General features: G+C 66.3%; 113 protein-coding genes, 4 tRNA genes and 10 pseudogenes (2 of these 127 cut by a window edge). 62 read left to right on the top strand and 65 right to left on the bottom strand.

The genetic code is table 11. The annotated features are described in order from the left end of the window. The 8 genes and pseudogenes from K1X59_RS03955 to serS all read right to left on the bottom strand — a co-directional run. Window positions 1-738, bottom strand: the 5' portion of a protein-coding gene (locus K1X59_RS03955) for a carbohydrate ABC transporter permease (protein WP_183151892.1). Its footprint begins 228 nt before the window's first position; the window shows 738 of its 966 coding nt (coding positions 1-738); it begins with the start codon at window positions 736-738; its stop codon lies off the left edge, out of view. A 6-nt stretch (window positions 739-744) separates the two neighbouring features. Beyond that, complete coding sequence (locus tag K1X59_RS03950; protein WP_183151891.1) at window positions 745-2115, bottom strand: ABC transporter substrate-binding protein; 1371 nt, start codon at window positions 2113-2115, stop codon at window positions 745-747. 51 nt (window positions 2116-2166) lie between these two features. Next, window positions 2167-3794 (bottom strand): annotated as a pseudogene (locus tag K1X59_RS03945) (glycoside hydrolase family 13 protein). 179 nt (window positions 3795-3973) lie between these two features. Further along, window positions 3974-4977 (bottom strand): annotated as a pseudogene (locus K1X59_RS03940) (LacI family DNA-binding transcriptional regulator). Window positions 4978-5040: 63 nt separating this feature from the next. Continuing rightward, the gene (locus K1X59_RS03935) at window positions 5041-6279 is read right to left on the bottom strand and encodes an LCP family protein (protein ID WP_183151890.1); all 1239 of its coding nucleotides are present in this window, start codon (window positions 6277-6279) and stop codon (window positions 5041-5043) included. Between the two features lie 50 nt (window positions 6280-6329). Beyond that, window positions 6330-6414, bottom strand: a tRNA-Ser gene (locus tag K1X59_RS03930). 43 nt (window positions 6415-6457) lie between these two features. Then, complete coding sequence (locus K1X59_RS03925) at window positions 6458-7279, bottom strand: HAD family hydrolase (RefSeq protein ID WP_183151889.1); 822 nt, start codon at window positions 7277-7279, stop codon at window positions 6458-6460. Further along, window positions 7276-8588, bottom strand: a pseudogene (serS, locus tag K1X59_RS03920) (serine--tRNA ligase). The gene K1X59_RS03925 and the pseudogene serS overlap by 4 nt, the downstream one beginning before the upstream one ends. A 190-nt stretch (window positions 8589-8778) precedes the next feature. Between serS and K1X59_RS03915 the strand changes: the two are divergent. Next, entirely contained in the window at window positions 8779-9159 is a 381-nt protein-coding gene (locus K1X59_RS03915) for a nuclear transport factor 2 family protein (RefSeq protein ID WP_183151888.1), read from the top strand. A gap of 33 nt (window positions 9160-9192) precedes the next feature. Here the strand turns inward: K1X59_RS03915 and K1X59_RS03910 are convergent, their stop codons facing one another. Then, complete coding sequence (locus K1X59_RS03910) at window positions 9193-9723, bottom strand: RNA polymerase sigma factor (RefSeq protein WP_183151887.1); 531 nt, start codon at window positions 9721-9723, stop codon at window positions 9193-9195. 82 nt (window positions 9724-9805) lie between these two features. Between K1X59_RS03910 and K1X59_RS03905 the strand changes: the two genes are divergently transcribed. Further along, window positions 9806-10804, top strand: coding sequence for a diacylglycerol kinase family protein (locus tag K1X59_RS03905; protein ID WP_183151886.1), 999 nt, complete (start codon window positions 9806-9808; stop codon window positions 10802-10804). Window positions 10805-10867: 63 nt separating this feature from the next. Here K1X59_RS03905 and K1X59_RS03900 read toward each other — a convergent pair whose 3' ends face one another. The 3 genes from K1X59_RS03900 to K1X59_RS03890 all read right to left on the bottom strand — a co-directional run bounded on the left by K1X59_RS03900 (window position 10868) and on the right by K1X59_RS03890 (window position 13370). Further along, a complete protein-coding gene (locus K1X59_RS03900) occupies window positions 10868-11602 on the bottom strand; it encodes a hypothetical protein (protein WP_183151885.1) in 735 nt (244 codons plus the stop codon). A 47-nt stretch (window positions 11603-11649) separates the two neighbouring features. Beyond that, window positions 11650-13110 carry a cardiolipin synthase gene (gene cls / locus K1X59_RS03895; protein ID WP_183151884.1) on the bottom strand — a complete coding sequence of 487 codons (1461 nt, stop codon included), beginning with the start codon at window positions 13108-13110 and terminating at the stop codon, window positions 11650-11652. 86 nt (window positions 13111-13196) lie between these two features. Next, window positions 13197-13370 (bottom strand): hypothetical protein, encoded by a 174-nt coding sequence (locus tag K1X59_RS03890; protein ID WP_183151883.1) that lies wholly within the window; start codon window positions 13368-13370, stop codon window positions 13197-13199. A gap of 112 nt (window positions 13371-13482) precedes the next feature. On the opposite strand from K1X59_RS03890, the pseudogene K1X59_RS22725 reads away from it, so the two are divergent. Continuing rightward, window positions 13483-13809, top strand: a pseudogene (locus K1X59_RS22725) (DUF4192 family protein); the annotation flags it as partial. A gap of 257 nt (window positions 13810-14066) precedes the next feature. After that, a pseudogene (locus K1X59_RS22720) lies at window positions 14067-14600 on the top strand (DUF4192 family protein); the annotation flags it as partial. Between the two features lie 14 nt (window positions 14601-14614). Here the strand turns inward: K1X59_RS22720 and lysS are convergent. Beyond that, complete coding sequence (lysS, locus tag K1X59_RS03880; protein WP_183151882.1) at window positions 14615-16147, bottom strand: lysine--tRNA ligase; 1533 nt, start codon at window positions 16145-16147, stop codon at window positions 14615-14617. An 80-nt stretch (window positions 16148-16227) separates the two neighbouring features. Here lysS and K1X59_RS20740 point away from each other — a divergent pair, with 80 nt between their 5' ends. Then, window positions 16228-17190 (top strand): DUF2207 domain-containing protein, encoded by a 963-nt coding sequence (locus K1X59_RS20740; RefSeq protein ID WP_258567060.1) that lies wholly within the window; start codon window positions 16228-16230, stop codon window positions 17188-17190. Then, window positions 17076-18104: a DUF2207 domain-containing protein gene (locus tag K1X59_RS20735; protein WP_258567059.1), complete on the top strand. Its 1029-nt coding sequence runs from the start codon at window positions 17076-17078 to the stop codon at window positions 18102-18104. Before K1X59_RS20740 ends, K1X59_RS20735 begins: the two co-directional genes overlap by 115 nt. A gap of 28 nt (window positions 18105-18132) precedes the next feature. On the opposite strand, the gene K1X59_RS03870 is transcribed toward K1X59_RS20735, so the two are convergent. From K1X59_RS03870 to hpt, 10 genes and pseudogenes are all read right to left on the bottom strand, one after another. Continuing rightward, entirely contained in the window at window positions 18133-18825 is a 693-nt protein-coding gene (locus tag K1X59_RS03870) for a DUF2520 domain-containing protein (protein WP_220173946.1), read from the bottom strand. Between the two features lie 2 nt (window positions 18826-18827). Continuing rightward, window positions 18828-20693, bottom strand: a complete 1866-nt coding sequence (locus K1X59_RS03865) for a PH domain-containing protein (protein WP_258567058.1) — start codon at window positions 20691-20693, stop codon at window positions 18828-18830. Beyond that, window positions 20690-21271, bottom strand: a complete 582-nt coding sequence (locus K1X59_RS03860) for a PH domain-containing protein (RefSeq protein ID WP_183151880.1) — start codon at window positions 21269-21271, stop codon at window positions 20690-20692. Before K1X59_RS03860 ends, K1X59_RS03865 begins: the two co-directional genes overlap by 4 nt. Beyond that, a complete protein-coding gene (locus tag K1X59_RS03855) occupies window positions 21222-21704 on the bottom strand; it encodes a DUF3180 domain-containing protein (RefSeq protein WP_220173945.1) in 483 nt (160 codons plus the stop codon). Before K1X59_RS03855 ends, K1X59_RS03860 begins: the two co-directional genes overlap by 50 nt. Beyond that, window positions 21701-22242, bottom strand: a pseudogene (gene folK, locus K1X59_RS03850) (2-amino-4-hydroxy-6-hydroxymethyldihydropteridine diphosphokinase). The gene K1X59_RS03855 and the pseudogene folK overlap by 4 nt, the downstream one beginning before the upstream one ends. Then, window positions 22239-22634 carry a dihydroneopterin aldolase gene (folB, locus tag K1X59_RS03845; protein WP_183151879.1) on the bottom strand — a complete coding sequence of 132 codons (396 nt, stop codon included), beginning with the start codon at window positions 22632-22634 and terminating at the stop codon, window positions 22239-22241. Before folB ends, folK begins: the two are co-directional and overlap by 4 nt. 44 nt (window positions 22635-22678) lie before the next feature. Further along, window positions 22679-23487 (bottom strand): annotated as a pseudogene (folP, locus tag K1X59_RS03840) (dihydropteroate synthase). Continuing rightward, the gene (gene folE / locus K1X59_RS03835; RefSeq protein WP_183151878.1) at window positions 23484-24092 is read right to left on the bottom strand and encodes a GTP cyclohydrolase I; all 609 of its coding nucleotides are present in this window, start codon (window positions 24090-24092) and stop codon (window positions 23484-23486) included. Before folE ends, folP begins: the two are co-directional and overlap by 4 nt. Window position 24093: 1 nt before the next feature. Next, window positions 24094-26094, bottom strand: a complete 2001-nt coding sequence (gene ftsH, locus K1X59_RS03830; RefSeq protein WP_183151877.1) for an ATP-dependent zinc metalloprotease FtsH — start codon at window positions 26092-26094, stop codon at window positions 24094-24096. A 71-nt stretch (window positions 26095-26165) separates the two neighbouring features. After that, window positions 26166-26717: a hypoxanthine phosphoribosyltransferase gene (gene hpt, locus K1X59_RS03825; protein WP_183151876.1), complete on the bottom strand. Its 552-nt coding sequence runs from the start codon at window positions 26715-26717 to the stop codon at window positions 26166-26168. A 125-nt stretch (window positions 26718-26842) separates the two neighbouring features. On the opposite strand from hpt, the gene K1X59_RS03820 reads away from it, so the two are divergent. Then, window positions 26843-27433, top strand: coding sequence for a DUF937 domain-containing protein (locus K1X59_RS03820; RefSeq protein ID WP_183151875.1), 591 nt, complete (start codon window positions 26843-26845; stop codon window positions 27431-27433). Window positions 27434-27481: 48 nt separating this feature from the next. On the opposite strand, the gene tilS is transcribed toward K1X59_RS03820, so the two are convergent. Beyond that, window positions 27482-28483 carry a tRNA lysidine(34) synthetase TilS gene (gene tilS / locus K1X59_RS03815; RefSeq protein ID WP_183151874.1) on the bottom strand — a complete coding sequence of 334 codons (1002 nt, stop codon included), beginning with the start codon at window positions 28481-28483 and terminating at the stop codon, window positions 27482-27484. A 70-nt stretch (window positions 28484-28553) separates the two neighbouring features. On the opposite strand from tilS, the gene K1X59_RS03810 reads away from it, so the two are divergent. Together K1X59_RS03810 and K1X59_RS03805 are read left to right on the top strand one after the other, a co-directional pair. Further along, the gene (locus K1X59_RS03810; RefSeq protein ID WP_183151873.1) at window positions 28554-29219 is read left to right on the top strand and encodes a TMEM175 family protein; all 666 of its coding nucleotides are present in this window, start codon (window positions 28554-28556) and stop codon (window positions 29217-29219) included. 82 nt (window positions 29220-29301) lie between these two features. Beyond that, on the top strand, window positions 29302-29793 hold the full coding sequence (locus tag K1X59_RS03805) for an inorganic diphosphatase (RefSeq protein WP_046014122.1): 492 nt from the start codon (window positions 29302-29304) through the stop codon (window positions 29791-29793). A 75-nt stretch (window positions 29794-29868) separates the two neighbouring features. On the opposite strand, the gene K1X59_RS03800 is transcribed toward K1X59_RS03805, so the two are convergent. Beyond that, window positions 29869-31245, bottom strand: a complete 1377-nt coding sequence (locus K1X59_RS03800) for a M23 family metallopeptidase (protein WP_220173944.1) — start codon at window positions 31243-31245, stop codon at window positions 29869-29871. A 211-nt stretch (window positions 31246-31456) separates the two neighbouring features. On the opposite strand from K1X59_RS03800, the gene K1X59_RS03795 reads away from it, so the two are divergent. From K1X59_RS03795 to K1X59_RS03785, 3 genes are all read left to right on the top strand, one after another. After that, a tRNA-Glu gene (locus tag K1X59_RS03795) sits at window positions 31457-31529 on the top strand. Window positions 31530-31558: 29 nt separating this feature from the next. Continuing rightward, a tRNA-Asp gene (locus K1X59_RS03790) sits at window positions 31559-31632 on the top strand. Window positions 31633-31701: 69 nt separating this feature from the next. Further along, window positions 31702-31774: transfer RNA gene (locus tag K1X59_RS03785), tRNA-Phe, on the top strand. A gap of 168 nt (window positions 31775-31942) precedes the next feature. On the opposite strand, the gene K1X59_RS03780 is transcribed toward K1X59_RS03785, so the two are convergent. The 3 genes from K1X59_RS03780 to K1X59_RS03770 form a co-directional block, all read right to left on the bottom strand. Further along, window positions 31943-32890, bottom strand: coding sequence for a hypothetical protein (locus tag K1X59_RS03780; protein WP_183151872.1), 948 nt, complete (start codon window positions 32888-32890; stop codon window positions 31943-31945). Window positions 32891-32980: 90 nt separating this feature from the next. Further along, window positions 32981-34111, bottom strand: coding sequence for a tyrosine recombinase XerC (gene xerC / locus K1X59_RS03775; RefSeq protein ID WP_062635495.1), 1131 nt, complete (start codon window positions 34109-34111; stop codon window positions 32981-32983). 14 nt (window positions 34112-34125) lie between these two features. Continuing rightward, on the bottom strand, window positions 34126-34872 hold the full coding sequence (locus tag K1X59_RS03770; RefSeq protein WP_082802894.1) for a helix-turn-helix domain-containing protein: 747 nt from the start codon (window positions 34870-34872) through the stop codon (window positions 34126-34128). A gap of 86 nt (window positions 34873-34958) precedes the next feature. On the opposite strand from K1X59_RS03770, the gene K1X59_RS03765 reads away from it, so the two are divergent. The 9 genes from K1X59_RS03765 to K1X59_RS03725 all read left to right on the top strand — a co-directional run bounded on the left by K1X59_RS03765 (window position 34959) and on the right by K1X59_RS03725 (window position 43587). Beyond that, window positions 34959-35153 carry an AlpA family transcriptional regulator gene (locus K1X59_RS03765; protein WP_062635491.1) on the top strand — a complete coding sequence of 65 codons (195 nt, stop codon included), beginning with the start codon at window positions 34959-34961 and terminating at the stop codon, window positions 35151-35153. Window positions 35154-35617: 464 nt separating this feature from the next. Beyond that, complete coding sequence (locus K1X59_RS03760; protein ID WP_051667911.1) at window positions 35618-37438, top strand: hypothetical protein; 1821 nt, start codon at window positions 35618-35620, stop codon at window positions 37436-37438. A 39-nt stretch (window positions 37439-37477) separates the two neighbouring features. Beyond that, complete coding sequence (locus tag K1X59_RS03755; RefSeq protein WP_029266140.1) at window positions 37478-37894, top strand: hypothetical protein; 417 nt, start codon at window positions 37478-37480, stop codon at window positions 37892-37894. 303 nt (window positions 37895-38197) lie between these two features. Then, on the top strand, window positions 38198-38716 hold the full coding sequence (gene mobC, locus K1X59_RS03750) for a plasmid mobilization relaxosome protein MobC (RefSeq protein WP_029266142.1): 519 nt from the start codon (window positions 38198-38200) through the stop codon (window positions 38714-38716). Window positions 38717-38718: 2 nt separating this feature from the next. Beyond that, window positions 38719-40125, top strand: a complete 1407-nt coding sequence (locus K1X59_RS03745; protein WP_029266145.1) for a relaxase/mobilization nuclease domain-containing protein — start codon at window positions 38719-38721, stop codon at window positions 40123-40125. Between the two features lie 286 nt (window positions 40126-40411). After that, window positions 40412-41278: a metallophosphoesterase gene (locus K1X59_RS03740; RefSeq protein ID WP_051667912.1), complete on the top strand. Its 867-nt coding sequence runs from the start codon at window positions 40412-40414 to the stop codon at window positions 41276-41278. A 571-nt stretch (window positions 41279-41849) separates the two neighbouring features. Continuing rightward, entirely contained in the window at window positions 41850-42560 is a 711-nt protein-coding gene (locus tag K1X59_RS03735; protein ID WP_102207978.1) for a hypothetical protein, read from the top strand. Between the two features lie 362 nt (window positions 42561-42922). Further along, window positions 42923-43267: a hypothetical protein gene (locus tag K1X59_RS03730; protein ID WP_143049226.1), complete on the top strand. Its 345-nt coding sequence runs from the start codon at window positions 42923-42925 to the stop codon at window positions 43265-43267. Window positions 43268-43287: 20 nt separating this feature from the next. After that, window positions 43288-43587 (top strand): hypothetical protein, encoded by a 300-nt coding sequence (locus K1X59_RS03725; RefSeq protein WP_029266153.1) that lies wholly within the window; start codon window positions 43288-43290, stop codon window positions 43585-43587. 5 nt (window positions 43588-43592) lie between these two features. On the opposite strand, the gene K1X59_RS03720 is transcribed toward K1X59_RS03725, so the two are convergent. Beyond that, the gene (locus K1X59_RS03720) at window positions 43593-43736 is read right to left on the bottom strand and encodes a hypothetical protein (protein WP_156040315.1); all 144 of its coding nucleotides are present in this window, start codon (window positions 43734-43736) and stop codon (window positions 43593-43595) included. Between the two features lie 29 nt (window positions 43737-43765). On the opposite strand from K1X59_RS03720, the gene K1X59_RS03715 reads away from it, so the two are divergent. After that, window positions 43766-44047: a hypothetical protein gene (locus tag K1X59_RS03715; protein WP_029266155.1), complete on the top strand. Its 282-nt coding sequence runs from the start codon at window positions 43766-43768 to the stop codon at window positions 44045-44047. Between the two features lie 411 nt (window positions 44048-44458). On the opposite strand, the gene K1X59_RS03710 is transcribed toward K1X59_RS03715, so the two are convergent. Beyond that, on the bottom strand, window positions 44459-44806 hold the full coding sequence (locus K1X59_RS03710) for an Lsr2 family protein (RefSeq protein ID WP_029266159.1): 348 nt from the start codon (window positions 44804-44806) through the stop codon (window positions 44459-44461). 150 nt (window positions 44807-44956) lie between these two features. Here K1X59_RS03710 and K1X59_RS03705 point away from each other — a divergent pair, with 150 nt between their 5' ends. From K1X59_RS03705 to K1X59_RS03685, 5 genes are all read left to right on the top strand, one after another. Beyond that, window positions 44957-45202, top strand: coding sequence for a hypothetical protein (locus K1X59_RS03705; RefSeq protein ID WP_029266161.1), 246 nt, complete (start codon window positions 44957-44959; stop codon window positions 45200-45202). Further along, window positions 45199-45849: a hypothetical protein gene (locus K1X59_RS03700; RefSeq protein ID WP_029266162.1), complete on the top strand. Its 651-nt coding sequence runs from the start codon at window positions 45199-45201 to the stop codon at window positions 45847-45849. The genes K1X59_RS03705 and K1X59_RS03700 overlap by 4 nt, the downstream gene beginning before the upstream one ends. 79 nt (window positions 45850-45928) lie before the next feature. Further along, window positions 45929-46126, top strand: coding sequence for a hypothetical protein (locus K1X59_RS03695; RefSeq protein ID WP_071327683.1), 198 nt, complete (start codon window positions 45929-45931; stop codon window positions 46124-46126). After that, complete coding sequence (locus K1X59_RS03690; RefSeq protein WP_183151869.1) at window positions 46123-46827, top strand: GIY-YIG nuclease family protein; 705 nt, start codon at window positions 46123-46125, stop codon at window positions 46825-46827. Before K1X59_RS03695 ends, K1X59_RS03690 begins: the two co-directional genes overlap by 4 nt. Then, window positions 46736-47848: a hypothetical protein gene (locus tag K1X59_RS03685; RefSeq protein WP_183151868.1), complete on the top strand. Its 1113-nt coding sequence runs from the start codon at window positions 46736-46738 to the stop codon at window positions 47846-47848. Before K1X59_RS03690 ends, K1X59_RS03685 begins: the two co-directional genes overlap by 92 nt. Window positions 47849-47907: 59 nt before the next feature. Here the strand turns inward: K1X59_RS03685 and K1X59_RS03680 are convergent, their stop codons facing one another. From K1X59_RS03680 to K1X59_RS03670, 3 genes are all read right to left on the bottom strand, one after another. Beyond that, window positions 47908-48309, bottom strand: coding sequence for a DUF3224 domain-containing protein (locus tag K1X59_RS03680; RefSeq protein WP_197971866.1), 402 nt, complete (start codon window positions 48307-48309; stop codon window positions 47908-47910). A 188-nt stretch (window positions 48310-48497) separates the two neighbouring features. Next, the gene (locus tag K1X59_RS03675) at window positions 48498-48986 is read right to left on the bottom strand and encodes a hypothetical protein (protein WP_029266170.1); all 489 of its coding nucleotides are present in this window, start codon (window positions 48984-48986) and stop codon (window positions 48498-48500) included. Window positions 48987-49134: 148 nt separating this feature from the next. Then, window positions 49135-49776 carry a uracil-DNA glycosylase gene (locus tag K1X59_RS03670; RefSeq protein WP_029266173.1) on the bottom strand — a complete coding sequence of 214 codons (642 nt, stop codon included), beginning with the start codon at window positions 49774-49776 and terminating at the stop codon, window positions 49135-49137. A gap of 266 nt (window positions 49777-50042) precedes the next feature. On the opposite strand from K1X59_RS03670, the pseudogene K1X59_RS22290 reads away from it, so the two are divergent. The 4 genes and pseudogenes from K1X59_RS22290 to lspA all read left to right on the top strand — a co-directional run. Next, a pseudogene (locus K1X59_RS22290) lies at window positions 50043-50549 on the top strand (MBL fold metallo-hydrolase); the annotation flags it as partial. 248 nt (window positions 50550-50797) lie between these two features. Further along, window positions 50798-51910, top strand: a complete 1113-nt coding sequence (locus K1X59_RS20725) for an alkyl/aryl-sulfatase (protein ID WP_396652566.1) — start codon at window positions 50798-50800, stop codon at window positions 51908-51910. A gap of 12 nt (window positions 51911-51922) precedes the next feature. Next, the gene (locus tag K1X59_RS03660) at window positions 51923-52546 is read left to right on the top strand and encodes a hypothetical protein (protein ID WP_051667916.1); all 624 of its coding nucleotides are present in this window, start codon (window positions 51923-51925) and stop codon (window positions 52544-52546) included. A gap of 109 nt (window positions 52547-52655) precedes the next feature. Then, entirely contained in the window at window positions 52656-53174 is a 519-nt protein-coding gene (lspA, locus tag K1X59_RS03655) for a signal peptidase II (protein WP_081859717.1), read from the top strand. On the opposite strand, the gene K1X59_RS03650 is transcribed toward lspA, so the two are convergent. The 5 genes from K1X59_RS03650 to K1X59_RS03630 all read right to left on the bottom strand — a co-directional run bounded on the left by K1X59_RS03650 (window position 53175) and on the right by K1X59_RS03630 (window position 57985). Further along, window positions 53175-53615, bottom strand: a complete 441-nt coding sequence (locus K1X59_RS03650) for a VOC family protein (protein ID WP_036331298.1) — start codon at window positions 53613-53615, stop codon at window positions 53175-53177. 1004 nt (window positions 53616-54619) lie between these two features. Then, window positions 54620-55459: a F510_1955 family glycosylhydrolase gene (locus K1X59_RS03645; protein ID WP_029266184.1), complete on the bottom strand. Its 840-nt coding sequence runs from the start codon at window positions 55457-55459 to the stop codon at window positions 54620-54622. Between the two features lie 145 nt (window positions 55460-55604). Then, entirely contained in the window at window positions 55605-56213 is a 609-nt protein-coding gene (locus tag K1X59_RS03640) for a DUF305 domain-containing protein (protein WP_029266186.1), read from the bottom strand. A 94-nt stretch (window positions 56214-56307) separates the two neighbouring features. Beyond that, entirely contained in the window at window positions 56308-56754 is a 447-nt protein-coding gene (locus K1X59_RS03635; RefSeq protein WP_029266188.1) for a DUF6153 family protein, read from the bottom strand. A 70-nt stretch (window positions 56755-56824) separates the two neighbouring features. Next, window positions 56825-57985 carry an FAD-dependent oxidoreductase gene (locus tag K1X59_RS03630; protein WP_051667917.1) on the bottom strand — a complete coding sequence of 387 codons (1161 nt, stop codon included), beginning with the start codon at window positions 57983-57985 and terminating at the stop codon, window positions 56825-56827. Between the two features lie 104 nt (window positions 57986-58089). Here K1X59_RS03630 and K1X59_RS03625 point away from each other — a divergent pair, with 104 nt between their 5' ends. The 12 genes from K1X59_RS03625 (at window position 58090) to K1X59_RS03570 (ending at window position 69417) form a co-directional block, all read left to right on the top strand. Beyond that, window positions 58090-58302 carry a heavy-metal-associated domain-containing protein gene (locus K1X59_RS03625; RefSeq protein WP_029266192.1) on the top strand — a complete coding sequence of 71 codons (213 nt, stop codon included), beginning with the start codon at window positions 58090-58092 and terminating at the stop codon, window positions 58300-58302. Then, window positions 58299-59249, top strand: coding sequence for a hypothetical protein (locus K1X59_RS03620; protein WP_029266194.1), 951 nt, complete (start codon window positions 58299-58301; stop codon window positions 59247-59249). Before K1X59_RS03625 ends, K1X59_RS03620 begins: the two co-directional genes overlap by 4 nt. Before the next feature lie 45 nt (window positions 59250-59294). Then, entirely contained in the window at window positions 59295-61616 is a 2322-nt protein-coding gene (locus K1X59_RS03615) for a cation-translocating P-type ATPase (RefSeq protein WP_029266196.1), read from the top strand. 21 nt (window positions 61617-61637) lie between these two features. Continuing rightward, a complete protein-coding gene (locus K1X59_RS03610; protein ID WP_029266198.1) occupies window positions 61638-61892 on the top strand; it encodes a YHS domain-containing protein in 255 nt (84 codons plus the stop codon). A gap of 73 nt (window positions 61893-61965) precedes the next feature. Then, window positions 61966-64209, top strand: coding sequence for a heavy metal translocating P-type ATPase (locus tag K1X59_RS03605; RefSeq protein ID WP_371511043.1), 2244 nt, complete (start codon window positions 61966-61968; stop codon window positions 64207-64209). A gap of 23 nt (window positions 64210-64232) precedes the next feature. Next, complete coding sequence (locus K1X59_RS03600) at window positions 64233-64577, top strand: metal-sensitive transcriptional regulator (protein WP_029266204.1); 345 nt, start codon at window positions 64233-64235, stop codon at window positions 64575-64577. Between the two features lie 531 nt (window positions 64578-65108). Then, window positions 65109-65297, top strand: coding sequence for a hypothetical protein (locus K1X59_RS22715; RefSeq protein WP_371511042.1), 189 nt, complete (start codon window positions 65109-65111; stop codon window positions 65295-65297). A gap of 304 nt (window positions 65298-65601) precedes the next feature. Continuing rightward, a complete protein-coding gene (gene trxB / locus K1X59_RS03590; protein WP_029266208.1) occupies window positions 65602-66579 on the top strand; it encodes a thioredoxin-disulfide reductase in 978 nt (325 codons plus the stop codon). Beyond that, a complete protein-coding gene (gene trxA / locus K1X59_RS03585; RefSeq protein WP_029266209.1) occupies window positions 66576-66902 on the top strand; it encodes a thioredoxin in 327 nt (108 codons plus the stop codon). The genes trxB and trxA overlap by 4 nt, the downstream gene beginning before the upstream one ends. Further along, window positions 66899-67996 carry an ACR3 family arsenite efflux transporter gene (arsB, locus tag K1X59_RS03580; protein WP_029266210.1) on the top strand — a complete coding sequence of 366 codons (1098 nt, stop codon included), beginning with the start codon at window positions 66899-66901 and terminating at the stop codon, window positions 67994-67996. The genes trxA and arsB overlap by 4 nt, the downstream gene beginning before the upstream one ends. Then, the gene (locus K1X59_RS03575) at window positions 67993-68991 is read left to right on the top strand and encodes a metalloregulator ArsR/SmtB family transcription factor (protein WP_029266212.1); all 999 of its coding nucleotides are present in this window, start codon (window positions 67993-67995) and stop codon (window positions 68989-68991) included. The genes arsB and K1X59_RS03575 overlap by 4 nt, the downstream gene beginning before the upstream one ends. 21 nt (window positions 68992-69012) lie before the next feature. Continuing rightward, entirely contained in the window at window positions 69013-69417 is a 405-nt protein-coding gene (locus tag K1X59_RS03570; RefSeq protein ID WP_183151867.1) for an arsenate reductase ArsC, read from the top strand. A 46-nt stretch (window positions 69418-69463) separates the two neighbouring features. On the opposite strand, the gene K1X59_RS03565 is transcribed toward K1X59_RS03570, so the two are convergent. The 6 genes and pseudogenes from K1X59_RS03565 to K1X59_RS03540 form a co-directional block, all read right to left on the bottom strand. After that, complete coding sequence (locus tag K1X59_RS03565; RefSeq protein WP_029266216.1) at window positions 69464-70120, bottom strand: thioredoxin domain-containing protein; 657 nt, start codon at window positions 70118-70120, stop codon at window positions 69464-69466. Between the two features lie 44 nt (window positions 70121-70164). Beyond that, window positions 70165-72043: pseudogene (locus K1X59_RS03560) on the bottom strand (heavy metal translocating P-type ATPase). 199 nt (window positions 72044-72242) lie between these two features. Beyond that, complete coding sequence (locus K1X59_RS03555; protein ID WP_029266220.1) at window positions 72243-72578, bottom strand: helix-turn-helix transcriptional regulator; 336 nt, start codon at window positions 72576-72578, stop codon at window positions 72243-72245. Window positions 72579-72698: 120 nt separating this feature from the next. Then, the gene (locus K1X59_RS03550) at window positions 72699-73085 is read right to left on the bottom strand and encodes a hypothetical protein (RefSeq protein ID WP_029266222.1); all 387 of its coding nucleotides are present in this window, start codon (window positions 73083-73085) and stop codon (window positions 72699-72701) included. Next, complete coding sequence (locus K1X59_RS03545; RefSeq protein WP_136025417.1) at window positions 73085-73522, bottom strand: hypothetical protein; 438 nt, start codon at window positions 73520-73522, stop codon at window positions 73085-73087. The genes K1X59_RS03550 and K1X59_RS03545 overlap by 1 nt, the downstream gene beginning before the upstream one ends. A 251-nt stretch (window positions 73523-73773) precedes the next feature. After that, window positions 73774-74182, bottom strand: a pseudogene (locus tag K1X59_RS03540) (heat-shock protein HtpX). A 94-nt stretch (window positions 74183-74276) separates the two neighbouring features. Between K1X59_RS03540 and K1X59_RS03535 the strand changes: the two are divergent. From K1X59_RS03535 to K1X59_RS03480, 12 genes are all read left to right on the top strand, one after another. Continuing rightward, window positions 74277-74747 carry a hypothetical protein gene (locus tag K1X59_RS03535; RefSeq protein ID WP_136025418.1) on the top strand — a complete coding sequence of 157 codons (471 nt, stop codon included), beginning with the start codon at window positions 74277-74279 and terminating at the stop codon, window positions 74745-74747. 79 nt (window positions 74748-74826) lie between these two features. Further along, window positions 74827-75492: a thioredoxin domain-containing protein gene (locus K1X59_RS03530; protein WP_029266226.1), complete on the top strand. Its 666-nt coding sequence runs from the start codon at window positions 74827-74829 to the stop codon at window positions 75490-75492. Next, the gene (locus K1X59_RS03525) at window positions 75492-76481 is read left to right on the top strand and encodes an NAD(P)/FAD-dependent oxidoreductase (RefSeq protein WP_029266228.1); all 990 of its coding nucleotides are present in this window, start codon (window positions 75492-75494) and stop codon (window positions 76479-76481) included. Before K1X59_RS03530 ends, K1X59_RS03525 begins: the two co-directional genes overlap by 1 nt. A 10-nt stretch (window positions 76482-76491) precedes the next feature. Then, window positions 76492-77406, top strand: coding sequence for a cation diffusion facilitator family transporter (locus K1X59_RS03520; protein ID WP_029266230.1), 915 nt, complete (start codon window positions 76492-76494; stop codon window positions 77404-77406). Beyond that, window positions 77399-78091 carry a copper resistance CopC family protein gene (locus K1X59_RS03515; RefSeq protein ID WP_029266231.1) on the top strand — a complete coding sequence of 231 codons (693 nt, stop codon included), beginning with the start codon at window positions 77399-77401 and terminating at the stop codon, window positions 78089-78091. The genes K1X59_RS03520 and K1X59_RS03515 overlap by 8 nt, the downstream gene beginning before the upstream one ends. Before the next feature lie 19 nt (window positions 78092-78110). Next, the gene (locus tag K1X59_RS03510) at window positions 78111-78620 is read left to right on the top strand and encodes a signal peptidase II (protein ID WP_231868231.1); all 510 of its coding nucleotides are present in this window, start codon (window positions 78111-78113) and stop codon (window positions 78618-78620) included. After that, on the top strand, window positions 78617-78952 hold the full coding sequence (locus tag K1X59_RS03505; protein ID WP_029266233.1) for a DUF6804 family protein: 336 nt from the start codon (window positions 78617-78619) through the stop codon (window positions 78950-78952). Before K1X59_RS03510 ends, K1X59_RS03505 begins: the two co-directional genes overlap by 4 nt. A gap of 25 nt (window positions 78953-78977) precedes the next feature. Continuing rightward, window positions 78978-79928: a cytochrome c oxidase assembly protein gene (locus K1X59_RS03500; protein ID WP_029266234.1), complete on the top strand. Its 951-nt coding sequence runs from the start codon at window positions 78978-78980 to the stop codon at window positions 79926-79928. A gap of 70 nt (window positions 79929-79998) precedes the next feature. After that, window positions 79999-81522, top strand: a complete 1524-nt coding sequence (lnt, locus tag K1X59_RS03495) for an apolipoprotein N-acyltransferase (RefSeq protein ID WP_051667918.1) — start codon at window positions 79999-80001, stop codon at window positions 81520-81522. Then, window positions 81519-82022: a DUF3515 family protein gene (locus K1X59_RS03490; protein WP_036331304.1), complete on the top strand. Its 504-nt coding sequence runs from the start codon at window positions 81519-81521 to the stop codon at window positions 82020-82022. Before lnt ends, K1X59_RS03490 begins: the two co-directional genes overlap by 4 nt. A gap of 488 nt (window positions 82023-82510) precedes the next feature. Continuing rightward, window positions 82511-83923: a cytochrome c oxidase assembly protein gene (locus K1X59_RS03485; protein ID WP_220173943.1), complete on the top strand. Its 1413-nt coding sequence runs from the start codon at window positions 82511-82513 to the stop codon at window positions 83921-83923. After that, a complete protein-coding gene (locus tag K1X59_RS03480; protein WP_051667920.1) occupies window positions 83920-84582 on the top strand; it encodes a copper resistance CopC family protein in 663 nt (220 codons plus the stop codon). Before K1X59_RS03485 ends, K1X59_RS03480 begins: the two co-directional genes overlap by 4 nt. 501 nt (window positions 84583-85083) lie before the next feature. On the opposite strand, the gene K1X59_RS03475 is transcribed toward K1X59_RS03480, so the two are convergent. From K1X59_RS03475 to K1X59_RS03445, 7 genes are all read right to left on the bottom strand, one after another. Then, a complete protein-coding gene (locus K1X59_RS03475) occupies window positions 85084-85551 on the bottom strand; it encodes a signal peptidase II (RefSeq protein ID WP_231868230.1) in 468 nt (155 codons plus the stop codon). Continuing rightward, window positions 85548-86156: a cadmium resistance transporter gene (locus K1X59_RS03470; protein ID WP_029266243.1), complete on the bottom strand. Its 609-nt coding sequence runs from the start codon at window positions 86154-86156 to the stop codon at window positions 85548-85550. The genes K1X59_RS03475 and K1X59_RS03470 overlap by 4 nt, the downstream gene beginning before the upstream one ends. After that, window positions 86156-88072, bottom strand: coding sequence for a cation-translocating P-type ATPase (locus K1X59_RS03465; RefSeq protein ID WP_062635479.1), 1917 nt, complete (start codon window positions 88070-88072; stop codon window positions 86156-86158). Before K1X59_RS03465 ends, K1X59_RS03470 begins: the two co-directional genes overlap by 1 nt. Then, window positions 88069-88428, bottom strand: coding sequence for a helix-turn-helix transcriptional regulator (locus K1X59_RS03460; protein WP_081859720.1), 360 nt, complete (start codon window positions 88426-88428; stop codon window positions 88069-88071). Before K1X59_RS03460 ends, K1X59_RS03465 begins: the two co-directional genes overlap by 4 nt. Before the next feature lie 267 nt (window positions 88429-88695). Continuing rightward, window positions 88696-89475: a cytochrome c biogenesis CcdA family protein gene (locus tag K1X59_RS03455; protein WP_029266247.1), complete on the bottom strand. Its 780-nt coding sequence runs from the start codon at window positions 89473-89475 to the stop codon at window positions 88696-88698. 16 nt (window positions 89476-89491) lie between these two features. Continuing rightward, complete coding sequence (locus tag K1X59_RS03450; RefSeq protein WP_029266249.1) at window positions 89492-90142, bottom strand: TlpA disulfide reductase family protein; 651 nt, start codon at window positions 90140-90142, stop codon at window positions 89492-89494. A gap of 1001 nt (window positions 90143-91143) precedes the next feature. Beyond that, complete coding sequence (locus K1X59_RS03445; protein ID WP_029266251.1) at window positions 91144-91749, bottom strand: HAD domain-containing protein; 606 nt, start codon at window positions 91747-91749, stop codon at window positions 91144-91146. Window positions 91750-92208: 459 nt separating this feature from the next. On the opposite strand from K1X59_RS03445, the gene K1X59_RS03440 reads away from it, so the two are divergent. Then, the gene (locus K1X59_RS03440) at window positions 92209-92886 is read left to right on the top strand and encodes a hypothetical protein (RefSeq protein WP_136025420.1); all 678 of its coding nucleotides are present in this window, start codon (window positions 92209-92211) and stop codon (window positions 92884-92886) included. 173 nt (window positions 92887-93059) lie between these two features. On the opposite strand, the gene K1X59_RS03435 is transcribed toward K1X59_RS03440, so the two are convergent. Genes K1X59_RS03435 through K1X59_RS03415 form a run of 5 tightly spaced genes read right to left on the bottom strand, consistent with a single transcriptional unit; the run spans window position 93060 to window position 98196 of the window. Continuing rightward, window positions 93060-94319, bottom strand: a complete 1260-nt coding sequence (locus K1X59_RS03435) for an McrC family protein (protein WP_220173942.1) — start codon at window positions 94317-94319, stop codon at window positions 93060-93062. Window positions 94320-94363: 44 nt separating this feature from the next. Next, window positions 94364-95557: an AAA family ATPase gene (locus K1X59_RS03430; RefSeq protein ID WP_029266259.1), complete on the bottom strand. Its 1194-nt coding sequence runs from the start codon at window positions 95555-95557 to the stop codon at window positions 94364-94366. Then, complete coding sequence (locus tag K1X59_RS03425) at window positions 95554-96111, bottom strand: hypothetical protein (RefSeq protein ID WP_029266261.1); 558 nt, start codon at window positions 96109-96111, stop codon at window positions 95554-95556. Before K1X59_RS03425 ends, K1X59_RS03430 begins: the two co-directional genes overlap by 4 nt. A 2-nt stretch (window positions 96112-96113) precedes the next feature. Beyond that, window positions 96114-97136, bottom strand: coding sequence for a DNA adenine methylase (locus K1X59_RS03420; protein ID WP_051667921.1), 1023 nt, complete (start codon window positions 97134-97136; stop codon window positions 96114-96116). Further along, window positions 97114-98196 (bottom strand): adenine-specific methyltransferase EcoRI family protein, encoded by a 1083-nt coding sequence (locus K1X59_RS03415; RefSeq protein WP_051667923.1) that lies wholly within the window; start codon window positions 98194-98196, stop codon window positions 97114-97116. The genes K1X59_RS03420 and K1X59_RS03415 overlap by 23 nt, the downstream gene beginning before the upstream one ends. A 200-nt stretch (window positions 98197-98396) precedes the next feature. Between K1X59_RS03415 and K1X59_RS03410 the strand changes: the two genes are divergently transcribed. Further along, a complete protein-coding gene (locus tag K1X59_RS03410) occupies window positions 98397-98621 on the top strand; it encodes a hypothetical protein (RefSeq protein WP_029266267.1) in 225 nt (74 codons plus the stop codon). Window positions 98622-98654: 33 nt separating this feature from the next. Here the strand turns inward: K1X59_RS03410 and K1X59_RS03405 are convergent, their stop codons facing one another. The 5 genes from K1X59_RS03405 to K1X59_RS03385 form a co-directional block, all read right to left on the bottom strand. Then, complete coding sequence (locus K1X59_RS03405) at window positions 98655-98918, bottom strand: abortive infection family protein (RefSeq protein ID WP_220173941.1); 264 nt, start codon at window positions 98916-98918, stop codon at window positions 98655-98657. Window positions 98919-99057: 139 nt separating this feature from the next. Continuing rightward, window positions 99058-99453 carry a hypothetical protein gene (locus K1X59_RS03400; protein ID WP_220173940.1) on the bottom strand — a complete coding sequence of 132 codons (396 nt, stop codon included), beginning with the start codon at window positions 99451-99453 and terminating at the stop codon, window positions 99058-99060. 488 nt (window positions 99454-99941) lie between these two features. After that, on the bottom strand, window positions 99942-100784 hold the full coding sequence (locus K1X59_RS03395; RefSeq protein ID WP_220173939.1) for a transposase: 843 nt from the start codon (window positions 100782-100784) through the stop codon (window positions 99942-99944). Between the two features lie 25 nt (window positions 100785-100809). Then, complete coding sequence (locus K1X59_RS03390; protein WP_183151865.1) at window positions 100810-102138, bottom strand: VCBS repeat domain-containing M23 family metallopeptidase; 1329 nt, start codon at window positions 102136-102138, stop codon at window positions 100810-100812. A 132-nt stretch (window positions 102139-102270) separates the two neighbouring features. Beyond that, window positions 102271-102543 (bottom strand): hypothetical protein, encoded by a 273-nt coding sequence (locus K1X59_RS03385; protein ID WP_183151864.1) that lies wholly within the window; start codon window positions 102541-102543, stop codon window positions 102271-102273. 130 nt (window positions 102544-102673) lie between these two features. On the opposite strand from K1X59_RS03385, the gene K1X59_RS03380 reads away from it, so the two are divergent. The 3 genes from K1X59_RS03380 to K1X59_RS03370 all read left to right on the top strand — a co-directional run bounded on the left by K1X59_RS03380 (window position 102674) and on the right by K1X59_RS03370 (window position 105172). After that, on the top strand, window positions 102674-102979 hold the full coding sequence (locus K1X59_RS03380) for a hypothetical protein (RefSeq protein ID WP_183151863.1): 306 nt from the start codon (window positions 102674-102676) through the stop codon (window positions 102977-102979). A gap of 50 nt (window positions 102980-103029) precedes the next feature. Continuing rightward, on the top strand, window positions 103030-103551 hold the full coding sequence (locus tag K1X59_RS03375; RefSeq protein ID WP_183151862.1) for a hypothetical protein: 522 nt from the start codon (window positions 103030-103032) through the stop codon (window positions 103549-103551). 214 nt (window positions 103552-103765) lie between these two features. Next, window positions 103766-105172, top strand: coding sequence for a cell division initiation protein (locus K1X59_RS03370; protein ID WP_183151861.1), 1407 nt, complete (start codon window positions 103766-103768; stop codon window positions 105170-105172). Between the two features lie 88 nt (window positions 105173-105260). Here the strand turns inward: K1X59_RS03370 and K1X59_RS03365 are convergent, their stop codons facing one another. From K1X59_RS03365 to K1X59_RS03350, 4 genes are all read right to left on the bottom strand, one after another. After that, window positions 105261-106361, bottom strand: coding sequence for a fatty acid desaturase family protein (locus tag K1X59_RS03365; RefSeq protein WP_396652600.1), 1101 nt, complete (start codon window positions 106359-106361; stop codon window positions 105261-105263). A gap of 196 nt (window positions 106362-106557) precedes the next feature. Then, window positions 106558-106842, bottom strand: a complete 285-nt coding sequence (locus tag K1X59_RS03360) for a hypothetical protein (protein WP_220173938.1) — start codon at window positions 106840-106842, stop codon at window positions 106558-106560. Between the two features lie 202 nt (window positions 106843-107044). Further along, complete coding sequence (locus K1X59_RS03355) at window positions 107045-108010, bottom strand: intradiol ring-cleavage dioxygenase (protein ID WP_220173937.1); 966 nt, start codon at window positions 108008-108010, stop codon at window positions 107045-107047. A 76-nt stretch (window positions 108011-108086) separates the two neighbouring features. Beyond that, entirely contained in the window at window positions 108087-109229 is a 1143-nt protein-coding gene (locus K1X59_RS03350) for a low temperature requirement protein A (RefSeq protein WP_183152749.1), read from the bottom strand. A 350-nt stretch (window positions 109230-109579) separates the two neighbouring features. On the opposite strand from K1X59_RS03350, the gene K1X59_RS03345 reads away from it, so the two are divergent. Then, entirely contained in the window at window positions 109580-111106 is a 1527-nt protein-coding gene (locus K1X59_RS03345; RefSeq protein WP_183151860.1) for a sugar transferase, read from the top strand. Between the two features lie 4 nt (window positions 111107-111110). After that, window positions 111111-111600: the start of a glycosyltransferase gene (locus tag K1X59_RS03340; protein ID WP_183151859.1), read on the top strand. 707 nt of this gene lie beyond the right edge of the window; 490 of the gene's 1197 nt are visible here — the first part of the coding sequence; the start codon lies at window positions 111111-111113; the stop codon falls past the right edge of the window.

Genomic DNA, 111600 nt, shown 5'->3' with positions numbered 1-111600 from the left:
CAGGATCAGCATGATGAAGAGGATGCCGCGCAGCTGCGGCAGCGTGACGTGCCAGACCTTCTTCCAGATGCCGGCACCGTCGACCTCGGCCGCGTCGTAGAGCTCGGGCGGGACGCCGAGGAGCGCGGCCAGGTAGATGATGATCGACCCGCCGGCCCCCGCCCAGGTGGCTTCGAGCACGAGGGACGGCATGGCCTGAACGGCATCCTGGATCCAGGGTTGCGGCGGGATGCCGACGAACCCGAGCACCGTGTTGAACACGCCGGACGGGTCCGCACTGTAGAAGAACTTCCACAGCAGCACCGCCACGACCGGAGGGATCACGACGGGGAGGTAGGCCAGCGCGGAGTAGATCCCCTTGCCACGGCGCACCTCGCTCATGAGCACGGCCATGAGCAACGGCAAGGGGAACCCGAAGAGCAGGGCGAGCACCGCGAACCACAGCGTGTTGATCACGGCGCGGCCCAACTCAGGGTCGCCGATCACAGCGAGGTAGTTGTCGAAGCCGACCCATTCGGAGACGATCAGGTTCGTCTTCTGCAGGCTCATGATCACCGACTGCACGATCGGCGACCAGGAGAAGAACACGAACACGAACAGCATGGGAAGCACGAACAGGAGGTTCGCGAGCCCGCCGCCGCGGAACCAGGTGAGGGGCGAGCGGCGGCGGGAAAGGCGCGCAGCGGGCGGCGGAGAGTCCTCCACCGCCGCCCGCTGCTCGGGGAGCGTCATCGTCATGGACTGCTACTCGTCGAGTTTCGCCTGCGCGTCGGTCTGCGCCTGGGCGAGCAGAGCGTCGATGTCGGCGTCCTGATCGGTCAGCACGGTCTGCACGACGGCGTCGAGGAGCGCGTACACCTCCTGGGTCTTCACCTTGGGCTCGCCCACGGGCGTCTGGTCCCAGATACGTTCGCTGAACGGTGCCATCTGGTCTACCGGCACGTTGATGTAGTCGGCGATCCACTTCTGCGACTCGTCGTACAGCTCGCGGCTGAGCACCGGCAGCAGCGGGGTGCCGACGGCCTGACCCGACTCGTTCAGCGTCTTGGCGTCGAGCGCGGCCGCGTCCTCGTCCATGAGCTTCTGCATGTAGTACCAGTCGATCCAGGTCACGGCCGCGGCCTTGGTCGTCTCATCGACGGTCGGGCTGATCACCGCGATGTCGCCGCCGCCGAGCGTTCCGGGGTCGTCGCCCTCCATCGGCACCACCGTCATGCCGTAGATCTCGGAGTCCATGCCGAAGTCGCGCACGAGGGCCGTGTAGATGTCGGATCCCGAGGTGTACATGCCGATGTTGCCCGCGGCGAACTCCTGGTTGATGGTGCCCCAGTCGAGGTCGACCTTCGATCCGAAGGAGCCGTCCTCCCACTTGACGTCGTGCAGGAACTGCAGGGTGGCCCTGGTCGCGTCGTTGTCGATGGTCGACTCGGCGGTGCCGTCGCCGTTGTCGGTCTGCGTGCGACCACCGCGCGCCACCGTCTGCGAGGTGAGCTGCCATCCGCCGGTGTTGTTGATCGCCATCTGCGCGTATCCGGCCTTGCCCGTGGCATCCGTGATGGCCTTGGCCGCCTCGCGGATCTCGTCCCACGTCTCCGGCGGATTGTCGGGGTCGAGGCCCGCCTGCTCGAACAGGTCGCGGTTGTAGTGCAGCGCTGCCGCGTACGCCTGCCGGGGGAAGCCGTAGAGCTTCCCGTCGGAGCCGGTGACCCCGTCGAGGATGATGGGGTTGAACTTGTCGGTGTAGCCGAGCTCCTCGATCGCGTCGGTCACGTCCATCAGCTGCCCGTTCTCGAGAAGCGTCTTGGAGTCGGTGAACGGCACGGTGAAGACGTCCGGCAGGCTGCCGCCCGCGAGCTGCACGGCGAAGGTAGGACCCTCCCACTCGTATTCGACACCGATGATGTCGATGTCGGGGTGCTCCTTCTCGAACTGCTTCTCCTGCGCTGCGAACGCCTCGTAGGCCGCGGCGTCGGCGCCAGGGGGGAACGTCGCGACGCGCAGCTCCGTCTTGCCGTCGGCGCTGTCATCGCTGCCGCTCGAGGTGCATCCGGCCAGGGCGCCGACCGTCGCGAGTACCGCGACGCCGGCGACCAGGGCTTTCGTTGGTGACTTCATCGTCTGTCCTTCCATGTGGTGCTGATCGGGTGGTGCAGGGCTGTCGACCGCTCAGGCGGAGCGCGCCGGAACGGCGCGAAGGGCGAGCCACGCGGTGGCGTCCGGAGGGAGCGTGCCGTCGAGGGGCGCGCTCGAGAGGAGTACCTCGTGGTGCGCGGGGAGGGGCACAGGGACGGAACCGAGATTCGTGATGCTCACGGTGCCGTCACCGCGACGGAACGCCAGGATGTCGGCCCCGAGCTCCAGCCACTCCAGGTCGCTGCCGCTGAAGTCGGCAGTCCGGCGGCGCAGGGTGATCGCCGTCCGGTAGAGGTTGAGGGTCGAGTCGGGGTCGCGCTCCTGCGCCTCGACCGTGAGTCCCGCCCAACTCTGCGGCTGGGGGAGCCACGGGTGTCCGCCGAAGCCGTACGGACTCGCGTTCCCGCTCCAGGGCAGCGGCACACGGCATCCGTCGCGCCCTGGGTCGACCCCGCCGGAGCGGAAGTGCATCGGGTCCTCGATCGCGTCGAGGGGAGCTCGACCTCGGGGAGTCCGAGTTCGTCGCCCTGGTAGATGTACAGGCTCCCGGGCAGCGCGGCGACGAGCAGCGCCGCGGCGCGCGCCCGCCTCGTCCCGCGCTCGGCATCGGTCGCCGTCCCGAAGCGTTTGCTCTCGAACGCGAAGGAGGAATCGGCCCGTCCGTAGCGTGTGACCGGTCGGGTGACGTCGTGGTTCGACAAGACCCAGGTGGCCGGAGCCCCGACAGGAGCGTGCTCGGCCAGCGTGCGCGTGATGGAGTCGCGCATCGCCTGCGCGCTCCACGGCTGGGTCATGAACCCGAAGTTGAAGGCGGTGTGCATCTCGCCCGGTCGCAGGTAGCGCGCGAAGCGCTCCGCGTCGTCGAGCCAGACCTCTCCGACGAGCACGCGCTCGCCCTCGTACTCGTCGGCGACCGCCCGCCAATCGCGATAGATGTCGTGCAGTTCGTCGCGGTCGATGTGCGGGTGGTCGTCCGTCGGAGCGAGGCCGGGGGCAGGTCCGGCAGCGACGGGTCCTTGACCGGCAAGGCCGCCGAGTCGATGCGCACACCGGCGACCCCGCGGTCGAACCAGAAGCGCAGCACGTCCTCGTGCTCGCGGCGCACGTCGGGGTGGTTCCAGTTCAGATCCGGCTGCTGCGGGGTGAACAGGTGCAGGTACCACTCCCCCGGCGTCCCATCGGGGTTCTGCGTGCGCGTCCAGGTCTCGCCCTGGAAGCTGGATACCCAGTTCGTCGGCATCTCTCCGCCGTCGGCACCTCGGCCGGGGTGGAACCAGAAGCGCTCCCGCTCCGCACTGCCCGGCCCGGCGGACAGCGCCTGCCGGAACCACTCGTGCTGATCCGAGATGTGGTTGGGGACGATATCGACGATCGTGCGGATGCCGAGCTCGAGGGCCTCGGCGATCAGCTGCTCCGCTTCGGCGAGCGTCCCGAAGCGGGGGTCGATCGTCCGATAGTCCTGGACGTCGTAGCCGCCGTCGGCGAGCGGGCTCCGATACCACGGAGTGAACCAGAGCGCGTCGACGCCGAGGCTCTTCAGGTACGGGAGGCGAGCGCACCCCGGCCAGATCACCCGTGCCGTCGCCGTTGCCGTCGGCGAAGCTGCGCACATACACCTGGTAGATCACCGCCGTGCGCCACCACCCCTCGCCCGCAGGCATGGTCAGAGCGCGGGCCGGTGCGGCAGAACGCAGAACATCGGTGTCCACGGAACTCCTCGTCGTCGATGGCGATGAGTCGAATGTAGCTTTTCCGTGAGGTTGTTGCAAGAACTAAACAAGTTATCGAAATTTTGCGATGGCTTGCGGGCGCACGAAAGCGCCCGCCTCGAGAAGACCGGTCAGACCAGCGGGCCCGTCGACGCGCGAAGCACCAGCTCGGGTTCGAAAAGCAGTTCATCGCTCGGCTGCGAGGTACCCGCGATCTGCGCAAGCAGCAACGCGATCACCGCACGCCCCATCGACTCGATCGGCTGCCGCACGGTCGTCAACGGCGGCTCCGTGCAGCTCATCAGGGCCGAGTCGTCGAAGCCGACGATACTGACGTCTCCCGGCACGGACAGCCCCGCGCGGCGGGCAGCGCGTACGGCGCCGAGAGCGAGGGGATCGCTCGCGCACACGACCGCGGTGGCCCCTGCCGCGAAGAGCCGTGCGGCCCCCGCCTGACCCGATTCCAGCGAGTAGAGACCGCGGACCACCAGCTCCTCGGAGAGCGGATCTCCGAGGTGCTCGAGAAGCCGCCGGGCGGACTCGAGCTTGCGCTGCGAGGGCACATGATCTTCCGGCCCCAGCAGCAGCCCGATCCGGCGGTGGCCGAGCTGATGCACATGCAGCACCGCCTGCTCCGCGGCCGCCGTGTGTCGGTCGAGACGGTCGCGAACTGCAGCTCGGGCACGCGCGCGTTGACGAGCACGGTCGGCAGATTCACCTGGCGCAGCCGCTCGTAGTGCTCGTGGGCGGCATCCGCCTGCGTGTAGTTGCCCCCGAGGAAGATCACACCGGACACCTGTTGCGCGAGCAGGAGGTCGACATAGTCCGACTCCGTGACCCCTCCCGCATTCTGCGTGCACAGCAGCGGCGTGTACCCGTTCTGCGTGAGCGCGCCGCCGACGATCTCGGCGAACGCCGGGAAGATCGGATTCTGCAGTTCCGGCAGCACCAGTCCGACCAGGCGTGCACGTTCACCGCGCAGCTTCGACGGACGCTCGTAGCCGAGCACGTCGAGAGCGGTCAGCACCGCCTGCCGCGTGGCATCGGATACCCCTGGTTTGTCGTTGAGCACACGGCTGACCGTCGCCTCGCTCACTCCGACCTTGCGTGCCACCTCGGCGAGTCGCTTCGACATGCGGTCAGCTTACGCAAGATCTTGCAAGAACGCGCAAGCGGGTTGCGCGTCAGAAGGTTCCGCTCACCGGACGTTGCCGTTGGAACAGGTCGCCTGCGCAGCCGAGTTGCCCTTGATGGAATCCGGCAGAGCCACCACGTCGTCCGGCGTGGCCGAGGGGTCGGGAGTCGCCTCCTGGGTCGGCTCCGTCGGCTCCTGCACGACGACGCCGTCGTTGCTGTTGTTCTCGTGCGTGATCTGCAGCTGCGCGTTGGCGGCGATCGCCTCCCAGAGCGCGTCTGCCGCCTCGTAGTCGGGAACGACCTTGTTCGGGTCGGAGTAGTCCGCCCCGGTCGGATACTGCACGAAGACGATGTCCTCGAACGGAACCGACTTCACCGCGAGAGCGATCTGCACGAGGGTCATCGGGTTGTTCGCGAGGGAGGTGCTGGCTTCGAGGTTGCTCAGGGCGGTGTTGGCGAGCTTGAGCATGACCGGCACGTTGCCGAGCACCTCACCGCTGATCATCTTGCGCGCGAGGCTCGACATGTACTGCTGCTGGTTGCCGATGCGCCCGAGGTCGCTGCCGTCGCCGACACCGTGACGCGTGCGGAGGAACTGCAGGGCCTGCAGACCCTCGACCGTGTGGGTACCCGCCGCCATGTCGAGCCCGGTGTAGCGGTCCTTGATCGGGTTCGCGAGGCAGACGTCGACGCCGCCGATCGCATTGGTGATCTCGATCACTCCACCGAAGGTCACGGAGGCCGCGAACTGCACCTCCTGGTCGGTGAGCTCGGAGATCGTCTGGACGACGCAGTTGAGTCCGCCGTCCGTGTAGGCCGTGTTCAGCGGCTGCTTGCTCATCGCGGAGTGGGTGTTGCCCTGCTCGTCCGTGCACTCCGGGATCGGGATCATGAGGTCGCGCGGAAAGCTGACGACCGTGATCCGTCGCGGCTCCTGCGAGACGTGCACCAGCAGGTTCACGTCGTTCAGCGTGCCCTCGGCATCGCCACCGGTGCAGCGGTCGCCAAAGAGGTCCTTGTACTTCTCCTCGCAGGTGTCGACACCCGTGAGGACGAGGTTGAAGCCACCCTCGTACTCGCCGATGTCGGGCGGCAATGAACCTTGGCCGTCGAGCTCCACGGCATTCGCCGACACCGTGCTGGAGAGGTCGTAGGCGATGTAGGCCCCCACGCCCAGCCCGCTGACGAGGACGACGGCCAGACCGATCGCGATGAACTTGAGCAGCTGGCTGATCGGACCCGGCGTGGCCAGCTGGCCATGTCGCGCGACGGTGCGGCGGCGTCGGGTGTTCTCGCTCACTCAGGGCCTTTCGGATTCAGCACCGGTGCGGGGTCACCGTGCTCAGTATGCGGAGGGTGTGGGATTCGAACCCACGAGACATCTCTGCCCACTGGTTTTCAAGACCAGCTCCATCGGCCGCTCGGACAACCCTCCTCGACGGACGCATCCGTCGACAAGGCGTGAGTCTAGCCGAGTTCTATTCTCCCGCGCTGACCTGGGCGGGCGCTGGAAGCGTGTCGAGCGCCTGCGCCAGCCCTCCGTCTTCGACGTCTGCGGTGACCTCGCTGGCGGCATCCTTGACCTCGTCCGGCGCCTGCCCCATCGCGACGGCTCGTCCTCCGAGCGATCGCGCCCAGCCGAACATGCCGATGTCGTTGCGCCCGTCGCCGGCGACGAGGATGCGGCCGCGGTCGAGTCCGAGCTCGAGGCGCACCTGCTCCAGAGCCGTGCCCTTGTCGACGCCCTGCGGGGCGATGTCCAACCACGCGGTCCACCCGATGGCGTACGACACCTCGTTGAGACCGGCATCCGCGACCAGGCGGTGGAAGTCGTCCTCGTCGTGCTCGGGCGAGACCACGACGATGCGCGAGACGGGCAACGCTCCGAGCTCCTCGAAGTCGACCTGTCGGCCGCCGTCGAGGGTCCAGTCGTCGAGCTGCTCCGTGAACAACCGCTGCCCTGACGCCAGCTCGACCATGTAGCGGGCTTCGGGAAGCCGATCGCGCAGCAGACCCAGGACGGGGGTCGGGTCGAACGTCTCGACGTTCCACCGCTCCCAGTCGTCGCCGTCTCTGCGCATCGTGACGGCGCCGTTGGAGCACACCACGTAGTCGGCCAGCAGACCGAGTTCTTCGACGTACCGACGCGTGGCCATCCAGCTGCGCCCCGTCGCGATCGTAACCAGATGCCCGGCGTCGCGCACCCGGGCGACGGCCTCGGGCACACCGGGACTCATCGTCTCGTCCTGGAGGAGGATGGTGCCGTCGACGTCGAGGCCGACCAGCCAGGGTTCCGTCACCGCGCGGCCCGCCCCTGCTCAAGCGGATGGATCACGTCGAGGCCCCCGAGGTACGGCCGCAGGACCTCCGGGACGCGGACCGAACCGTCGGCCTGCTGGTGCGTCTCGAGCAGGGCCACGATCCATCGTGTAGTCGCGAGAGTGCCGTTGAGTGTGGCGACGTGCTGGGTCTTCGCGCCCTGCGCTGCGGCGTCGGCCGCCTCGACGGTCGGGCGATACCGCACGTCGAGGCGGCGCGCCTGGTACGTCGTGCAGTTCGAGGTCGACGTGAGCTCGCGGAAGGCGCCCTGCGTCGGGACCCATGCCTCGATGTCGTATTTGCGGGCGGCGCTCGAGCCGAGGTCTCCGGCCGCGACGTCGATCACGCGGTAGGCCAGACCGAGAGGGTCAGCATCTCCTCCTGCAGCGCGACGAGGCGCAGGTGCTCGGCCTCGGCGTCCTCGGCCGTCGTGTAGACGAACATCTCCAGCTTGTTGAACTGGTGCACCCGGATGATGCCGCGGGTGTCCTTGCCGTGCGAACCGGCCTCACGGCGGTAGCAGGTCGACCACCCCGCGTAGCGGAGCGCACCGTCGGCCAGGTCGACGATCTCGTCCTTGTGGTATCCGGCGAGCGCGACCTCGCTGGTGCCGACCAGATACAGGTCGTCGTCCTTGTCGAGGTGGTAGACCTCGTCGGCGTGCTCGCCGAGGAAGCCGGTTCCCTGCATGATCTCGGGACGCACGAGGGTCGGGGTGATCAGTGGGACGAAACCGTTCTGCAGGGCCTTGTCGAGAGCGAGGTTCATCAACGCGATCTCGAGCCGCGCCCCGATGCCGCGCAGGAAGTAGAAGCGCGCACCAGACACCTTCGCCCCGCGCTCCATGTCGATCGCACCGAGGAGCTCGCCGAGTTCCAGGTGGTCACGGGGTTCGAAGTCGAAGGCCGGCACCTCGCCGACCCGTCGCAGCTCGACGAAGTCGGCCTCGCCGCCCGCCGGGACGCCGTCGATCACGACGTTCTCGATGCGGGCGAGTGCGACGGATGCCGCTTCCGCCGCTTCGTTGGCGGCATGCTGTGCCAGCTTGACGCGCTCGGCGAGGTCCTTCGCCTGCGCGACGAGTGCCGCCTTCTCGTCCTTCGGAGCCTTCGCCACCTGCTTACCGAACGCGTTCTGCTCGGCCCGCAGCTCTTCGAAGGCGGCGAGCGCGGCCCTGCGCGATCGATCGGCCTCGAGTGCGACGTCGACGGTGCTCTGGTCGTTTCCACGGGCAGCCTGCGAACGGCGGACGATCTCCGGGTTTTCGCGGAGGAGTGCGAGGTCGATCATCTGCCAAGTCTACGGTGCCCTCTCGGGTCGTCGAGCGGCCCCGCCCCGCCCGAGCATCCCGTCTCGCGCCGAAGAACCGGCCGGGGCGGGCATGGCAGACGTGCCGGCCGAAAGGGGATGTCACACTTCCGCCGCTGCGTCGTCTTCCTCTGAGATGGTCGGCGCACGGTCGACCTCGGAAGGAACATCCATGACCACTTCTGTGACCTCCCTGGATCAGCTGAACCTCGCCTTCGCCGAGCGATTCAATGCTCGCGATCTCGACGGCTTGATGGCCCTGAACGCGCCCGACGTCGTCTTCGTCCCCGCACCGGGCACTCCGGTGACGGGCACCGAAGCCGTTCGCGGTGCGCTCGCGCAGTTCCTCGGACTCGAACTGCCGATCTCGATGACGGTGCGCCATGTCTTCGAGAGCGCGGGCACCGGACTCGCGATCGCCGACTGGACCATCACCGGCACCGGCCCCGATGGGTCTGCGGTCTCGCTGGCGGGGACGACCGCCGACGTCGCGGTGCACGACGAGACGCACGGCTGGCGCTACGTCGTCGACAATCCCTTCGGCACCGCGTGAAACTCGGGGAGGTCGGATCTCCGCCGGCCTCCCTCAGCTTTCGCCCATCCCCGAGCGGCGGCACGCCTTCATCGCCTTGCGGCCGCGAGATATCCGTTGCCTGGCAGCGGCGGGTTCGATGCCGAGACGCGTCGCGATCTGTTCGGCCGAGAGTCCGTCGACCACCGACAACAACAGCGGCTCCCTGACCGTCTCCGGCAGGGCGTGCAATGCACCCAGAGCGCCGTCGAGGAACACGCGGATCTCGACTGCGGCATCGACGCCCGCCTGCTCCCCCGCCGTGTCATCCTCGAGCACGGCTTGCGGCCGTCGTGCGCGTTGCCTGGCGAGATCGATGGCGACGTTGCGGGCGATGGCATCGAGCCAGGAGCACACGCGTCCCGGTTCCGGGGTCTCCAGGTGCGCGATCGAGCGCCAGGCGCGAAGCAGCGAGGTCTGTGCGGCATCCTCGGCGTCATCCACGGGAACGCCGAGGGAGATGCTGCGGCGGCGGAGCCGGTCGGGTTCGGCCGTGATCAGCTCCGACAGCACGCCTCGGGCCGCCGCGCCGGAATCCTCGGGCATCCGACCGCTCCCTCCTGCGACGCATCCCTGCCACCCGACCCGGATGGGGCGACACGACCACGTCCCGGTTTAGAGTAGCGCCATGACCACGCCTGCCTCCGTTCCGCGACAGGCCGCGCTCATCTACAACCCCATCAAGGTCGACGGCAAGCAGCTGAGAGCCACCGTGCGCGACCTGTCGCGTGAGGCCGGATGGGAGCATCCTGCCTTCTACCCCACGACGGTCGAGGATGCGGGGCAGGACGCGACGGCGCAGGCTCTCGCGCGCGGTGTCGATGTCGTGCTGGTCGCCGGTGGCGACGGGACGGTGCGGGCGGTGTCGGAGGCGATCGCGAACACCGGGGTGCCCCTCGCGATCCTGCCGAGTGGAACCGGGAACCTGTTGGCGCGCAACCTCGGGCTGCCTCTGGGTGACCCGGCGGAGATGATCCGGGCCGCGCTCGGCGACTTCCGCCATCCGATCGACATCGGCTGGGCGCGTCTGACCCGCGAGGACGGCGACGAGGAGGAGCACGCATTCGTCGTGCTGGCCGGCATGGGGCTGGATGCCGACATGATCGCGAACACGCGCTCGGATCTGAAGAAGTCGGTCGGCTGGATCGCGTATGTCGACGGTGCCGCACGATCACTGCCGCGTGCGAAGCCGTTCCGCGCGGTGTACCAGATCGACGACGGACGTCTGCACACGCACCGTGCGTACAGCCTCCTTTTCGCGAACTGCGGCACGCTTCCCGCGCGCATCGCGCTGATCCCGGATGCCTCGATCACGGATGCCGCCCTCGACATCGCCGTGATCCAGCCCACCGGGGTGCTCGGTTGGTTCGCGGTGTGGCGCAAGATCTGGTGGGACAACTCCGTGCTGCGGCGCTTCCGCGCCGGACGCCGCGTGCTGGAGCGACGGGGCAAGAACGCGTCGGTGCACTACTTCCACGGGACCGCGGCCGAAGCGGCGGCACCGGGCCCGGTCCCGATCGAGCTCGACGGAGACGAGTTCGGCGCGGCCGTGCGCATCACCTGCTGGGCCGATCCGGGCGCGCTGCTGCTGGCGCTGCCGCCCGGTCACCCCGTGCACATGCTCTGACCCGCGCGTCGTCAGGTGGTCCTGCCACGTTCGCGCGCAGCGATGAGGGTCACTGCGAGCGAGTCAACGGACCTCGACCGTGCCGTCGAGGCCTCCGCCGACCAGCGTCAACGTGAAGGGACCGTCGTCCTCGATCATGTCGTCGCCGAAGGCGAGCAGAGTCGCGCGCGGCGCCATGTCCAACGTGCACACCTGGTCTTCGTCGGTCGCGAATGTCACGGTGCCAGCGTTGCCCGACCCTTCGAGCGATTCCACGACCGGGACGCATGACGAGGAACCCCAGGTGAGCAGTACGAGGCCGCCGTCGTCGAACCACCCTGCGGACGGGAGGTATTCGCCCGGGGTTCCCGGAGTGCCCGCAGCTGCGGGGTCGCCGTCGAGGTCGACGTCGTCGGTGATGTCGCCGTAGGTCACGTTCAGGGTGATGTCGTTCTTCGGATCGACGCCTTCCGGCAGAGCTCCGAGGCTGGCCCGGGGCGCGATGTCCTTCGTGCACGGCCGCGGCGTCTCGCCGTCGGGGTCGACGAGGGTCACCGTGACGGTCTGGCCCTCGGCCGACACCTGATCGACCTGCGGCACGCACGTCGACGACCCCCAGGTGATCACCGCGAACATGCGTCCGTCGTCGAGCAGCGTGCCCTCCACGTCGTTCTGGTCGTCGGCATCCACGCCACCGGCGCTGGGGGCGGGCGAACTCGTCGGAGTCTCAGAACCCGGGCCGCTGGTGCATCCCGCGACGAGGAGCGCCGCCGCGATGAGGCCGACGGCGGAGACGAGGGGACGAAGCGCTGTGGTCATGCTCACAGGGTAGCTGGCACGGCTGTCGGCGGGATAGCCTGCGGTGCCTACTGGAGCGCGGAGGTGAGGCGAGCGAGGTTGTCGAGCACGGTCGACCGCAACGGCTGCTGCATCCACTCCTCGAGGGTCAACTCCCTGCTGAGCGAGCGGTACTTGTCTTCGACCTCACGCATCTCGGCGACGAACTCCTCGCCCCGCACGAGCATCGACACCTCGAGGTTCAGGCCGAAGGAGCGCATGTCCATGTTGCTGGAGCCGATGACGGCGACCTCTTCGTCGATCGTGAGGGTCTTGGTGTGCAGGATGTACGGCTTGCGGTACATCCAGATGCGCACCCCCGCCTTGAGCAGCACCTCGTAGTAGCTGCGCTGCGCGTGGTAGACCATGGCCTGGTCGCCCTCTTCCGACACGAACAGTTCGACGTGCACCCCCCGGTCGACGGCAGCGGTGACCGCGAGCAGGAGCGCCTCGTCCGGCACGAAGTACGGGCTGACGATCATGATCTTCTTCTTCGCCGCGTACAGCAGCGCGAGGAAGAGGCGCAGGTTGTTCTCGACCTCGAACCCCGGACCGGAGGGCACGACCTGGCAGTCGAGGTCGCCCGAGCCGATGTTCGCGTGCGCGATGTCGATCTCCGAGAGCACGACATCGGTCTCGCTGTACCAGTCGCTCAGGAAGATGGCGTTGACGCTCAGCACGACGGGGCCGTCGAGGCGCACCATGAGGTCGACCCAGTGCAGGCCCCGCTTGATGTTCTTCTTCAGGTTGTACGTCGAGTCCGTGATGTTCTGCGAGCCGAGGAAGGCCACGATCCCATCGACGACGAGCAGTTTGCGGTGGTTGCGCAGATCGGGGCGCTGCATCTTGCCCTTGAGCGGTTGGACCGGCAGCATCAGTCGCCAGTCGGCACCCATCGCGTTGAGACGGGCGATGGTCTGCTTGTACATCGGTTTGCCGCGGTTCGCCCAGTGGTCGAGAAGCACCCGCACCTCGACACCCCGCTCGGCCACCTCTTCGAGCGCACGGAAGAAGTTGTCTGTCGAGGAGTCGGACTGGAGGATGTAGAACTCGACGTGCACGTAATCCTCGGCGGTGCGGATGGCCTCCGCCATCTCGTCGAGCGACTCCTGGTAGTCGGAGATCAGGTGCGCGCCGTTGTCACCCGAGAGCGGGAGCGCCCCCAGCTTCTGGTTCATCTGGACGATCGGTCCGAACCACGCGGGTGCGTTCGGCCGAAGCGTGCCGAAGTGGAGATGCTCGCTGGTGTCGGCGATGTACTCGTTGATCTGGTCCTGCTTGCGGCGCCGTGCGCGCGGCAGGCGCGGGTTGCCGATCAGCAAGAACAGGAAGACACCGACGAAAGGGATGAAGAACACCGCGAGAAGCCAGGCCATGGCGGCCGTGGGCCGCCTGTTCCGAGGGATCACGATGATCGCCGTGACGCGGATCACGATGTCGAGGGCCACGAGGAAGGCGGCGATCCACCATCCCCAGGTCTCCGCGGTCATCGTTCCCCCTCACCACCGCGGTGACGATCACCTCGGACGCGCGCCGCAGCCGGCGCGCTGGCTTCACAGTAGCGGATGGGTCGGACTCAGACGCGCGGCGGGAGACCGCGGGCCGCGCGCTCTTCCGCCTCGATCTGCGCATGGACCTTGCGCTCGGTGCGGTCGAAGCGGAGGATGCCTCGGAGCACGAGGACGAACACGACGCTCACTCCGATGGTCGGCAGGAGCGACCATGCCACGGCGAGCCAGAAGTTGTCCATCACCCCATCGTACGCGAGCCACTCTTCATGCACATTCCCGGCTTCTCAGGATCTGCATCCACAATGAGTCGTCTCCTCCCCGACAGGCACGCGATTCGGTGACACTCTCGGGATGACAACAGTGCTTCGAGCCACCGATTCCGCCGCGTTCCTCGGCCTCGTCCCCGCCCTCGCCGGCTTCACACCCCACCGGAGCATCGTGCTCCTCCCGTTCCGCGGCGCCCGCACCGAGGGCGCGATGCGGCTCGACCTCCCGCACGAGGGAACACCCCTCGACCACTACGCCGATGGGGCGGTCGGACTCCTCTCGCGCGTCCCGGGCACCGACGCCATGGCCGCGGTCGTGTACACCGATGGGGAAGCGGAAGCCACGCGAGACGGCCTCGTCCTCCCGCACGTCGTGGCAGTGGAAGAGCTGCTCGGTTGCGCGGAGGATGCGGGTCTCCGGGTGATCGACGCACTGTGCGTCACCCCATCCGGCTGGTCCAGCTACATCGAGGCGATCCCCGAGCTTCGGAGTCTCGACGAGATATGCACCCCGGCTGACGTGTCGTCCGTCGCCGATGTCTCCGGAGACCAGGCCTCAGGCGTCGCACTCCCGGTGGTCGATCTGGCGGAGAAAGAGAGGGTCGGGAGGGCGTTGCTCGACGTCGCCGCGCTGCTCGACCCGGAGGGCGAGGTCCGTCTGACCGGACGGGAGCACCCCGAGTTGATCGCCGCCCTGGCGCTGCTCGAAGACATCCCCGCCTTCTTCGAGTCGGCGCTGACGATGCCGGGTGGCCTTCCCCCTTCGAGACGGCGGCGCTGCTGTGGTGCATGGAGCGTCCGCTGCTCCGCGACGTCGCCATCGCACAGTGGGCGACCGATCTCGCGGGCGGAATACGCGCTCTCGATGCCCAGATGGCGTTCGCCAGATCCGGCGAGATGGTGCCCGATGAACTGGGGCGCGTCTTCCTGGGTGAAGGCCCCGCTCCCGACACGGGTCGCCTGCGCCTCGCGCTCTCCGTCGTCCGAGAGGCGGCCGCGCGGGCACCACGGGCGTCGCGACCCGCACCGCTCACCGCGGCCGCGTGGTTGTCCTGGGCCCTGGGGCGGTCGACTCATGCCGGCATCTACCTCGAGCGCGTGCGCGAGATCGACCCCCGATACTCGCTGGCGGCGCTGCTCGACACCATGATCGGCATCGCCCTCCTTCCGGAGTGGGCGTTCCGTCGAGGCTCGGCCGGATGACGACCTGCCGAGCCCTACTTGACCAGAGGGAAGAGGATGGTCTCGCGGATCCCCAGGCCGGTGATCGCCATCAGCAGACGATCGATCCCCATGCCCATCCCGCCCGACGGCGGCATGCCGTGTTCGAGAGCCCGCAAGAACTCCTCATCGACGGGCATCGCTTCCACGTCGCCCCGTGCCGCGAGCTTCGCCTGCTCCACGAAGCGCTCGCGCTGGATCACGGGGTCGACGAGCTCGGAGTATCCGGTGGCCAGCTCGAAACCGCGGATGTACAGATCCCACTTCTCCACGACGCCGGCGATCGAGCGGTGTTCGCGCACGAGAGGCGACGTGTCGACGGGGAAGTCCATCACGAAGGTCGGTCGGACCAGATCACCCTTGACGAAGTGCTCCCAGAGCTCTTCGACCAGCTTGCCGTGAGTGGCCTGCGGGGGAAGATCGACATCATTGGCCTCGGCGAAGGCGATGAGGTCCTCGACCGAGTCCTGCGGAGTGATCGTGCGGCCGGACGCGGCCGAGAGCGACTCGTACATCGAGAGGCGATCCCACTCGCCGCCCAGGTCGTACTCGGTGCCGTCCGCCCAGGTCACGGTCGTCGACCCGGAGACGGCGATCGCCGCCTTCTGCACGAGCTCCTGGGTCAGCGCCGCCATCTGGTTGTAGTCGCCGTACGCCTGATAGGCCTCGAGCATCGCGAACTCAGGGCTGTGAGTCGAGTCGGCGCCCTCGTTGCGGAAGTTCCGGTTGATCTCGAACACGCGCTCGATGCCGCCGACGACAGCGCGCTTCAGGTAGAGCTCCGGAGCGATTCGCAGGTAGAGCTCGGTGTCGAAGGCGTTGGAGTGCGTGACGAACGGGCGCGCAGAGGCACCGCCGTGCTGCACCTGCAGCATCGGTGTCTCCACCTCGAGATAGTCGTGGCTGGTGAAAGTGGCCCGCAGGCTCGCGTTCACAGCGGCGCGAGCGCGGACGGTGGTACGCGCCTGCTCCCGGACGATGAGGTCGAGGTAGCGGCTGCGCACGCGCCCTTCCTCGCTGAGCTCTGCGTAGGCGTTCGGAAGAGGGAGGATCGCCTTGGACGCGATCTCCCAGCCGTCCGCCATGATCGACAGCTCGCCGCGGCGGCTGGAGATGACCTCACCGTGCACGAAGACGTGGTCGCCCAGGTCGACGTACTCCTTCCAGTCAGCGAGGGACTCCTCGCCGACATTCGCCAGCGAGATCATCGCCTGGATGCGCGAGCCGTCACCGGCCTGGAGCGTGGCGAAACACAGCTTGCCGGTGTTGCGACTGAACACGACGCGACCCGCGACACCGACGACGACACCGGTCTCGGCTCCCGCCTCGAGGGCGCCGTACTCGGCACGGAGCGCCGGGATCGTGTGGGTCACCGGCACGCTCACCGGGAAGGCCCCTCCTGCCGCGTCCGTGCGCTTCTCGATCAGACGCTCGCGCTTGGCGAGGCGCACGGCCTTCTGCTCGTGGACGTCCTCTTCGGTGGAAGGGTCGGTCGAGGCCGATTCGGGCGCGGCGGACGCGTCAGTCATGTGCGGGGCTCCTTGGAAGTCCCTCCCAGTTTACCGAGCCGCCGTGCCGCTCTCCGGCGCGTGCTGGGTAGCCTCGAAGAATGGCCCACACACGGATCCTCCGCGCGTTCGCTGCATTCGCTCTCGCCTTCGCCGCCATCGCCGCCCCGACTCCGGTCGCAGCCGCGACGGGTGACGTCGTACCGGCGTCGAATCCTGGCGGTCTCCCCACCGTCGTCTCCGCGGAGGTGGACGACTTCTCCTACGCCTCCTGGGACGCCTCCTACCGTGTCGGACTCGATGAGGACGGCCGCGCGCGGATGCACGTGACCGAGACTCTGGTCGCCCGATTCCCCGGAACCGACCAGAACAGAGGCATCGTCCGCGGCCTTCCCACGTCGTACGAGGGAGCGAGCCTCGAGACGCGCATCATCGCGGTCACGGACGACGAGGGCGCCCCCGTCCCCTACGAGACCGACGAGGAGGACGGGCTTCTCTACGTCCAGACGGGCACTGACGACTATGTGCAGGGCCTCACCACCTATGTGATCGAGTACGAGATGCGAGACATCGTCCTCGCGACCAAGCCCGCGGCAGGAGCGACGACGCCCGCGGTCGACGAGTTCTACTGGGATCTGCTGCCGCTCGACAGCACACAGGGCATCGAGCGTTTCCGGGCCGATGTCGTGTTCGACGCCGCGATGACCGCGGCGCTGACGGGCGCGACGCGCTGCTACACCGGGACCTCGGGGTCGACGGAGACCTGCGATCTGCAAGGTCCGACCGTGACCGACGGTACCGCGACGTTCCGCGTCGAATCCGGCGAACGTCCGGCCGGAGACGGGGTGACGGTCGCGATCGGCTTCGACGCCGGCACCGTCGCGCAGCCCGCTGCCCGCACCCCGATCCGGTCGGTGATGTCGTCCCGCTCGTCGCGGCCGGCGGTGCTGTGGCTCTCTCGGTCGGGAGCTGGTTCGCGGTCGCGGGATTCGCACGACGGAGGCGGAAGGCCACCGGGATCGTCGTCGCCCAGTACGACGTGCCCGCCTCGCTGCCGCCGTTGATCGCCGGAGCCATGATCCGCGGCGCGAAGGATGTCGTACCCGCCGAGATCGTGCATCTCGCCGTGGGCGGCGCCCTGCGCATCGAAGAAGGAGCGGAAGCGGAGCAGCCGCGACTGCGCCGTCTCTCCACCCCGCCCGCACTCGATGAACTCGATCAGGACGCCCTGGAGGCACTCTTCGTGGACGTCGACGCGGAAGGCGTGATCGACCTCCCCGCAGAGGACGAGGCGTTCGCCGCGCGGATGAGCGCCCTGGAGCAGAGCGGTGCGACCGAGGCGGCGGCGCGGGGTCTCACGGAAAAGGTCCGCAGTCGCGGCGCCGTCATCCTGCAGTGGATCGCGATCGGCATCGCCGCGGTCGGGCTGACGCTCGGGATCTGGGGAGCGAGCACGGGCCGCCTCTCCGCGATCCCCGCGCTCGTGGTGATGTCGTTCGTCGCTTTCCTCGTGCTCCTGTCGAGCCTGTACGCCTTCTCGAAGCACACGGTGCTCACTGCCGAGGGAGCCCGCACGTACGAGTATCTGCAGGGCGTGCAGGAGTTCATCCGCGTGGCCGAGGCCGACCGCCTGCGGATGCTGCAGTCGTACAGCGGAGCCGAGCGGCGGACGGCCGGTACCGCCGACGTCATCCACGTCTACGAGCGACTCCTCCCCTACGCGATCCTGTTCGGCATGGAAGACGAGTGGGGCGGAGTGCTCGAACGCGCCTACACGCACGAAGGGCGAGGAGCGACGTGGATCGGTGACCCGGCATCGTTCGCCCTTCGGATGCAGCTCGCGTCGTTCGTGGCGTCGTCTCACGCGGCCGCGACCTACTCGGCACCCTCGGCCGGCACGTCGTCGAGCGCCGGCGGATCGTTCGGCGGCGGGTTCTCCGGAGGCGGCGGAGGCGGCGGGTTCTCCGGCGGGCGGTGACCCGAGCGCGGTCAGCTCCGGTGCACCCTCAGGTCAGGGGAGGCGGGTCGGATGCATCGCGCAGGGCCCGCTCCACGGTCGACTGCACCAGAGCCGAGAGGTAACCCCCCGGATTCTCGATGCCGATCTCACGCAGCCGGGCGGTCGACTGTCCGATGATCGATCGGGAGAACTCCGTGGCCGTGGCGATGGCGTCGGCATAGGCCGGCCGGTCCTTCTCGGCGATCACCACCGGCTCACAGCCCATCTCCACAGCGAGCGCCTGCGCGATCGGCAACACCGGGGCCGGGGCCGTCACCGCAGCGAACGCCGCCTGCAACTGCCGCACGTCGATCGATGTCCCCGTGAACGTGATCGCGGGGTGGACGGCGAGCGGGATGGCGCCGCGCTCTGCGGCCGGCCGCAGCACATCGATGCCGTATGCCGGATCGGTGTGCAAGACCAGCTGCCCGACCTGCCAGCCCCCGACCTCTGCGATCCCGGCGACCAACGAAGGCAGCTCGTCCGTGGGGACGGCGATGACCACGAGCTCCGCCCGGCGGACGACCTCCAGCGCGTCGAGCACGGGAACGTCCGGCAGCACCGCAGAAGCGCGTTCGTCATCGGATCCGCTGGTGATGCCGACCACGGCGTGCCCAGCCGCTCCGAGTGCCGCCCCGATCACAGGCCCTACCCGCCCCGCCCCGATGACCCCGACGCCCAGACGCCCGTCGCGAGACATGCTCACTCGCCCTGAGGAGCAGGAGGAGCAGGAGGTGCTGCCGGAGGAGGAGGTGCGATGAACGTCGGGGGCGGCGCGTAGGGTGCCGGCTGCGCTCCCGGTGGCGGAGGCGCGAGCGGAGGCACGAAAGCGGGAGGCGGTGACACGGGCGGCGGCCCCCCGTAGGCGGGCGGCGCCGCGGGTCCTGCGACCGGAGCCGCGACCGCGTGCTGGCTCCAGCGGTGGGTGGTGTCCCGTGACGCGGCTTCGGCAGCGGCACGGCTCACGTCGTCGAGGAGCGCCAGCGCGTCGGCGCGCTCGAGACCGGAGAGGTAGCCCGTGATGGGGCCGGGCACGGAGTGCACCTGCGCGCCGGAGACACGCTGCGCACGATCGATCGGTCCTTGACTCAAGGACACGCCCTGCAGCCGGGCGAGGGGGAACACGGCGAGCTTGCGCCATACGATCCCCCTGCGCAGCAGCAGCCCGAATTCGGTGACCAGGTAGCCATGGCGCTTCCAGGAGAAGGGCCGTCGCCACCAGGCACGCCGCGGCATCGACCGATAGGGGTCGTCCTCGATCGGACCCATGACTCCCTGATCCCAGACGGACGGGATCCTGTCGGCCGGCACGTCGGGCAGCACGAGCGCGAGCACACGCTCGACATCGGCGCGTTTGCCGACCGGCAGCACCACGTTGAACTGCTGCCCGCTGCCGGACGACTGCTGAGCCGCACTCTTACCGCTCATCCGGTTGATCTTGATGGTCCACCAGCCGAACGGTCGCCACAGCAGAGACTGCGACACCTCGACGGCGAAGATGCGTCCGGGCGGAAGCGTCTCGGTCACGGTCGTCAGCAGCCCGTAGGTGATGCGCACCCCGTCGGGCGTGGGGGCGATCGAGTACCGCAGCGACTTCGAGATCTGCGCCCAGGTGATACCCACGACAGCCACGACCATCGGGATTCCCATGCCCAGCCCCAGGCCGAGCAGCACGACTCCACCGCCCGTATCGCCGTCGATGAACATGCCGATCAGCGCACTGCCGATCGCAATCGCGAAGATCGCACCGAAGAACACGAACCACAACAGTCCCGAGATCAGCTGCGACCCGACCAGGCGGCCCGTCGGGATCTTCACGACGCTCTCTGGTACGACATCGGCAAGGTCGACGCCCGCGATGAGTCCGTTGACACCGTCGTTCATCGACCCGACGAGCTGGGCACGAGCGGAGGTCGGAGCGGTCTGGGCGGGTGCGCCCGCCGAGGGGTTCAACGCGGCATCGCGTGCTGCCCTCGCCCCGGAAGCGAGTCGGAGGATGTCGGCACGGACCGACTCGGCTCGTGGCGTCGCCAGGTACTCCAGCTCGACGTTCGCGTCGTTGCCGGCTCCGACCACCTCCAGCTTCGCGAGCCCGATGATGCGAGCAGGGAACGGACGCGTCAGGTTCACGCCCTGAACCCGGTCGAGCGGCGCGCGACGGTGCGAGCGGAAGATAATCCCCTTGCGGACCTCCACATGGTCGCCGGTGATCCTGAACTGCTGGAAGCGCCAGACGAACCAGAAGATGAGGACGAGGACGACGACGAGTCCCAGCACGACGAGCAGTGCGACCAGGATCAGGTTGTTCGAGAGCACCCAGTCGACGGGATCGCCGCCCGTGTAGTCGCCGTAATGAGCCTCTTCCGGGGTGAAGATGCCCACGGCCCACGCGATGAGACGGTCGCGCATGTTCGCGATCACGATGCCCGCGATGATGATCAGCGCCAGGCCGCCCTTGAAGAGCGGCGTGAGCGGGTGCATGCGGTGCCACTCGCCGTTCGCCATGCTCGTCGACGGCACGGTGGCTTCCTGCACGGGCGCGGTGGGCGGAAGCTGCGGCTCGCTCACAGGCCTGTCCGGCGAGTCTCGGCGACCTGGATCAGCGTGTCGCGCAATGCCTCCGCGGCCTGCTGGGTGAGCCCGGGGATCTGCACACCGGTCGTCGCAGCGGCCGTCACCATCTTGAGCTGGGCGATCCCGAAGCCGCGGTCGAGCGGACCCTGCGTGATGTCCACGAGCTGCATGCGGCCGTAGGGCACGGCGATCATGCGCTGCCACAGGATGCCCTTGCGGAAGACGATGTCGTCGGCGCGCAGCATGTATCCGATCGCCTTGGCCTGACGGGGGAGGATGATGAGCGCGAACAGCGTGATGACGAGGATGATGCCGGCGGGGATCCACACCCACTGCTGGTCGAGCACGAGGCTCAGGACCACGGCGACGGCCGCGACGAAGACGAGGAAGATCACGTTCTGCAGCACCTGCGACACGACGTACCGCGGCGAGATCTGGTGCCAGGTGCCGTCGAGCTCGAGGCGTGCTTCATTGCGTGCGGTGCGCAGTTCCGAATAGGTGCCCCGATCGAGCGCGTCGAGGTCAGTGCCCTCCGCCGGGTTCAGGGGCGCGGTCTCTGGGTTCTGAGTCATCAGGATCCTTCGGCAGGGTGCAGAACTGTTCGGCGACGAGTGCGGCGATCACGAGGACGATCGCGCTCCCGATGAGGGCCAGCATGGCCACAGTCGACCCTACCTGTGGATCGACCGGCCGGGACAGCAGGAAGACCAGCAGCCCGGCACCGAACCCCGCCATGATGGCGCCCAGCAGGCTCGAGGCCCTCGCGAGGGTCGCCGCCCTGAGCGCCCGGAACGGGTCGATGCGGATGCCCGATCGCACGCTGCGACGCACCGGCCAGGCGACACCCACCGATGCTGCGGCGATCAGGACCAGGAGCACCGGCAGGAAGAGCGAGGGAGTGAAGGTGACGCGGCCCGTCGCGGTCAGCATGTGATCGAGGAGGAAGCCGGCACCCGCAGCGAGCAGTGCAAGCACGATGAGGACCCCGGCGGAGGTGCGCCTCATCTCTCGTCGTCCCGTGCGCGCAGACCGGCCGCGAGATCCGCCACCTTCCCCTGCCCGAGGAGCTCGGCCTCGGGGTCGACGTCCAGCCAGGGCTCCAGCACGAACAGACGCTCCCCGGCGCGCGGGTGCGGCAGGCGCAGACGCGGCTCGTCCGAGATGACGTCGCCGTAGGCGATGAGGTCGAGGTCGAGGGTGCGGTCGCCCCACACCTCCCGGCGCTCCCTGCCGTTCTCCTCCTCGATGGCGTGCAGCATTCCGAGGAGGATCTCGGGGCGAGCCTGGTCGTGACCAGGGCGACCGCGTTCACGTAGCCCGGTGCCTCGGGATCGGGACCGTCGAGCGTGAGGGCGACGGTCTCGAAGAGTCGCGACAGTCGCACCTCGCTGACCAACGGCAGCCGGGCGATCCGCGCTGCTGCCGTCTCGATCGTCGCCTGGCGGTCGCCGAGGTTCGCGCCGAGCGCGACGACAGCCTCGGTCTCGGGCTGCCGTTGCGCAGGGACAGGACGATCGAGCGGGTTCGCGAGGTTACGACTCATACGGTGATGTCCTCCAGCGCCTCGAAGGCGCGGCTGCGGCGCACCGTGACGGAGACGTCGGCGAAACTCACGGCGATGGGGGCGTGCGGTTTGTGGACGGTCACAGACACGTTCTGCACCCGAGCATCCGCCAGCGCCACCTCGGCGATCCGCTCTGCGAGCGTCTCGATCAGGTTCACCGGTTCACCGGCCACGACAGCGGCCACCTTCTCGGCCAGTTCTCCGTAGTGCACCGTGTCGCCCACGTCGTCGGTCGCCGCGGCCTGCTCGAGTGACAGGCTCAATCGGAGGTCGACCGTGAACTCCTGCCCCTCTTCGCGCTCGTTCGCGTACACGCCGTGGTGGCCGAAGACGGTCAGACCGGTGAGGACGATCTCATCGAGGGAATCCATGTGTCTAGCGTACGGGGGACGCGCGCTCTCGGCGGGGTGCGGTTTCAGCCGGCCCAGGCGCGCGCGATCGCGAGCGCATCCCGCGTGGCAGCGACGTCATGCACCCGGACGGCCCATGCTCCGGCACGCATGGCGAGCGCGCTCGTCACTGCGGTCGCGAGGTCGCGCCGCGACTCCGACACCTCGTCCCCCGCTCCTGCGCCCTGCCGCAGGGTCTCTGCCAGAAAGCGCTTGCGGGACGTGCCGACGAGAACACGGGGACCGAGGGCGACGATCTCATCGAGCCCGCGCAGCACATCCCAGTTCTGGGACCCCGCTTTCGCGAACCCGACACCGGGATCGACGATCAGACGAGACGGAGCGATCCCAGCCGCTGCCGCCTCGCCCATGCGCTCGTGAAGCTCGCCCGCGACCTCGCGTGCGACGCGACGATACTCGGCATTCGCGTACATGTCGGCGGAGAACCCGCGCCAGTGGCCGATGGCGAAGTCCGCGCCCGACTCGGCCACGGCCGCAAGCATCTCCGGATCGGCCAGTCCCCGGACACATCGTTGACGATCCTGGCTCCCGCCCGCACGGCCGCGGCAGCCGTGCCGGCGCTGAGCGTGTCGATGCTCACGGGCGCGCCCGCGGCGACGAGACGTTCGATCACAGGGAGCACCCGCTGCTGCTCGACCTCGTCGCCGACACGGTCTGCGCCGGGTCTGGTCGATTCCCCGCCGATGTCGAGAACGTCTGCGCCCTCTGCACGCAGCCGCAGGCCGTGAGCGACGGCACTGTCGACGTCGAGGTAGCGCCCGCCGTCACTGAAGGAATCCGGCGTCACGTTGACGATGCCCCAGATGGCCGTCATCCGTGCGCGCTTCCGGTGAGCGCCGACGCACCGATCAGCGTGATGAGCTCTGCCCTGGCGGCGGGGTCGGTGTACTCACCGCGTGCGGCGATCGTGAGGGTCGAAGCCTCGGGCTGCCGACCGCCGCGCATCGTGACGCAGCCGTGGCTGGCGTCGAGCACCACGAGGACGCCGCGCGTGTCGAGGTGCTCCGCGAGCGTGTCGGCGATCTGCTCGCCGAGGCGCTCCTGCACCTGAGGGCGCGCAGCGAGGATCTCGACCACGCGGACGAGCGCCCCGAGTCCCACGACCTGTTCACCGGGGAGGTACGCGATGTGGGCGTGGCCGGCGAACGGCAGCAGGTGGTGCTCGCAGACGGAGCGGAAGCGGATGTCCCGCAGCAGCACAGCGCCGGACGGGAGGGTGTCGGGCGCGGGGCCTCGTGAGACGCTGATGGTGCGCGCGAGGGGCACGGCAGCATCCTCCCCCACCCCGGAGAAGAACTCCGAGTACAGCTCGGCCATCCTCGACGGAGTCTGCTTCAGCCCCGGGCGATCCGGATCCTCGCCGATCGCCTCGAGCAGTTCTCGGGTGAGACGCTCGACACGTTCCCTGTCGACGGCCACGTCACGCCGTCGCAGGCCGCGGGTGCCCGGCTCCCGCCGAACCCTGCTGCGTGCGCGGTGCGGTGGCCGGAGCCTCGACGGATGCTGCGAGCGAGACGTCCTTCTTGGGCACCTCGATCGGGGGGCGCTCCGACACCGGACGGTCCTCGCTCGAGAGCCACAGGGGACGCTCGGGAAGCTTCTTCACCTCAGTGAAGATCTCGGCGATCTGGTTGTGGTCGAGGGTCTCCTCCTCGAGGAGCGCCAGGGCGAGCTTGTCGAGGATGTCGCGGTTCGCGCTGATGACCTCGTACGCCTCGTTGTGCGCCTGCTCGATCAGGGCGCGCACTTCGGCATCCACCCGCTCGGCGACCTTCTCGGAGTATTCGCGGCCTCGTCCCACGTCGCGCGCGACGAACATGTCGCCGCCCTCGGTGCCGAGCTTCACGGGGCCGACCTGCGTGGTCATGCCGTACTCGATCACCATCTTGCGGGCGATCGACGTCGCCTTCTCGATGTCGTTCGACGCGCCGGTCGTCGGGTCGTGGAAGACGATCTCCTCGGCGACACGGCCGCCCATCGCGTAGGTCAGCTGATCCTGGAGCTCGTTGCGGGTTACCGAGTACTTGTCGTCGAGCGGCAGGACCATCGTGTACCCGAGCGCCTTGCCGCGGGGCAGGATCGTGATCTTGGTCACGGGGTCGGTGTAGTTCATGGCAGCTGCCGCGAGCGCGTGGCCGCCCTCGTGGTACGCCGTGATGAGCTTCTCCTTGTCGCGCATCACACGGGTGCGACGCTGCGGTCCGGCGATCACACGGTCGATGGCCTCGTCGAGGGCACGGTTGTCGACCAGCTGCGCGTTCGAGCGCGCGGTGAGGAGCGCCGCCTCGTTGAGCACGTTCGCCAGGTCGGCACCGGTGAAACCGGGCGTCTTGCGGGCGACGACCTCGAGGTCGACGTTCTTCGACAGCGGCTTGCCCTTGCTGTGCACTTCGAGGATCTTCTGACGGCCCTTGAGGTCGGGGGCGTCGACGCCGATCTGACGGTCGAAGCGGCCGGGGCGAAGGAGCGCGGGGTCGAGGATGTCCGGGCGGTTGGTCGCTGCGATCACGATGACGTTCGCGTTCGGGTCGAAGCCGTCCATCTCCACCAGCATCTGGTTGAGGGTCTGCTCGCGCTCGTCATTCCCGCCGCCCATGCCGGCACCGCGGTGGCGACCGACGGCGTCGATCTCATCGATGAAGATGATGGCAGGGGCGTTCTCCTTGGCCTGACCGAAGAGGTCGCGCACGCGGGAGGCGCCGACGCCGACGAACATCTCGACGAAGTCGGATCCGGAGATCGAATAGAAGGGGGCGCCTGCCTCGCCTGCGACGGCGCGGGCGAGGAGCGTCTTGCCGGTTCCCGGAGGGCCGTACAGGAGCACGCCCTTCGGGATGCGGGCGCCGATCGCCTGGAACTTCGCGGGGTCCTGCAGGAACTCCTTGATCTCATGGAGCTCTTCGATCGCCTCGTCGGCACCTGCGACGTCGGCGAAGGTGACGGTCGGCGTCTCCTTGTTGACGAGCTTGGCCTTCGACTTGCCGAACTGCATGACCTTGCCGCCGCCGCCCTGCATCGACGAGAGGAGCCACCAGAAGAGGAGGCCCAGCAGCACGAGCGGGAGCAGGAGCGAGAGGAAGCCGTCGAACCAGGTCGCGCGCGGGACGGCGTCGTTGAAGCCGTCCTTGGGTGCGGCCTCGTTGATCGCGCTGACCACCTCGTCTGCGCGGGCGTCGACGTAGTAGAACTGCACGTTCTCGGAGCCTTCGAACGGCTTGGAGAGCGTCATGTCGACGCGCTGATCGCCGTCCGTGTTCACGACCTTGGTGACCGTCTCGCCGTCCAGGAGCTTCAGGCCCTCCTGGGTGGTGATCTGCGCGGGCGCACCCAGATTCGAGATCAGCAGGAATCCGCCGAAGAGCAGCACGCCGATCAGCGCGACGTAGATCAGCGGATTCCGGGTGAGCTTCTTCACATCCATGATCGGATCAGCGTATCGCGCGCGTCCTAGGGGGTCGCTGTGCGTTCACCCACGGCGTAGCGCGTCGGCGGTCAGGAGTACACGTGCGGCGCGAGCACCGCGACGTCGCGCAGGTTGCGGTAGCGCTCGTCGTAGTCGAGGCCGTATCCGACGACGAAGTCCGTGGGGATGTCGAAGCCCACGTACTTGCAGTCGATGACGACCTTCGCCGCCTCCGGCTTGCGCAGCAGCGCCAGCACCTCGATCGATTCCGCGCCGCGCGACCCGAAGTTCTCGAGCAGCCAGCTGAGCGTGAGGCCGGAGTCGATGATGTCCTCGACGATCAGGACGTGCTTGCCGTTGAGGTCGGTGTCGAGGTCCTTCCTGATCTGCACGACGCCGCTGGATTTGGTGCTCGCTCCGTAGCTCGACACGGCCATCCAGTCCATGGGTGCGTGGAACGGCAGGGCCCGTGCGAAGTCGGCCATGACCATGACGGCGCCCTTGAGCACGCCGACGAGCACGAGGTCCTTGCCGGCGTAGTCCTCGGCGACCTGCGCCGCCAACTCATCGAGCTTGGCGAGGATCTCCTCCTCTGTGACGAGGATCTGTGCAAGGTCGTCCTGGATCTCCGCGGCGCGCATGGATCGATTTTAGGCGACGTCGCCGCGTGCTTCGACGCAGGGCCGCGGATATCTCCCCAACGCCGACCATCCGCACTACTCTGAGCGGGAGATGCGGGCGGACGCCCCGGACGGAAGGATTCACCATGGCTCTTGACGACATCCTCGCGCAGGTGCCGATCGACGACATCGCGGAGAAGCTCGGTGTCTCGCGGGACGAGGCGAAGGTCGCGGTCGAGCAGGGCGGCGCCGTTCTGCTCGGCGGGCTCGCGAAGAACGCGGAGACCGAGGAGGGGTCGGCCGCGATCCAGAACGCCCTGAAGAAGCACTCAGGCACCACCGGCGCCGCGAAGGTCGACGACATCGATCAGGCCGACGGCGGCAAGATCGTCGCGCACATCCTCGGCTCGAAGGAGAAGCAGGTCACGAAGGAGCTCACCGAGTCCAAGGCGACCCCCGGCATCGACTTCGGCAAGCTCCTCCCGATCCTCGCCCCCATCGTGATGGGGCTCATCGCGAACGCCAGCAAGGACAAGACGTCGAAGGCGGAGACCGGAGGCGAGAGCTCCGGCGGCATCGGCGACGTGATCGGCGGCATCCTCGGCGGCGGCAACGGCGGCTCCTCCGGCGGCATCGGCGACGTCATCGGCGGCCTGCTGGGCGGAGGCAGCAGCAGCTCAGGCGGAGGCATCGACCTCGGCGGCATCCTCGGCGGCCTCTTCGGCGGCAAGAAGTAGGGCGCACACGCATCCGGTCGCGAAGCGACCGCGTCCCGCGAGTCCTGCTCAGCGGCCGGATGCGGTGAACACGATGCGTCCACCGCGGCGCACGGCAGAGCATTCGGGAAGGTCGATCGGGCCCTGACCTCGCCAATCGGTCACCAGGCGTGCGACCTCGACGGTCTGCGTCCTCGTGAGGCTGACCCCGAACTCGCTGTCGACCACGAGGCGGATGATGCGGTTGCGCAGCGCCGCTGGATTCGCGGCGAGCGCGGCGACGCTGACCGAGATCCCCGCCTCGGCGTGCTCGACGATGTCCTCGATCGTCTCGTGGATCATCTCGTCGAAGGCCTCCGCGTCCTCCCTGAGTTGTTCTGCGGTGCGCGCGAGGGCATCGGCGATACCAGGGCCCAGCTCGGCCTCGAGCACCGGCAGCACCCGCTGACGCACCCGCACTCTGGCATAGCGGTCGTCGAGGTTATGGGGGTCGTCCCAGAACTCGAGATCGGATGCCGCGCAGAACGCGCGAGTGGTCTCGCGACGCACGGCGAGCAGCGGGCGGATCCAGCGGAGCCCGTCTTCGTCCTCGCGCGAGGGTGCCATGCCCCGCAGACTGGTCGCGCCCGACCCTCGGGCAAGCCCCAACAGCACGGTCTCCGCCTGGTCGTCGAGCGTGTGCCCGAGCAGCACCGCTGACGCTCCTTCCGCGCGGGCGACGCCGGCGAGTGCCTCGTACCGGGCGTCACGAGCGGCGGCTTCGATTCCCGAGCCGGACGACCGGTCGACCTCGACGCGGGTCTGCAGCGCGTCATCGACGCCCGCTGTCGCCGCCGCGACCGCTGCCCTGCTCGCGACGAGGGACGACTCCTCCTGCAGTCCGTGGTCGACGGTCACGGTGAGAATGCGGATCCCCCGACGACGGGCCTCGAAGACGGAGGCGGCGGTGAGCGCGAGCGAGTCCGCTCCTCCGGAGAGCGCGACGGCGATCGTCGATCCCTCGGGGAGATCGGCGAGTGCGGTGCGGACGGCGAGGCGGACCTCAGCGACGGCGGGAGCGAGTGACGACACAGAACAACGGTAGGGCACAGCCCGCTGTCGCTGCCGTGTGCGGATACCGTCTCGGGTCTATCCTGACGCCGTGACCGATACCCCCCGCACGAGGCCGACTCCGAGCGATCGCTTCAAGGCGTTCATCGATGCCGTCGTCGCGATCGCCATGACCTTGCTCATCCTCCCCCTGATGGAGTCCATCTCCGAGGCGGCGTCCGCGCACGTGAGCACCGCGGAATTCCTGGGCGAGCACTCGGGTCAGCTCCTCAGCTTCGGTCTGAGCTTCCTCCTCATCGCGACGTTCTGGATGGGACATCACCGCCAGTACCGGGACGTGGAGTTCGTCACCGGCCCCCTGCTGTGGATCAATGTCGCCTGGATGGCGACGATCGTGTGGCTGCCCGTGCCCACCGCCATGATCGGGCAGATGGACACCGACGCGTTGCAGGCTGTGGTGTACATCGGCACGTTGATCATGACGCAGGTCACCACGCTCGCCGGGTGGCTGTACCTCGCGCGTCACCCCGAGCTCGGCTCCGTGTCGAGCGAAACCATCCGCCTGGGAGCCATCGGAGACCTCGCGTCGATCATCCTGTTCACCGCGGCGCTGGCCATCGCCGTCGTCGCCTCTCCGAACGGCTACGCAGGGCTCCTCCTGCTGCTCCTGAGCGACCCGATGAGCCGCCTGCTGAATCGCCTCCTGCGCAGACGTGGGAAAGGCATCCCGACGCCTCCTGCCGACGCCACCTCGTGAGGGCGCCGACCCCCGGTCGCCAAGAAGCCGACGGTAGGCTGGTCGGCGGTATCCAACCGAACTTTTCCTGAGGAGCACACGTATGGGCGCACACGACGCCGTCATCGAGATCCCGCGCGGCAGCCGCGTGAAGTACGAGGTCGACCACGAGACCGGGCGAGTCCACCTCGACCGCGTGCTCTACACGACCTTCGGCTACCCGGCCGACTACGGCTACTTCGACAACACGCTCGGTGAGGACGGCGACCCGCTCGACGTGCTCGTGCTGCTCGACCACGCCATCTACCCGGGCGTCGTCGTCGAGGTCCGTCCTGTCGCGGTGCTGAAGATGAGCGACGAGGCCGGCGGAGACGACAAGCTCGTCGCCGTGCTGTCAAAGGACCCGCGCTGGGCGCACATCCAGGACATCGACGACATCGCCGACTACACGAAGAAGGAGATCTCGCACTTCTTCGAGCACTACAAGGACCTCGAGCCCAACAAGTGGGTCAAGGTCGACGAGTGGGGGAACGCCGCCGAGGCGCAGCGCATCCTCGACGAGGCGATCGTCCGTTTCGGCGAGCAGGGCCACTGACCCTCGCGCTCACGCAGAAGACCCCCGGCTCCGCACCAGCGGCCGGGGGTCTTTCGTCTGTCGTGAGGCGGATGTTCAGGCGGAGACGCCGTGTCGCGCCAGGAACTGCACCGGGTTGACGGCCTGACCGTTGACGTACACCTCGAAGTGCAGGTGGCAGCCGAACGAGCGACCGGTGTTACCGGCATACGCGATGACCTGTCCGGAGCGGACCCACTGCCCGGAGCGGACGAGGATCCCGCCGTTGCGGATGTGCGCATAGCCGGTGCCGATTCCGCCACCGTGCTGGATGCGGATGTAGTTCCCGTAGCCGCCGTTGCCGCCCGCGTAATCGACCGTGCCGGACTGAGCGGCATAGATGGCAGCGCCGCACCCGTTGGCGAAGTCGGTGCCGTAGTGGAAGCTCGACGAGCAGCCCTGGGGACCGCACTGCTGCGACCGGGGACCGTAGCCGGAGCTCTTGCCCCCGCCGTGCGGACGGCACCAGCCGCCGCTGCCCTGGGATCCCCCGCCGCCGCCACCGCCACCACCGCCGCCACCGTTGCCGGCGGCTGCTGCTGCGGCCTCGCGGGCCTCGCGCTCGCGTCGCTCCTTCTCAGCGGCCTCGACGCCTGCCCGGAACCCGGCGACGGTCTTCGCGGTCGTGTCCTTGAGCGCCGCGAGCTGCGCCTGCATGGTGGCGAGGTTCTCGGACTGCTCGTCGAGCGCCGCCTGAGCAGCGTCCGCAGCCTGCTGAGCCACGACCATCTTCTCTTCGGCGATCTTCTGTAGCCGGTCGCGCTCATCGCGCGCCAGCACCGCCTGGTCGCTGAGAGACTGCGCGGAGTTTCGCGCCGCGACCGCGTCGTCGTACACCGACTGGTTGTACTCGAACAGCTTGTCCATGGTGCCGAGGCGCGCGAGGAGCTCGTCGGCGTTGTCGGCTGAGCCGGTGAACAGCAGCTCCAGGGAGGTGTCGTCACCACCGTTGCGGTACAGCTGCGCCGCGACCTGGCCGGCCTTCTTCGCCGAGTCATCGGCCTTCGCGGCCTGTTCGTCGGCCTTCGCCTGAAGGGAATCCGCCTCGGTGGCTGCGGCGAAGTACTTCTGCTGGGCCTCGTAGAACTCGTCCGAGGCGACCTGCGCAGCGGCCTCCGTCTCGGCGACCTTCTGGGTCAGCGACTGGATGAGCCCCTCGATGCGAGTGACTTCGGCCGACTTCGCCGCTTCGTTGTTCTTGGCACGCTGCACGTCGTCCCAGCTCGGGTACGTGGCGGCATAGGCGGCGGAGACCCCGTTGGAGATGCCGAAGGCGCTGAGCGCGACGACACCGAGCACGCCGAGCCCGAGGGCCCCGCGACGGCTGAAGCCCTCTTTGCCGAACGCGCGCTGTTCGGACGGGCTGGGTGCGCAGCCGCAATCGTCTGAGGCCGCGGCAACCGCAGCGTCCAGAGCTTTCTGGTGGTCGTTCACACGGCCCCTTCCGCCGGTTTCACAAATGCCACACTAACAACAACTTTCACATCCGCACCAGAGCCGGGGAGAGCGGATACGGCGACGCCCACATGCACCCATCGTCCTCCCGAAACACGCCCGGGGGAAGACGCCGCGCCCTCGATTCGCGATTTGCTCGGATCATCCCTTATGCTTGAGCGTCGGCAAGGAAGTCCCCCGGGACTGACTCGGCCCCATCGTTTAGCGGCCTAGGACGCCGCCCTTTCACGGCGGTAGCACGGGTTCGAATCCCGTTGGGGTCACACCTTCCGATACAATTGAAAACAAGTATGGCCCTGTAGCGCAGTTGGTTAGCGTGCCGCCCTGTCACGGCGGAGGTCGCGGGTTCAAGTCCCGTCAGGGTCGCTCCGTGCGATGAGCTCTTTCTTCGGAGAGGGCTCTTCGTCTAGGACGCGACAGGTTCGCCGGTCGCGCGGCTCTGTAGCTCAGTTGGTAGAGCGTTCGACTGAAAATCGAAAGGTCACCGGATCGATGCCGGTCGGAGCCACTGGAACCCTCGCGTAGCTTCTACATCGCGGGGGTTCTTTTATGCGCTTATCAGGGTTTTTCCGCGTCAGCGACTGCCTCCCTCCGGGCAGGCTCTGGGGTTTTCAGTCGTGGACTCCGCACAAACTCCGCACTATCAGGCTCAGGCAGCAGCGTCGCCCGAACGCAACTAGCGCCCAATCCTGACCCCAAAGTCTCGATGCATCCCCAGAGATAGAAGCCCCGTGTAGTTGCTAGCGAAGGGCACGGCACGAAGGTGGTCAATCAACGCTCGCTGACGAATCGTCACTGAGCCCTGTTCACCAGTCAAGCGCGCCTTCGCCACCGCGTGGATCGCGTCGATCTCGTCGGCGAAAGCGGATGCAACTGCGAGGTTGATGGAAGGGAACGCGAACTGGATCGTCTCTCGCCACTGTTGCACCCCCTCTTCGGCGCTAGGACCCTTGCTGAGGAACCGGATGGACGGTCCGTGGTGGTCGACGATCACGCCATTCGGGTCCTCCTCGCTACCGAGGCGCAGCCCGGATTTCCGAGGTTGCACTGCAAGCCCGTGCTTCGTCGAGTTGTACACGTTAGCCTCGCGGGCGAGCAGCGCGGCTGCCCGAGTCAAGAGAAATCGAAGGACGTCAGCGTCCTCTGTCCATGCCTCCGCGGATACCTCAGCAGGCGCATCGAGCCTGCCGCGGAATACCTCGCGCAATAGCTCATTGCGCGGAGGGCTGGTCAACAAGTCGCCCGCCATCTGCTTGAACTTCGCGAAGCTCGTCAACGACGAGAGCTTCAGCGGCGGACAAGGCTCCGGTTCCACGTGCGCGAAGTACAACCGCAGGAGTGCCTCCGCCGCGAGGTACATGATCGAGATCGACTCGACCACAGCGAATCCGTCGATCTCTTCGTCGTCTAGTGGCACCTCTAGCTCGACGCCCATACCCCACGCACGGACACCTCCAACGAGCGCGGGATGCAAGGCGGCATCGGCGTCGCCGAGGGCGACGAGCAACGCGATTCGAGTTCGCAGGTACTGCGATGGTGAATGCGAATAGAAGTCACGGTTCAGCTCGTCCGCAAGATTCAGCCCGCTCGCAGGATCAGGCGCCGGCGGCTGCTCATCAGTCATCGATGGATCGTATCCGCAGCCACGGACACTACGATCGGGTAGAGCGGAAGCCCTCTCCTCACTCCGCCCCGGGCTGCTTCTCGCACCGGATTAGATCAGCCCGTCCAGCTTCTGGCCCATGATGCCTGCAGCTTTGGTGGAGCCCTTGATGGTGTTCATGTACACGTCCTGGGTCATGCTCGGGTTCTCGTGTCCGAGGTAGTCGGCGATCTCTGTCGCGGACAGTCCAGCCTTGTCAAGAATCGTGGCTACCGACTTTCGGAACGCGTGCGTTGACAATCCCGGGTACCCCAGGCCGTCGCGACGGTCTCGAAGCTCCCGCTGCGTGTTCGAGGGATCGCGAGGGCGCATCAGCGGAGTCGGGAAGATGAGGTTGGTATCGGCGCGCAGCCTCTCGTGCCGCTTGTGAAGGAGGAGCATGGTCGCTTCCGGCAAGTGGGTGGTACGCGCGGACTTGTCGGTCTTCGCGAACTCCTGCCGCACAATTCCCCGCCCCTTCACACGCACATTCTGCGCGACAACGGAAGCTGTGCCGGCGGCGAAGTCGATAGCGCTCGCTTCGAGCGCGCACACCTCGGCCACTCGCCACCCTGACGCGAGCATGAACGTGATCAGATCCACCGTGTCCCACTCGTTGAGCTTCTCGTCCTCACGGACGCGCTGGAGAAACATCGGCAGTTCGTCCAACGGGATTGCGGTGCTGCCCTTCTTCTTCCTTTGGGTGACGCGCTCGAGCTCACGCACGGGGTTGTGCGACAAAGCCCCGTTCCGCACCGCTAGGCCGAGCATGCCACTCAGCGCCGATCGGCAGTTCTTTGCTGCCCCCGGGCCGGCTTCCTTCTCAACGGCGTTAAGGAACTTCTGCAGCCGTTCAGGTGTGGCCTCGGCGACTGAGAGGTCGCCGATCCGGGGCGCGATATGAGCGGTGACTGCATAGCCGTAGGTCTCCAGCGTGCCTTCTGAGCGCCCCAACTCACGCCGGGACTCCAAGAACCTCTGGCCGAGGGCGCGGAGGTGCGTTGCCGGTTTCAGCTCGCCACCGCGGTCGGCCTCGATCGTGGTCAGCGCATGCCTCAGCGCGGCCGTCGCCTTGGCCTTGCTCGGCGCGTGCTTCTCGATCTGGCGGGATTTGCCGTCCGCGAAACGATACCGCGTGCGGGCACGCCACTTCCCCGGCTGAACCTCGGCCACGTGGATGGTGCCGTAGGTTCCGATCGCCATTCGAGGTCTGGCCATCAGACTTCACCGTCGGTGGATGCGCGGAGTTCGTCAATGAGCACACGCGTGACGCGCCCACGCGCCTGCGGCGTGCTGTCCTCGCCGGCACGGAGCAGGGCCTCGACTTCAAGGGAATGGCCCCAGAGTCGCGCCGCGTACTGCTGAAGCAGAGGTGGGCGTATCCCAAGCTTCTTTGCCGCCCGAGACTCTGCAAGGCTCACACTAGGCCGACGAGCGCTCTGACGCGTGTCACGGTCGGGCACCTCCGTCATGGCCCCCCACTGTGCATCCACCTGGTCATACGACTCGGACTTCCTGCCGTGCACCCTCATATGCTCAAGGGCCGCCATCTCGAGTTCCTCGTCCCACTCGTGATCCCCACCTATCGGCGCGGCGCCCACGTGCGCATAGTCGCCATCCTCGAGCGCGATCGGTGCGCCCGACAGTACGCGGTTGACCCACTCCCGCCGCACGGGCTGATCCTCACGGAGCTCGTACGGCCGTTCCAGCAACTCCGCAGCCCCAAGAAGGTCGGCGAGTCGAAGCGGCTCACCAGAGAGCTTTCCAAGTGCGAGTGCGAGCGTGAGAAGCGTCGGAACCGTCGGCGCAGCCTTGCCCCGCTCAATCGCCTGGACGCTAGACAGGCTCCACGTTGCTCCGTAATCGCGTCCAACGGTCGCGATCGCCTCAAGGGTAATCCCGTGCCGCCGCCGGTAGGCGGCAAGAAATCCGCCCACCGCTTCCGCGTATGCCATTGATTCCATGCTTACAAGTTACCAGAATCATGTAGCTTGTGTTACGGTACCTCACAAGTTACAAATTTCTGGTACTCGCTATCAAAGGACTCCGCATGACACAGACGACGAACACCCTCCTCGACGTTCACGATCTCTCCGCCCAGACCGGCATGTCTGTGTCGACTATCTACCGCAAGCGGTCGCTCGGTGAGCCGCTCCCCCGGGCCGTGAAGATCGGCGCCGCTGTTCGCTGGCGTCAGGCCGATGTCGACCGTTGGATCGAGGAGCAGCTCGAGCCGGCGATGTGATGCGTCCTCGCCGGACCCATTGCGCGCGGAAACCGTGCGGAACTTCGAGGCAACTGTCGGGACCGACACGTTCCGCGTGGTGTTCCGCACGTGGCGCGCCCCGCCGTCGCCTAGATAACCCGCGCACGGGAGCGGAGATGCGGACGGAACCCCATCACTTCTCTATTGGCACCTCGGAGGCGAAATAGGTGCAGTCCGCGCAGGAGAAGTGCGGGGGTGACTTCCGCACTACCGATCTTCCTCGGCTCCCGGGAGCGTGCCTGCTCTTGCCTCGCCCCCGAAGCGGCCTGCTGGTGCTCAACACGCGCACGGCAGGGTGCAGGCGCGGATACGAAGGGACCGCAACCACAAGATCGACATCACGCTCGAACCCTGAGCGAGCACTACCCATACGGAAGAAACAAAAAGGGCCACCGAGCTGCAACTCGGCGACCCCATGGCGGATCTGAAAGGAGATCCTGCATTTGACTACCACCAGCGTACCTGAAGACCGCGATATCCCCGAGGCGCTCGGGAAGCGGTCCACCGCGCAGCAGCTCGTTGAGTTGGCCCTCGATCACTACGACCTTCACGTCGATACCGATGGCAAGCCTTTCGGTGTTCGCAAGGGCGGTCACGTAGCGATTCCTCTCCTCGGCAGCAGACGCTCCGTCCGCAAGGAACTCGGCGGCATGTACCGGCGTCGGACCGCTCGCACAGCCTCGCAGAACGCGTTGACTGAGGCGATGAGCGCGCTTGAGTACGAGGCGGAGGAGAGTTTCGAGCCCATCAAGCTGCACCTGCGCACGGCGCGCCCCAGCGACGACGAGATCTTCATCGACATCGGCGATCGCAGTGAGCAGGTCATCCGCGTGACGGCAGCCGGCTGGGAGATCCTCGACGGCGACGATGACCTTCCCGTGCTGTTTCGCCGCACCGCCGTGACCGCCCCTTTGCCCGTCCCTGCGCGCGGCGGAAACCTCGACGCATTGTGGGAGTTCGTCAATCTGCCGGCCTCGGACCGCGGCTTGATCATCGGCTGGCTCGTCGCTGCGACGATCCTTGTCGGTCTTCCGTGCCCGGCCTTGGCTCTGCTCGGTGAACAGGGAACCGCCAAGACCAGTAGTGCACGACGGCTCTTCTCCCTGTTCGATCCGACCACCGCGCCGGTGAGGCGCCCACCGAACGATGCGGACCGGCTGCTTCACGCCGGGGCTCACTCGCGCGGCGTGGTCTTCGACAATATGTCGTCGATGCCGCGTTGGTTGTCGGACGGCTTGTGCCGATTCGTGACCGGTGAAGCTGATGTCGACCGCGCGCTGTACACCGACGACGACGTGCGCATCATGCAGGTGCAGGGCGTCCTGGGATTCACCAGTATCGATATCGGCGTTCTCAACGGCGACCTCGCCGAGCGATGCGTCTGGGGAGATCTTGAGGTGATCCCCGCAGACAGGCGTCGCTCAGAACGCGAGTTGAACTCCGCTTGGAACGCGAGCTACGCCTCGATGGTGGGTGCATTGTTGGACCTTGTTGTTCTGACCTTGCAGCAGCTGCCCGTCGTGAAACTCGGCAACAAGCCTCGGATGGCGGACTTCGCCGAGATCTTGGCCGCTCTTGATCATGCAACGGGGTCAGACACTCTGAGCCGTTACCGGCGGGCGCAAGATTCTGTCGCCGAGGACATCGTGAGCACCGACCAGTTCCTGGTGGCGATCACCGAGACGATCAAACGTCGCTGGACGGGTACCGGCAAGGCCCTTCACGAGCTCTTGCGCAGACCCTCGGACGATCGCTATTGGCCCGAGCCTCGTGGCATGAGTGGCAAGCTCCGGCGAGTGGCTCCGGATCTTCGAAAGGCAGGGTGGCAGATCGACGAGATCAAGCCGGACCCGACCACCAAGCGTTCCAAGACTTGGGTTCTGGTGCCTCCGGATTCCGCCATCTCCGATGCGGATCTTGCGAGCGTGAAACTGACCCGCGAGTTCGTCGCTGAAGACGTTCGAGCGTGGATCGCTAGGTTCATGGCGAACGGGGCCACCGCCTCATGCGCCACCGACCACGGATCCGCTGCGAGCTCGGGCTTCCCTATCACTTGCCGGACGCCCGGCTGCACTGCCGGCTGGCGCTCCGAGTGGGACACGCCGTTGCAGCGGTCCCGAGCGCTGACCTCACGACTCGCGGACGAACTCACGGCTCTCGGTATCAGCGTTGCTGACCTGGACCAGTACGTCGGCAGCGATCCCTTTGCACCTCCGGGTAGGGGCGAGGAGACCGTAGCCCCACCTAAGACCGAGCCCCGTTGATCGGGGCTGACCACTACACCGCACCGTTAGGAGAACACCATGCGAAGGACCCGTAGTCAGCTCCGAGCTGCGCAGATCGCCGCGCTGCAGGCCGAGCAGGACGCCTACGACAAGAACGTGAACGACGCGATCAAGGTCGCGGCGTTCGCACGCTGTGACGCCGTCGAGCAGCTGTACGAGCTTCTCGACGTCCAGCCTGAACCACCCATCATTCGTGATGGCAAGCACGGCCGCTACGAGGTCACGTCCGATAAGGACGAGGCCAAGCGCGCTGCTCGCCTCATCGAGGCTGTCACCGTCCTGCTATCAATTGAGGAGCAGCCTACGACGCAACCAGTCGGCAGTGATCGTCAGGTTCCTGCTCAGGCAGCTGAGAGACCGCCGCAGGCGGCTTCTCCGGCCCTGGTCGCGACGACTTCAAGCACGCCGACGGCGGTCAAGCAGCCAGCCGCCTGAGCGTTGCGTCGCCCGCGGCCCCGTGCGGTCGCGGCGAGTAGAGAAACCCCATCTGCCCTCGAAGAGGCGCTGATGGGGTTTCTCCGTTTCGGAAGGTGGCGCCACGACCTGTGCGTGGAGGCGGGAGCCTTCATCCGGGTGTCGGGCCGGAGGCCTGACCAAGGAGTATCCAAGGACAGGAGCGCAGCGATATGTCTGACGGATAAACTGCTTGCCGTTATTCGTGTAGTCTGGGACCACCCTCGCGGAGCGGGGAAGCAAAGGCCCAGACTGCACAAAGAACCGAGCGAAGGGGACGACCTGATGACGAGGACCGGCAAGGCGAGCGAAGCGACGCCGCGTCGTCCGAGGAAGAGGGTCGTCAACTTTGCGAAGCGCCGCACACTGAGGTTCAGCGACGACGAGGAACGAGCCGTCGACGACGTGCGGCGAGCTTTGGCCAAGTCCTCCGGACGCGACCTCGAAGAGGTCTCCTTCTCCGAAGCTCTGCGCCTGCTCATTACTGACCGTGAGGGTGCCGCCGAGGTGGAAGCGAGGGCGCTGGCTATCGAGCGCCAGGGCCCGAACGTGACCGACTGGGGCCTGGCCGACATCTCCGATCGGCTCGGGTACGAGCTCGGTCCGATTCGCAATCACATCGCGCATATCGGCGGCAACCTCAATCAGATCGCGAAGCGGCTGAATATCGGCGACCCGGTGACCGCTGGGGAGGTCTCGGAGGCTCTCCTTACGGTGGCTGAGCTACGCGATGTTCCCGACGATATCGAGAAGCGCATCGCACGCCTCGTGGACCATGGCCTGCCGCCGCGCGGGACGGTGTAGTTATGCCTGTTGTGGTGGCGAGCTCGACGCGGTCGGCCGATGCGCTGATCAACTATGCGCTCGATGACAAGCCCGAGCAAGATGGCGAGCGGTACGTCATGGCGTCCGGCGTGGGCGGCATGCTGGTATCGGTCGCGAAGCAGCAGATGCGCGACGTCCGCAAGAAGTGGGGTAAGGACAAGCCTGGCGCGTTCGTCCAGGCGTATCACGTCATCCAGTCTTTCGCGAAGGACGAGTTGGACCCCGAAGAGCCAGACGACTGGCTGACGGCTCAGAAGCTCGGGACAGCACTCGCAGAAGAGAGGTTCCCCGGCCGACAGGTGCTCGTTGTAACACAACGAGACGGGCGAACAGGCTGTGTGCACAACCACCTCGTCGCGAACTCCATCGAGACCAAAACCGGCCGCAGTCTCAACAGTTCAGTCGTCACGCACGCACGCCTTGTCGAGGCACATGAGCGTGTTCTTGAACAGCGCGGCTTCGAGCAGCGAGCGGACCTCAAGCAGGCCTTCAGCGACGCGAACGAGCGCTTCGAGCGGGGCGAGCCGAGCGGTCTTCGCCGCGCCGGGTCGACCGCGGACAGTGAGCTTCGCGAATGGCAGCGGCACATCATCTGGGAAACAGAATGCGACCTCGCGGATGAGTTCGGTGCGCCCCGCAACAAGCAACCTTTTAGTCTCACCGTGCTGAGGGCGAGCATCGAGAACACGCTCGCCGATCCAGCCGTTGTCGACTGGGACAGCTTCGTCGAAGTCGGTAGAACCCGAGGCGTTCAGATCGAACAGCGCGGCAAGAAGGGCCGTGGCATTTCGTACGGCATGCTTCGCGAGAATCCGGACCGAACCCCAGCCGATCCAACGCCGAGTGATCGACGCCGCTGCACCACACTCGGCACGGCCTTCGAGAGGGACGCTGTTGAGACCGCTTTCGCTCGCAACAGCGCGGTGACATTGTCCGTGCCACAACACACGACTGTTGAACGCCGACTGTCGCCCAAGAAACGCATGATGATCGCTCTGGACGAGGCGACACAGGAGGCAAATCGCGCCGCGCAACGCCTGGTGGCTACAGCCCTGTCAAACGCCGACGCGATGACAAGCGAACACGAGAATTCCGGTGCGCACGCTCCCACCGAGCTACCCGCAGTCCCGGGCACAATGGGACTGTCGGAACTCCGAGAAACTCAGCCACGGATCGCGGACCCAGAGGAACCAGAAACGGAGGTCACGGTTCCCGACTACCGTCCGCACGACGTCGAGCAACCGCGATCGGCGCGGCCGCAGGCTAACACCGGTGAGAATCAGGAGACCTCCCCCAAGCCTCGCCCGCTGCGACTGCGGTTCCCCGCACTCTTCGAAGAGGCGGAGCTTTCCGCGCCCGATCACCAAGAACGGAGCATCGGCGACTAGCACTGTGCAGTGGGTGGCCGGTGACCGCCTCGTGTCCATATAGTGGTCCGACGGTGCCCACACTACATAGTCGCTAGTGGCAGTCCGAAAAGCGGGCTTCAGCTGGTCCTTTACAGGCCGGTTCGTGGTCACTAACGGGACACCGGCATTTCGCTGGGCAGCAGGGGTGGCCAGAACATGACCACAATATGGTCGCTCGGCGCCCACTGATCTCGGCCGTTTCGCATTCTCCACGTTGAGTTGTCGACGCCATGTCCGAGTCGGCACTCACGGGCATGATGGATGGATGCAGATCCATGAGACAGCCGACAGCTTCGACCTGCCGGATGAGCGCGTGTGGGTCGTGGGCGACCTCCACGGCAATGCTGGATGGATTCAAACGCTGCTGCCCGCGATGCGTCGGCATGACCCATCGCTGCGCACCATCCTTCAACTCGGAGATTACGGTTTCGAGCATGCTCAGCCCGGGACTGGCCCGGTCGATTATTGGGCGAAGCGCACAGGCATCGAGCGCGTGCTGGTCACGCCTGGCAACCACGAAGAGTGGAACCACATCACCCCGGCGCAGGAAAGCGCCTCCGGTATGGCGATCAGGGTCAGTGACGTCGTGTGGCTCATCCCCCGGCCGTTCCGTTTTCAGATCGCGGGACGCGAGGTGCTATCGCTCGGCGGCGCGTCCAGCGTCGACAAGGCGTTTCGAACTGCGGGCAAGGACTGGTTCGAGGATGAACTCATCACGGAACCGATGGAAGCCGCCGCGATTGCCGGCGGCCCGGCCGACCTTATGCTCACGCACGAGTCTCCAGCGATCGCGGTACCGGAGGTGCAGCGGCTGCTCACGAACAATCCGCATGATTTTCCTCCCGAGGCGTTGGCCGTATCTGCTGCACAGAGAGAGCGTGTGCAACGTGTATCTGATGCTGCGCTCCCCCGCTTGCACATGCACGGCCATATGCACGTTTACGGTAAGTTTGAGCGCGAGGACGGCAGGACCGTGGTCAGTCTCGATCGGGACACGTTTGCCTGCAACGCAGGAGTGCTCGACCTCGCGGGCCTCGCGTTCAGCCCACTTCCACTCAACGAGATCCGCGGCGGAAGACGACGGTACAAGCACCGCGCTGATCAAGGCGATGGCGCCGTCGTTCGCAGCTGATGGACCGGCGGATCGTCACCCTCCGCGGGATGATGCGAGCAGCCCGGAAGCGACTGGCCTCATGCGCTCTCCACTTCGAGGCGCAGATCGCGCTGCCCCGAACCGGTTGCTGGGGGCTTAGCGAGCGCCCCAGCTCCGTAGGAGCATTCCGCTGAGCCCTGTGCTCATCCGCCCAGAACTCGTCTCCGGGCGTGGCACAAATCTGACCTCTCTGCCCTTCTAATCACGGGAATGAGACCTCAGCGGACGCCGATGGAGCTAAGTGTGTCATTGGACCGCCAGCGGCCTGGATGATGATGAACCCGGCTCGATGCTGAACTCGATGAGCCGAATCGTATTTACTTTGTTTATTTCGCGGGGCAGCTCACGTTGCGCGCACGCCGGCCCACGCAGCTACGTGGTCACGTCGCTCTGAACACATCGACGCGGGACGTCGATAGCTAGGTCACGGGCGCCTGCCCCGGCCGCGCCGACTACGACGATGTCGACCTGATCGCTGAGGTTCTGCATCAACAGTGACCCCCCGCCGCTTACGCAAGCTATACTCGCTAATGACCGTTAGGATCCGATGATGTCGAACGCAACCGCACACCCCCTCCGCAGCGATCGACGCGCATACCTCACGGCGACTCGGTCGGACGAAGGTCGCGAGATCACCATCAAGATCGTCGGTCCTGTGGAATTCACGGACCACGAGGCCGAGGAGCTCGCGCACGAGCTGAACGTGCTGGGCTCCAGCGGTCGGCGCGCTCACCTCATCAGCATCCTGCAGGGCGTGAACAAGGCGCTCCGGCTCGAGGAAGAGCCTGGGCACTCGTCGCTGACGGAGGCTGAGCTGGACGCACTGCGCGCAGCCGGCTCGCTCGTTGAGCCGGAGAACGCGCTGCCTGTCGAAGAGCGCCCCAGCGTGCTCACGGCCCTCCGCCAGCAGGACATCCTCGCTGAGGCGCTGCCGACTAAGCGCGTCGCAGAACTGCTCGACGTGACCGAAGGCCGAGTGCGCCAGCGCCACGGCGAGGGGACTCTCTTCGCGATCCCGGGCCCCGGCCGCGGCCTGCGGTTCCCGACGTTCCAGTTCACCGACCACGGTGAGCTCCCGGGCTGGGGAACGGTGAGCCGAGCGCTGCCCGAAGGGGCGAACCCCGTGGCCGTGGAGTACTTCCTCACTCACGCTCACCCCGACCTGGGAGACGGCGAGCTGACTCCTGCCCAGTGGCTCGCAGCCGGCAAGCCCGCAGAACCTGTCGCGGCGCTGGCCGAGCAGGCGTTCTCGATCCGATGAGCGCGCTTCCTGCCCCCGACGCATCGAAGTTCCCGCATCCTCTCCCCCCGAGCGCTGTCCGTACGCTGCCGGCCGGCACGATCTTCGGACGCATCTACGACGCCGGCGGCGCTCACCCTGCCCGGTGGCACGAGCTCCGCCACTTCGGGCCCACGGGGAGCCGATTCGATCACCACCCCGATCCCGTGGGTCACCATCCGAACCACGCCGTGACCTACGTCACGCCCCAGATCACGGTTCCACCGGAGACGGCAGTTCAGAGCCTCCTGCTCGTTTGCCTATCAGAGTGCTTCAGCGACCGAGGCGTCATCGAACGCGGTGGCGTCGGAGCGGGAGGGACCGGGGGCACGCAGCCTCGGTTCGTGCTGTTCGCGACCACCCGCGAGATCACACTCCTCGACCTTATCGACAGCACCTGGGTCACGGACGTCGGCGGGAACGATCAGATCAACACTGGCGATCGGTCGCTGTCCCGGCCGTGGGCCCGCGCCATCCACCAGGCATATCCCGACGTCGACGGCGTCTTCTACCGCCCCCGCACCATCGCGCAGCGTCCGCAGCTCCCCGAGGCTCGCGCCGCGGCGCTGTGGGAGCGCGCCGAAGACGCCCTGCCGGTGAGCCCGACCGCGGACATCGAACTCAGCTCGCCTGGACTCACCGTGACGCTCGAGTCGTTCGCGAAGACCCTAGGCCTCGGCTTGGCGTAGAGACCCGAAAGGAGGGTGTCATGACCGCCCGTACCTGGTCTCAAGACCTCGAATACCTTCGCACTACGCTCACGCGTGCTCAGCAGACGCGCTATCGGCGCCAGGAATTTGTCCAGCTCGAGGACGGCAACACGGAGCTCGGATGGGTTCTCTATGAACGCGAGCAGATGCTCGCAGCAGTGAACGCTCTCCACGCCGCTGCAGGCAAAGCGCCCGTCTCGAGCGACCAGCTCCAGGCTGCAGAAAGCAGTGCCTGTGGCCATGTCGACTATACGTCGAAGTTCGCCATCGGGTGCGCGGACCTGGTGGCCGCGGAATGAGTCCGTCATCCGCCACCCCGCACGCCTCCGACTCGGCCGAGCAGCGCATGGCGGAGCAGCGCATGGCGGAGCGCGCGATCGTCGCGGCCGTCGCCGAGCAGCTGGGCGTCGCGCTCACTCCCGCTCGGATCGCGATCGATGACGCCCACATGGAGATCGACGGGCGACCCCAGACCGCATGGTCCTCGTGGAGGCCTACGCCCGTATCGGCGCACTCAAGGGTGCGCAGCCCCGCAAGCTCGCCACCGACGCGTTCAAACTCGCCTGGGCCGGTCAGAAGCTCGGTGCGACCCGGCTCATCCTCGCCGTGGCTGACGAGGCGGCGGCCAGCTACCTGCATCGCCCGGGCGCGTGGCTGACGGCTTCCATCCGCGACGCCGGCATCGAGATCATCGTCGCCGAACTCGGCGACGTGATGCGCGAAGCGATTCTCGCGGCGCAGGCTCGTCAGTACCGCTGAGATTCAGCTACTGTAGCTCGCGGCGGCCGCGACGGAACTTCTTCTTCTTGAGCGGCGCCGTCGGCCGTGGATCAGCTGCCTGCGAGCGGATCGACGTACCCTCGCCGGTTCGCCGGCACCCACCCCTTTGGTGTGTGATCGCGCTCAGCATGGCGTGCGTCGAGCCCGGCCTCACGCCGTTGCCCACGTGCGCGCCCCGCGCGCGCCTGGCGCTCTTTCGCGATGCGTTCACGCTCCTGCTCACGCAGGACGTCCGCTCGCCGCTGCTCCTCAGACGTAAGCCGCGGGGCGCCATCAGAGGAACGAACCGGGTGCTTCTTTCCGTCGCCGACGCGCAGACGGATACTCGCGGCGTTCTTCGCCTTCCAGTTCGTCCCCTGCTCGAACCCGCGCGCCTCTCCCACGGCGGCCTCAGTGCGCGGCGTCGTACGCCTGCTGCACCGCGTCGGGGACGCGGCCGCGGTCGGAGACCTGGTGACCGTTCTCCTTCGCCCACGCGCGGATTGCCGAGAGGTCGCGCTTGGCGGCGCCCTGCGAGTTCCGGCGCCCACGGCCTCCGCGAGTACCGCCGGCGGACACCCGGCGGGCTGCCGCGATCCACGGCTCAAAGGCCTCTCGCAACGCTGCTGCGTTCTTCTCGGACAGATCGATCTCGTACGCGGTGCCGTTCAGGGAGAAGGTCACCGCCTCGCCGGATCCGACTTCCAGGACTTCTCCGTCGATGTCGTCGACGAGCTGATGCACGATTTTGCGGGCCATGCCGCCGAACATATCAGCCAGCATCTAAGCCGAATCGCAATGGTGGCCGATATCCCGCGAACTGCGTGCGGGATTCGAGACCACTCTTGTCGATGTCGACCTCTCGACGTACCATTACTAATGCATTACTAACACGCTTGGAGGCCTCGAATGGCTGCACGACCGATCAGTTTCGCCGTCGAAGAGACGGACGTCCCTTTGCTCCAGGAGCTCGCCGATGCGTTCGGCGGCGGCAACCGCAGCGAATTCCTGCGCGTCGCCATGAAGGAGTTCAAGAAGAAGCTCCGCGTCCAGCAGATGAACGATCTGCACGCCGAGATGCTCGAAGAGCGCGGCGGCAAGGTCTACACGACCGAGGAAACGCTCAAGCTCATCGAGGACTTGGGAACCTCATGAACAGCCAGCGGGAGCGCCCTCGGATCGCGGTCGTCTACGACATCAACGTCTACCTCGACCACATCCGTAGCGGCACCGGAATGCTGCTCCCCGACAAGCTCCCCTCCCCTTCGGCGGCATCCGACGCTCTCTCGCTCGCGTTCGATCAGCAGGTGCGTTTGTTCACCTCGCCGCACATCCTGCGGAACGTCCACCGCCTGATGATCGCCTCCGGGCAGTCTGAACGAACCACGGCCAAGTACATCGAGTTCGTCGCCGAGGCCTGCGACGACTCCGGAGGCGCGATCGTGGACCCGGTCGTCCGCGACTATGCCATCGGGAATCACGAGGACAATAACATCCTCGCCCTCGCGAAGGACCCCGCCGTCGACGCGGACGTGATCGTCTCCTCCGACCATCACCTCATCGATCTCGGTCCCGCATGGAACGGCCGGCTGATGATGCGGCCGCGACAGTTCACCTCGCACATGGTTCGGTCCAGCTTGCAGAGTGCGGCTCAGCACACCCCCGCCCCGAAGGTGCCGCGGACTCCCGCGCCACCGAAGCGCGTCTCCGATGCCTTCCCCGAGCTTCGCGGTGTGCACCTCGATCGGTATGGTCTTGCTGGCTCCTCCGCACCTCAGCGAGAAGATGGCCTGCAGCACTGAGAACAACCCGGGACACTGCCGACCTTCGAGGACAATCCGTGGGAATGCGGTCAACGAGGGCATCGTGCATGATGACCTCATGAGCGCATCGCACGACGTCATCACCCCCGCCGAGCTCGGCCGCGAACTCGGTCACAACGACGGTGATCGGCCCGGCATCACTGTGCGCCGCTATCTGCGCGAGCGCTACCCCGACCACTTGAAGAACCAGCGCTGGGAGCTGACCCCCGAGCAGGCCGACGAGGTTCGTGCGCACTTCGGCAGGACCTCGGCGTGAGCGCTGACTCCCTGCACGACCTCACCAATCCTGCCGTCGCCGCGCTCACCGGAGAGCGCTGGGCGATCATGGAGGCCGCGCAACTCGTCCCCGCCCGTCCCGGACTGTACGCCATCTACGGCGACGAGCAGGCCTGGCGGGATCTCCAGCTTGAGCCGGCTCCGGATCATCCCCTGTACGTCGGCAAGGCCGAGGAGAGCCTGGTCTCGCGCGACCTGAACGGTCACTTCGCCACGAACCCGAAGTCCAAGCCCCGCACCGGCGGGTCCACGGTCCGGCGGTCGTTCGCCGCCCTCCTGCGCGACTTCCTCGATCTGCATGCGGTCCCGCGCAACCTCGCGAAGCCGGAGCGCTTCGCGAACTACGCCCTTGCCGACGGCGGCGACGCACGCCTCAACGAGTGGATGCACGCGCGCCTCCAGCTCTCTGTCTGGCCGGCGCCAGCGGACATGCGGGTCCCGCTCGGCGACGTCGAGACCAGCGTCATCGTGCGCCTCACACCACCGATCAACTTGGACAAGAACCCCGGCAGGCTCCCCGGCTCTCGGCTGCTCGAGCCGCGATGGCCGCCGAGGCCGCCGCGTGGCGCCCCGAGGGCTGAACGCCATCGTGGAACTCGAGATCACCGCTACTCCGCGCGAGACACTCGTCTGGGCGCCGTCGACCGAGCACGCTGCACAGCTGCGACGAGAGCTGACTGACTCCGGCTACCTAGTGCTCGATGCTGATCCGTGGGAGCTGAACCAGCAGAGCATCATCCCCGAGGGCGAGCATCTCGAGTTCGACCCTGCGCGGATCTTCAACGTCGACATCGGCGCCGACGCGAACGCGTCCCTGCAGATGCTCGTCGACTCCGGTCACGTGCTCTTCTGGCACCGGTGGCATCCGCGACCAGCCCGGAAGATCTGGGGGGTCGCCGTCTCGTCGCAGCGTGGTCGCCGAGCAGGCACCAGTCCGGTCGAAAGCGCCGTGCACTTCGGACTCAAGGTCCGCGGCAGCCGCGAGCTCGGCCTCCGCATGTCGCGCGAGACCTACGCCCGGATCAACAAGCGCTCCTCCCTGCAACGCTGGTACCGCGAGGAGGACCCGTATCTCTGGGACGCGATCGACGACAGATACGAGGACCCCGACCACCGCATCTACACAGACGCATGGTGCTCGTTCCTCCAGGAGCTGGCACTGGCGAACTACGACCTCAACATGGCGCACTTCGCCTCCCTCGACACTGCCGAGTTCGATGCCGCGCTGCAGGCGGCAATCACCAGCCAACCGGGCATGACCGAGGTCACCGATCTCACGAAGTGGGATGGGGTGCCCGGCCTCTACGTCATGGTGCTCGACGAGTACCGCCAGGCGTATGTCGGCGCGACGAACGCCTCGGTCGGAGTGATGAAGCGCATCAAGCAGCACTGGACCGGTGCGAAGCCTCTGGACCGGTTGATCTGGCCCGATCCCCGAACGTCCATCCTCTCGATCGACAGCTTCAGAGCTCTCGACACCACGCGCATCTTCGCCGCCAGGACCTCGCGGTCGTTCGACGGTGAGAACCCGCTGCTGGACCTCTTCCCGCCGCAGTTCATGTTGAACCGCATCATGGGCGGCCGCGATGTAGTGAAGCTCGCCGGCCTCGTCGGCGTCGACCAGGTCATCAGAACGCGCGTCTTCGACGCCGCCGCGCCTGACCAGCAGACTGAAGCCGCGAGCAATCTCAGTCAGGCCTGAGACACCTTCAACAGGCGAGCCGCTTGCGCTTCACCCGTGCTGTCAGCTCAGCGCGTAGGTCAACAGGTAGCGGTGTTCCCGTCGATGATCTCGAGGTCGAGCGTTCCGGTGATTCCTGCCAGGTCCGCGGTTCCCGAGCCGGGCACGATCTCGTAGCGCAGCTGTTGGTCGGGTGCCGTCATCGTTCCGAACTGCTGGAACGCGAAGCCTCCGCGCAACCCGTCGAGCTCGCCGTCAACGGTTTCCACGGCGACATAGCCCGCCTTTCCGGTTGCCGGATCGCCAGCTGCGAGCATCGTCCCGGCCCCCTGCCCGGCAAGGTCACCCCGCCATGTCTTGGTGATGACCATTCGGCGGATGCCCGCCTGATCGTGCTCCGCGGGCTCGAGCGACACCTCGAACGTTCCTCTTGCCGTCCTCATGTCGCCACTGACCTCCGCGGTCCTGATCTCTTCGCCCATCAACGCGCTCAACGGTGTCCTCTTCCTGTCATGGCTTCGACGTTACGGGGCGCGAGAACCAGCGTGCTTGAAGATTCGCGACACCATGTGTCCGTCGGGACTCGCCTGGAACGAGCCACCAACTGCAACAGAACAGCCCCCATTCGCTCCGAGAGCGTGGGGGCTGTGCCGACTAGTGAGCGAAGTGCTTACTCGCGGCTGAGGCGCACGGTCATCGTGGTGCCCATCGCGGTGACCTCGTAGCTGAGCTCGTCGTTCTCGTACGTGAACGTCTTGGTCGCGTCGCTCGATGCCATGATCGAGGACTCGGTCTTGGACGTGTCGTTCGCCGAATCGAAGGTGAACGAGTCGCCCTCTGCCGGGACCTCGACGGTGCCGGCCCAGTACAGCGACTTCGTGTCACCGCCGTCGGCGACCCAGTGGACCTCGATCGTGTCACCGGTGATCGTGGCCTCCTGCCACGCGTCCTCGGAGTTGGAGTTGTTCTGCTTCCAGGAGCCCTCCAGACTCACCGGCTCCGGAGCTTCCTCCTCCTGGACCTGCTCGGTCTCGGACGAGGAGGACTCGCCGCCAGACGACGAGCTGGACGGTTCGGGAGATGCGCACCCCACGGCGCTGATGCCGAGGAGTGCCAGAAGTGCGATGGTCGCGCCGAGCTTGGGTGCTGTGATGTTCAAGGGATGCCTCTCCGAGCAGGTTGATGTCGACGCTGACCGTATCAGCGCCTACTGACACCTTCGGTTCTCAGTGCGAGACGCGAAAGGCGCTGATGACCATCGTTACCGGACGGTCATCAGCGCTCGCGTGGCGAGCTCCCCGTGCCCGTCATGGCGTCGATCGCACGGGCTCGAGCAGACCTGCCACCTCGACGAACGCGTCGGCTCGTCGCTTTACGCGTGCAGCTCTCTCCTCGAGATCCCGCACGAAGAGAGCCTGCGGCGAAGGGTGAAACGTCCGAACGACGGTGAGACCCCGCTCACGCTCGATCTCAGGGGACTGCCTAAGCAACCGGCGCCAGGCGTGATCCGCATCACCACCCTGGAGTAGCACGACCTTCAGCCTCGGCGCGAGTTCCAGCAGGTGCAGGATCGTCTGGACGCCGGCATCCAGCTCAGCCGCCTTCGGGGCGCGGTTGATGTACCAGGGGTACGCATTCCACGGCAGCAGCTCGTACGGAGATAGCGCTGCTTGCTCGAGCAGGACCGCCTGAAGCTCGGCGCTGCCGTCGTTGTTCTCGACGCAGATGAAGCCCGAACCCTTGCCGTCCTGCGTCGCGGGCCCTGGATCGCGAAGAATGCTCAGCACCCGCGCTTCGACTCCACCATGAAGGGGCGCGACGTACGGCGCCCACCCGCGGCCGACCTCACGCAGTTCGTCGACGTACTCGTTGACCGGCGCGATGTGCAGCGCATAGCGATCGTCCCACTGCTGCTGTCGAAACTCAGGGTCCGCCATACGTCGGGGCATGCGCCGACGGTATCAGCCAGCGTCCGTCCGGGTGTGCGGGATGCCGCACGTGCGACCGAGGGAGTCGCCACCCATGAGGCATCCCGCGTGAGGCCTCCCCAGCCTCGTCCCCAGAACCGGACACCCGCGGGGGCCCGCGGTGATCCGATACCTCAGGATGCCGCGTGACAGCGGCCGGCACAAGGTTCAGACGAAAGGTGGTTGTCACCGTCTTTCGTGACCGCAAGACTCGTCGTGAACTGTTCTTCGGAGACGGGAGCACCATCATGGGTCAGCGCGACGCATCAGAGACCATCCGGCAACAGCAGGCAGAGCTGCAGGCACGGCTCCCGTTCGACGATGAGCGGGATCTCGCGGCGGCCGAGCGAGGATTCATCGGCACGCTAGACGAGCCTGCGATCCGCAACGCCGCCGGCGATATCATCTGGGACGCGTCCACCTATGACTTCTTGCAGGGTGATGCTCCGGAGACGGTGAACCCGAGCCTGTGGCGCCAGAGCACGCTGGTCGCCAAGCACGGCCTGTTCGAGGTCGTGCCCGGCCTGTACCAGATCCGCGGGCTCGACCTGTCGGTGATGTCATTCGTCGAGGGCGACACCGGCGTGATCGTGATCGACCCGCTGATCTCGAAGGAGACCGCAGCCGCGGCGATGGCGCTCTACCGGCGTCACCGCGGTGACCGCAAGATCACCGCTGTCATCCACACCCACTCTCACATCGACCACTTCGGCGGCGTGCAGGGCATCGTCTCACAGGCCGACGTCGACGCGGGGGTCGAGATCATCGTCCCCGCGGGCATGGTCGAGCACGCGGTGGCAGAGAACGTCTACGCGGGCACCGCGATGGGCCGGCGCGCCGGGTACATGTACGGCGCGGCACTCGCACGCGGCCCGCAGGGGCAGTCGGCGCCGGTCTCGGACAGACGACGTCGACCGGGGAGGCGACCCTGCTCGCGCCGACGCTGGAGATCACCGAGACGGGGCAGACCCACACCGTCGACGGGCTGGAGATCGAATTCCAGATGGCGCCGGGCACCGAGGCGCCCAGCGAGATGCACTTCTACTTCCCGAAGTACCGGGCGCTGTGCATGGCGGAGAACGCCACGCACACGCTGCACAACCTGCTCACCCTGCGGGGCGCGGTCGTGCGGGATCCGCACGTGTGGTCGCAGTACCTCACCGAGGCCATCGAGCGTTACGGCGACGACGCCGAAGTCGTGTTCACCTCGCACCACTGGCCGACCTGGGGCAACGCGGAGATCCGTGAGTTCCTCGGTCTGCAGCGGGACCTGTACGGGTACCTGCACGACCAGACGCTGCGGATGCTGAACCAGGGCATGCAGGGCGCCGAGATCGCCGAGGCGATCCAGCTGCCGCCCGCGCTCGAGAACGCCTGGCACGCCCGCGGCTACTACGGCTCGGTCAGCCACAACGTAAAGGCCATCTACCAGCGGTACATGGGCTGGTTCGACGGGAACCCGGCTCGGCTCTGGCCGCACGCGCCGAAGGAGCAGGCGAAGCGCTACGTCGACGCGATCGGAGGCATCGACCGGGTCCTCGAGCTCGCCCGCGCCGCCTTCGACTCGGGAGACTTCCGCTGGGCGGCCACACTGCTCGACCACGCGGTCTTCACCGAGGAGAACAATGCGGAAGCGAAGGCGCTCTACGCCGACACCCTCGAGCAGCTCGGCTACGGCGCTGAGAACGGCACCTGGCGCAACTTCTTCCTCTCCGGGGCGACCGAACTGCGCGAGGGAAACTTCGGTACCCCGACCGTGACCAACGCCCCAGCCATCCGAGCGCAGCTCACCCCGGAACAGCTGTTCGATGCCGTCGCGATCACCGTCGACGGCCCGCGCGCCTGGGACCTCGACCTCGGATTCGACATCACACTCAGTGATCTCGACCGCTCGTTCCACGTCACGCTCCGCAACGGCGTGCTCGTCTACGTCGAGCGCGAACCCGCCACAGATGCCGCACTGCATCTCACCCTCACCAAGGAGCGGCTCATCCGCCTCGCCGGCGGAGACCTCGACGCCGAGGGCCTGGACGTGCGCGGCGACCTCGGCGTCCTGAAGCAGTTGCTCGGCGTACTGACCCCCGGAGACCCGGCATTCGAGATCGTGCTGCCCTAAAAGACGGCGCGCATGGACGCCACCGAGAAAGTCACTCATCCCGGCCGGTGGTTGGAGGTGGCCACGGTGGTGCTGCTGTCCATAACCGCGGTCATCACCGCATGGTGCGGATTCGAGGCGTCGAAATGGGGCGGTGAGATGTCTATCGCCTTCAGCCAAGCGTCCAGCGCACGTGTCCAGGCCGCCTCCGCCGAAAGCAGGGCCCAAGCGGCGCGCCAATACGATCTGACCATCTACACCGAATGGGTGCTCGCCACCGCAGACGACGACCAGGAACTCGTCACCTTCATCGAGGAACGCTTCACGGACGAGTTCCGGATCGCGTTCGACGCCTGGACGGCGGAGGGGCGCGTATCCCAGGGGCCCCTCGCCAGGGAGGAGTACATTCCGCCGGGGACCGAGGAAGCGGAAGACCTGCACGCGCGCGCGGACGCCAAGTTCGACGAAGCACTCGTGAACAACCAGCGCGGAGACAACTACGCTCTGCTCACCGTGCTCTTCGCGCTCGTGCTGTTCTTCGCGGCGCTGTCCCAGAACCAGCGCGCCGAATGGCGCCGGCGCACCTTCTTCATTCTGGGCCTGACTCTCGCTGTCATCGGTGTGGTCATCTTGGCGACGTTCCCCGTGAAAGTGTGACTGGCGTCGAAGCCCTGACCTCTCGGCCATAGCCCAGCGAATAGTCTGGTGAAGCCGGTAACCGAAAACCGGCCCGGCACGAGCTATCGCACGAAGAGGGAACTGCACAGTGACGTCACCGACCACGAACCGACGCTCGGGAGTGCGCTGGTCCTTCCTCGCCGGGCTGGCCATCGCAGCGGTCGTCGTCGCCGTCGACCAATGGACCAAGATCTGGGCCGCCTCTGCGCTCTCGGGCGGAGAATCGAAGGACGTCCTGCCACCGGTTCTCGAGTTCCAACTCACCGTCAACCGTGGCGCCGCGTTCTCCCTCGGCACCGACTTCACCTGGCTGCTCGGACTCCTCGCCGCTGCCGCCGCGGTCGCCATCACGGTCTACCTGTGGCGGGTGGGATCGCTCTGGTGGGCAATCGGGCTGGGCCTGGTCCTCGGCGGTGCGATCAGTCATGCCGCTGACCGCCTGGCACGCGGTGGCGTCATCGACTTCATCGGCTACTTCGATCTGTTCATCGGCAACGTCGCCGACATCGCGATCGTCGTCGGCGGCATCTACCTTGTCGCGCTCGTCCTCCTGCGTGTGCCGACCCGCCGCATCAAACCGACCCCGGCGCCCTCGCCGGCGTCGTAGCTATCGCCAGGGCATGTGCTGCAGGCACCAGGTGTTGCCGTCGGGGTCGGCGAAGAAGGCGTAGAACACTCCGCCGAGGTCCTCGACCTCGCTGATCTCGACGCCGCGCTCGACCAGTTCGGCACGAGATGCCTCGATGTCGGCGACCACCAGGTGCAGCCCTCGCAGGGTCCCCGGAGGCATGTCGAGCGTGGGCAGGCCCTCGGCCAGGGTGATCGAGCATGCCGAACCCGGTGGCGTGAGCTGGACGATGCGGACGCCGGGCTCTGGGTTGATGTCGACGTCGAGCCGAAAGCCGAGCTGGTCTCGGTAGAAGGTCTTTGCTCGTTCGATGTCGGTGACCGGAACCGGCACGAGCTCCAGCAACAAGGCTCCCGGCGGCACGGGTGGGTTGGTCAGATCGTTGACGGTGTCGCTTGGGGGAGTGGATGCGTCGGTCATGGATACCGCCCTTCTTGAGCTGGATGCCCCGCAATCGAGGGGCCGATGATCTGCGGTCCGAGTCTGCCCTCGGCCTCGATCTCCGCCAGTCTCGCTGACGGCTACCGAATCGTCGACCCTCGGGCAAGGGCTTCGAACAAGCCCATCTCTTGCCACCTGAACGTGCGCTCTCGATCGGCGATCTCGATTGCCCGCCGGAGCTCGCTGAGTACGCCGGGGATGATTCGATATTCGTGCCGATAACGCAGAACGCCGATGACTACGGCGTGGAGCTCGACACGGTGACCTGACACCACGCGTGGCGATGAGCCAACTGCTACACGATCAGTGGCTCCGTTCCGGCGTGCGCTAGCGGCGACCGTCCAGGCTCAACGCCAGACCCTCGCCGCAACACGAGACCGAGATCCCTCCCCTGAAGCAGTTCCCGGCGAAGCTCGCTCGGAACCGCGTCATGGGTGGACGCGACGTTGCCCGCTTCGCCGGCCTCGTCGAGATCGACAAGGTCATGAGACGTTGGGATGTCCCTGTCTCTTGACGCCGCGATTCGGCCAGTCATTCACGCCGTTCATCGGAGGCCGGCGGCGATCGCCAGACCAGTGCTACCCCGATGATCGTGGTGATGATGGCGACGTCGTAGCTCGCCACCGTGTACGTCCACCAAGTGCCATTGTGGCTTCCGTATTGTGTATCGGTGCTCAGATGGATCAGGACGAGCGCGGGTCCGGCTGCCAGGAGCACAATCCCTAACCGCACAAGTCGGCGGTGCAGTCGGTACGCACGCGACGGGCGAGGTGGCGGCCTGCTCGGTGCGGAACGATGGCTGAGCGCGGACAGGCGGAGCGGATCGAATCGTGCGTCCGGCGACATCAGAGGATCGCTCCAATCGCGAGGTAGGTGGCGAAGGCGAGGAGGACGACGGCGATCGTTGCCGCGGTGATGAAGAAGACGAAGTTCCGGAACGGATTCTTGTGTTCGTTCATGGTGGATTCGTGAGTGGGCTGCGGTTACCGGGCCGGGCTGAGGACGGTGAAGCCGTCGACAGTGACACCAACGATGCCTCGGTCATCGACGAGGATGATGCGGTCATCGATGGTGCTGAGGGCTTGAACGGCTCCGTCGAGTGGCCCCAGCTGCTGCCACGTCCCGTTCTGATCTTGGGCCCAGAGGACCCCGTCGGTGCCGGCGCCGACGAGTGTGCCGTCTGTGCGTGCTACGAGGGCGTAGAGCAGGGGTGATTCGGGGACGGGGGTGAAGGTGTCGCCACCGTCGGTGCTGACGAGCAGTCCTTCTTCGGTGGCGGCATAGAGCCCGGACTCTGTGGCGGCGAGGTCGGCTGCCGCTAGAGGGGCATGGGTGGTCCAGTTCGTTCCGTTGTCGGTGCTGGAGAGCAGGTCGATTTGGCTGGAAGCGATGCCGTACAGGGTTCCGTCGGGGCTGGCGGTGAGGACGTGGAAGTCGGTTGTTCCGTTCAGGGCGATGGGCGACCAGTTGAGGCCATAGTCATCGCTACGGATGATGCCGAGGTTCGGGGATCCCAGCTCGGCCGGGGTTTGCTCTCCGGGGTGTCCGGAGGCGAACAGGGTGTCGCCGGTGACAGTGAATCCCATGGCATCGAAGTCATGGCCGCCGACGGGTCCGGAGACGTTCCCGTCCGGTGTGACGGTGAAGATGCCGTTGTGCGTGGCGACGAGCAGATCGTCACCGCGGGGGTCTTCGGCGATGCCGTGGATGTGGTCGATGCGGGGTGTCGCATCGGGCTCGTCGGACTGCGCGGCAGTACAGCCCGTAATGACGAGCGTCAGCACGGGGATGGTTGCGGCGGCGAGAAGAAATGATCGTTTCATGATGGTTTCCGGGTAGCGGCCAGGAGGGTGGCCAGGCTTGTGACGCGGGCAGCAGGGAGCGCGCCGCGGGGTCGGTCTTCGCGCGGGGCGATCGCGCGGGAAACGCAGGGCGGGTCGTTCGGGAATCGGCCCGCCCCGCGTGGTTCTACAGTTCTCCGAGGAGGTCCTTCATCGTGGCGATCTCCGCCGTCTGGTCATCGATCACCTGTTGCGCGAGCTCGAGGACGTCCGGGTTCTGCGCGTCGTCAAGCGCCGTCTGTGCCATGTCGACGGCGCCTTCGTGGTGCACGATCATCTGCTCGAGGAACAAACGGCTGGCCTCGGTCGCGTCGGCGTCTTCCAACATGGTCATGTCCTCTTCGGACATCATGCTGTCGTCGCCGCCCATGGAGCCGTGGTCCATGCCGCCCATCGAATCGGGGTCGTACTCCACACCCCAGTCCTCGAGCCACCCGAGCATCTTGTCGATCTCCGGGCCCTGCGCCGCCTTGATCTGTTCGGCGAGCTCGACCACCCGCGGGTCCGCGCCGTCCTTGGCCAGCAGAATGTCCGACATCTCGATGGCCTGCTCATGATGAGGGATCATCATCGTGACGAACATCTCGTCAGCCTCGGTTGAGGCCGACGAGGACGTCGACGCGGACGGTGAGCTGCTGGTACCGGACGGCGCGGTGCCGGTGTCGGCGCAGCCGGTCAGTACCAGGGCGAGGGTGAGAGCGCCGGTGCTGAGTGCGAGGGGGATCTTCTTGTTCATGGTCGTTCCTTCGTAAGTCGTATGAGAGTTCGCTGAAGCGGCGGCGCCAACGGGCGCCGCAGGGCCGCCCACAGTTGGGTCGGCGTGCGAATACTCAAGTTCGACTGATCGAAAGAACCGTCAACGAGGGGCCACGAGGGAGGGCATCGGTCGCTTCCCACCGCAACCAGCTGGTCACCTCGCGAAGGGAGATGCCGGAGCGTCGGGCAAACGTCGGTGGGACGAGGAGCAGAAGGCCGGCCAGCAACGCGAGTACGCAGGCGGTGACCATGTCGTCGTGACCCTGCCCTTGTCCGGTGGTCACGTGGCACGGCCCGTCGCAGGCAGCGGCACCACCGTCGTCGAGGCTCGCCGTGGCGTCCGGAACGTGAGCGACTGTCGATGCGGAATGGGCGACGCCCGAGGAGCCGTGCCCGGCAGGTTCCGCGGTGAAGGTGTGCATGCCCAGGAGGCCGACGATGATCAGGACGGCCGCGGTGCCGAGCATCAGCAGGGTGCGCAGCGACAACTGCGGGCTTGTGGCGCGAACCGTCACCTGCATCCTCGATCCTTCCTGTTCCTCACGACGCTAGCACCGCCGCCTGTGTGCCCGACATCGATCCTGTGCACACTCAGAAGCCGCCTGCCAGCTCGTGCTTGACCGCCAGGATTTCCCTTGCCGCTGACCACCCGACAGCACCCGCCCTCTTGCCGTCGGCGGTCCTGAAGGTCGAGACGAGGCCGCCGCCGGCCGATGACGTCGTTTCCGCGGTCGCCTGCGGCAAGACGACGCCCGCTCCACTCAGCGTGACGCCGTGCACATTCACCGTGAACCCGGAAACGTGCCGGTACGGGCCAGGATCGTCCCCGCCGTGCAGATCATGAAGCAGCGCTCGGGCGGCGTGAGCCCCTTGTGCCACCGCATCATCCCAATGATCCATACGATAGAGCGAACCGTCGGGACCGACATGAGCGGCGACCCCACCGGCCGCATACACTGCCGGGATCGTCCTGGCACGGAGCCGGTCATCGACCTCGATCGCGGCACCGTCTGAGCGGATCCATGAGACAGCCGGAACTGTTCCGTGGGCGAGGACGATCACGTCTGACGATACAGATGTCCCATCATCGAGGAGTACGTCACCCCCGCTTCCGGAAGCCGAGATGGAGCGCACTGTCCGGCCTGGATGGAACTCCGTGTGCGCAGCGTGCAGATCGCGGAGCCGGGTGGCGATCGGCAACCCGAGGCTGTGCGCCAAGGGGATTTCGGAGCGCGCGACGAGATGCACTCTGGCACCAGCGCTCACAAGGTAGCTTGCTGCTTCTGCTCCGACCAGCCCGGCACCGAGGACAGTGACAACCCGCCTTTCGAACGTCGGACCCGCATGCCCTCGGATGCGTAGCGCGTCGGACGCGCTGTGCAGCGTGAAGACCCCCTCGCTGACGCCTGTCGCCTGCAGGGGACGCGGGGCGGCGCCGGTCGCCACGACAGCCGTTGCGAATATCAGCCGTCTGCCATCGTGCAGCAAGATGCCCCGCTCTTCCATCCCGACAGCGCTGCCGGGGATCGTCTCGACATCGATCGAGTCCAAGGCAGGCAGCGCGGATTGCTCCGGGGTGAGCAGGCCACGAAGGATGCCCTTGGTCACCAGCGTGCGGTTGTACGGGGCGAACGGCTCCGCATGCACGATCCGGATCGACCCGTCGAAACCGCTGCGCCGCAACGTGACCGCCGCAGAATGACCCGCGGCGCCCGCGCCGACGATGAGCACATCCGAGCTGGTCTTATCCATGAGAAGCTCCCTTCACCCCCTTGACCGGAATACCCTGGGTGGGTATATGGTTAGGCATACCAGTACCCTACCGGGGTATTCCGAATCGAGGGAAGGAAGCCATCATGAGCACGAGCGAGTACCAGGTGAGCGGGATGAGCTGCGGCCACTGCGAGGTCGCTGTTCGCGGCGAGGTCAGCCAGGTCCCCGGCGTCGAGAACATCGAAGTGAGTGCGCAGACCGGCCGGCTTCTCGTCACGACGAGTTCCGCAGTGGATGACGCGGCCGTGCTCGCGGCCGTCGATGAGGCCGGGTACGAGGCGGTCCGACTCTCATGAACGCCCCGGGCCGCCTCGGCCTCTACGGCGCGGGCCTTGTCGTTGTCTTCGGCGCCGCCTTCGCCGCCGCGGGCGCACTCGTGCCCGACAGCACGGTGACCGCATGGGCGGACGCCGGGCATTCCTCGCATGACGCGCAAGCGCCCGAGGATGCTGCTGGCACGAAAGACGATCAGGAGATGGGGGTGAGTGGAGTGATGAGCGCGGCATCGGGATTCACAATGAGCCCCGTACAGGCGCCGGCGAACGTCGAGACGGACGGTGAACTCTCCTTCGACATCCGCGATCCCTCAGGTGTCCCGATCACCGATTTCGACGAGGCCCACGATAAGCAGTTGCACCTGATCGTGGTCCGCAACGACGGGCGTGAATACCGTCACGTGCACCCCGAACTCGACCCGAGGACCGGGGTCTGGTCGCTGCCATGGTCCTGGGATACCGCGGGAACGTACCGGCTGTATGCGGACTTCACCTCTGAGGGGGTGAGCGCCACGCTCTCCCGCACCGTCGATGTGGCGGGGCAGCTGACACCGGAGCCCGAGGTCGCCGTCAAGACAAGCGACACGGTCGACGGCTTCGACGTGACCGTCAGCGGCGACCTGGTCGCCGGAACTGGAAGCGAACTGACTGTCAAGGTCTCTCGGGACGGGGAACCCGTCACGGTGCTGGAGCCGTACCTCGGTGCGTTCGGCCACCTCGTTGCCCTGCGCGATGGCGACCTGGCGTATCTGCATGTGCACGCGCGCGGCGAGGAACCACAGCCGGGCGATCTGGCCGGCCCCGAGGTGGAATTCACCGCCGAGACACCCACCACCGGCCGCTACCTGCTGTACCTGGACTTCCAGGTCGACGGACAGGTCCACACCGCACAGTTCGTACTCGAGGCGACCCCCGCCACCGGCGACCAGGCGGACACCGAAGACGACGCCGAGCACGACGGGCACTGACCCGCTCAGTGCGCATCGAGTTGCAAGAAGGATCGAGGAGACATCATGACGGATACGCAGTCAGCAGCCGCGTCCAGCGTGGAGCTGGAGATCGGCGGGATGACCTGCGCGTCGTGCGCGATGCGCATCGAGAAGAAGCTCAACAAGCTGGACGGTGTCACCGCCACCGTGAACTATGCGACGGAGAAGGCGAAGGTCACCGCACCGAACGGGTTCGACCCGGCGCTGCTGATCGCCGAGGTGGAGAAGACCGGCTACACGGCCGCCCTTCCCTCACCGGAGCCGTCCGCGGTAGTCGACGGTGAGGACGCTCCGGATAGGGAGCTGGTGAGCCTGCGGAACCGTTTGATCGCTTCCATCGTGCTGACCCTTCCTGTGATTGCGATGTCGATGATCCCCGCATTGCAGTTCACTTACTGGCAGTGGCTCTCACTCGCCCTGGCCGGCCCCGTCATCGTTTGGGCGGCCTGGCCTTTCCACAAGGCAGCGTGGACGAATCTCCGGCACGGTGCGGCGACCATGGACACGCTCATCTCGATGGGGACGATAGCCGCCTTACTGTGGTCGCTCTACGCGCTGTTCTTCGGCACGGCCGGCGTCCCCGGGATGACCCACCCGTTCGAGCTCACCGTGGCACCGTCGGACGGGGCGGCGAACATCTACCTCGAAGTGGGTGCCGCGGTGACGATGTTCATCCTCGCCGGACGCTACTTCGAGAAGAAGGCGAAACGGCAGGCGGGCGCCGCCCTGCGCGCGCTGTTGGAGCTGGGAGCGAAGGATGTTGCTGTGCTTCGCGCCGGCGCCGAGACCCGCATTCCCATCGCGGACCTGCGAGAGGGCGACGAGTTCGTCGTACGGCCCGGCGAGAAGATCGCCACCGATGGTGTGATCGTCTCCGGCACCTCCGCGGTCGACGCGTCCATGCTCACCGGTGAATCCGTGCCGGTCGAGGTCGGCGAAGGAGACTCCGTCACGGGGGCGACGGTCAATGCCGGTGGCCGGCTCGTCATCCGGGCGACGAGGGTCGGGTCGGACACCCAGTTGGCGCAGATGGCGAAGCTCGTCGAGGACGCCCAATCGGGCAAGGCCGAGGTGCAGCGCCTCGCCGACCGGGTGTCGGGTATCTTCGTGCCCATTGTCATCGCGATCGCCATCGCCACGCTGGGCGCTTGGCTCGGCGCGGGATTCCCTGCCGCGGCGGCGTTCACCGCCGCGGTCGCGGTGCTGATCATCGCCTGCCCGTGCGCCCTGGGCCTTGCCACGCCCACCGCACTGCTGGTGGGCACGGGCCGCGGCGCGCAGATGGGCATCCTCATCAAGGGTCCGGAAGTTCTCGAGTCGACGCGACGGGTGGACACCGTCGTTCTGGATAAGACCGGGACGGTGACCACAGGGCGGATGACGCTCACCGGCGTGTTCACCGCTGACGGCGTCGACCGCGGCGAGCTGCTGCGCCTGGCGGGTGCGGTGGAGGACGCCTCCGAGCATCCCATCGCGCAGGCCATCGCCAAAGCCGCAGTCCAAGAGGTCGGCACGCTTCCGACACCCGAGGGTTTCGCGAACATCGAGGGCAAGGGAGTGCAGGGCATCGTCGACGGGCACGCCGTCCTTGTCGGCCGCGAGTCGCTTCTCGAGGACTGGTCCCAGCGCCTTCCCGAGAATCTCGCCGCCGCGAAGAGCGAAGCAGAGCGTCAGGGCAAGACCGCGGTCGCCGTGGGGTGGGACGGGGAAGCACGCGGTGTGCTCATCGTCGCGGACACCATCAAGCCGACCAGCACCGAAGCCATCAGGCAGCTGAAGGCGCTGGGACTGACACCGGTGCTCCTCACCGGAGATAACCGTGCCGTGGCCGAGCAGATCGCGTCTGAGGTCGGCATCGATGAGGTCATCGCCGAAGTGCTCCCGAAAGACAAGGTCGACGTGGTCACCAGGCTGCAGCGCGAGGGCAAGGTCGTGGCGATGGTCGGAGACGGCGTCAACGATGCGGCCGCGCTCGCCCAGGCAGACCTGGGGTTGGCCATGGGCACGGGCACCGATGTGGCGATCGAGGCCAGCGACATCACGCTCGTCCGCGGCGATCTGCGCAGCGCGGCCGACGCGATCCGTCTGTCTCGGAAGACGCTCGGCACGATCAAGGGCAACCTGTTCTGGGCCTTCGCCTACAACGTCGCCGCCATCCCGCTGGCAGCCCTCGGTCTGCTCAATCCCATGCTCGCCGGCGCCGCGATGGCGTTCTCCAGCGTCTTCGTCGTCGGCAACAGCCTCCGCCTGCGCACGTTCCGCAGCCAGGCGGCGGACCCATCCCCGACCGCCGCGCCCGCACCGCGTGATCATGCGACGCGGAACGCAACCGTCGGAACCCACTGAAATCACGAAAGAGGAACACACATGTCTGATTCCGGATCCTGCTGCAGCCACAACAGCCACGGCTCTGTCCCAGCCGACGGACGCAAGGACCTCCTCGCGCCGTCCGCCGAACAGCTCGCCGAATGCCCCGTGATGGTCGGCAGCACCGTCGTGAAAGCGGACGCTGAAGCCGCTGGCCTCTACCGCGACTACGAGGGCACCCGCTATTACTTCTGCTGCGCCGCCTGCGGCCCCCTGTTCGACGCTGACCCCGCCAAGTACGTGACCGCAGCCTGACATCGCTTCACCTGTGCGGGGCGGCACACGGATCGCCCCGCACAGCTTCATCGTTTCCGAGGAGGATAGCCTCATGAGCCAGCCACACAGCGACGACGCTGATCACACCCACGAACACGCAGCGCACGGGCACACCCCATCGGTCCCCGCCGCGGCCACAGAAGACCCCCCCGTCCACACCCCTCACCACGACACCGCCGTGCACCACGACGGTCCCGATACTGCACCGCACGGAAGCGGCGCGCCGATGGGCCACCAGGGTCACGGCGAGCATGCCGGCCATGACGCACATGGTGGACACGACGCTCACGGTGGACACGGGGGTCATGCGGGGCATGGCGACCACGTCGGACAGTTCCGTCGCCTGTTCTGGATCATGCTGATCCTCGCCGTCCCCACCGTCGCGCTGTCGGGCATGTTCGCGATGATCCTCGGCTACACCCTCCCCGACATTCCCGGCCTGGCCTGGGTGTCCCCGGTACTGGGAACAGTGATGTACATCTGGGGTGGAAAGCCGTTCCTCGTCGGTGCTGTCAGCGAAATCCGCGACCGCAAGCCCGGGATGATGCTCCTCATCGGACTCGCCATCACCGTTGCGTTCATCGCCTCTTGGGGTGCGAGCCTCGGCCTGCTGCACCACGAGCTCGACTTCTGGTGGGAGCTCGCGCTCCTCATCGTGATCATGCTGCTCGGGCACTGGATCGAGATGCGGTCCCTCGCGCAGACCACGTCCGCTCTCGACTCCCTGGCCGCGCTCCTGCCCGACGAAGCAGAACGCGTCGAAGGTGACCAGGTCGTGACGGTCTCGCCTGCCGAACTCGTCGTCGGTGATGTCGTCATCGTTCGCCCCGGGGGCAGCGTCCCCGCCGACGGTCGCATCGTCGACGGTCGCGCGTCGATGGACGAGTCAATGGTCACCGGCGAGTCCCGCACCGTGACGCGCGGTATCGATGACCAGGTCACGGCCGGAACTGTGGCGACCGACTCCGGGCTGCGCGTGGAGATTACCGCCACCGGTGACGACACCACTCTCGCCGGCATCCAACGCCTGGTCACCGAAGCACAGAGCTCGTCCTCGCGCGCGCAGCGCCTTGCCGACACGGCGGCAGGCTGGCTGTTCTGGTTCGCTCTCGGCGCTGGCGTGATCACGGCGATCGTGTGGACGCTCGTTGGGCTTCCCGATGATGCCGTCATCCGCACCATCACGGTGCTCGTCATCGCTTGCCCCCACGCACTCGGTCTCGCAATCCCCTTGGTCGTCTCCATCGCCACCGAACGCGCCGCACGCGGTGGCGTACTCGTGAAGGACAGGCTCGCGCTGGAGAGCATGCGCACCGTCGACACCGTGCTGTTCGACAAGACAGGCACCCTCACCAAGGGCGAACCGACCGTCTCCGAGGTCTCAGTCGTCGAAGGCAACGACACCGACCGGGTGCTCGCCCTGGCCGCCGCCGCGGAGGCCGACAGTGAACACCCGCTCGCCAAGGCCATCGTCCGCGCCGCCGCCGACCGTCACCTCGACGTGCCCCGCAGCTCGGACTTCACCTCCTCTCCCGCAGTCGGCGTCACCGCGACCGTCGACGGGACCGTTGTACGGGTGGGGGGACCGCACCTGCTCACCGAGGAAGATGCGCAGGAGCTGCCCGTTGCCGAGCGGTGGCGCAATGACGGTGCGATCATCCTCCACGTGGTTCAGGACGGCCGTGTGATCGGCGCTCTCAAGCTCGCCGATGAGGTGCGGTCGGAATCGCGCGAAGCCGTCGATGCACTGCACGCGCTGGGTGTGCAGGTCGTGATGATCACCGGCGATGCCGAAGCCGTCGCGCACACCGTGGCCGAGGACCTCGGCATCGACCGTGTCTTCGCCGGCGTCCGACCGGAGGACAAGGCCGCGAAGGTGCAGGAGCTCCAGAACGAGGGACGCAAGGTCGCGATGGTCGGTGACGGCGTCAATGACGCCCCCGCCCTCGCCCAGGCCGATGTCGGGCTCGCGATCGGCGCCGGCACGGACGTTGCCATCGCCTCTGCCGGAGTCATCCTCGCCAGCGACGACCCCCGCTCGGTGCTCTCCGTCATCGAACTGTCCCGCGCCGCATACCGGAAGATGAAGCAGAACCTCTGGTGGGCCGCCGGCTACAACCTGATCTCCGTACCCCTCGCCGCCGGCGTCCTCGCCCCCATCGGGTTCGTGCTGCCGATGTCGGTCGGGGCGATCCTGATGTCCCTGTCCACCATCGTGGTTGCCCTCAACGCGCAGCTCCTGCGGCGACTCGACCTTCGCCCGGAAACCACGGCCCGCGCGATCCTCAACCGATAACCAATCCAGAACCGGAGACCACGATGACCGACACCATCGAGACCGACCAGGTCGAGTCCGACACCGCCTGCGAACACGGCGAACACGGCGAACACGGCTACATCACCGACAAAGCCCGCTATCTCGCCCGTCTCAAACGGATCGAAGGACAAGCCCGCGGCATCCACCGCATGGTCGACGAGGAGAAGTACTGCATCGACATCCTCACCCAGATCTCAGCGCTGACGAGCTCACTCCAGGGCGTTGCTGTCGGTCTTCTCGAAGACCATCTCCGCCACTGCGTCACCGACGCCGCACGTGCAGGCGGAGACATTGCCGAGGCCAAGATCACTGAAGCATCCCAGGCCATCGCACGCCTCGTCCGCTAAGCCAGCGAGGCGGCCCCGCGGATGCCTTCGATGCTCCTCGGATAGCTCTGGGCGAGTGGACGCTCAGGACTTTGCGCGCCTGTAGTCAAAGGCGCCGTCCTGACGCTGAGAATCGAGCAACTGATCGAGGATGCCATCGTGATCGATGACGGGCTTGGGCTGGCCATCCGGCTGCAGCCGCCCATCTAACCGAACGTGGCGTCGATGACGTGGTCGTCGAGCGTGGCTCCTCCGCTGGTGCTGCCGTGTCCGAGTGGGGTCATGCACGCCTCTTCTCAGGCTGGCCGGAGCTCACCGACACTGCAGCGCGTCGCCTGCTCGAGCCGACCGGGACGGCGCCGGCAAACGGCTACCCGACGGGGGCGGAGTGGGTGAGTGAGTACCTCACCCCACTCGTCGATGTGCTGGGTGACCGCGTCCTCTACGGCACAACGGTGACGGGAATCGCGCGGCAGGGGCGCGACAAAGACGTAGACAGCGGCCGCAAGGGCCAGCCATTCGTTGTGCACACGGTCGACCAGGACGGCTGCGATGGCCGTATCCTCGCCAGTGCTCGACGCCGTGGCCAGCATCGCCTCGGAGATCGACCCGAACATCCACTCCTGCGGCTCCGTCGGAGCCACCGGCGCACGCCAGCTCGCGCAGCCCGAGAAGGACCTGTTCATCGTCGGTGCGAAGTCTTATGGCCGCGCCCCCACCTTCCTGGCGCTCACGGGCTAGGAGCAGGTCCGCAGCGTCGCAGCTCACCTTGCCGGAGATCACGAGGCTGCGGAGCGCAACGAGCTCGTCCTTCCCGACACCGGGGTCTGCGGCGGTGCCGGCGGCTTCGACGCCGAGGGTGCCAGCTGCTGCGGCACGCCATCCGTACTGCGCAGATCGGCGCAAGGCCCGTCGGCGCAGTCTGACCGACCCACGAGAGGGCGACTTCCCGATTGGGAGGTCGCTTCTTGGCATCCAGGTGCAGTGTCCGTGAACTGTCTCGCCGCCGATTGCGCCTTACTTTGAAGAATGTCAATATAGATTCATGTCGAATCAACAGATTGAGCTGGTCATCATCGGATCGGGCCCCGCAGGCTTCACCGCCGCGATCTACGCGGCCCGGGCAAACCTCGCCCCGGTCGTTATCGCCGGTTCGGTGACCACCGGTGGTGCGCTGATGACGACGACCGAGGTGGAGAACTTCCCTGGGTTCGTCGACGCCGTCAACGGACCGGAGTTGATGGAGTCGATGCGTCAGCAGGCCGAGCGGTTCGGCGCCCGCATCCTCCTCGACGACGCAGTCAGCGTCGACCTCGACGGACCGATCAAGGCCATCGTGACTGGCGCGGGTGAGACGTTCCGTGCGCGTGCGGTGATCCTCACCATGGGCTCCGCCTATCGCAAGCTCGGGTTGCCGGATGAGGAGCGACTCACCGGCCGAGGCGTGTCCTGGTGCGCCACCTGCGATGGGTTCTTCTTCCGCGAGCAGGAGATCGTCGTCGTCGGCGGCGGGGACTCCGCGATGGAGGAGGCCCTGTTTCTCACCCGTTTCGCATGCAAGGTGACCGTCGTGCACCGTCGCGGCGAGGTCCGCGCTTCGAAGATCATGGCGCAGCGCGTGCTTGACCACCCGAAGATCGAGGTGGCATGGAACAGCGAGATCGCCCGGCTGAACGGCGACGAGAAGCTCGAATCCGTCACCCTCCGTGACACCGTCACCGGCACCGAGCGCGAGCTGGCGGCGACCGGTGTCTTCGTCGCGATCGGCCACGACCCCCGCTCGGAGTTGGTCACAGGACAGGTCGTCACCGACGCAGGCGGGTTCGTCCGAGTGGATCATCCTTCCACCCGCACGAACATCCCCGGGGTGTTCGCGGCCGGCGATCTGGTCGATCACACCTACCGGCAGGCGATCACCGCCGCCGGCACCGGCTGCGCCGCCGCTCAGGACGCCCAGCACTACCTCTCGAACCTCGAGAACGACCCGGCCGCTCCGATCGAGGCCGAGGAGGTCTTCGCATGAGCACGCTCACCGCCGTCACCGACGCCACGTTCGAGGACGAAGTTCTCGACTCCGACATCCCTGTCGTCGTCGACATCTGGGCCACCTGGTGCGGTCCGTGCCGCCAGGTCGCTCCGCTTCTTGAGCAGCTCGCCGCCGAGTACGACGGACGAGTGAAGATCGTCAAGGTCGATGCGGATCGGAATCCCGAGACCGTGACCGCCGCTGGCGTCACGTCGATCCCCACCCTCGGCTTCTTCCGCGACGGCACCGGCACGGACATCCTCATCGGCGCGCACCCGAAGCCCGTCATCGCCGAGAAGATCGAGGCGCTGCTCGCATGACCACCGCAACCGCAGCTTCCGCTCCCGCCGCCGTCCGGCGTCTGTCCACCCTCGACAAGTGGCTGCCACTGTGGATCGGGCTCGCCATGGTCGCAGGACTTCTCCTCGGCCGATTCGTCCCCGCTCTGTCGGACCTGCTCGGCCACCTCGAGGTCGGCGGCATCTCGGTGCCCATCGGGCTCGGGCTGCTGGTGATGATGTACCCGGTGCTCGCGAAGGTCCGCTACGACAAGATCGCGGCCGTCACCGGCGACAAGAAGCTCCTCGTGTCTTCGCTGGTGCTGAACTGGCTCGTCGGCCCTGCGGTCATGTTCGCCCTCGCCTGGATCTTCCTGCCAGATCTGCCCGAGTACCGCACGGGGCTGATCATCGTCGGTCTCGCCCGCTGCATCGCGATGGTCGTCATCTGGAACGACCTCGCCTGCGGCGATCGGGAAGCGACCGCCGTACTCGTCGCGATCAACTCTGTCTTCCAGGTGGTCGCCTTCTCACTGCTGGGCTGGTTCTACCTCACCGTCCTGCCCGGCTGGCTGGGTCTGGACACTCAGGGGTTGGAGATCTCGGTCTGGCAGATCGCCCTGAACGTGCTGGTCTTCCTCGGCGTGCCACTCGTCGCCGGCTTCGCTTCCCGCTGGATCGGCGAGAAGCGTCGCGGCCGCGCCTGGTACGAGGAGAAGTTCCTCCCCGTGATCGGCCCCTGGGCGCTGTACGGGCTGCTGTTCACCATCGTGCTGCTGTTCGCGCTGCAGGGCGATGCGGTCCTGGCCAACCCGCTGGACGTCGCGCGGATCGCGCTGCCACTGCTGGTCTACTTCGGGCTGATGTGGTTCGCAGGGCTCCTGCTCGGCAAGAGCCTGGGCCTGAACTACGCCCGCTCCACCACGCTGGCCTTCACCGCGGCCGGGAACAACTTCGAACTCGCCATCGCCGTCGCCATCGGCACCTTCGGCGCCGCCTCCGGGCAGGCTCTGGCGGGCGTCGTCGGCCCTCTCATCGAGGTGCCCGTCCTCGTTGGACTCGTCTACGTCTCCCTCTGGGCGGCGCGCGCTTGGTTCCACACCGATCCCTACACCGGCGAAAGGATCACCTCATGAACGTCACGCTCACCGACGCCGTCGACAGCTGCAGCCCGGTCGCTACCCACGCCATCGGCCACGAGGCGGCGTCCACCGTCGCCGCGACCTTAAAGGCTCTGTCGGATCCGCTGCGCCTGCGCATGCTCTCCGCGATCGCTTCCGATCCGCGAGGCGAGTCCTGCGTGTGCGATCTCGCCGAGCTCGCACACGTCTCACAGCCCACCGTGTCGCACCATCTGAAGGTCCTCAAGGGCGTCGACGTGCTCACCTCCGAACGGCGCGGCACCTGGGTCTGGTACCGCATCAACCCCAGCCGCCGGGGCGCCGTCACCGCTCTGCTGGACTCCTTCGCGCCTGCGACCATGACGGCGCCCGGCGAAGACGGCGACGCCGAAGGCCGCGCCGGCCACCCCGAGTTCGATGCGCGGATCACCCACCTCGCCGATGAGCTCGCCGCCGAGGTCCCCGAGCTCGCCCCGGAGACCGTGCTGGGCATCGTTCGTGAGTCGTACACGTCACTCGCCCGCACGGCAATAGTCACGGGAGCGCTTGTCCCGCTCACCGAACGCTTCGCACGTCAGCGACTCGCCGACCTCACGCGCGACCGCGACTCCGCTGTACCCCAGGTGTTGTTCGTCTGCGTGGCCAATGCGGGGCGTTCGCAGCTCGCTGCCGCGCTTGTCAACAAGCTCGCCGCCGGCAGGGTTGTCGCCCGCTCGGCAGGATCTGCTCCCGCGGACGTCATCCATCCGCACGTCCGCTCGATCCTCGCCGAGATCGAAGGCGACCTGGCCGCCGAACGCTTCCCCAAGCCCCTCACCGACGATGCCGTCCGTGCCGCCGACGTGGTGATCACGATGGGCTGCGGCGACGTCTGCCCGATCATCCCCGGCGTCCGCTACGACGACTGGGCCGTCGGCGACCCTGCCCTCGCATCCCGCGAGGGCGTCGAAGCCATCCGCGACGACATCGAGGACCGCGTCCGCGCCCTCGTCGATGAGCTCACGCACTGACCACCACCCACAGGAGCCCTCATGACCGACACCACCAAGCCCTCCGTCCTCTTCGTCTGCGTGCACAACGCCGGCCGCTCCCAGATGGCTGCCGGGTTCCTCCGCGACATCGCCGGCGACCGCATCGAGGTCCGCTCCGCCGACTCCATGCCGGCCGACCAGATCAACCCCATCGCCGTGGAAGCGATGAAGGAACTGGGCATCGACATCACCGCCGAGCAGCCCAAGATCCTCACCACCGAAGCCGTGCAGGCCTCCGACGTCGTGATCACCATGGGATGCGGCGACGCCTGCCCGTTCTTCCCTGGCAAGCGCTACGAGGATTGGAAGCTCGACGATCCTGCCGGTCAGGGCATCGAGGCTGTTCGCCCGATCCGAGACGAGATCCGGGCACGCATCGAGAGGTTGGTCGACGAAATCCTCTGATTCAAAGTCTGTCCGCTGAGGCGGGCCTCGCGCACGCTCGATAGTGTCAGCGAGCGACGGCCTCGTCGAGGGCATCCGTGAGGTCCCTGAGCTGGGTGAGCTCGAGCTTCTCGCCGTCGAGGAAGAAGGTCGGCGTGCCACTGACGTTGAGATACTGGCCGTCGTTGCGGTCTGCTTCGACTCTTTCCTTGGTGGCGGGGTCGGCGATTGCTTCGTCGTACGAGTCCATGTCGAGGCCTAGGTCTTCGGCGAACGTCCGGAACAACTGGGTGTGAGAGGTCTGCTGCTCGCCCCTCTGAGCCTGGGTCTCGAACAGGCGAGCGTACATCTCCTCGAACTTGCCCTGTTGAGCTGCCGCTTCGGCGGCGAGGGCGGCGTTCATGGAGTTGAAGTGTCCGGGCAATGGGAAGTACCGCACGACGTAGTTGATCTCGCCCTCATAGTCGGCGCGGATCTGTTCGACCACCGGGTAGAACGCTCCGCAGGCTTCGCACTCGAAGTCGAGAAACTCCACCAGCGTCGGCGCATCCGGGCCGGCGTCGTCCAGGACGTGCGAGTCAGTCCGGGCGCCGGGCAGTGCGCCCGCCGAGCCGGAAGGGTCGGGAGCAGCGGGCCGGGTCAGCATGACCACGACCAGAGCTGCGATCACGAGGACGATAACGACGGCACCGGTGATGAGGCTGACTTTGACGGGGGTCTTCACGAAGGATGGCTCCAGCTCGGACGGCGATATCACCGCAGGGTTGGTCAGGCGCGTGCGGGCTCGGGTGCCGGCGCTAGCTCTCGGAGAGCAGCGGGGCGTCGGGCTGCACGGACGCCGTTGAGGATGACGACGACCTCGGCGATCTCGTGTACCAGGACGACACCGGCCAGACCGAGAACGCCGAACAGCGCCAGCGGGAAGAGCACGATGATGATGGCGAGGGCCAGGGCGATGTTCGCGGTCATGATGCGTCGCCCGCGGCGCGCGTGCGCGAGCGCGCCGGGGATGAGGCGGAGGTCGTGGCCGGTGAACGCGACATCGGCGGACTCAATGGCGGCCGCCGAACCTTTCAGTCCCATGGCGATGCCGACCGTGGCGGTCGCTAGTGCTGGGGCGTCGTTGATGCCGTCCCCGACCATGGCCGTCGGGCGGACGGTGGTCAGGGATTCGATCGCGTGGGCCTTGTCGGCGGGCAGCTGCTCGGCCCGCACATCGTCGATGCCTGCCTGGGCGGCGATGGCGCGGGCGGTGCGTTCGTTGTCGCCGGTGAGCATGACGGTCTCGATGCCCTGACTGTGGAGCATCCGCACGGTCTCGGCCGACTCCGGGCGCAGTTCGTCACGGATGCCGATGAGCCCGGCGACAGCGCCGTCGGCTTCGACGACGACCACGGTCATGCCCTCCGCAGCCATCCCTTCGGCGGCGGTGCTGAGCACGGCCGGGTCAAGCCAGCGCGCGTTCCCGACGCGGATGAGTGTGCCGTCGACGCGGCCGGCGATGCCGTGGCCGGCTTCTTCCACGACATCGATGGCGGACAGCGCCTTCGGGGATGCCGCGGTGATCGCGGCGGCCAAGGGGTGCGTGCTGGTCGCCTCGATGGCGGCAGCCCAGGCGAGCAGGTCGTCGCGATTGGTCCCGTCGGCGGGTCGGACGTCGACCACCGCGGGTTCGTTGCGGGTGAGCGTCCCGGTCTTGTCCAGCGCGACGGCGCGGATCGTGCCGAGCTGCTCGAACGCCTCCCGGACTTGATCACCACGCCGAACTTCGACGCGGAGCCGATGGCGCTGATCACGGTGACCGGCACCGCGATCGCCAGCGCGCACGGGGACGCCGCGACCAGGACCACCAGTGCCCGCTCGATCCAGGTCCAGGGGTCACCGACGACGAAGCCGAACAGCGCGACGAGCGCCGCGGCGATCAGGACGACGGGAACCAGCGGGCGCGCGATCCGATCCGCTAGTCGTGCCCGATCGCCCTTGCGGGCGTGGGCCTGCTCCACCAGCGAGACGATCTGCGTGAGGGAGTTGTCGCGGCCATCCGCGGTCGCCTCGATCCGCAACGTCGCCGACCCGTTCACCGAACCTGCCGCGACCACGTCGCCGGGCCCGACCTCGACCGGGATGGACTCCCCGGTGATCGCCGATGTGTCCAGGCTGGAGCGTCCTCGACGACGACACCGTCGGTCGCCACACGCTCGCCCGCTCCGACGACGAGGATGTCGAGCTCGCGCACATCGGCAGCAGGGACCGTGATGTCGCCACTGAGCCGTGAGACGCGCACCGTCTCCGGGATCAGTGACAGCAGTGCGCGCAGGCCCTCCTTAGCGCGGTCCATCGCTCGGTCCTCCAGCGCCTCAGCGAGGGAGAACAGGAACGCCAGGGTCGCTGCTTCACCGACGTGCCCGAGCAGGACGGCGCCGACAGCAGCGATCGTCATCAGCAGACCGACACCGAGCCGGCCACGGATCACGCGCCGGATCGCACCGGGAACGAACGTGTACGCGCCAGCGAGCAGAGCTGCCCACTGCAGCACCAGTGCGGCAATCTCCAGGCCCGTCCACTCGAACGCGTACCCGGCGAGTAGGAACACACCGGACAGCGCCGACGGCAGTAGAGCGATGTCCCGCCACCACGGTGGACGCACCTCGAACTCGTGATCGGCGCCGGCGGCTGGTGGCAGGGCGGGGCCGCAGCACGCATCGCCGTCATCATGAGCAGATACGCCCGCCGCCGCCTGCACGACCTCTGGGCCGCAGCAGCCGTCTCCCCCTGCGGTAGCGACAACTCGACGCGGTGGATGGTGCCTGTCTTCCGCGGCTCGTCGTCGCCGCAGCACTCCGCGCTCATGCGCAGCACTCGCACTTCTCGTCAACGCACGGCACGCCTTCATCGACCGCCACAACCGCGTCGAGAAGATGCCGCAGGCCCACCGTCAGGTGCGGATCTGCGATCTCGTACCGCGTGCGACGACCCTCCGGCGTCGCGATCACCAGTCCACAGCCCCGAAGACAGGTGAGATGGTTCGACACGTTCGTGCGGCTCAGTTCAAGATCACGGGCGAGCTCGGCCGGATAACCCGGGGCATCCAGCAGCGACAGCAGGATCCTCGAACGCGTCGGGTCGGCCATCGCCCGACCCAGCCGGTTCATCACATCAAGACGAGAAGCAATAGTCAGCACACGATGACTATACACGGGACACTGAACTATAGCGATGGCGACTCCACTGGACACTGCATCGAGGCGTGGCGCCTTGTCCACCACCTCCTGGAACGTGCCGAGCTTCACTCAGGATCGCGCCTACCGGAAGTTCTTCGACGAGTCCGTGTCGTTCGGATGCGACGGGGATGCCTCGATGAGTATCACCCGTCCCGGCTTCTTGCCCTTCGGCTGGGGAGCGTCGACCGCGTAGCGAAGCCTCGCGCCGTCCGTGACCTTGTACTGCCAGACGGGCAGGGTCCTCCCGCCCACCACCGCTGTAGATAGGTTGCCCTTCAGCTGGTAGCAGCGCGAGCTGTCGAACCGCGTCGGGTGAGCGGTCAGGTAGTCCCAGGCATCCGCGAGGGCGTTCTTCGCGGTCGCGCGAAGGTCGCGCCACCCGCGCTCCGCCGCGACGTCGCCGAAGACGATCTCGTACTCGCTGACCCTTGTCGGTCGCGGAACCGACGATCCCCGCCTTCCCGCCATTACGGGCGCTCGACCCGCGCAGACGTCTCCGTCAGATCGATCGGCTTAGCCGGCCGCGCACCCATGGCGTAAGCCGCAGCAGTCTCCCGCCACTCGTGCTGAGCACGCAGCAGGCGTTCAAACGTGCCCAACTCGCTGGCGGAGTAAACCAGCCGCTCAATTTCGCTCGCGTAAGTGGCCAGCTCGCCCTCATCGAACTCACTCGTCCACGCGAAGAGCTCCCGCAGCGCAGCGCCGACATCGCCCCTGTTCCGCCCGATAGCGCGGAGCAGTTCACTGGAGAGCTTCACGCCAAGCTCGAGCGTGTCGAGGTCGTGGCCACGAAGGATCACCAGGTCATCGCCATCCCGACGAGTGATACGCACCTGGCCCTCGTCGATGTGGGCAAGGACATCCTTCGGCTTACGGAGGAGATCGGTGAAAGTCGCGGTGCTCATGAGACCAGAGTACATCAGATAAACATCAGAGGTTCTGCGTCTTGTGCGCTGGAGCCCCCCGCTGCACCCGTCCGGATGTCCGTTCAGTCGGACACCCCACTGAGAACGAGTGCATCGGCCGCGATAATGTCGGAAGCGCGGTGAGATGACGCTAGATGTCACTCGGACGGGGACGGCGTCGGATTCTCTACGCGCTTTGCGGTGACACATTCCTGACGATGCACCACCGGATTGCCATCCCGCCCACGAGATCAGGTGAGTTCACTCTCGAGTTGTTCGATGCGTGCGCGGATGTCGTCGCAGTTCGAACGGACGGCGTCGATACCCTGGCGCGCTGGGTCGTCCAGCTTCCAGTCCTCGTAGCGCTTGCCAAGAAAGAACGGACAGGCCTCGCCGCATCCCATACTGATGACGACGTCAGACGCCTGCACGGCTTCGGTTGTCAGCACTTTTGGGCTGCTCGGCTGTGCTGTCGATTCCGAGCACGCCCATCGCCTCGTCAGCAGTCGGGTTGGACCGCTCGGCGGGCATGGATCCCGCCGAGCGGACCTCGACGCGGTCGCCTGCGATGTCGCGGAGACATCCGGCCGCCATCTGCGAGCGTCCGGCGTTGTGGACACCGACGAAGAGGACGGAGCGCTTGGTGGTGGTGTCAGTCATGGAGGGCCCTAGTAGGTACTAGTCCAGGAGGCCTCGTCCACGAGGGTGCGTACCCGTACGGTTTGATTGTCGAGGCTGGTAACATCCTCGTGAAATGATCACGTCTGGCCGGTCTCGTAACCAGGCGGCGTCTGTTGACAAGCTCCTGATAACGAAGATCATTACAGGCCTTGGGTTGGCCCTGCTCTTGATTGTCGGAGCATGGTCCGGTGGTCATCGCGACGCGGACGCCTCTCCATATCTCACTGCTACCTCGACTGCATCGATGGAAACCGAGCTTACGAGCTATGGTGCGGTTGGCTCGTCGACGCATGGTTCTGGTGGCGCCTCATCGGAACGGCTCCTGATAGACGGCGCCTCCGCGAACGCACTGATCGGCCTTACAGGGTGCGTGTTTGGCCTCGTCTGCTCCTTCCTGATCCTCATCGTCGCTCGAGCCTTCGTAAATCGCGTGCCGAACGGAAATCGCGAGCGACTTCCGCGCATGCCCGAGATGAGGGCCGCACCCGACCGCCCGTTTGCACGAACTCTTTCCCTCACGCAACTCTCTCTGTCGCGCACCTGACATCGATCAGCCATCTCACGATGGCGCTTCACATTCGGTGGGGTTCACGTTCGTTGTGCTGTGTTGTGGTTGGAGAGAAATGAAAGCGTCTCAAAAGGCGATCCTCGTCACGGTGGGTCTCGTCGTTGTCCTCCTTGTCGTCGCGCTGGTGTACGTCCTTCTCAGTGAGAATCGGGCCTCCGCGCCCGAGACAGAAGGCAACGACGGCCCTCAGGTGGTGCGAGAGAATTCACATGTGCTCGACGATGGCGGCGACGCAGCGGTCACCGTGGTCGAGTTCCTCGATTTTGAGTGCGAGGCGTGTGGCGCCTTCTACCCGCTGGTCGAGGACCTTCGTGAGAAGTTTGATGGGGAGATCACCTACGTCATCCGGTATTTCCCGTTGCCTGGCCACTTCAACTCGAAGAACGCTGCGATCGCGGCAGAAGCGGCGGCCCAGCAGGGACGGCTGGAAGACATGTACCACCGCTTGTTCCAAACACAGGCCCAGTGGGGTGAGGCTCAGGAGTCGCGTGCGAACCTGTTCCGGGGTTTCGCTGTGGAGCTCGGGTTGGATATGGCTGCTTTCGATGAAGCGGTCGCGGATCCGGCGACCGCACAACGAGTGGAGTTCGACGTTGATGAGGGCGAGCGACTCGGCGTCAGCAGCACTCCGACGTTCTTCATCGACGGGGAGCAGGTCGTATTGGAGAAGTGGACGGACCTCGAGGACGGCATCGAAGCTGCGGTGAACGGGACGCAGTGATGGTGCGTTCGTTATCGCATCGCCGAGCGATTATCGTCGGGGCCGGCCAATCTGGATTGGCGATGGCGTCCGCGCTGTCGTCCTATGGGCTGGAGGCACAGAAAGACTTCGTCATCATCGATTCCGCGCCGACCGGTCAACGAAGCTGGGCAACCCGTTGGCACTCGATGAGGCTTCTCAGCGATGCTCGCAACAGCACTCTCCCCGGGTTCCCCTTTCCCGGGGACAATCGCCGTCATCCAGGCGGTCGCGAGATGAGCGACTACCTGGCTTCTGTAGAGAAGACGCTCGGCGTGAAACCTCTCTGGGGCGTTCGCGCTCTCGAGGTGGAACGCCGCGGAGACGGATCCACGTTGCACCTTTCGACGTCCATCGGGGACGTGCAAACGCGAAACGTTGTCTGTGCCACAGGATCTGCGGCAGTGCCCCGAGTCCCTACCTGGCGCCAGAATCTGTCGGCACCCGGAACGGTTCTACATTCCAGTCAGTACCTACACCCGGGCCAGATCCCTTCGGGGACCGTGTTGGTGGTCGGCGGAGGGTTCAGCGGCGTACAGATCGCCGAAGAACTCGCTCACTCGCGAGATGTCACTCTATCCACCCGAACAGAACGACCGCGGCCGTCAGCGCGATGGTCCATCTGGCCGAGGCTGCGCCGCAACCACTCGATTCGTTCCGGCCCCGCGCCCACCGCTCTGGCCGGCGTGAGCCACGCGCCCCCCGTCGTGGAGGCCGACGGAGCCGTCGTGACATTTGCCGATGAGTCGACGATGCAGCCGCACTCCATGATCCTCGCTACCGGCTACGAACCCGGCGACAAGTGGCTACCCGCCCCGGAACCCACCGGTGCTCGGACACAAGCCAACACGCATATTCCCGGACTGTTCACGGTCGGCATCCCGAAGTACTCCCGAACCGGCGCAGACACGATTCCGGGGGCATGGAGTGATGCTGCCATCGTCGCCCCCAACATCATCGACCGCCCCTGAAAGGATCACCATGACAGAAGCAGGGCACTCGCACGGAGTGGGTGACGCCACTCCCCGCAATCGTCTGATCATCGCTTTCGCGATCACCTCCTCGGTCTTCGTCATCGAGGTGATCGGGGCGATCATCACCGGCAGCCTCGCACTACTCGTCGATGCGGCGCACATGCTCACCGATGTCACCGGGTTGGCTATGGCCGTCACCGCGGCGCATCTCATGAATCGCCCTCCCACCCCCAAGTACACCTTTGGCCTGCAAAGGACCGAGGTTCTCGGAGCACTCGCCCAAGCAGCGCTGCTCCTCGGGGTCGGCATCTTCGCGCTCGTCGAAGGTATACGGCGGCTCTTCGAACCCCCAGAGATCGCGTCAGGAAGCCTGCTGTTCTTCGGTATCGTCGGCCTGGTCGCCAACATCGCATCCATGCTCGTCCTGTTCAGCGGCCGCGGACGCAATCTCAACATGCGCGCCGCATTCCTCGAGGTCGTCAACGACGCCCTCGGCTCCGTAGGCGTGATCGCCAGCGCGATCCTCATCGCCGCTTTCGGCTGGTATCAGGCCGATGCCGTCGCCGGTATCTTGATCGCCCTGCTCATCATCCCTCGCACGCTCATCCTGTTGCGAGCATCCGGACGTGTGCTGTTGGAATCGACACCCCCGGGTCTCGATCTGGACGATGTCCGCCGCCACATCCTTGCCCTTCCGCACGTGGTCGCGGTGCATGATCTGCACGCGACTCAGGTCTCAACGGACCTCCCCACCCTCAGTGCCCACGTCGTGGTCGACGACACCGTCACCATGGAGACCTCCGCGGCGTTGCTGACAACTCTTCAGGAGTGCGTCAGCGAGCACTTCGCCGTCAGCATCGAGCACTCCACTTTCCAGATCGAACCCGAATCGCATCCCGGAGAGCACGACACCCATGCATAAGAACCTCCCCAGACGCACCGCCATTGTCTTATCCGCCGTGCTGTTGTCAGGAGCAGTCGTCGTCGCCACCCCGACGGTCGCTGTCGCTGACGACAACTTCGACTCGTCGTACCCCGTTGCCGACTCGACCATCAGCGGCTCGCCTGATGAGATCTCACTGATGTTCACGGGAACCCTCAACAACGAGGCCGGCACGACGATCATCGAGGTCCTTGATGAAGGCGGAGAAGACGTTGCTGTCGATTCGCCGACGGTGAGCGGTCAATCGATCACTCAGCATCTCTCCCCGGAAGCCGCCGATGGTCTGTTCACAGTGCGCTGGAAGACAGTCTCTGGGGACGGGCATCCGATCAGCGGGCAGTTCTCGTACACCGTCGGACAGCCCGGACCGAGTACGAAAACCGCGCCACCCGCAACGCCGAGCCCCAATCCCAGTCCCAGCCCGGAAGAATCCGACAACACTACGGAGGAGCCAGAGCCCGCTCCTGCCAGGCAGACATACGGTGGCACACCATCAGGCGGAGCAGAGTCCGAGATGCTGCCCGTGTTCTTCGTCGGCGGCCTGGCAGTGATTCTCGGGTTCGGCGTCGTCGGAGTGATTCTGGCCGGACGCCGGCGCCACCAGCAAGACCGTGCCCAGGCTTCTAGAGATACGGCGGCTGGGGAGGGGGGTCACGATGCGTGACCGGGCACGAAGGTTCGCCGTGGTGTTGATCATCGCCGCGATCGTCACTTTGGTCGATCAGGGAACCAAGGCCCTCGCTCTGAGCTCATTGAGCCAGGATCAGCGCATACCCCTGGTCGGCGATTGGCTCGGTCTTCAATTGGCGTTCAACCCGGGGGCGATCTTCTCGTTGGGCGAAGATGCGACCTGGGTCATCACTGTCGTCGGCGTCATCGCGACCACTCTGCTCGTGGGAGCCGCTACGCGAACCCAAAACGCATGGTCAGCAGTCGGCTTCGGTTTCATCGTGGGAGGCGCGATCGGCAACCTCATCGATCGCCTCTTCTCTCCCCCGTCGTTCGGAATCGGACACGTCACCGACTTCCTCGCCTACGGAAACCTCTTCATCGGAAATCTGGCCGATGTCGCCCTGGGTATCGGCGCCGTGTTCCTTGTGATCGCGGGTCTGCGCGCCAGTCGCCGACACTCCTCGCCTTCTCGCCCCGAATCCACAGATCCCGCACCAGCCGAAGAGATGGCCCGCCCATGAGCCCCAAACAACGTGTTCCCTCCACCTATCAGCGCAATGCTCTCGCCCCCAGCCTCGTCGCTGCCGCCATCCTGTTTCTCGCGCCTTTGCTCGTCCAGGCGGGCTGGGCGCCACTCGTCCTGTTTGTTGCGTCGATTTTCGGGCTGATCATCGCATGGTTCGCCGTGCAGGCCCGTCATTGGTGGTGGGTACCGATCTTCGTCGCGGTGGCTGTGCTCTGGAATCCGGTGATGCCCTTCCCCTTCTCCGGTGTCGTGTGGGAGATAGCTCAGCCCGTCGCCGCTGTGGTCTTCCTGGCGGCGGGGGCGACGATCAAGGTGATCCGGAAATGATCTGCGGGAACCTCGCGTCAACACCATGCTTGTGAGCGGCGCGATCCCCGACACTCCGCCAACGCTGCAGTCCTTGCTCGCGCCGGCGGATCTGACCATTCCTGTGTTGCCCGTCATCGCCGGAGTCCTTGCGGCCCTCTATCTCGTCGGAGCGGTCCGCCTATGGATGCATGGTCGGCGCTGGTCCGTCTGGCGGACCGTCAGCTTTCTTCTCGGATGTGTTCTCCTGGCGGCAGTCACTGGCCTTGGGGTAGAGGCGTACGGAGAAGTCCTTGTCTCTGTGTTCATGTTCCAGCAGCTGACCCTGATGATGACGGTGCCGCCGTTGCTGGTTCTGGGCTCGCCGGGCACTCTTCTCCTCCGAGCGACACCGCACCGTGGAGCCGGCCGGATGATCCTCACGGCAGCGCATACCGGTCTTCGGAGTCGCGCCGCCAGGTGGTTGCTCAGCCCGTGGTGCACGGTTCCCCTCTACCTGTTCGCCTTCTACGGCCTCTACCTCGCGGGCTCGGCGGACGTCATCCTCGCCCTGCCTGCCGGCCACGTCATGCTCGAGTTGGCGTTCCTCCTCGCCGGCGTGCTGTTCACCATTCCGATCCTGTCTTCGGATCCACTCCCGGTGAGGTTGGGTCACGGAGCGCGGGCACTCGATGTGTTCGCCGAAGCCGCACTCCACGCGTTTTTCGGAGTGTTTCTCATGATGGCCAGCACGATCCTGGTCGGTTCGTTCGTCGCACCCACGGAGGCCCTGGGCGTCGACCCCCTCGAAGATCAACAGCTTGCCGGCGCGCTGGCTTGGTCGTATGGCGAAGCGCCCACGGTGCTGATGCTGGTGTACGTGATGCACCGCTGGTTCCGCAGCGACACGGCCGCTGCTGCTGCTGCAGACCGGTACGTCGATCTGCATGGGAACTCAGAGCTCGACGCGTATAACTCCTACCTCAGCAAACTGAACTCTGATGACCCTCAACGTTGATGCAGTCGTGAGGCGCCCAATCGCCTCCCGCAGGAGGTGTAGTCGTCACATCGGGTTCGATCCACGCACCATGTCGACGGCAGTACCGTTGCCCGTTGCGATAGTCGCGTCCGCTATCGCCGGCGCCGCGCTGGATCTTGCGTACCCGGAGCTCGGCTGGTGGCCCGTGGCCTTTGCGAGTGTGACGATCGGCCTGTGGACACTGCGCGGGCGTTCGCTACCCGCGGCGTTCTTGGTTGCCCTCGTCTACGGGGCCGCGTTCTATTTCACCCACCTCGTCTGGGTCTCACGATTTCTCGGCCCCATCCCCTGGGTGGCGTTGGCCGGACTGGAATCGCTGCTCTTTGGTGCCGGTGGGATGCTGATTGCGCTCGCATATAGGGTGATGACCAGCCGCTCGCGGTGCGGATATTCCATGATCACGCCTGCGCTCATCGCAGGCGTGTGGGTGCTGCGCGAAACCGTGATGGGAACTTTCCCTTACACGGGGTTCCCCTGGGCGCGGATCGGATTCACCCTTACTCAAAGCCCGTTCGCGGAAGCCGCCTCCTGGGTGGGAACTACCGGGCTCTCCTTCCTGACGGTCCTCATCTGCGCGAGCAGCTTGGACGCACTCGCTCATCGACGACGGCGACCGGGAGCAGTCGCAGTTCTCGCTCTCACTGCCACCGCGCTCGCCCCCCTGTTCCCCACTACGCAGGCAGGTGCCATACGTGTCGGATGGGTGCAAGGAAACGGACCAAGCGGCTACTTCGACACCAAAGCACCCGGCGACATCATGCGGGCTCAGGAAGGGGCGACAGCTCCTCTCCTCGGTCGGGGGATGGATCTTCTCGTCTGGCCAGAAGGCGCAGTCGACGCGGATCCTTTCCAGGATGCAGACGTCACCGACCGGCTTGACCGACTCGTAGCAGACGCCGGCGCTCCGGTGTTGGTGAATGCGGCGACCGTGCGCGGCGACGATACTTTCAATACGTCGATCCTGTGGACGAGCGCCGGACCGCAGCAGATCCACGACAAAGCCAACCCCGTGCCTTTCGGCGAATACGTCCCGGACCGTTGGTTCTACGAGGCCATCGCTCCTGACCTCATCGGACTCATTCAGCGCGAGTACACGCCTGGCTCAAACACGCCCCTCGTGAACGTCGGCGGTGTTCCCGTCGGTCTGGCGATCTGTTTCGACGTCATCTACGACAACGTCATTGAGGACAGCGCGGCGAAGGGCGCACAACTGTACGTGTTCCAGACGAACAACGCCGACTTCAGAGGCACAGATGAGAACCTCCAGCAGCTCGCTATTGCGCGTATGCGCGCCATCGAAACCGGAAGAAGCATCGTGAACGTGTCGACGACCGGCACGAGCCAGGTCATCCGCCCTGATGGGACCCCACTTGCAGAGCTCGCGGTGAACACGCAAGGCGCAAACGTCACCGAAGTGCCCCTCTATACCGGGACCACGCCAGCGGTGGTTCTTATGCCGTGGATCGGGTGGGCGTTGAGCATGGGAACCGTATTGATGCTGCTCGTCACCACCGCTACTCGTCAGCAGCGAGCGGGCGAGGATTTCCGTTTTCACGAAGGGAACACGCTGTGAAGACAAAATCGCTCTCGCTTGGTGCGGCGTTCGGCGCGCTGCTTCTGCTCAGCGGGTGCGCTCCCACCGTGCATCTCGAGGCGGCTCCGAAAGCGAACGATCCGTTGTGCGCGGAGGTCACGGCCCGGCTACCCGACTCTATCGGTGATCAGGCGCGGGTGTGGACGGACGCGCAAGCCACTGGCGCATGGGGAAGTCCCACCAGCGTGCTGCTCACCTGCGGGCTGGACTCACCGGCTCCCACCACGCTGCAATGTGTGAGTTTGGGGGGCGTCGATTGGATCGTGGACGAAGCGGAGACACCAAATCTACGGTTGACGACCTACGGGCGGGAGCCCGCAGCGCAAGTGTATGTGGACACGACGACGTTGTCGGCCGACGCCGTTCTCCAAGCACTTGCCGGAGCGATTCAGCAGCTTCCGAAGAACGATGCGTGCACAGAACCGATCACGAAAGACCCTGACGAAGAAACCTCTTCGACGGAGGGAGCGACACCGTGACGCCTCCTATTCTCCGCGTCGCCGGGCTGACGATTTTCGTCGTCTCTGCAATCGTCGCCGTCGTCATCGGGCTGGTGATCGGCGGAGGAGCTGCACCGAGGCTGACCAGCGACCCCGGCGCGGTGGTTCGCTGGGGCCTCCCGGTCGCGAAACTACTCGTCAACCTCTCTGGCGCTGCAATGGTAGGACCACTCGTGTTCGCTCTGTTCGCTCTCGCATCCGGCACGAAGCCCTTCCTCACCGCGCTCAATCTTGCCTCGGCGGGTGCCGCAATTCTTACCGTCGCGAGCGGGACGGTCACCTTCCTCACCTTCCTGTCCTCGTTCAACCCGAAGGTGAGCCTGGAGGCAGAGTTCGGCGCACAACTGGGCCGTTTCCTCCTCGACACCGAGCTTGGAAGATCTTGGCTCATCACCGCCATCTTCGCGTCGGTCGTGACCGTGCTCGCATTCGCGGTGCGCGGCTACGGTGCCGTGCTCGTCACAACGATGCTCGCGATCATCAGCCTGATTCCGATGTCCACTCAGGGGCACTCCGGGGAACTGGCCAACCACGACGCGGCAGTCATGTCTCTCACCCTGCATATCGTTTCGGCGGCGGTGTGGCTCGGCGGGCTCACATTGCTCATCGTGATCCGTCCGGGCCTTCCATCGTCCACCCTCGAGGACATACTCCGACGGTACTCGACGTTGGCACTCATCGCCTTCGTCGTCGTCGCCGTATCGGGGTATGCCCGGGCGCTCACTGCCCTCGGACGATGGGACGACCTCGTCACGCCGTATGGGCTGATCCTGCTCGCAAAGATCCTCGCGCTGGTGGTGATGGGCATCCTCGGAGCCGCCTACCGCGGTCGACTCATCGCAAAAGCGGGCGAGGGCCGCAACACCTTCTGGATGTTCGTGTGCGTCGAGCTGGCATTCATGGGTATCGCAAGCGGCGCCGCCGCGGCCCTTGCCCGAACAGCCGCACCCGCGGACACGATCACGATTCCTCAGACCACGGCCGCGGAGATCCTCACCGACGCCCCAGTCCCGCCAGAATTCACGACGGAGCGATGGTTCACGGCGTGGAGCATTGATCTGCTGTGGGTGATTGTGGGAGGTTTCGCGGTGTTCTTCTACCTTGCCGGGGTGGAGCGCATGAGACGTCTCGGGCAGCCTTGGCCGATGCGGCGCACCATCGGCTGGGTGATCGGGATGGGCGCGCTCGTGTGGACCACCAGTGGCCCGCTCGCTGTGTACGACGAACCTCTGATCAGTATGCGTTTCCTCTCTTTCGCACTTCTCGGCCTCGTCATACCGGTACTTCTCGTTTCCGCTGCGCCCCTCGTGCTCGCACTCACCGTCATACATCCTCGGGACGACGACAGCCGCGGAGCTCTCGAATGGCTTCTGTGGGTTGCCGCCAGCCGAACAATTCGGCTGGCGCTCAACCCCATCATCACCGCCATACTGTTCACCGCCACGATGTGGCTGATCACATACTCGGACCTCTTCCGATGGTCGCTTTACGACCAACTCGGAAGCGAATGGATGATCACGCACCTCCTCGTTATCGGGTGCCTCTTCGTCAGTTCGCTCTTCCGGCGCAATGGCGCCGTGCCCGCTCCCGGGCGATCTCGGCGGTGGACCTTCACCGCACTCATCACTCTGACTCTGACGACGGTGTTCATCGGCATCGCCACCATCACCCGAACAGACCTCATCGTCGCCGAGTGGTTCGGCGCCATGGGACGGAGCTGGGGATCCACCCCGCTCCAGGACCAGCGCGTCGGAGGAATCATCATCGTCGGAATCGCGGCTTTGCTCGCGGCCCTGATCGCAGCCTCGGTGCTGCGCCCCCAGCGCACAAACTCAGTTACCCTCCCCACGCACACCTCCCGAAAGGACGCATCGCGGTGACCTCGACCCGACGCCCGACCTGGCTCGCCGGCAGCATCATGACCCTGATTGCCTTGAGCATCATCGTCGCCCCCGCACCCGCGGCCATGGCGCACGATAACCTCCTCGACGCGGTACCCGCGCCGGAAGAGACGGTGACACAGCTCGACGCCGTCGCCCTCACCTTCAGCGGAGAGCTCATCGACTTCAGCCAGGCCAGCTTCGCGCAGGTCCAAGGCCCCGATGGTCTGTACTACGAGAGCGCGTGCTCGACTATCGACCGCAACGTCCTCACCACTCCGGTGAGACTCGGAAAACCTGGTGTCTACACCGTCCTCTGGAACGCGGTCTCCAGCGATGGGCACCCCATCTCCGAGAGCTACACGTTCACCTACGCACCGACAGGCGTGGACCCCGAATTCGGGTGGGACAAACCAGCATGCGGAAATGAAGAGTCCCGCGCTCAACCCGGTAAGTCGACTCCGTCGCCTACCCCCACAACGAGCGGTGAAACGGAAAACTCAGAGCCGTCGTCGGCACCGACATCCCCACCCCAGGACGAAACCACAGCCATCGCGATTCCCCTCATCATCGCCGTAGGCGTGGTCGGAGTTGGCGTCATCGCCACAGCTCTCGTCGCACGACAGTTGCGCCGAAAGAAGGATCAGCGCCATGACTGATGTACGGACCCCGGCCATCGGGTCGCAGCGACGACGCAGTTACGCGCCGACCATACCCAGCGCGAATCAGTCACATGTGGCGAGGTGCCACGGAAGCGGCAGCCCCCCAGGAGACGATGGACGCGCGAACACGTTATCCATGCGACTGAAAGAAGGGAAAGCGTGAACGCCCACATCGCGAACGAAGCAGCTGCATCATCCGAGGACTGCGGGTGCGCGCCCACCCCCGCTGAACGCGACTCCTTCTGGAAGCTGCGCATCAGCCGGCGCGGGGCGCTCGGACATCGCGCCCTCAGCGCCGTTGCTCTCGCCAGCTTCGGCATCACCTCCGGCGTGTCCGCCCCGTACGCGGCGTCCTATCTCGGTTGGGACGATTTCCAACGAGTCAAAAGCAACGAAGCGGCCAAAGCCGCGGAGGTCACGCGCGTCGGAGGGCTGGTCCAGTCGCTGCCGCAGAAGGTCGCCGAGACTAGGAGTGCGCCGCGATCGCCGCTGCGAAGATCACGATGTCGGCGATGTTCCCGATGAACCAGTTCCCATAGGCGAGGAAGTCCACGACATGTCCGCGGGCGAATCCAGGCCCCGAAAGAGACGATCGCCTGCGTGTGATGCTGCAGCTCCGCCGAGCGCGCCGACGATGATCGCCCAACCTGGGCGCTGAACTCGGAGTGCGAATACGATCGCTGCGATGGTGGCGGCGACGGCGAGTAGCGCGAAGACCCAGGTGTAGCCCTCCCCGAAGGAGAATGCCGCTCCGGGGTTGTAAGCAAGTTGCAACCAGCCAGGCCGCCCGATCAGGGGGATGCGCTCGCGTTCGGTGAGGCTTGCTTCCGCCCACATTTTCGTTCCCTGATCGATCAGAACAACAACCGCGGCGATCAGCAGCGCTCCGCCAGTGAGTTGCCAGCGCTGTGCCGGCGACAATTTCCGCGGAGCGGACGGGCGAGCTTCTGCCTCGGGCGACGTCATGCGAGGACCTCAATCAGACGAACGATGACGCCGGATTCGATCAGGATGAACAGACCCAGACCGATGAACACGGCCGGGACGAGCCAGTGCTCGACGCGTTCCAGCCCCTCAGTGACAGCCTTGTTGGTGCCGATCAGCCGTCCAGCGGCGCACCAGACGGCGACGAGAACGAGGAACACGACGATCATGACGGCGACGTCGCCGGGTGCGGTGGTGCGGAAGATCGGCGTGTACAAAGAGATATTGTCCGCCCCATTGGCAATCGTGATCCCCGCAACACCCCACATTCCAACCGCGGTGATCTTGGCGTCGTCGTCATCGTCATCGCCGTTGCGGCGCAGGCCGGCGACAAGCGTCCAGATACCGATGCCGAGCGGGATCAGGCCGAGGAAACCGACCCATTCGTCCGGGACGATCGTGAGGCCGAGCGCGGCGATCACGCTGATCACGACGAGGGCGATGAACCCGAGGTACTGGCCAGCGACGATCTGCCAGGGCCGGGGCTTCCCCCGGCTTGAGGCGAGGAACAGCACGGTGAGCACGACGATGTCGTCGATGTTGGTCGCTGCGAACAAGCCGATCGCTGATCCGATGGTTGCGAGCATCAGCTTTCCAGCCGCGGAGTGTGTGCGCGGGCGGCTCGCAGCCCGTTGAGGATCACGATGACCTCCGCGACCTCGTGGACCAGGACGACGGCCGCGAGCCCCAGCACTCCGAAGAGTGCGAGCGGGAGCAGTGCCGTGATGATCAGCAGCGACAGGATGATGTTCTGGTTGATGATCCGTCGCCCTCGGCGGGCGTGATCGAACGCCCGTGGGATGAGGCGGAGATCATGGCCGGTGAACGCGACGTCCGCGGATTCGATCGCCGCGTCGGAGCCGGTCGCGCCCATCGCGATACCGATGTCCGCGCCAGCGAGGGCCGGAGCGTCGTTGATGCCGTCGCCGATCATCGCGACCGCCCCTGCCTTCGACAGCTCACCGATCGCGGCCGCCTTGTCTTCGGGGCGCATCTCGGCTCGCACGTCAGTGATGCCGGCCTGCGCAGCCAGTGCACGAGCGGTGCGGGTGTTGTCGCCGGTGAGCATCGTCACGCCGATGCCCTGTCTTGTCAGCGTCCGGACCACGTCGGGGACTTCGGGACGCAGCTCGTCGCGAACGCCGATCGCGGCGACCGGGGACCCGTCACGGTGCACGATCACGACGGTCATGCCCTGCTCCTCGAGCCCCGCCACCCGGTCCGTCAGGTCGTCGGCGTCCAGCCAGCGGGGGCTGCCGACGGTGATTCTCGATCCGTCAACGGTGCCGTCGATGCCGTGCCCGGGCTGCTCGGTCACATCGGCAGCCGCCAGAGTACCCGGGGCCGCTGCGGTGATCGCGGCAGCCAGAGGATGCGTGCTGTGCTGCTCTAACGCTGCCGCCCACGCCAGGGCCTGAGCCTCCGTCACGCCGTTCGCGGTGAGGACGGCGGTGACTGCCGGTTCGTTGCGGGTGAGTGTGCCGGTCTTGTCGACGGCAACGTGGCGGACCGTACCGAAGCGCTCGAAAACAGCACCGGACTTGATGATTACACCGAACTTGCTCGCCGCACCGATCGCGGCGACGACCGTCAGCGGTACCGAGATCGCGAGCGCACACGGAGACGCCGCAACGAGTACCACAAGCGCGCGGGTGATCCACACCTCAGGATCGCCCAGCACCGAACCGATGATCGCGACGAGCGCCGCGAGGATCAGAACGCCTGGCACCAGCGGTCGGGCGATCTTGTCGGCTAGACGAGCACGCTCACCCTTCTCCGTCTGCGCCTTCTCCACCAGCTCAACGATCGTGGTGAGCGAGTTGTCGCTGCCGGCCGCAGTTGTCTCGACCTCCAGTGCACCGACACTGTTGATCGCGCCGGCCGAGACCACATCGCCGGGCTCGACCTCGACCGGGATCGATTCGCCAGTGATAGCCGATGTGTCCAGGCTGGAGCGACCGGAGCGGACGATCCCGTCGGTCGCGATCCTCTCGCCCGGTCGGACAACCATGACCTGACCGACCATCAACTCTCTCGCCTGGACGTGCACGGCAGTGCCGCCCTGCAAGACGGTCGCTGTCTCCGGTACGAGCTTGAGCAGTGCACGCAGCCCGCCGCGGGCGCGGTCCATCGCCTTGTCCTCGAGTGCCTCAGCGATGGAGTACAAGAACGCCAGGGCCGCGGCCTCCTCCACGTAGCCGAGGACGACTGCTCCGATGGCGCTGATTGTCATCAGCAGCCCGATGCCGAGTTTGCCCTTGAAGAGCTTCCGAATCGCACCGGGCGTGAACGTCGACGCACCCAGCAGTAGGCCGATCCAGAACAGTACCAGCGCCGGGATCTCCTGACCCGACCACTCGAGAATCAGTCCGACCAGGAACGCTATGCCGGAGAAAACAGGCACCATGATCCCGCGGTCTCGCCACCAGGGCTGCTCGACCGCGTCGGATTCTTCGTCAGCAGTACTAGAGGGCTCGTGCTCGCAGCCGCACGCCGCGCTCACGCGTCCACTCCCGTCGCGCAGCAACCAGCCACCATGCACGCTGAATCCACGCACGGCGCATGCGCGTCGACAGCCAGCGTCACATCGACGAGCGCGACGAGGGCCGCTGCAAGATGCGGGTCGGCGATCTCGTAGCGGGTCTGGCGACCTTCAGGCTCGGCGACCACGATGCCACAATCGCGTAGGCATGTCAGGTGGTTCGAAACGTTTGAACGGGTAAGGACCAGGTCCCGCGAAAGCACTGCAGGATAACTGGGTCCTTCGAGCAGAGTCATCAAGATCCGTGAGCGCGTGGGATCTGCCATCGCCCGGCCAAGCCGGTTCATCACGTCGATACGGGAAGTAATAGTCAGCACACACTGACTGTACAGCAGTGGATGACCAATCGCTAATGGGCTGCCCACTCCCCACCCCGCGGGCGATGCGCGAACAAGCTTCCATCTCATTCCCTACTCGGTGGCGCCACGACCGTTGTGGGTCGCCAGTCGATCCCCGATGACTGCAACCGCAGGATCCCGCCGTTGACATCGTCTGCACCAAACCGATCGGGGCTGCAGGCATCGGCGGCCATCGAGAGGCTCTCCTCGGAACTCACCGCTTCACTGTCCGCTGCCTCGCCAGTCTTAGAGCGGAAGGATGACGGTGCCCATCACCGCCGTCAGCCGGGACATGATGTCGGTCCAGATTCCGCTTACCATCAAGGCGCCCAGCGCGAGGAGCAGCACCCCGCCGATGGCGTTCACGACGCGGATGTGTCGGCGGAGGAACCCGATTGTCTTCGTCGCCCATCCGAATCCGAGAGCGACGAGCAGGAACGGGATACCGAGGCCCAGGGAGTACGCGAGCCCGAGGAAGCTGGCACGCACGGGATCGCCGGCGTTGAAAGAGATCGCCACGATGGCGGCGAGGGTCGGGCCCATGCAGGGTGCCCAGCCAATGCCCAGCGCGATGCCCAGGAGCGGGGCACCGACAATGCCGTACTTGGAATCGATGTGAAAGCGCAGCTCACGTTGGGCGAAGCCGAAGAAGCCGAGGAACACGAGCCCCATCATGATGATGATCACACCGAGGATCCGTGTGATCAGGTCACCCCACTGCAGCAGGAAGACGCCCACCGTGCCGCTGAGTGCCGTGATGAACACGAAGACGATGCTGAACCCGAAGATGAACAGCAGCACTCCGAACAGTAGCCGTCCTCGCGACGGCGATCCGGCATCCCCGGTTGTTGAGCGAGCTCCGCGAGACGCAGCGCCTCGCGGAGCGGCCGTTCCCCCGAGGAAGCCGAGGTAGCCCGGGACGAGAGGGAGCACGCATGGGGACAGGAACGACACGAGTCCGGCGAGCATGGCGAGAGGGATTGCGAGCCAGAGCGCGCCGGATCCGATGATCGCTTCGGGATTCATAGCGTCGCCGAGATCGTCACGACGACTCCGCGAGGGCGTCCTCGACGAGTGTGGACAGGATTGAGGTACCCTCGATCGGACCGATAATGCGCGCGGCAACACGGCCCTGCTTGTCGAGCACCAGAGTGGTCGGGGTGGCGGCGATCGGAACGACTTTGGCGAAGGCGAGCTTGGCCTCCGCCGTGTCGGCATCGATCAGGCTCGGATAGGTGACACCGAACTCGTTGGCGAATGCGGCGGCGGTATCGGCCTGATCACGGGTGTTGATCCCGACAAACGAGACGCCGTTCCCTTTGTATTCCTGCCAGACGCTCTCCAAGTCGGCCGCCTCGACACGGCAGGGTGCACACCCGGCGTACCAGAAATTAACGACCACAACCTCGCCTGCAAGGTCAGCGCTGTCAAGCTTCTCGCCGGTCTCTGTGATGCCGCCGAAGTCGACAGGGTCTCCACGGTCAGCCTCAGGGATCTCTACGATCGCACCGTCGCCGGAGACAAAGCCCGTGTTTTCTCCGCTGAGAAACGATTCACTGACCGGATCGGGCGCGCAGGCGCTCAGGCCGACGATGAAGACCGCGGCCAGCGCGGCTCCGACCGCACGGAGAGAAGCACGGTTGCGGCAAGAACCACCGGGACGAGTTGCATTGACCGTTGGGGCGAGTGGCACAGTTTTCAATTTACGGGGCGTTCCTATGCGTGACCCCGAAGCCCAGGACGCCCGGCACAACCACTGACCGGACCCGATGACGCCGCGCTCTGCGACCGCGTCGCACAGGCGACGATCCTGACGACAGGCCCGGGCGTGCGCGCCCGCAGCTCACTCACCGCGCCGGTATGGAATGGCGCCCCGCCCCACATATACATGACGGTCCCGAGAACCGGGGATACCCATCCGAGCCACGCGGCTCCCGCAGCGAGTACCCGCGCAGCATCGCGAACAATATTCAGGGTATTCCTCGGTCTAGGCTCCGGGGTCCATCTCCCGCCGAAAACGATCGTCTTCGGCAGTCACCTGGGCGCACTGCTGCAGCGTACGACACGCTGACGAAAACCCACCGCAACCCTCTGCCGAACCCAATACGCACGGAAACGACAAGTGAACAGTTTTGGCTGAATCGCACAACGGCGTGGCCACCGAGCATGGGTGACACATGCTGTCAGCAATGCCAGGCGTGGCACGCAAAGCGGGGTTGTGCCACTTCAACGCGGTTCCGACAGTTAAGCTCGTGCTCAGCCCCATCTCACTTCAAGGGGTGTGTTTCTAACCGCCGATATTCACAGTTATCCGAACTATCGGCGCGAAGCCCCATTTTTCGGGGTTGAGAGCGAAACGTACGGACCGTTCCAGGGGCGGAGCTCAATTCAGGCTCCAGCGGCGGTGCTCAGTCGCCTGAGCCGTTGGGCAACACCCCTTTGCGGAATCCTGGTTGATGGGCCGCGACGTCGCTACGCGCCGCGTGGAACATGCACGCGGCCACAATGAGCGTTAGGCATACGCTGCACGTGTTTACGAGCGCTACGGCGGCACCCAACCACATCTCCCGGACCGAGCATTCGGGGCGGCTGACGTCCCGCGAGTCAGCAGACCTTGACCGCCCGAATGACAGCGCCACCTTTGCCCCGCATCCTCAGCGGCACGACTGGCTACTGGCCTCGGCAAAGGCGCTATTAGGGAGCGTCCTCATTCAGCCAGCTTTCGACCCGCTGCAGATCGCGCGGCAGGAGCCCCGGCAAGGACCTTGTCCGCAGGAGCAGGCGCTGATGATTCTGTTGCGGTCCCCATGGGTCGGCCTTGATGCCCACGTTCCCGATTTCATCGTCGATCCATGCGAATCGCGCCGGCTGCACACGGTCAAGAAGCAGTTCAGCGGCCCGACGCTTCCACCACCACTCGGAGTTCGAGTCGAATGCGATGCTCTGGTCAAAGCGTTGGTCGATGATCGTCTTACCCTCGCGAGTATCCACCGAGGGATGATCTGCGCGATGAGGCATCAGCCCGTCGAGACCGAGCGCAGCCTCGAACTCGTCGAGTAACCACGGCTGCTCCAGCCAGGTAGTCAGCCAGGCGCCCTGGACGTCCGAGCGAGCGAGGATCGCTCGAAGCCTTCCGACCACCAGCGGCCTCCAGCGGATCTTCCACCTACCGACTTCCGCCACGGCCAGTTGCTCTCCGCGAGTGTTCTTAAAGCCGTTGAGCACGCCATCGATGTCCAAGGCGATCAGCGTCACCGTGCGCTCGCTCGGCGTCAACGACGTGACGCTCGGCTGGTCCATTTGTCCATCCCTCACATGGCGTTAATACCACTCGCAGAAAAGGCAAAGCTGCCAATTCGCAGAGTCGCGACGTGCAAAAATGGCGGACTCATTGATACATGAGTAGAAATCCTTTCGGAATGCATCCCGCACTCCACGAAACTTGTGGTTTTAGTCCGCGGCAATGACATATCGTTCAGCTCATGGCACGAACCAACGGAGGGCACGGCGACGGTTCACGACCGACACACGAAGACGTGCAAGCCCTCGTCGACGCCATCGTCCGCTTGTCGGATGACCCTGCATGGCTCATCTCTGCACAGTTCATGCACACGCCGCAGGAGGAACCTCATCGCAGTCGCACGCCAAACTCGAATGCATGGCTCGTAGACGGAGGCGACGTCGAGACGGTTATGAAGATTATCCAGACCGTCGGGCGGCGTTGATCCGGCCGGCAACCCCAAAGATCAAGGAGCACTCGTGACAGGGAACGCATGGCGAGATGAAATGGATCCCTTCCAAGTTCGCATCATCGATGAAACGGCAAAGAGGTTTAGCGATACTCAGGCCCGGCTGACAGGCGACGACCACGCACGGTGGGACAGTCTTCCTCCAGACGCGAAAACGAACGTATCGGACCTCGTCGCTGCTGTGTATATCGCGCACAGTCAAGCACTTGCGGCGATCGTGCCAGAGGCCGGAGAGTTGGTCAGTGGCTCTCCGCAAAGGGCCCCCGAGGCATGCGGATTTGATGACGAGGACTATGACTCAGCGGATGACGAGTACGAGCACGGAGTGGACGATGAGCTCGACGTCATTCTAAGCTCGCGCGGCTGGAGGTCTGCCCGCACGGATCGTAGTCTGCGCCATGACGGCTCAGACCGTTGGTGCCTGCTGAAGCCAGGACGCGTGCAAGTCTTCGTGAGTCCCGTCGTTCGCCGCGGCTTCGAAGTCATGATCTGGGTTGGCGGCGAGTTGTTGGAGCCACAGCTGTTTGAGATCGACACGGCAGCTTTCATCTCCGTCGTTCCTGCAATGGAGCAAGCTGTGGAACGAGCGTCGTTGCGGCAACTAAGCGATGCTGACCTACTGGCCTCGGTTGTAGAGGCTGCGAACCCTGTCATGCGACAGCAATCGGGTAACGCAAGTAGCGAGTAACACCGTTACCAGCGTACGGACAGTAAGCGCCAATATCCCGACTCTAGCGAGCGCTCTGGCTGAGTTTGAGCATCGTTCTCGATGACATTGGCGCGTGTTCCGCGTTCAGAAATCCACGTGAGTGAACGGACGGCGGCCGTTCACGGTGGTGGAGTCGAGGATAACGACCGGTCTCATGGCGCCTCAGGAGGGCTCATCTCGGGCGGAGGAATCAACTCGCCGTCGAGCCAGGCGCTAATCGTCTCGATGAGCAGCTGAGGGCCGTCCGGATGAGCCAACGCCATGAGGTTGAGCGGCAGCGCGGTCAGCTCGATGTCCTCGCTGCCCAGAGCTGACGGCACGCGCCACACGGTCGGCTCAGCACGCTCGGCCACTGGGTACGCCAAGGAGACCCTGCGACAGCCCAGGACGTGGCCCGCGGTGAGGACCTGATACGTGTCCGGGGCCTTCGGGCGTGATCCAACGCGCTTGTACTTGGAGTCGATGACGGCGACCGCCGCGCTCTGATGGTCTCGAAAGACGACATCGGGGGTGGTTTCAAGTCGCGAGCCGTGCCCTGCGATGACCTCGCCGAACTTCGTCGTGTGCTTGCTCACCCGCTCGCCGCGGGAACTCGCGGCTCGGGTGCACAGCCAGTACACGTAGTTCTCGTAGATCGCATCGGAGTTCCAGAGAAAGCCCGACAGAGCGTGCTCACCGCTGGCGTGATGGACGCCCGCACCCTCAAGTAGGAGGAGCCCCACGATTCGTGCCGGCTCGAGCCCTTGGTGCTGTGTGCCCAGCACGATCCGCTGCGCGTCGAGGAGGTGAGGCGGCCTCCGGTCTACATGAGATAGCCCAGCGGCGATTTCCCTCATCGCGCGCGACCGGCCGGGGGCCTTCACGATCGCAGCAAGGCAGTCCGCTGCCCACCGCAGCAGCCGTGCAAGTGAGGTGTCGTCGGTGAGGAGGTCGGCGACGTACGGGAGTTCCCAGGGGCGTGAGATCCACCGGTCGAGGCGCGCCACATCGAGGCTCCCGCGCAGCACCGTTCCGGACGATGCTTCGGTCCAATAACCGCGAGGCAGGCCGCGTGCAGCGCCCTTCGCGTATGACGTCAGAAACATCTCGGCGAGGAGGTCGGGGAGCGAGAACTCGGCCAGTTCGTGTGCGGTGGTGAACGCGTCGTCGACATGCCCGCCCTCGACGATCGAGAGGATGCGCCAAAGCACGGTCTGCCAGCTGCCCTCGACCGTGCTAAGAAACTTCGGAGCGATCTCGATGTCGGTGCTTCCGACCCTGACGAGCCCGGTGACCGCCTCTGCCCGCAGCAGTATGCGACCGTCGCCGACGTCCTCCACCCGGATGGGATCGCTCGCGAGACCAAGCGCGCGTCGCCAGCGCTTGTTCGCCTCGGTCAGAGCGACGAGGTCGATCTCATCAACTCGATGCACCGCCGGGGCACCGTACTCCTGGAGTCGGATTCGCGGCGACGCGACTACCGAGCCAGCCACCTGAAGGATCGTTTGATCGTGTCGAGCGGGAGCTCGCTCGTCCGGACCGGCGCGAGGGCACGGGCCTGCGCAGTCCCACTCTTCGACGCCCGCAGGGTCCACGCGTAGTCGCCCGTCGGGGGCGCCGTGTCGACGTGGAGCAGCTGCATGAGCTGCTCGGGCCGTCCCGAGTATCGATCCTCGAGCTGTGGGAAGAGCACGTCGTCCCAGGTTTTCGACAGGCTTCGCCAGGCGTCGGTCTCTGAGATCGGCTGCTCGGATTCGTCGGCGGGCGTCACCGTCGCCGGAATCGGCGTCAGGAGCCCGTGGCCCAGCTCGAACTCCGAGCCGAGGTCGGAGGCGATGACCACGTTGAGCCGATCGAGCAGGAGGTATGCGGTCTGGAACGGGTCCAACGTCTCCAAGTTGTCCTCAGTCGGCGTCGGGATCGCCGTCGTGTCCAGGCCCCAATGACCGGCGAGGGCGTCAAGGTCCGGCCGCATCTCGATCCGGTCGAACCGGCGCGCGAGCGCGCTGTCGATCGGGACCGCAGCGCGATCCACGCTGTTCATGGTGGCGACGACGTAGACGTGCCTCGGGAAGGTAAAGCCGTCGGGGATCGTCGTTGACGCCCCACCCGGCCGATGGAGCTGCTCGCTTGCACCGTCGGCAAACGTCAGCTGTCGGAGCGGCACTGGGAGTGGGACGCTGCCGCCGTCGCGGTAGTCGAAGTCTAGAAAAGTCATGAATTCGCCGAAGATGCGTGCCGCGTTTCCGCGGTTCACCTCGTCGATGAAGATCACCACGGAGTTGTACTTTGAGTCGTCGTCCGCGAGCTCGATCGCCGCATCCAGGAACACGCCGGCCCACGGCTCGAGGCGGGTGCCCTCGGCGTCCATGGCCGGCCTGAGCCCCAGGACGAAATCCTCGTAGCCGTACGACTGATGGAACGTGGTCCACACGACCTTCGCCGGGAGCGGGATCGTGATCGGCTGCTTGGGTCGGCTGAAGGGCGACGCGGCGTCGCTGGGATCGAACAGGATACCGCGGCTGCCTTCCGGAGGCTCCTGCAGCGACTGGAAGAGCTGGCTGATGAGCCGCGTCTTGCCGGTTGCCGGCGGACCGTAGAGCAACACGTTTCGTCCGGCGCCCCACGACGCAAAGATGTCATCGATCTTGTCAGCCACGCTCCACCTCACCCCGCATCGATCACTCCGCCCACGGTCTTGCCCTGCGTGTACAGATCCCATGCCGGGTCGTTCCTCGCCATGGCAGTGGGGCGGACGCCCTTGGTGAAGCCAGCGTAGTAGTCACCTTCAACCGTCTTCGCGATGTAGATGCGCAGGCCGCCCTCGGGGAAGAACGGACGCGCCTCCTCTTTGTTCCGCACATCGTCCGGTGCCGATGGGAATCCGCGAGCGACGGTCCACGCCGGATGGCGTTGCGAGTTCGGTTGTTGCCGGTTCTGCCGCGCGATCCGCATCCGTCCGCCCGCCTTACGCTGAAACTCAATCGGTCCTGAGATCCCCGGCACGCCAGCGACCCCGGCCTGGATTGTGATCGCAGGCAGGGCGTCCACGTTCGTTCCGGCCACCCCCAGAAAGTCGAGCGTCTCGGGCACGATCGACGCCGGGACCTCGATGTACAGCGAACCGCCACCGCCGCGAATCTGATAGTGGCGCTCGATGTTATAGAACTCGCCGGGTTGGACGTTTCGCCACCAGATGCGCTCGATGTTCAGCTTCTGCGCCATGCTCAGAAGACCTCCACGTGATAGAGACGTTCCAGCACGGATCCGTCCTTGACTCGGTCGTTGCTCCGGTAGCGGAGATGCGGCTGCTCGTGCACGGTGACCTTGCCGAAGTCTCCCAGGATCGAGAGCAACTCTTCCCCACTCACCTGTCCATCCTCACTGTAGGAGATGAACACGTGGCGAGCATCGAGCCGCTCCATCGTGGCCCGGAAAGCGCGACCGGCGCTGCGGCGGTAACAGAAGTCCGAGGCCTGGTCCATCCACGGACGCAGTCCGCCGTCGCCTGCTGCCACCGGCTCGTCCTCCTGGGCGAGGGTCTCGAGGACGTGGTAATTCCCGGCATACTGGCGCTTCGTGTACGGCGGATCAAGATAGACCGCCTCCGTTCGGAGCGACGACGCCAGATCCTCGACGGAGCCCTGCAGCACGGTGTGCTCGCCCGGCGTGGTCTCGAACTCGAGCGGCTCGAAGGTGAGCGGGCGAAGGGCAGTACTCGATAGCGTCTTGCGGAAGTACCCGTAGGTACCGCTGATGTTCGCTACCTTGTTCGTCGCGAGCAGTAGATGCTGGAGCAGGACGCTGTGTTCGAGCTCAGTGAGCGAACCAGCCGCCCTGAGCTCGAGAATGCCCGCACGCACGCCGTCGATGTGCGCGGCGTTCTCGGCGGAGAAGTAGAGCCTCGGCGCCCGGCCGTTTGCTGGGGCACCCGCGGCTCCAAGCTCGCGGGAGAAGTACCCCCGTCGAGGCTCGGCGGCGCGCATCCACTCGAGTGCCTCGGCGTAGCCACCGAACACCTTGAACTCGGGAGGCTTCTTCGCGAGCAGCCGCGTGCGCGCGTGAATTACCGGGAAGGTGAGCGCATCCGAGGCCGTGACGTCGTAGCCGGCACGAGCGAGCGCGAGCGACACGGAGGCCGTTCCGCACATGGGGTCCGCGATGCTCGACCCAGCAGGGACGATTTCCGCGATCTCGCCGACGATCCAGTCAGCGAGCTTGGTCTTATTACCGAGGTAGCGATACGACACGCGCGTCCAATCCCCGATTCCCGCCCGAAAGGCGCCGGTTTCGCACGACGATCCGGTCGTACATGCGTCGATAGCCGCGCGGTGTCGGCAGGTAGAACCGTGGGCCGCCCTGCTGGTAGGTGCCCTTCTCGGCGATCTGGGACATGGGCTGGCCCAAGGTCTTGCTCGACCCGACGATCTCGAACTGCTCTGGGTTGTACTTGTCGATGAACGTGATCGGGACGCCCATGAGGCCGGCGTAGTCGGACGGAATATCCGCGGTTTTGCCGACCTCGATTGCGTCGAAGTTCGCGTAGCGCGGATAGTCGGCCTCGCGGTATCGCTTAGTCAGTTCGAGGTCTCGGTGCCGCTCGTCATAGTCGAGGTTGGTGAACCAACGAACGCCCTTGACGCGAATGTATCGGTTTCCCTCCGCATCAACCCGGGTCCCTGCAGCCTCAAGCGGGTAGTCGGCTGGCACGCGAAACTCGCGGTCGCCGCTGCGGATGCTCGGGCCGTACCACATCTGGTTGTTCTGGAAGAGCGGGAATATCTCCTTGTAGGTGAGCGCGTTCATGTTCCCGAGGATGATGAACTGCTTGTCGTGCTCGACGAGCTGGGCGACGAACTCGCGGAACAGCGAGAATGGCGGGTTCGTGACGACGATGTCCGCTTGGCGCAGCAGCTCGACGCTCTCGGCGCTCCGGAAGTCGCCATCGCCCTTGAGAGGACGCACGCCGATCTCGTTGGCGTCCGGCACGCGGTTGCCGTTCTTGTCGCCGTCGTACTCGAGCCAGACAGCGCGCGAGGAGTCGCCCCGGCTGAACTGGCCCGGATCCTCGCTCTGGTAGCACGTGGCGATGAGTCGCTTCAGGCCCAGCGCCTCAAAGTTCTCGGAGAAGTAACGGAAGAAGTTGCTGACCCTTGGGTCGTCGCAGTTGAGGTAGACGACCTTGCCGGCGAAGTGTTTCCGGTAGTGACTGAGCTCCTTCTCGATGTCAACCAGCTGGGTGTAGAACTCGTCCTTCTTGGCCCCCCTCGCCGCTGACAGATTGCCATTCGCGGCAGTGATGAGCGTCATCGGCCTGCCCCGTCGAGCTCGAGGTGCGATTTCGCGCAAGAGATTGACCGCGTCATAGTTGCGACGATACGGCGGGGGTCCGACTGCGCCTTGATGGCGCGGCGCGAGCTGGGCTGGGGCATCCACTCAGTGTAATGCTCATTGCACATATCTGTACAGCAGGTTGTACAGATATGTGCATATGGCTATACAGTGTTCGCATGACCGCCGTCGAGCGCGCCGAGACACGGGTGACCCTGCTGAAAGAGGCAGTGGACATCGTCGCACGTCTGCAGGCGAACGAGGCCGAGCACGCCGAGCTGCTCGCCAAGCGAGCGGCGGTGTGCAAGGCGCTTCGCGCAGCTGGCACGCCCATCAAGGAGCTCCAGGAGGCGCTCGGCGTCAGCCGGAGCCGGGTGAATCAGTTACTGAGCGACGTGGCTTAGCCGCGCCCGAAGGCCTCCGACGGCCGCGCCTGCCTACCGCCCCATCTGGCGGTCGTGCGTCGACAACATCAGGTCGGCGACGTGTACAACCTCGCGGATGACGTAGCGCGCCGCCTCAGCAGTCACTCCGGTGAGGAGCGTCCGGCCGTGGCCGGTGCCCTGCAGATTCCGCAGCTCGTTGACGGTGAATGCTACGGTCTTCGCCGACTGGTAGATCGAGGGGACCTGCTTCGCGCCCGGGACCGAGTCGTCGACGACCGCCGGGCGAAGCCCCAGCTTCTCGAACGAGAGCGCCACCAGCGCCGGGAAGTCGGCGCGCTCCGGCAGGCGGTTGCCCTCCTCGAGGACGAACTTCGCGACGGCTTCGAGCAGCTCCTTCGCCCCGCCGAGCAGCGCCGCCGGGTCGTCGATGTTCCGCCGCAGCCGCTCGAGCTGTTCATCGAGCGCGGCGCGACCGCCGGTCTCGAGGTGGATGTCGCCCGCGTACTCGAGCCGTCCGTACGCCGAGCGCCCAGCCGGCGTGGGTCACCGCCGCGTGCAGGTCAGCGACGTGCTTGTCGTCGGCATACTTCCCAAACGCGCCGTCGAGCCGGAGCGCGTTGAGCATCCCGTCAACGAGCGCGCCCGCGGGCCGCCGCTCGGCCGCTCGGAACACCGCGAGGACGCGCTGCTGCTTGTTCGGTGCCTGCGTGTTCAAGTCGTAGGGATCAGCGTCGACGTATCCGGCGCCCGCGAAGAGTCGTGACAGCGTGGAGTGGCTCGGCCCGCTACCGCCGCCGAAGAAGAACTGCGCGAAGGCGGCGGCGATCTCGTCGTTGAGCGGGAACGTCATGCTTCCATCTTGGCGGCCGCGGAGACAACACCGGAGTCCTCGCGCAGGCGAGACACGAGTACCGTGAGGGCATGCCCACGACGCCGGACGACCCCACCGAGCGGTTCGCGTCGCTCGCGGAAACGGTGCCGTGGGCGACCCCGCGCCTGGACGAGGACCGCGATCGGTTCGTGGCCAAAGAATAAAGCGCGACCATCGACACGGAGCAGACGCTACCGAATGTCCAGAACCCCGCATCTATTCCGCAGATTCACCGCCAGCTCGCGGCACTCGCTGGCAACCGAAAGCAGGCGCGATCAGGACTGTTCAAAGCACCCGCAAGTCCGCAGAAACCCCTGATAGGGCGAAACTCTTACTCGAAAGGTCACCGGATCGATGCCGGTCGGAGCCACACGAGTGATCGTTACAATCACTCCAGAAACCCTCGCCTAGCTTCTACATGGCGGGGGTTTTGCTTTGCCCCGACGAGAAGCGATTTCCGAACCGATCTAGAGAGCCTCCCGCGCCGCACGAGCGTCCGCGGCCGCGCTCCGCGCCGCATCCACCTGCTCGACCGCTGCAGCATGCTCCGCCGTCGCCGGGGCGATGTCACGCTCGACATGCGCGGCTTCGTCACGCACGCGCGCCAGCTCTGCCTCGAGTTCCGACTCGGTCTCTGAGAGTTCCTCGACCTTGGCCTGCAGCGCCCGCAAGGCCTTCGCTCGTGCAGCCAGCTTCTTCTCGGCCACGGCGAGTTCCCTCTCGGACGCGACTACGCGACGGTCGGCCTCCCGTCGCTCCCGACGTTGCTGGAGTTCGTCGGGCGGCTGCTCCGCCATCGAGTCGACGTCGGGGATATCGCCCGCCACCGAATCGCGTACATCTTCCGCCGTCCCCGACGGCTCGAGCGCGCGGATCAGCCGCCCCGACGCGACCGCTCCCGCCGCCGCGGTATCGAAGAACGCCGCCGAGATGCTGCTCTGGACGGCATCCAGCGTCGCGGGCGTGATGCGTTCGCCGCGGGATCCGGCCACGTCCGCCGCCATCTCGGCAAGCCTCCGCGTGAGCACGCGACGCTCCCTGCCGAGCTTCGCCAGAGCCGCAGCGTCGAGATCGTCCTGCGCCTCGCGGAGTTCTCCCGCCAACCGGAGCGCCTCCCCCAACTGCGCCGCCCGCTCGTGGGCGAACACGTTCACGACCCACGCGGCGATCGACGGTTTCCGCAACGCGAGGATCCGGGATGCGAGTTCGCCGCCTGCTTCATCGGCTCGGGCTTTACGAGCGGCGACGAACTCGCCGGGCGGACCCGAGTACAGCGCGGCCGCGATCTCTTCGAACGACGCGTCGGCCATGCGCCAACCTTACGCCGGGGGCCGCCTACTCCATGGCGAGATAGTCGGCCCAATCGGCACCGACCAGGACTCGAGTTCCCAGTGTGCCGTTGCCACGCCCCGGATAGAAGTAGAGCTGGCCTGCAGAGGTGCGGACCAGCAGATCCGCGAGTCCATCGCCGTTGTAATCGACGCCTCCGGTCACGGCGGTGAACTCTCCCCACCCTTGGGCGACCACCCGCGGCGCGCTGAATCCGCCTGCCACTCCCGGATAGAAGCGCAGAGCGCCGGTCGGATCGACCGCCATGATGTCGCCACGCCCATCGTTGTCGAAATCCCCTCCGACGAGGAAGTGGTACGCCGCCCACCCTGAGCCGAGGGTGATGCTCGGCCCTCCGCCGAACGCCCCGGAGCCGGAGCCGCGGTAGATGGTCAGGACACCGCCCTCGGAGACACCGAGCACATCCTGCCGTCCGTCTCCGGTGTAGTCGGCGCCGGATGTCACGTGCAGCAGGTCGTACCAGCCGCTGCCGACGATGGTCGGGGCGGCGAACCTGCTCGCACCGCTTCCGGCGTAGAACTCCAGCTTGCCGTCGGATCTCGCGGCGAGGATGTCGCCCCTTCCGTCGCTGTTGAAGTCCGTGTGCGTGACGTGCCTGCGCGTGCCGCCCCATCCGCTGAACAGGGTCGTCGCCGAGGAGAAACCGCCGGACCCGCTGCCGGTGCGAAGACGGAGGTCTCCGTTTCCGGCGACCACGAGCACGTCCGCCCTCTTGTCGCCGGTGTAGTCGGCGGCGGCGACACCCGGCGGCTGCCCGGAGCCGAGCCCGGGGAAGTACAGTGGCAGCGTCGTGCCGCGCGTGATGTTCGACAGACAGACGAATCCGTTGTTGACAGCCGTGTACACCGAACCGTTCAGCCGCACCTCGAAGTGCAGGTGATAGGCCGGTGAGTTGCCGGTGTTGCCGACGACGCCGATCTGCTGGCCGCGGACGACCTTCGTCCCCGGCGCGTAGATTCCGGGCGAGGCCATGTGCGCGTATCTCGTGACATATCCTCCGGCGTGCTGCACATCGGTGTAGTTCCCGTAGCCGCTGTTCGCGGTGCGGGACTTGATGACTCCGTCGTACGACGCCACGATCGGGGTGCCACCGGCTCCGGAGATGTCGATGCCGTCATGGGCGCGGTAGTTGTTCCGGCACCCGTCGCCCACCTTCGATTGGATGTTGCCCGAAGCCGGGTGGACCATCTGCGGGTCGTTCGCGGCGGTCGCGGCGGGACCTGCCGAAAGCGCTGGCGCCAGCGCTCCGATCGCGACGGCGAGCACGGCGGCGATCCCGATGCGGCCGAGACGCGCGCGGGATGGTCGCTTCATCTCGAAGTTTCTCTCTCGTTCGGCGGCCCCAGGGACGTGATGCCCTCCGACGTCACCGTATCAGCGCTGAGGAGAGCCCCCGCGCACGTGGCCGATGAACCGGCAGATCGGTCCTCATCGGAACGGACCGCGTCACAGCAGGTCGAAGTCGCCGCCATAGGGAGCCGAGTCGTCGCCCGTGTCTCGAACGTCGTACTCCACGGTCTCCACGGAGATGACGATGCGGGTCGCGAGGGTGATCAGGACGCTGATCGAACGGTTGCCGACCACGACGAATTCGACGAATCCGCCGCCGGCGCGCATCGCGGTCTCGATCCGGTCTCTGATGTCTGTGACGTCCTGCCCCTGCGCCAGGTAGTACCCCGTGTCATTGAGCTCGATCCGGATGCGCACCATGGTCTGCATCTCACCCTCCGCTGGTCGTCATCTCCGCTGTCATTCCGGCGAAGGTATTCGATCCGACCGCCGGCACAGAAGGGGATTGCGGATGAGCCCGAGAAGAGGCAGGGTCCGCACCGGGGTGTACCGTGCAGTCATGGGAAGACTCCGGTACGACGGCACCTCAGAACCGATCCTCATCGAGGACAAGACGCTGGCGCATCTCAAGATCGTGATCGCGACCAAGCTGCGCCGCCAGGAGAGCTTCATGATGACGTGGCGCCCGGTGGGCGGCGGGGTCGACAAGCGTGCGACCGTCTGGATCCATCCGGCCATCCCGCTCCAGTTCGGGTTCGAGGACGCCGAGCATCCTCCGGTCGACGCACGGCTCGTGGCCGAGATGATGCAGTCGCTCAACGCGACGGGCGAGCTGGTCCTCGATCATCTGATCGACCCTCGCTGACCACCGCTGACGGCTCCTGGCCGGCGATCCGCGCCCGCTACGCTGAGGCGGTGGACGTCCTCCCCTACCTCCTCCTCGGGCTGCTGATCCTCGCCCTCATCATCGGCGGGACGCGCCTGCGGAGCCGGGTGAGCCGCGAAGCGATGGGAGCCGGCGCCGGCGCGACCGGGAGATACGCCGCCACCCGACGCGCGCACACGCTGGATGAACTCGGGGCCAGTCTCATCGTCCACGCTCCGGAGCCGCTCGCGCGGGAGATCGTCACATCCGTGACAGCGACGCAGGTCAAGGTGTCTCTCCGCGACGACGGCAGCCTCGGCATCCGGTTCGTGGAACCCGACGACACGATCGTCGCGCTGATCCCCGATCGGGACGGGACCCGGCTGCAGGTCGAGACCTTCCGCGAGTACATGGGACATCCGCAGACCGCCGCGCTGTGGACGGACCTGCGCGCGGCGGTCGCCTCGGTCGCGGGCGTCCGCGGAGTGACGGTCGAGGACGGGGAACTGATCCGATACCGCCGTGGGCCTCTCCTCGACGACAGGAACGCCCGCTGGGAACAGGACCGCTGACCCCCTGACCGCGCCCATTCACAGGCACGAAAACAGGCGCGCGACTTCCGGGCTACGCAACTAGGCTGGGATACGCGCCTCGCGCGGCCGGGCCTCCGCCGGGTCATGGTCGTGGCGTGAGCCCAGACGACCTCTTCCTCCGGTCGCACGACCCCGAACATCGGGATGGAGCCGCCGCTCCACCGTGTGGCCACGCCAGAAAGGCACGAACCACATGAGCGAATCCTCCGGAACCGCCGACCGCGACGGCGAGCGCTCGCCGGACTTCTTCGACCAGCTGATCGAGACCACGCCCCGAGACGCACAGGGGGCGTTCACCGTCGGCTTCCGTGGTTACGACAAGGGCGAGGTCGACGCCGCGCTGGCGACCCTCCGTTCCCAGCTCCAGAAGGCCGCGGCCGACCTCGCCGGGGCGAAGAGCCGAGAAGCAGACGCCGTGGATGCCGTGCGCGCCGAGGAGCGCGAGGCCCGTGAAGCTCTTGAGAGCGAGCTCACCGCCGCGACCGCCAAGGCGTCGGAGGCCGAGCAGCAGGTCGCGACCCTGACCTCGGAGCTCGTCGACGCCCCTCAGGCAGATGGGGAGGAGGCGCCGTCGCGGCAGCAGTTCGAGGCGATCCTGCGTGTCGCCGAGGAACAGGCGAACGTCCTCATCCAGAACGCCGCCGTGCAGGCCGACCGCCTGATGACGTCAGCCCGCGAAGAGGTCACGGCGCAGCGCGCAGAGGCTCAGGCCGACGCGGAGCGCATCACCGCCCAAGCACAGCGCGACGCCGACCAGGTGCGCCTGAAGATGGACACCGAGTACACGGCACACGAGGCCCGCGTCGAGCGTGAGGCCGCGCACGCCGCCGAGAAGGTGAACCAGGCGGCGCAGGAGGCGACGGCGATCCGCACCGAGGCGGAGAAGGGCGCTGCGGCGCTCCGCTCGCTCGTGACCCGTGAGACGACGCAGCTGCGCGCAGACGCCGAACGCGAGGTGCGCGAGATGAACGCCCGCGTCCTCGAGTTCGAGGAGACCCTCACCCGGCGCCAGGACGATGCGCAGCAGGAGTTCCTCGTGCTGCACAACCAGGCCGTGGCGCACGCAGAGCGCATCACCAACGACGCCAACGAGCAGGTCTCCGCGTCTCTCGAGCACGCCCAGCGGATCTCGGCGAGGGCCGAGGACTACGAGCGCCTGACCCGCTCACAGGCGCAGGCGATCGAGGCCGATGCCCAGGTGCGCGCTCGCGAGACCCTCGAGCGCGCCAGGGCGAAGTCCCAGAAGATCGTCGACTCGGTCACCGGTCACACGACGGCCGTTCTGCGCGACGCCGAAGACCGCACGCGGCAGCTGCGCTGGCAGCAGCAGCAGCTGACGAGCTTCATGGCCGAGGTGCGCGAGCTGATCCGCCCCGACGGCATCTTCTCCGACGACGGCGCATCGTCCGGCGTCGGAGAAGATGCCGAGAGCGCCGAGGATGCAACGACGACCGCGGCCGAGTTCCCCTCCGAGGCTCCCGCCTCCCCTGAGGGGACCTTCCTCGGCGACGAGGTCCTCGAGGACGAGCTCGACGACGACCGTCCCCTCGAGAAGATCACGATCGATGTGGTGGAGACGAAGAAGAAGTCCTCCAAGTAATCGGAGACGACGAAGGCGCGAGCAGGATTCCTGCTCGCGCCTTCGTCGTCTCCGGGCCGAGGAGGGATCCCCGGCGGGTCGGTGTCGGTCAGGCTCGCCCGAACTGCGCAGAAGCCGGGCAGTCGAACGGGTCTGCGCCGGCGGAGAGGCCGACCCTGTTGAGGTACTCGATGACGATCAGGTACGAACGCCCGAGGCTGGTCTCCGTGTACGGGACATCGTTCGCGGTGCAGTAGTCACGGACGATCTCCCGGGCCTTGGCGAGGTGCAGTCGGGGCATGCTCGGGAACAGGTGATGCTCGACCTGGTAGTTCAGACCACCCATCAGCCACGTCGCCCACCATCCGCCGCGGATGTTGCGGGAGGTGCGCACCTGCTTCGTGAAGAAGTCGAGACGGGCGTTCGGGTCGATGATCGGCATGCCCTTGTGGTTCGGAGCGAACGATGCCCCCATGTAGACGCCGAACACCGCCAGCTGGACACCCATGAAGGCGAAGGCCATCCCGAGCGGGAGCATCAGGAAGACGGGGGTGAGGAGGATCGCGAACCGCAGTGCGATGATGCCGAGCTCGGTCCAGCGGCCCTTGACGTTCTTCTTCGTCGTGAGGTGCTTGAGACCGATGTAGTGGAGGTTGAGCCCCTCGAGGGTGAGCAGGGGGAAGAAGAGCCAACCCTGCTTGCGCGTGATCAGACGGATCAGGCCCTTCGACTGCGCGGCGTCCGTCTCGAGGAACGAAATCGTGTCGACCTCGATGTCTGGGTCCTTGCCGACCTGGTTCGGGTTGCCGTGGTGCTTGGTGTGCTTGGAGTCCCACCACGAGTAGCTCATGCCGATGCTGCCGGCGAGAATTCGCGCGAGACGGAAGTTCGAGGGGCCGGAGGACAGGATCTGTCGGTGCGCGGCCTCGTGGGCGAGGAACGCGATCTGCGTGAAGACGATGCCGAGGCCCGCGGCGATGAGCAGCTGGAACCAGCTGTCGCCGAGGAGGATGAACCCGGTGATCAGACCGCCGAGGGCGACGACGATGCCGCCGCCGACGAGGGCGTAGAACCACTGGGCCCGCTGGAGCAGTCCCATCTCCTTGACCACCTGCGACACCTGCTTGTACGCCTTGGCCATCGGGGGGAACTCCGCGTTGCCGGAGTAGGTCTGGCGAACCGGACCCAGCGTTGCCGCGGTCGATTCGATCTGTGTGATGGAGATGATCTTCTCCTGCCGATCGGAGCCCTTGAGCTGTGAAGCCCAAGGCGACTGCCCAACGCTTACCTCACGATAGCCCGCGCCCCATGCGCGTCAGGGAATACATCCACAACCCTTGACGAAGGGAACTTCCTGTGCGTGAGGGAACCCGACGACGGACTCTCCTTCGCGTCGCCGATCCCGTTCAGGCGCGGGCTCTGCGGGTCCTGCGGCGCCAGGCCCGCGGGAGGATCGGCGCGAAGCGCGGTCCGCGCGGAGCCGGGCTCTGTGCGTCTTCGAGCGCGCGGAACGCGTCATCGAGGGAGTCGAAGGCGCCGAGCTCGGAGCCGCGATTGTCGTGGACGAGGTGCGCGCTGCCGTCGTACTCGACGAATCCGGCGAACTCGCCGGCGCGTGTGGCGACGTGCACGTCGGTGTCGGCCTGCTTCCAGGTCAACGGATCGGACGGGGGAAAGGTGGTCGTGCTCATGGTGATGCTCATTGCTGTGTGGCGGACACGCGTCGGCGCTCCGCAAGATGTCAGATCGAGGGCGGATTCCGCACGCATCGATGTGCGCGGTCCGTGATGGCCCTGATCAGTGGCGGCGTGGCGGCCGAGAGGGGCGATGCACACACGCTGCATGACTAGTGTAGCAGAACGCGTCTCCGACCCCGGCTCCGCGTCGCATCGGTCAACTGGCGGGCGGCTGGCCGCCCCCGCCGGGGCCGCCCTGACCGCCGGGCGCGGAGCTTGAGGACGGCACCGTGGCGGTGTCGACTCCGACGACGAGCGTCGCCGTGTATCCGGCCGACACGCTCCCGGCGACCGTCGCGACCTGCAGGGCTCCGGCGTCGTCTCCGAAGACGTTGTCGCTCTCGAGCGTGATCCGGCCGAGATTGTCCGCGGAACCGTCATAGGCGGGATCTCCGTACACCGCGGTGCATGCCGCTTCGGGGAGCGCGAGCTGCGATGTGGCGATCGCTGTCGTCGAATCCGTGATCGACTCGACGTCGGGATACACCTCGAAATGGATGTGGGGCCAGCGCCCCGAGTAGCACCCGGGGAAGATCGAGGTGAAGGCGACCGTACCCTCCGCATCCGCCACCTGCACGCCCCGGAGATACGTGACGTCCTCCAACCCGGATGAGTACATCGAGTACTCGCCCTGCGCGGTGCAGTGCCACGCGTACACGGCGACTCCGGCGAAGGGAACGGCGCCGTTCGCGAGGTCGATGACCTGGAGTCGGAAGGTGAGCGGGACCCCGTCGGCCGTGGCCGCGCCGTCGATCGAGGAGCGGATGTCCTGGCGGACGATGCCGGAGTCCTCGAGCACATCGGGCCCGTTCGATCCGTCACCGGGGTACGGGCCAGCTGTCTCGTCGGGGATCTCCGCGACGCTCGAACCGTCCGCGGGCGTGCCGGAGGAGGCCGACGGCGACGGAGTGCTCGAGGATCCCGCCGACGCTGCGGGCGCACACGCGGCGAGCACGACCGCGCCGAGCCCGATCCCCGCGAGTCCGAGCACGCCCCGTCTGCTCATCAGGGTGCGGATGTCGAAGGCAGCCCCCTGGTCGACGACCTCTTCGTCTGCGCGATCCAGCAGTCGCCCCTCGTAGGCGGGGCCGTCCGGTGTCTGCGTGGGTTCGGGGATGCTCATGCGCTGGGTCCTCTCCTGCGGCCTGTGGTGGTGCCACCATGGTGCGCGAGGATCCGATCAGAAGCCTTTGCTCGGCCTATGGTTCGTCTATCAGGGTCGGCGCGACCGGGGGCCGGACCGCCAGCACCGCGACGATGCCGACGAGGATCAGGGCGGTGAGAGTGACAGGGATCGGTAGCACCGGGTCCAGGAGCACGAGCACGGCCCCGAGCGGGACGACCGTGTTGACGACGCGGTCGGCGTTCTCGCGGATCGCGATCCACCAGATGCCGATCAGGAACACGGCGATCGGGATGGTCACCGTGAACGACGCCACGACGTTGGACAGGTGGCTCACCCCGGTCAGGACGTCGATCTCGACCTCGATCCCTGCGGAGAAGGCCGCTGCGGCAGCGAACACGAAGTAGTGCGAGTATCCGTACCGGAGCGAGCGGCGGAACGTCGTGATGGCGCGGTGGTGCGGGGGCCAGAAGTAGATCCACCACAGAGATGCCGTGACCACGAGCGTGAGGACCGAGATCGCGATCAGCGGCCCCAGCGTCTCCACCTCGTCGAGAGCGTCGATGATCGCGTTGGCCGACGCCAGGAGGCTCTCACCGAGGACGATCAGCGTGAACAGACCGTATCTCTCGGTGATGTGATGCGGGTGCCACGGTGTCTGCGTGCGGTATTCGGCGAACACCGGCACGCCGATCTCGATCAGCGCGCACAGTACGAACGCAGCGAGCTGCCACGGGCCTGTCGGGATGAGGAGGAAGAGGATCCACAGCACCTGCACGGCCGCGATGCCGAAGGCGTATCGACGGGTGGCGGAGCGGAGCGGACCCGCAGAACGCGACGCGCGGAGCCACTGCGCCACCATGGCGACACGCATCACGATGTAGCCGAGCACGGGCACGGTGAAGTCGCCTTCGGTGAAAGCCTGAGGGATGCCGGCGGCGAACACGAGGACTCCGCCCATCTGCACGAAGGTCGTGACCCGGTAGAGCCAGTCGTCGGTGTCGAACGAGGTGGCGAACCACGTGAAGTTCATCCACGCCCACCAGATGGCGAAGAAGACCATCGCGTATGAGGTGATGCCGTGCAGGAAGTCGGCGTGGCCGAGAGCGTGGTGCAACTCCGCCGACGCGATGCTCACCGCGACGACGAAGACGAGATCGAAGAACAGCTCCAGGGTGCTCGCGGTGCGATGCGGTTGAGCGGGATCCCGTGGCTGCATCCGACGGAGCTGGAAGCGGCGAGCGGCGGCGTCGGTGGTCACGGCGAAAGGATAGCGCCAGGATCGCCGCTCGCGAGAGGACGATTCGTCCATTCGTGAGAATTACCTTTCGGTTAAGGCCATGTTCCGCTACAGTGATCAGAGTCTGCAGTGCCTGCTGTCAGCGACCGCCGTGTGGGACGGCGAAAACGCACTTCGTGATGTGGGAATCGCGAAGAGTTTCAGCAGGACCCGAGGGGTCGGGACGCAGACGATGCCGTGAACGTGGGGTTCATGGTCTGGGGAAATCTGGGGAATCAAATGACGCACTGGGGATACTTGCGTACATTCACGGCTCAAGGGGCCTCGGCATGACTTCCGTCGAGGATGCTCTGAGCATCTCTCGTTCGGGCTTCGTGCCGGTCGCGGCTCCGCGAGCGACCAAGTCGGTGACGCGCACGGTGGTAACGCCGCGCGCCTCGGCGACTCTGGAGAGGCGCCGGCAGTGGGAGCGTCGCTATCGGATGCGGCTGCGGATCACGGATGCTGCAGTCATCCTGTTCGCCGTCGGTCTGACGGCAGCGATCCAGCTGTCCACCGGCGTCCCTGCGTTCGAGGTCCTGCGCGGCGGCATCCCGCTCGCCGCGCTCTGGTACCTCATGCTGAGCGCGCTGCACACGCGGGACGCCGCGCTGTTCCGCGCGAGTGCCACCGAGTACCGCGGCGTGGTCCACGCCAGCGGACTCGCCTTCGGGATCATCGCCATCGTGGCGGTGCTGCTCGCATGGAAGTCGATGCAACTGGTGCTGCTGCTGGGGCTGCCGCTCGGTGTTCTGACGCTTCTGGTGACCAGGTGGATGTGGCGCCACTGGTTGCAGACGCAGCGTGCGCATGGGAGGTTCGCCTCTCGCACGCTCGTCGTGGGCAATCGGGATGACGTGGAGTACGTCGTCCGCACGCTGCACCCGATCGGCGCATCCGGCTACCAGGTGGTCGGCGCGACTCTCCTCGACGGCAATGCACGCGACATCCTGATCGACGACACGCGGTTCCCGGTTCTGGGGAACGTGAACTCCGTGTCGTCGGTCGCCGCCGAGGTCGGCGCCGACACGATCATCGTGGCGAGCCGACCGGAGGGCGAACCGGAGTTCGTGAAGCAGCTGAGCTGGCAGCTCGAGGGGACCGCTGCGGAGCTCGTGCTGTCTAGCCGACTCACGGATGTCGCCGGACCGCGCATCTCCTTCGCTCCGGTCGAGGGGCTTCCGCTCATCCAGGTGCAGATCCCGACCTACGAAGGCGGTCAGCACCTGCTCAAGCGTGCACTGGATGTCGCAGTGGCGACCCTTGCGCTGATCCCGATCGGCCTGCTCGCGCCCGTGCTCGCGCTGCTGATCAAGCTCGACTCGCCCGGTCCCGTCTTCTTCTTCCAGGAGCGTGTCGGCCGTGACGGTCGCCGGTTCAAGATGGTCAAGTTCCGTTCCATGAAGACGGATGCCGAGCAGCAGCTCGCCGCGCTCAAGGAGCAGAACGAGGGCGCCGGTCTCCTGTTCAAGATGAAGGACGACCCGCGCGTCACCCGTATCGGCAAGGTGCTTCGCAAGCTGTCTCTCGACGAGCTGCCGCAGTTCTGGAATGTCCTCATCGGCGACATGAGCGTCGTCGGACCTCGCCCGCCGCTCCCGAGCGAGGTCACCGCCTACGACGGCACCGTCTTCCGCCGCCTTTACATCAAGCCCGGGATCACCGGTTTGTGGCAGGTCTCCGGCCGCAGCGACCTCACGTGGGACGAGAGTGTTCGGCTCGACCTGCGCTACGTCGAGAACTGGTCCGTGATGAACGATCTGCAGATCATGTGGCGCACCGCCAAGGTCATGGTGCAGCCCAGCGGGGCATACTGATCGGATGAGCGATTCGAACAGCCTCACCATCGCGATGGTGGGGACCAGAGGAGTGCCCGCGGCCTACGGCGGTTTCGAGACCGCGATCGAAGAGGTCGGACGCCGCCTCGCGGATCGTGGCCATGACGTCGTCGTGTACACCCGTGGTTCCGAGCGACGCGAGAAGGAGTACCTCGGTATGCGCGTCGTGCACCTTCCTGCCGTCCCGGTGAAGCAGGTCGAGACGCTCAGCCACACCGGTCTCTCGGCACTGCATCTCGTGTTCGGCCGACGCCCTGATGCGACGTTCGTCTTCAATGCCGCCAACTCCCCGTTCCTGCCACTCCTCCGCCTCCGCCGCGCTCCGGTCGCGCTGCACATGGATGGGCTCGAGTGGCGGCGGTCGAAGTGGGGGCCACGAGGCAAGGCGTACTACCGCTGGGCCGAGCAGTTCGGGGTTCGGACGGCCGACGCCCTGATCGCGGATGCACCAGGCATCGCGGACTACTACCGCC

The sequence above is a fragment of the Microbacterium sp. Se5.02b genome, from assembly GCF_019464375.1.
Lineage (GTDB): Bacteria > Actinomycetota > Actinomycetes > Actinomycetales > Microbacteriaceae > Microbacterium.
Note: the sequence above shows the minus strand (reverse complement) of the source record. Positions and strands in the feature narration are given on the sequence as shown.

What these genes read in the sequence shown, in the direction of transcription:
- K1X59_RS03445 (WP_029266251.1), bottom strand. Translation starts at nt 91,749, where the DNA reads ATGGACCAGCCGAGCGTCACGTCGTTGACGCCGAGCGAGCGCACGGTG.
- K1X59_RS03630 (WP_051667917.1), bottom strand. Translation starts at nt 57,985, where the DNA reads ATGGATAAGACCAGCTCGGATGTGCTCATCGTCGGCGCGGGCGCCGCG.
- K1X59_RS03425 (WP_029266261.1), bottom strand. Translation starts at nt 96,111, where the DNA reads ATGGCGCAGAAGCTGAACATCGAGCGCATCTGGTGGCGAAACGTCCAA.
- K1X59_RS03535 (WP_136025418.1), top strand. Translation starts at nt 74,277, where the DNA reads ATGATCACGTCTGGCCGGTCTCGTAACCAGGCGGCGTCTGTTGACAAG.
- K1X59_RS03350 (WP_183152749.1), bottom strand. Translation starts at nt 109,229, where the DNA reads ATGCAGCCACGGGATCCCGCTCAACCGCATCGCACCGCGAGCACCCTG.
- K1X59_RS03640 (WP_029266186.1), bottom strand. Translation starts at nt 56,213, where the DNA reads ATGAACAAGAAGATCCCCCTCGCACTCAGCACCGGCGCTCTCACCCTC.
- K1X59_RS03715 (WP_029266155.1), top strand. Translation starts at nt 43,766, where the DNA reads ATGGTCCTCGTGGAGGCCTACGCCCGTATCGGCGCACTCAAGGGTGCG.
- lysS (WP_183151882.1), bottom strand. Translation starts at nt 16,147, where the DNA reads ATGACTGACGCGTCCGCCGCGCCCGAATCGGCCTCGACCGACCCTTCC.
- K1X59_RS03740 (WP_051667912.1), top strand. Translation starts at nt 40,412, where the DNA reads ATGCAGATCCATGAGACAGCCGACAGCTTCGACCTGCCGGATGAGCGC.
- K1X59_RS03475 (WP_231868230.1), bottom strand. Translation starts at nt 85,551, where the DNA reads ATGACGTCGCCCGAGGCAGAAGCTCGCCCGTCCGCTCCGCGGAAATTG.
- K1X59_RS03905 (WP_183151886.1), top strand. Translation starts at nt 9,806, where the DNA reads ATGACCACGCCTGCCTCCGTTCCGCGACAGGCCGCGCTCATCTACAAC.
- K1X59_RS03385 (WP_183151864.1), bottom strand. Translation starts at nt 102,543, where the DNA reads ATGCAGACCATGGTGCGCATCCGGATCGAGCTCAATGACACGGGGTAC.
- K1X59_RS03395 (WP_220173939.1), bottom strand. Translation starts at nt 100,784, where the DNA reads ATGGCCGACGCGTCGTTCGAAGAGATCGCGGCCGCGCTGTACTCGGGT.
- K1X59_RS03410 (WP_029266267.1), top strand. Translation starts at nt 98,397, where the DNA reads ATGACCGCCGTCGAGCGCGCCGAGACACGGGTGACCCTGCTGAAAGAG.
- K1X59_RS03695 (WP_071327683.1), top strand. Translation starts at nt 45,929, where the DNA reads ATGAGCGCATCGCACGACGTCATCACCCCCGCCGAGCTCGGCCGCGAA.
- K1X59_RS03415 (WP_051667923.1), bottom strand. Translation starts at nt 98,196, where the DNA reads ATGACGCTCATCACTGCCGCGAATGGCAATCTGTCAGCGGCGAGGGGG.
- trxA (WP_029266209.1), top strand. Translation starts at nt 66,576, where the DNA reads ATGAGCACGCTCACCGCCGTCACCGACGCCACGTTCGAGGACGAAGTT.
- K1X59_RS03745 (WP_029266145.1), top strand. Translation starts at nt 38,719, where the DNA reads ATGCCTGTTGTGGTGGCGAGCTCGACGCGGTCGGCCGATGCGCTGATC.
- K1X59_RS03530 (WP_029266226.1), top strand. Translation starts at nt 74,827, where the DNA reads ATGAAAGCGTCTCAAAAGGCGATCCTCGTCACGGTGGGTCTCGTCGTT.
- K1X59_RS03725 (WP_029266153.1), top strand. Translation starts at nt 43,288, where the DNA reads ATGACCGCCCGTACCTGGTCTCAAGACCTCGAATACCTTCGCACTACG.
- K1X59_RS03610 (WP_029266198.1), top strand. Translation starts at nt 61,638, where the DNA reads ATGTCTGATTCCGGATCCTGCTGCAGCCACAACAGCCACGGCTCTGTC.
- K1X59_RS03910 (WP_183151887.1), bottom strand. Translation starts at nt 9,723, where the DNA reads ATGCCCGAGGATTCCGGCGCGGCGGCCCGAGGCGTGCTGTCGGAGCTG.
- K1X59_RS03575 (WP_029266212.1), top strand. Translation starts at nt 67,993, where the DNA reads ATGAACGTCACGCTCACCGACGCCGTCGACAGCTGCAGCCCGGTCGCT.
- K1X59_RS03525 (WP_029266228.1), top strand. Translation starts at nt 75,492, where the DNA reads ATGGTGCGTTCGTTATCGCATCGCCGAGCGATTATCGTCGGGGCCGGC.
- K1X59_RS03400 (WP_220173940.1), bottom strand. Translation starts at nt 99,453, where the DNA reads ATGACGTTCCCGCTCAACGACGAGATCGCCGCCGCCTTCGCGCAGTTC.
- K1X59_RS03870 (WP_220173946.1), bottom strand. Translation starts at nt 18,825, where the DNA reads ATGTCTCGCGACGGGCGTCTGGGCGTCGGGGTCATCGGGGCGGGGCGG.
- K1X59_RS03915 (WP_183151888.1), top strand. Translation starts at nt 8,779, where the DNA reads ATGACCACTTCTGTGACCTCCCTGGATCAGCTGAACCTCGCCTTCGCC.
- K1X59_RS03890 (WP_183151883.1), bottom strand. Translation starts at nt 13,370, where the DNA reads ATGGACAACTTCTGGCTCGCCGTGGCATGGTCGCTCCTGCCGACCATC.
- K1X59_RS03660 (WP_051667916.1), top strand. Translation starts at nt 51,923, where the DNA reads ATGGACGCCACCGAGAAAGTCACTCATCCCGGCCGGTGGTTGGAGGTG.
- cls (WP_183151884.1), bottom strand. Translation starts at nt 13,110, where the DNA reads ATGACCGCGGAGACCTGGGGATGGTGGATCGCCGCCTTCCTCGTGGCC.
- K1X59_RS03605 (WP_371511043.1), top strand. Translation starts at nt 61,966, where the DNA reads ATGAGCCAGCCACACAGCGACGACGCTGATCACACCCACGAACACGCA.
- arsB (WP_029266210.1), top strand. Translation starts at nt 66,899, where the DNA reads ATGACCACCGCAACCGCAGCTTCCGCTCCCGCCGCCGTCCGGCGTCTG.
- K1X59_RS03680 (WP_197971866.1), bottom strand. Translation starts at nt 48,309, where the DNA reads ATGGGCGAAGAGATCAGGACCGCGGAGGTCAGTGGCGACATGAGGACG.
- K1X59_RS03855 (WP_220173945.1), bottom strand. Translation starts at nt 21,704, where the DNA reads ATGAGGCGCACCTCCGCCGGGGTCCTCATCGTGCTTGCACTGCTCGCT.
- K1X59_RS03755 (WP_029266140.1), top strand. Translation starts at nt 37,478, where the DNA reads ATGCGAAGGACCCGTAGTCAGCTCCGAGCTGCGCAGATCGCCGCGCTG.
- K1X59_RS03570 (WP_183151867.1), top strand. Translation starts at nt 69,013, where the DNA reads ATGACCGACACCACCAAGCCCTCCGTCCTCTTCGTCTGCGTGCACAAC.
- trxB (WP_029266208.1), top strand. Translation starts at nt 65,602, where the DNA reads ATGTCGAATCAACAGATTGAGCTGGTCATCATCGGATCGGGCCCCGCA.
- K1X59_RS22715 (WP_371511042.1), top strand. Translation starts at nt 65,109, where the DNA reads ATGGCCGTATCCTCGCCAGTGCTCGACGCCGTGGCCAGCATCGCCTCG.
- K1X59_RS03625 (WP_029266192.1), top strand. Translation starts at nt 58,090, where the DNA reads ATGAGCACGAGCGAGTACCAGGTGAGCGGGATGAGCTGCGGCCACTGC.
- K1X59_RS03515 (WP_029266231.1), top strand. Translation starts at nt 77,399, where the DNA reads ATGCATAAGAACCTCCCCAGACGCACCGCCATTGTCTTATCCGCCGTG.
- K1X59_RS03860 (WP_183151880.1), bottom strand. Translation starts at nt 21,271, where the DNA reads ATGACTCAGAACCCAGAGACCGCGCCCCTGAACCCGGCGGAGGGCACT.
- K1X59_RS03820 (WP_183151875.1), top strand. Translation starts at nt 26,843, where the DNA reads ATGGCTCTTGACGACATCCTCGCGCAGGTGCCGATCGACGACATCGCG.
- K1X59_RS03710 (WP_029266159.1), bottom strand. Translation starts at nt 44,806, where the DNA reads ATGGCCCGCAAAATCGTGCATCAGCTCGTCGACGACATCGACGGAGAA.
- K1X59_RS03390 (WP_183151865.1), bottom strand. Translation starts at nt 102,138, where the DNA reads ATGAAGCGACCATCCCGCGCGCGTCTCGGCCGCATCGGGATCGCCGCC.
- K1X59_RS03770 (WP_082802894.1), bottom strand. Translation starts at nt 34,872, where the DNA reads ATGGAATCAATGGCATACGCGGAAGCGGTGGGCGGATTTCTTGCCGCC.
- K1X59_RS03670 (WP_029266173.1), bottom strand. Translation starts at nt 49,776, where the DNA reads ATGCCCCGACGTATGGCGGACCCTGAGTTTCGACAGCAGCAGTGGGAC.
- K1X59_RS03650 (WP_036331298.1), bottom strand. Translation starts at nt 53,615, where the DNA reads ATGACCGACGCATCCACTCCCCCAAGCGACACCGTCAACGATCTGACC.
- K1X59_RS03615 (WP_029266196.1), top strand. Translation starts at nt 59,295, where the DNA reads ATGACGGATACGCAGTCAGCAGCCGCGTCCAGCGTGGAGCTGGAGATC.
- K1X59_RS20740 (WP_258567060.1), top strand. Translation starts at nt 16,228, where the DNA reads ATGGCCCACACACGGATCCTCCGCGCGTTCGCTGCATTCGCTCTCGCC.
- K1X59_RS03765 (WP_062635491.1), top strand. Translation starts at nt 34,959, where the DNA reads ATGACACAGACGACGAACACCCTCCTCGACGTTCACGATCTCTCCGCC.
- K1X59_RS03805 (WP_046014122.1), top strand. Translation starts at nt 29,302, where the DNA reads ATGGGCGCACACGACGCCGTCATCGAGATCCCGCGCGGCAGCCGCGTG.
- K1X59_RS03635 (WP_029266188.1), bottom strand. Translation starts at nt 56,754, where the DNA reads ATGCAGGTGACGGTTCGCGCCACAAGCCCGCAGTTGTCGCTGCGCACC.
- lnt (WP_051667918.1), top strand. Translation starts at nt 79,999, where the DNA reads ATGTCGACGGCAGTACCGTTGCCCGTTGCGATAGTCGCGTCCGCTATC.
- K1X59_RS03360 (WP_220173938.1), bottom strand. Translation starts at nt 106,842, where the DNA reads ATGAGCACGACCACCTTTCCCCCGTCCGATCCGTTGACCTGGAAGCAG.
- K1X59_RS03950 (WP_183151891.1), bottom strand. Translation starts at nt 2,115, where the DNA reads ATGAAGTCACCAACGAAAGCCCTGGTCGCCGGCGTCGCGGTACTCGCG.
- K1X59_RS03500 (WP_029266234.1), top strand. Translation starts at nt 78,978, where the DNA reads ATGCTTGTGAGCGGCGCGATCCCCGACACTCCGCCAACGCTGCAGTCC.
- K1X59_RS03470 (WP_029266243.1), bottom strand. Translation starts at nt 86,156, where the DNA reads ATGCTCGCAACCATCGGATCAGCGATCGGCTTGTTCGCAGCGACCAAC.
- K1X59_RS03600 (WP_029266204.1), top strand. Translation starts at nt 64,233, where the DNA reads ATGACCGACACCATCGAGACCGACCAGGTCGAGTCCGACACCGCCTGC.
- K1X59_RS03550 (WP_029266222.1), bottom strand. Translation starts at nt 73,085, where the DNA reads ATGGCGGGAAGGCGGGGATCGTCGGTTCCGCGACCGACAAGGGTCAGC.
- K1X59_RS03520 (WP_029266230.1), top strand. Translation starts at nt 76,492, where the DNA reads ATGACAGAAGCAGGGCACTCGCACGGAGTGGGTGACGCCACTCCCCGC.
- K1X59_RS03355 (WP_220173937.1), bottom strand. Translation starts at nt 108,010, where the DNA reads ATGAGCATCCCCGAACCCACGCAGACACCGGACGGCCCCGCCTACGAG.
- K1X59_RS03370 (WP_183151861.1), top strand. Translation starts at nt 103,766, where the DNA reads ATGAGCGAATCCTCCGGAACCGCCGACCGCGACGGCGAGCGCTCGCCG.
- K1X59_RS03780 (WP_183151872.1), bottom strand. Translation starts at nt 32,890, where the DNA reads ATGACTGATGAGCAGCCGCCGGCGCCTGATCCTGCGAGCGGGCTGAAT.
- K1X59_RS03545 (WP_136025417.1), bottom strand. Translation starts at nt 73,522, where the DNA reads ATGAGCACCGCGACTTTCACCGATCTCCTCCGTAAGCCGAAGGATGTC.
- ftsH (WP_183151877.1), bottom strand. Translation starts at nt 26,094, where the DNA reads ATGGATGTGAAGAAGCTCACCCGGAATCCGCTGATCTACGTCGCGCTG.
- K1X59_RS03620 (WP_029266194.1), top strand. Translation starts at nt 58,299, where the DNA reads ATGAACGCCCCGGGCCGCCTCGGCCTCTACGGCGCGGGCCTTGTCGTT.
- K1X59_RS03900 (WP_183151885.1), bottom strand. Translation starts at nt 11,602, where the DNA reads ATGACCACAGCGCTTCGTCCCCTCGTCTCCGCCGTCGGCCTCATCGCG.
- K1X59_RS03380 (WP_183151863.1), top strand. Translation starts at nt 102,674, where the DNA reads ATGGGAAGACTCCGGTACGACGGCACCTCAGAACCGATCCTCATCGAG.
- K1X59_RS20725 (WP_396652566.1), top strand. Translation starts at nt 50,798, where the DNA reads ATGGCGCCGGGCACCGAGGCGCCCAGCGAGATGCACTTCTACTTCCCG.
- mobC (WP_029266142.1), top strand. Translation starts at nt 38,198, where the DNA reads ATGACGAGGACCGGCAAGGCGAGCGAAGCGACGCCGCGTCGTCCGAGG.
- K1X59_RS03705 (WP_029266161.1), top strand. Translation starts at nt 44,957, where the DNA reads ATGGCTGCACGACCGATCAGTTTCGCCGTCGAAGAGACGGACGTCCCT.
- K1X59_RS03485 (WP_220173943.1), top strand. Translation starts at nt 82,511, where the DNA reads ATGCTCGCGATCATCAGCCTGATTCCGATGTCCACTCAGGGGCACTCC.
- folB (WP_183151879.1), bottom strand. Translation starts at nt 22,634, where the DNA reads ATGGATTCCCTCGATGAGATCGTCCTCACCGGTCTGACCGTCTTCGGC.
- xerC (WP_062635495.1), bottom strand. Translation starts at nt 34,111, where the DNA reads ATGGCGATCGGAACCTACGGCACCATCCACGTGGCCGAGGTTCAGCCG.
- K1X59_RS03645 (WP_029266184.1), bottom strand. Translation starts at nt 55,459, where the DNA reads ATGAAACGATCATTTCTTCTCGCCGCCGCAACCATCCCCGTGCTGACG.
- K1X59_RS03735 (WP_102207978.1), top strand. Translation starts at nt 41,850, where the DNA reads ATGTCGAACGCAACCGCACACCCCCTCCGCAGCGATCGACGCGCATAC.
- K1X59_RS03700 (WP_029266162.1), top strand. Translation starts at nt 45,199, where the DNA reads ATGAACAGCCAGCGGGAGCGCCCTCGGATCGCGGTCGTCTACGACATC.
- K1X59_RS03455 (WP_029266247.1), bottom strand. Translation starts at nt 89,475, where the DNA reads ATGAATCCCGAAGCGATCATCGGATCCGGCGCGCTCTGGCTCGCAATC.
- K1X59_RS03505 (WP_029266233.1), top strand. Translation starts at nt 78,617, where the DNA reads ATGAGCCCCAAACAACGTGTTCCCTCCACCTATCAGCGCAATGCTCTC.
- hpt (WP_183151876.1), bottom strand. Translation starts at nt 26,717, where the DNA reads ATGCGCGCCGCGGAGATCCAGGACGACCTTGCACAGATCCTCGTCACA.
- K1X59_RS03345 (WP_183151860.1), top strand. Translation starts at nt 109,580, where the DNA reads ATGACTTCCGTCGAGGATGCTCTGAGCATCTCTCGTTCGGGCTTCGTG.